This is a genomic window from Paenibacillus sp. FW126-R14 (genome assembly GCF_058789495.1).
On record NZ_JBYTBS010000002.1, the window covers coordinates 1 to 115,343 of the forward strand.

The following is a 115,343-nucleotide window of genomic DNA, read 5'->3' on the forward strand; positions in this document are numbered from 1 at the left end:
CTTAGCACCCGCCATTACTGGCGGTAGCCCAAGACTCGCTATTGGCGGCATGGCTTTTGCCTTTCCAAGCAGGAGTTACACCTGCTAAATTACACGACTTTACCATTGGTCGCTCACACCCTGTAGTTCCCCTTGCAGCCAGCCTCCCTGCTTGCATGTCTGCCTCCCTGCTGCATGCCTGCCTGCTCACTTGCTTGCCCACGCTCATTCAAGCACAAAAAAAGGGCCATCCCCCAGGTCCTTCAGACCCTTAGGAGATAAGCCCTTTTTCTCTCAAGTCACTTCAATTCTCATCTGCCCTTGCAACTACACATCCAGCAGCTCGTCAAAAATGCCTCTGAACTGGTCCGCCACCGATTCAGCGCCCTCCTCCAGCTCTTCCCTGCTGAAATAGTAGCGGTGATGGGATTCATCCGTGTCCAGCAAATCCGACAACAGCCCGCCGAAGCCGCGCGTTCTGCGGTCAAACTCCAGGAGGACCTCAACGCCCTCCGCGTCCGGATAGAAAACAAGCTCCAACTCGTCCACCGAGCTGCGATATTCCCCATTTTGATACGGAACAAACTCAAAGTTTTGAATAAATGGCAGATGATAATTACGCTGCGGGTAATATTCGTTCTCTGCCTTATGCAGATGAAAGCCCAATTCTTCCAGCGCTTCAAAAATAACCGATGTATGCGGGTGAGCCAGCACCTCGATAGGATCGCGATCGGACGGATCAACCGCGTTGTCAATGTCCAGTCCTGTATGAATCCAGATCGGGCTCACGCCAATCGAAACTGGCGTCTCATGCGGCAGCACGAAGTGAAAAGGGATCTCCACCGTTTCTCCCGGCGCCAGAACAAGGCTTTCCCCCAGCAGGATGTTCGCTACCACGACCGTTTCTTTGTGCATGCGATTCGAATCGTTATCCGCGGGCTTGAGATATTCCGTCATAATTTGAAAGTAAATTTTGTCTGCTTTTTGCTCCACGCTGCCGCCTTTGGCAACGACGACACCCTCTACCAGCTCGCCGGGAACGAAGGCCTCCGTATGAAACTGCGCATCGATATCGATGTTTCCGATTCCAACTTTGGCCATCATTTTCTTGAAGAATGACATGACTACGAATCCTCCCCCTCTTCATCCTCAAAAAGAGCCCGGAAATACCGCTCCCGATGATTCAGAAAATCTCTCGTTAAATTATAATGATCCGTATCTTCATACGCGACAGGCTCGATGGCGGTTTCAGTGAACTGCAAAATTTGCGCGTCCGGATAAGCCATAATAATGGGAGAATGCGTCGCAATAATAAACTGCGCTTGCCCCGACTTGTCCAATTCCCGAATAATTCTTAGGAAAGTCAATTGATTCTGCGGCGAAAGCGCCGACTCCGGCTCATCCAGCAGGTACAAGCCCTTGCGATCCAACCGATTTTTGAAAAAAGTCAAAAAAGCTTGGCCGTGCGACTGCTCATTTAACGATTTGCCCCCATATGGCGCGTAGGCTTGGTGCCCGATATAGGGATCCTTCGCCATCTCATCGATATAACCGGCAAACGTATCAAAGGTCTCCGCACGGAAAAAGAGTCCTTGACTTACTTTAGGGAGCCAGGACAATTTCATGATATTCGTTAGCGATTCGTCATCTTTTTCTTTTTTTATCGTTAAATCCCTGCCGCCAACGACGCTGAATCCGCAGGAGACGCCGATCGCTTCCAGCAGCGTTGACTTGCCCGAACCGTTATTCCCGATAAAGAATGTGACATTGGATCGAAACCTGTATTCGCTAAAGTCTTGAATTGCCTTGATGTTAAAAGGGAAAACCGCTTTCTCCGCTTCGGACAGCTCAGACCAATCCAAAGCAACTCGCTGCAAGAATGGCATATAAGCCTCCTTTTGCTAATCCCAAAATGTAGGGTGATTCCCTTTCACTTTACACGAAAGCCAACATAAAAAGCTACCCCGCTATAGATTCCTCTACAGCAGGGCAGCCGCTATCGCCTATTCAACCTTCAACAACCGCCATTGCTGGTTTTTGCCGCCATTGTCCGTATACTGGATGGCTGCGCCGCCATTGGCTTTGGAGCCGCCGGAGATGTCAATAATCTTGCCGGTCGCCCGATTTTTCAATTTAAAATTGCCGGCGCCGCTATCGACAACCTGCCAATGCTGACTGGTCCAGCCGCCGTCAGCCCACTGCTCAATGACAGCGCCGTCAGCGGTCGAACCGTTTTCCACGCCGATTATTTTACCGCTGCCGCGGTTTTGAATTTTATAGTACCCGCTTCCCGCGCTAATGAATTGCCACTGCTGGCTGTACCAACCGCTGTCGATATACTGCTCCAAATCATCCCCGTTCGCCATGCCTTGGTTCACCACATTCAGCGCTTTGCCGCCGTTGCGGTTCTCAAGAATATAATAAGCGCTCGTATCAATCGCCGGCGATGAGGACGTTATCGTTCCTGTTGCGGTATCGATCGTTACGTTGCTGCCCCAACTCATCGAAAGCGAAGTGTTCGTCGGGAATTGCAGCGGCAGCCACACATAACGGGATTCCATCACTTTCCCGCTCCAAGCTCCTGCCCAGCGGTCGCCCATATATAAATAAGACGTTGTGCTGGAGCCATCGACCGGCAGTACGTAAGCACTTTGCGAATCGTAAGTCGTCCCATCGCCAAAATTGCTAAGTCCGCTCCATGTGCCGGTAATAGAACTCGCTGTGGCATATTTGCCTTGGTTAGGATCCCAACCTGTTGCGCCCGAGGTTACCAGGAAGTACACACTGCCCCGTTTGAACATCGCCGGAGCTTCCCGATATTGACCCGCCCATAAGGTTTGAACCAGCGAGTCCACGCCAAGGAAATCGGGCGTTAATTTATAAATGTTCATGTCGGCATTCACGCGGGTTGCTGAAATTAAGTAAGCCGTTCCGTTATCATTGAACACCGTCATATCGCGGGAATCATTCCCAAGCGGGCGGAAACTGCCATGATACGTGTACGCACCGTCCACGGTACTCGACGAGGCGACCGCCGTGCGGGCCTGCCCGTAATCGACGCCGTTTTCCCAATGCATCCACAATACGTATTTGCCGGTGGAACTATTATAAATGACTTTCGGTCTTTCGATATTGGACACACCCAGCTCTGCTGCCGAATTTTTCGTTAGAATATCGCCACGGTATTCCCATGTTTTCAGATTGCTGGAACGGTAGCAGGATACGGCATTGAAAGTGCCATCCGCATTGCGGTTCTCCCCGAACCAATAATAATAGCTGCCGACTTTCAGGACACCTCCGCCATGTGCGTGAATGATATTTCCGCTTGTATCCTTAAATTGAATGCCATTCTGCACGGTGACGGCCGCCGCCTCCGATTCCTTCGCAAACAGGAAACTGCCCACCGTTAGCAGGCCCAACAAAGCCGCAAGCACGAAGTTGAACAAACGCAAAACAGGTTTTCTCATCAAATGAATCCATCCTCTCAACGATTGTTTTTGTCGGACTAGTCCTTTTGACAACGGCTTCAGCGTTAACTCGACTCTAATTAAGCGCTTACATAACTAAACGCCAACCACCTCCTTCGCTTCCACCATATAAGAAATGCAGGCTTCCTTCCACTGCATAATCCCGCACAACTATGAACTTTTCATACTTTTTGAAGTGAACTTTGCGCATACAAAAAAGTGAACTCCTCATCGTCACGATGCAGAGTCCACCCGATCCTAATTTATATCCAATTGTCTCTTCTTCCAAAGCTTCATCGTTTCAGGCAGTGCGATGCCGATCATGGTAATGATCACACCTGCCCACTGCAGTGCATAAACGGTTTCATGAAGCACAACGAAAGACATGATGACGGCCGTCGGCAATTCTGCCGCACTCATGATGGTCGCGATTCCCCCTCCAATCCGGGGAACGCCGATAGCAAAGAACAATGGCGGTATGACGACGCCGAAGAAGGCTAGCAGCAGCGCCCACGGCAGCAGCTCTTGATGCAGGGAGCCGTTGAACAGAAAGTGTGGCGGATACACGAGCATAACCAAAATCAACGACCCTGATTGCATAATTGCACTGCGTGTAACTGGCGCAAGCGTACTGGAAACTTTGCCGCTAAACATAATGAAAAGCGCATAAGTCAGCGCAGAGAGTAGTCCGAGTCCTATACCGATCAACGCCGGCGCTTCTTGACCGCCCTGCAAATACCCGCTCGCCATAATAATTCCGATAAATAAAATGCAGAGCGCAATGATTTTATCTTTCCCCGGACGCTTCCGCTCCGTTACAGCCTCAAGCAAAATTCCAATCCATGTAAATTGAAACAAAAGAATAATGGCAAAAGATGCTGAAATATATTGCAGAGCCGCGTAATAAAAAATGCCGGTTAAGCCAGAGGTGGTTCCCACGGCCATGAGCTTCAAAGCTTGCCGCGGCGCTACTTTCGTCTTCACAGGCTGGGTCTGGCCGCCGCGATTGGACTTGGCCGAGGCGAAAGCCATCGTCCAAATCATCAGCACGCCGAACAAATTTTGACTGCCAACCACTTCCCCTACGTGGAAACCCGATTCATACGCTTTTTTGACAAAGGTGGATAACAAGCCAAAGCTGCAGGCGCCAGCCAGCACGAACAAATAATATTTCATCATAGGCAGCGCGTCAAAATATCTCTGACCGTATCCCTCGTCATCATTTTGTAATTGCCCACGGTGTCCTTCATGAAGGACTTATGAATTAATTCCTCAAGTCTGGCATCATCGATCCCGTAATCCGCCAAACAGTTCGGGGCGCCTAGCGAATTCCAGAATTGACGCAGGGCGTCGATGCCTTCATTCGCAATTTCGTGATCGGTTTTGCCTGCCGGATCGACACCGAAAACAGCCAAGGCCAGCTTTTTCATTCGTGAAGGATCATCTTCCGCGCAATGCTGCATCCAGTTCGGATAAACAATGGCCAGCCCGCCGCCGTGCGGAATGTCATAGACCGCAGACAAGCCGTGCTCAATCTGATGGGATGCCCAATCTCCGCCATCCGTGCCGCTTGACAGAAGCCCGTTGAGGGCGGTTGTTCCCGCATACATGATTGTCGCTCGATGCTCATAGCTGTGCAGGTCTTCAAGCAGTTTAGGCGCAGCTTCCATGACCGTCAATAGGACGGACTCCATGAAACGATCCATCATCGGGGTATTTTCCGAAAGGTGGAAATACTGCTCAAGCACATGGGACATGATATCGACGATGCCATAAACCGTTTGATCTAAAGGCACCGAATACGTGTATTCCGGGTCCAAAATAGAGAAGGCCGGATAAGCCAGAGGACTGCTCCAACCGCGCTTCTCGTTTTTCTCCCAATGCGTGATCACGGAAAGATTGTTCATCTCCGAGCCGGTAGCCGCGAGCGTTAGCACCGTACCGAACGGCAGCGCTCTAGCAGGAACCGCTTTGCGCGTAATGATGTCCCAAACATCCCCTTCGTAATAAACGCCGACCGAAATCGCCTTAGCACAGTCGATCACACTGCCCCCGCCTACGGCAAGAATAAGATCAATATCGTGCTCCCGGCAAAGGCTAATCCCTCTCTTTACGGTTGTAAGCCGCGGATTCGGCTCAACGCCGGACAGCTCAAACACTTCTGCTTGCATATGGTCAAGCTGCTCTTTAACAGCTTCGTAGACGCCATTATTCTTGATGCTTCCTCCGCCATATACGAGCAATACTTTTTTGCCCGTCGTGCCAAGTTCGAGCGCGAGCTGCTCGATTTGCCCTTTTCCAAACCATAATTTGGTTGGATTGAATTGTAAAAAAGATTGCATGTCCGTAACTCCCTTGGATGACTGATAACTAACTACAGCAGTATACCATAAGTCCGTTTTAATTTAAAAAAACAGAAGCGCCCTGTTCTGTTCCAGAATATCTACATAGGATAGACGGAGGTGATCATCCCATGCCCAAATACCGCATCATCGTCGATCTGTCCCACTTCCAATTACATTTGCTCGATGTAAACCGCGTCGTGCGGAGCTTCCCTGTAGGCATCGGCCGAATGGTAACCAAAACACCTACCGGCGAGTTTACCATTATCAATAAACAACCCAACCCCGGCGGCCCCTTCGGCGTCTTCTGGATGGGGTTAAGCAAGCCGCATTATGGCATCCACGGGACGAACGATCCTTCCTCCATCGGCAAGCTTACCTCTCACGGCTGCATCCGCATGTACAACGAGGATGTACTGGAATTGGCCGCACTTGTTCCCATTCACACCCGTGTGACGATTCGCCCATAGCAAAGAGCTGTCCTTCCATGCAGCTTCTTTGCATGAGGACAGCCCTTGAATGCATCGCTATATCCGGTGTACAGGCAAGGAGAACGAAATGCTGCAGCCTTTGCCCAGGCGGCTTTCCGCCCAGATTTGCCCGCCGTGGTATTGGACAATCTCCTTGGCTATCGCCAAACCAAGACCGCTGCCGCCCGACGTGCTGCGTGATTTGGACGCTTTGTAAAACCTTTCAAAAATATGCGGCAAATCCTCTTCGCTAATACCCACGCCAGTGTCGGTAACCCGGATCACAAGCTCGCTGGGATCACCTTTGATATCCACCCGTACATGAATGAAACCGCCTCTAGCCGAAAACTTGATGGCATTGTAGATAATATTCGCGTACACCTGCTCAATGCGGTCTATATCTACGGTTAACAGCATTTCTTCGCCTTCCGACTGCGCCATGTCCAGCGTGTAGGTGATGCCTGCATTGGCGCAATCCAGCTCATACTTGGCAAACAGTTGACGCACCATCGATTGGCAGGAAGTAGGCGCAAGTTGGAAATGGAACTGCTTCGTTTCCAAGCGGCTCAATTGGTAGAGATCGGTAATCAACCGCTGAATGCCGACGATCCGCATATGGACGACCGAAAGGTACTTTCTTTGCTCTTCCGGCTCTTGAATAACACCGTCCAGAATCGCCTCTACATAGCCTTGAATGGACGTCAGCGGCGTACCCAAATCATGTGAAATATTGGACAACAGGTCGCGGCGGGACGTCTCCATGAGAATCAATTCATTCGTCCGCTCTTTGACTTTGGACTCCAAATCATTATAAAGTCTGGCATTCTCAATCGAAATTGCCGCCTGCGCGGACAGCAGTTTAATAATATCAAGCCGGTCCGACGTAAAGGCATTGCGAATTAAATTGTTTTCAAGATAAAAAACACCGACTAAATTGCCTTGATGAAGGATAGGCTCGCAAAAAATCGACTTGCCTTCGGCTGCCCGGATATAAGGATCATGCGTGAAAATGCCTTTGTTCGCCGCATCATCCAAAACAACGCCTTCCTTGGTCCTGGCAACGAACTGGATCACCGCAGCCGGAAGATCTTCTCTCGTTTCAAGAGCTACCGGACTAACGATACAGGAGTCCTTGCCGTCTGTCGCCAGCATTTCCGCCTCGACGTACAAGCTGTCTTTTTCCTTGAGGACAAGAATACTGCGCTCGGCACCCGAGGAGTAGGTAACGATTTCCATCAATCGTTTGATCAGCTGCTCCAAGTTGACTTCACTGGATAAGGACCTGGACGTATTCATAATCGTCATAAAATCCAGCGCCTGCAGCGAGTAATCGCTAATATTCGTCGTACTCCAGTCCTGCTGCTCTTTAAGCGAGGTTAAATAGTTCGGATATCTTAGCTTCAACTCGTCGGCCTTCGCTTTTGCTCCCCAGCTTAAATAGCCGTAATACGCGTCTATGAAGTAAGTTTTGGCTATCTTCTCGCGGCCAGCGTCTTTGTACAGCTTGCCCGCCAGCTCGCAGGCTATCGCCTCATGCTGAATGAAGCCCTGTTCCCTTGCTTGCCGGATGGACAATTCATAGTATTGCTCGGCTTTCTGGAAATTCCCCGTGACACGGCTCCACTCGGCATGCATCAAGGAGCTGAGGTGCGAGAAATTTTCCCGGCCATGGGAAGCCCACTTGTCCATTTTGCGCAGCATTTTGCCCATCTGCTTGTCGTATGCCTTCTGCTCATGGAACGCTGCTTCCTTATACATCGCGGCAATCGATAAAGCATGATAGAAATAGTTCTCTGGAATATGAAATAATCCGAAGGATACAGACTGCATCGGCTCTGCTTCTTTGCTGGTCTTTAGAGCAGCTTCGTATTGACCGAACAAATAGTACAGCATTATTTTTTTAACCTTATATTCATGCAAAATAACTTGATTCGGGTGGATTTCCAGCTTCCGGACAAAACGCTCTTCCTGTTCCTCATCCGTACCGATAATCAGGGGATTTCCGGCCTTCCCTTCCAAATTCTGAATCACCATGCGCAGCATTTCCAGCATAAGCAGCGTATCGTGATGGTTCGTTTGTTCCAGGATGCGGTAATTTTTGCTGAGATCGTCCTGCACTTCCGGGAGCGGCACACCTTGAAAATCTTTCGTCAGCACCTGATAAGTCAGCGCATAACCGGCGAAAACGAGATCTCCGTCTTCGATTCCGCTTTTGAACGACTCGTTTAACTGCTCCAAGCACACCGGCAGCGGTTTGACCCAAGGCGTAACAAACAATCCGAAGGAAAAGTGACTTTTGCTGCGGTATTGGTGAGATTGGAAACGGGCATTCAATCGCTGTCCAAGCTGCCCGTACTGATAGCCGAGCTGATAATCTCCGAAGCCGGAGCCCAGAATTAATCCGTAGGCCCCAAACACGTAGGACATAACCGGCGTATTGCCATATTTCAACGCATGCTTGGTCATAATGAACATGAAAAGCACGAACAAATTCGTGTTGACGAAGTACGCCGATACGGCGATACTCATCATCAAATTCATTAATTTGAAACGGTACTCATCTTCCATGATCGGCAAATCGTAAAGCTGCAGCGTATTTTTCCGACCGATCTTTGCTTTAAGGTTCACATAGGCCAGAAATATATTCAAACTGGTTGGCTCACTCGGTATGCGCAGCCCTTGTTCAGCTAACGCTTTTAATCCGACCTCCACACTTTTGCGCTGTTTCCCCACGTTGGTGTACAAAATAACCTGCAAGTTATACACTTCCAGCTTCAGCTCGTTCGTGCGCGCGTCGAGGAGCAATTGCTCATAGGAAGTTTCCGCCTCATCCGCCTGGCCGTTCAAATACAGCACCTCAGACTTCTCAAGCCGGATAGAGAAGCTGAGATCCGCCATCTCTTTATCCTCAACCAGCTTCAGCAGAGCCAAAGCCTTATTGTAATATTGGAGCGCGGAACGATAAGCGTTCGAGGATTTGGCTTTGCGGCCTGCGCGAAGGTTAAACTCCAGCAGCTTAATAATCTCCTGACGTTCAACTAACAAGCCGGAGCCGATGTTCATATGATTCACAATATCGAATAAACGCTGCTCGATTTGTGCTTCTGGCAAAAATTCCAACAATTTGCGGGCAATGTGCAAATGTGTCTCAGGCAGACTGGACTGCTCGATTGAGCCATAGACAGCTTCTTGAATGGAATCATGGACGAACATGAAACGAATGTCCTGTGCGGCTGAATTGCCCTGCATATCCGTATAAAATTTATAATCCGTACCGACCGGGATGATCAAGCCTGTTTGAATGGAAACTTCCAGCTCCTGCAATACCTCTTCAAACGATGTCATGGCAATGATGCCGAGCGCTTCCAGATCAAAGGTCGCTCCTAAGCAAGCAGCCTGCCGCAATAAATATTGCGTTCGGGATGGCATGCGCAGCAGCTTCTCCGCAAGGAGAAACATGAGATTGTCCGTGATCCGGAGCTTCTGAATTTCATTCATATCCCAAATCCAACGATTGGCTTCATAGCTGTAGGCGACCAAATTTTGTTCATACAGGGCGGTCAGGAATTGCTTGACGAAAAAAGGATTGCCGCCTGTTTTCTGCAAAACAAGCTGCGCCAATTCAGCAACATGCTGCTGCTCCGTCTTCAGCGACTCGGCGACCAGTTGCTTGACTGCGGATAGCTCCAAAGCCTTCAGCACAATGCGTTCCGAAACAAGCCGCTCCGGCAGTTTGTCCAATAATTGAACATGCGTGGAGGACAGCCAGTTGGTATCATACTCGCTGCGGTACGAGCCGATAAAGAGGAAATGGCTCATTTGCGAATCGCTTAACAACAGATCGATGAAATGCAAGGATGCCGCATCCGCCCACTGCAAATCGTCAAGGAACAGGACAATCGGCCTTTCTTTCGTGCAAAAGATAAGCAGAAATTGCTGCAGCAAGAAATGCAGCCGGTTTTGCGTCTCCTGCGGGGGAAGCTGCTTCGCGTTCGGCTGTTCGCCGATTAGCAGTTCGAGCTCAGGAACAAGATCGGTTAAAACTTTGCCGCTTGTTCCGAGCACTTTGAGCAAACGTCCGCGGTATTCTTCAATTTGCTGATCTTTTTCCGTCAAAAGCTGACGGACGAGCTGCCGCAGCGCTCTCGACAGCGCATGATAGGACACATGCTGTTTGCCGGGCTCAAACCGTCCCGATATGAACCATGTGTTGTCCTTCATGGACGCTTTCATCGTCTCCGCGATGAGAAACGATTTGCCGAAACCGGACTCCCCGGTGACCCATACGGCTTCCAAGGAACCATGCACGGCACGTCCGTAAACATGCAGCAGCCTTTCAATTTCCGGGGCTCGTCCATACAATCCCTGAGGAATTTGGAACATATCCGTCATATCGTAAAGACCGATGGCAAAGTCTTGGAAATCGTCCGGCGAGTTGACCATCATGAGGCAATGCTCGAGATCCTGAATAATGCCGTAGGCGCTTTGGTAGCGGTCTTCGGCATTTTTGGCGAGCAGCTTCATCACGATATCGGAGAGCGGCTTAGGAATGTCCATTCGAATGCTGTCCGGAGGAATTGGCGTCACCGCGAAATGACAGTGAATGAGCTCCACGGGATCTTCCGTTTGGAAGGGAAGCCGTCCGGTGAGCATTTCGTAGAAAGTAACCCCAAGCGAATAATAGTCCGAGCGGTAATCGATGATCCGGTTCATTCGGCCTGTTTGCTCAGGGGACATGTAGAAGAGCGTTCCCTCCAGCAGCAGCGGGTCCAACATTTCTTGACGTTCTCTCGTAAAGGAGGAAATACTGAAATCCGCCAGCTTCATGATCTTTTTATCCGGATTAATAATGATGTTGCTTGGCTTGATATCTTTGTGAATCACGTATCGCTGATGAATGTCGCCGACAATTTTGACCAATTGAATGGCTGCGGTTAAAAAGGCTTGAAGCGACTGGCGAAAGACAGGAAAAAAAGCCGACAACGTATCGCCGTCGAAATCTTCCAGAACGAGCGCAATGCTGTTCTGATACTTAGGCAGCCCCAGCGGTTTCACAATGCCCGGGATGTCCAGCAATTTGCCGATCTCATACTCACGCTTCAATCGTGCCACATCCGCAGAAACCGGAAAGTCGGACCGCAGCGTTTTTATAATCACTTTCTCCATAGTCGGTTTATGGATGGCGCGGAAAAGCACGGTCCGTTCGCCTTGATAAATCTGTCTGATCAATTCATATTCCGGCAAAATTAACATAAAATCCTCCTAGTAAACCTTGCAGCCACATACCGTCTAACAAGACGAACGCACCCCGCACCCGCGGAGCGCGCTTGTCACGATTCCTGCATTACCAACCAAGCATTTTGCCATCCCAAGGCAGTCCCTTTTCAAAACGGCGCCTGTCATGGATGTGGTACCCCTTAAGCACATCGAGATGTGCCAGCTCAAAGGTATACATTTCCCATATTTTACAAGGTTTTTCCTTGGATCCGTCTTGTTTCAGGATCGCATTAACCGCACGGCGCGCCGCTTCGTTGGCCCCTTCCATCGTAGCCAAATTCGTATTCGTACGCACGTAATCAGCCGCCAGGAACAGATTCGGAATAGCGGTAAATGCTTCAGGACGATCATCCCAAGTCCCTACGCGGTTAATAAGCAGAGGTTCCATATTCGTGCAGGCTTGGTCAGGGTTCTCGAAGTGTATATCGGTATCCAGGAACCAAGAATGTAGAACTTCGTCTTCTAAAATGACAGCTCCGTCCACATTCAGGCTCTTTTTCATCTGCGCCCAAACTTCGGCTTTAATCTCTTCCGCGCTGCAGTGCGTAGCCGGCTTGCCGAATAAGATTCCCGGCGTATCCCAATCGGAAATATCAACGGAAAGGATGCCCCTTACCGTGCCGTCGCCGTACTCGCTCAAGTCAATGTCCGGCCAGAATTGCTTCTGCGAAACGGACGTGAGGGACCACGGAGCGTCCAAATAAATGACGTGCCCGTGTGTGATCTTCACATCTTTTGTCAAATAATACTGAATCCCGTTCATCCACGCCACGGAATCAACCAGCCTCACCACACCGGCAAGGCCCGGATCTGCTTCCAGCATCGCGCCCGTAATGAATTTCCCCATCACCTCGACCGGGAAGGCTGCTATGTAATAATCCGCTTCAACGTCAAACGTTTCGCCGTTCTCCGTTACCTTGGCGCTGCGAATGACGCCGTCGACACAATCGATGCTTTCTACTTTTGCAGCCAAATGGTAGTCAACGCCTTTTTCCGTTAGAAAGGCTAGCCAAGGGTTCACCCACTTGTCATTCGTAGGACCGTTCAAGAGACGGACGAAGCTCGTTCCCGGCGTCGTAATATCCAGTGTCATTTGGGTCGCTACAGGGCCTACGGTTTGCGTGTTGGCGATTTTGGACTGACAAGCTACAAGTGTTTTGGTGAAGCCTGCAAATATTTTTTGGAAAGCAGGGGACTGCTGCTCGGCTTCAATGAACGTCCACCAGTCGATCAGATTATATTCCTCGCGAATGCGCTCCTCGCAGGACGTCATCACTTGCCACAGCTTACGCCCGTATTGCTCCATATCGTCCATCGTCAAGCCCAGGTTATTGTCGAACAGATCTCGAAGAACAACAAGGAAGTTATCGAGCGTGAACTCGATCTTCGCCAGCAAGGGCAGCAAGGGAGCCGTGTAGGTAGCAATATCCAGCCGCGTCACTTCCATTAAATTATCATACACGGTTCCGTTCTCATAAGGAATTCTCTGCAACGTATCAATAACATGTCTGTAAAATCGCGGAAAAAGCCGGAAGCCGTGTTCGCCCGGAAGATCCTTTCTCCCATCGACGCCGCTGCCAACGAATGGCATCGATCTTGCTTTACCTCCCGGGATGTTTTTAAACTCATAAACGGATACTTCGTAACCTCTTGTAATTAATTCATGCGCAGCGCTCAACCCGGCGACGCCGCCACCCAAAATTGCGACTTTTTTCACCATTTTTCCTCCTCGAATTGGATCATATTGTAAAATCGTCTGTAAACTATCATAACATTTAGGCCATTTGAATCATAGACTTTTAGTTCAATAGAAACAGAAAAAGCAAAAACCAAGTGCAGATTTCATGCTAAATTAGGTCTTGCAACGATTTCTATGATTATTTGGTAAAGCCTTATTCCAAATTCGCAGAAAAAAGTGTACAGTAAAGTCAGCGAATAAAATGTTTTCCACCTCAAGCTGTTAAACTCGGTTTCACTCCTTTCTCCACCTCATCCAACCCGAACAATTGTAATATCATTCTAACAAAAAATTCGGATTTCCATGTTATTTTTACTAACAATCTACCAAAATTCCTATATCTCTTCGAATCGTATATAATATAGGCACTGCTTCATGATGCCATCAAGAGAGGGTGGAAAGTCCATGCATAACAAGATGGGTACACGTTACATACCTGGGACCCAGATCATCAGTTTACCTCAGGGTGCTCTTCATGATGGAGAAGATTTATTTCTGACTCGTAAAGTTCTTCTTTATAACATAAAGCTTGGACCAGGACAGATTGGCGCAGATTATATGCGAACTCTCCATCACAAAGCCGCATTTATTCATGACGGTTTTCAGCATATCCTTGATACTTCCGTAGAGGAAGACTCGGTAACGATTATTTTGCAAGCAAAACCAGGCTCGTTATTTTCCCGGCAAATTCATAAGAAAGCGTGGACGTTCCATCAGATTACCGCGATGATCGCCGATTTGGGCGTCTCCCTGCTTGACGCCTTGGAGGAGCGGATAACAGGATTTTCCATTGCCGCCGACAATCTATGGCTGGACGATCACAACAAGCTCACTGTCATTAATTATTGGGACAAAGGAGATCCGCAGGCACAAGGAGCCGTTGGCCTATGCCGGTTGATGCTTCAACTCTTTAGCGGCACGCAGCCGGTTACGAGCGCATTTGAAGTGATGCACACGCAGCTGGAGCGTACGCCAATCACATCCGCCTCGCCTGAGCAGAAGGATGCTTTGGTGAAGCTGGTGAAGCTCATCTGTCAAGGGCAAGCTTCCCTGTCCTCCTTCGTGTTTGGATTGCGCAGCTTGCAGCCTTCCGCTCAGACCGAAGAAGCGGCTCCTGCCGTCCTCCTGCGGCCATCCAGGTCCCAGAGGGTCCAAGAAGCCGCCGAAGCAGAGGACAGCACGGATTCGGAAGATGAAACGGAGCAAAGCCCCGCAAAGAACCGCTTGCGCAAGGCTGGAATCGGTGCGGCTGCCGTTATCGTTGCAGCTACTGCCGGCTGGGTGCTTTGGCCATCCTCGGAGAAGGAACGTCCGGCTGTCGTGACGCCGTTGCAAACCTCCACTTCGGCTCCGCCGACGGCCAGCCCCTCAACAACGCCTGTTCCAACTAAGGCCGCAGGGACTGCGAACAAGCAACTAGAGGAAATCGTGGTGCCCAATCTGGTCGGGCAAGCGTTGGCGGATGCCGAGCAGCAAGCTTTAGCTGTGGGGCTCCACTATAACTATGTGATCGAAGCGAGCAATCTTCCCAAAGGAACGGTCATTCGACAGGACCCGCAGCCAGGAACGAAAGGGTTGCAGGGCGATAATGTTACGTTCTGGGTGAGTAAAGAAGGGCAGTAAGCCACCAGTTGCACGTAACTCCCTAGGAGCTATGGTCCTAGGGACAAAATTGACTCGTACAACGGCGCTGCCGTTGTTGCACAAAGCAAAACCGTCAGGAAAACCCTGACGGTCCTTTTGCATGTGAACATGCAATAAAAAGCAAAGCTTCCCTCTCCCCGTGATAACTGCAAAAGAAAGTCCAGGTAATTTCGGGTGAACGGTGCTATTCCAGCCATTTCCAGTAAATTTACGTGCTATTATACAGGAATTGATTGAAAGTGCGTGGAGCATGCTGATCCTGATGTACTTTCTGCTCTTGAGCTGAATAAATGCCCCACTAGAATAGAAGGGGAACTATAGGGCTCTATTTCGCTAGAAACAACCCTTAGGGCAAAGGGAAGGGAATTAGGGGCCGCTATTTCACCATTCCTAACTGATCGTTAGGTACTTGAGGTGAATTAAGACCCTATAGTTCCTCTGAGGCGCCCGAAATCCAGCTTTTCGCCGAAATAAGGGAACAGCGTTCCCTCAATTAGACGGTTCTCACGAGCTACACTTTAATCTGTTCAATGGACTTTCTCATCTCATCCGTGAGCCCGCTCAGCGCATCCGCCGAATCGGCAATCTCTTGCGCGATTTTGAGCTGCTCATACGTCAATTGATGGATGTTCGACGTTCCGTCGGATGACGATTTGGCAATGTGCGCGATATCGACCACGGAGGCGGCGACTTCTTCGGAGCCTGCTGACATTTGCTCGGTCACCGAAGAGATATCTTGAATCTGCTCAGAGACGAAACGGAACTGTTCCACAATATGCCGGAAAAACTCCTCTGCCTTTTTGGATAACTCGGCGCCTGTCTGAATCTCGCTCATGCCCGCTTCCATCGCTTCTCCCATCCGCTCAGTCTCGCGATGAATATTTTGCAGCAAAGCCGCGATAAGCTTCGCCGAATCCGCAGCATGATCAGCCAGCTTGCGCACTTCTCCGGCTACGACGGCGAAGCCCGCTCCATGTTCGCCTGCTCTTGCCGCCTCAATCGATGCGTTCAAAGCCAGCAATTTCGTTTGCTCCGAAATATCGGAGATGGCGGATAATGCTACGCCAATTTCCTGCGAATGACCGCGCAGCAGCGCTGCCCGGCGAAGCGCTTCTTCCGTCGCCGTAGTAATCGTCTCGAACTGGCCGTTCATATTACGGACGATGGTTTGTCCGGATTGTGCGCTCTGCAGCGCATTGTCCGACGCATCGGAAACGGTTAAAGAAGCTTCAGATATGCGCTGAATGGCCGTTGCCATTTCCTCCATGGAGCGCGCGCTTTCGCTGGTGCTGAACTGTACGGTGTTCGCGCCGTCGGCGACCACCTGCAGCGATGCATTCACGTTTGTGTTCATCTCGAGCAATCGATGCGCCTGCACATTAAAATGCTGAGTGGTCACAACGAATTGATGGGAGGTGTGCGAAACGTTCGACACAATCGTGCGAAGCATATCGTTAATCTCGTTAGACATCTTCATCATTGCATTGTACACCGTGCCGATTTCGTCAATGGACCGAACCGGATTTGCGGCTAATTGCTGCCTTGCGCTTATGAAATCGCCTTTGGCAATGCTTTCCGCACCTGCTCCGACCCACTGAAGCGGGCGAAGCGCGCGGGACACAAACAGCATAACAAGTCCAAGCGCAGCAATCGTAAGAACAAGCATGAGCCCATAGACAGGCAGATTGCTTTTCATAACGCGTGAGGAAATTTGCTCCGTCACCCCTGCCTCGGTATCGATACCAAGGGCGGCGATGACTTTGCCCTCTGCATTTTTCACGGGCGTATAGGTCGATATGTATTTCCCATATTTGGGGTTATCAATAACCTCGGAACTGGCCGAATCTCCCTTCAATAGGACATCAATTTCAGCGTCCGAAATATCCGTTTGTTCATTAATGGGGGAGGCGACGTCTGAGCCTTTGGGCTGCCCGTCGATCATGAGGAATGGTTTGCGCTGCTCGTCAAAACGCACGACATATACATACAGCGCTCCAATTTGCGTGCGGTATTGATCCAGCTCCTGTCTGATCGTCCAGTAGAGATCGTTTTCTTTCGGATCTTTTAAAAACTGCTCGAGTTTACCGATATCCATCCCTTTCGCGTAGCTTTCCGAAAGCCGGATGCCATAGCTGGATATCGCTTCCACTCCTGCGTGCTTGGCATTTCGGAATTCCATCGTGATATAACCGGCTGACAATGCCAATATGACGATCATAACAGCGGTTACAAGACGAACCACCAAGTGTTTTCTAAACCATGCAACACTATGCAACATAAGAAATTCCCCTTTACTATTTTCTTCCTTCGATTATTTTCGACAAAATCATACCAATTCCTTCTTCTTCCATCAAACTATTTAGTTCAAAAGTCACACAACAAAAAAATGGCTGGACAGAAATACTCCTGCCCAACCATTTTTACATGTATATATTAAGATTTTAAATCCCTGTATTCATTGTTATCAGACAGCCGTTCAAGAAACGTAACGACGATCATCTTATAGTGCGAATGATCCGGTTGCAGACCGTTTTCTTCCATCAACTCAAATTCAGCAACCATCTGTACGTCATCATCAATGATAAACACCGTCGGTTCGTTGCCCTCACTGGGTTTGATCCGTTCGTCCTCCAGCTTTTTCCTCACAAATAAATTAACTTCTTCAAGCTCCGCTTTTTTGTGCGTCACACGCTCGCCCCAGCGGGATTGGGCATGACCGGTAACAACGAGGCCGGCTATTCGTTTACCAGCCAACTTTGCGGCAAAAGGCTCGTAAGTACTCCACCGATTCAGCTTCTTACCGTTCATTTCCTGTATTCCAGCGATGATTCGCTTCGATGATGTCCATCATCTTCTTCATTGAAATTTGAATTTGTTCCTTTGAGGGCAAGGAAAGCGTGCTGTAGGTTTGTTTAACAACTTCCGTTAACACCGTATCAAACATACATTCAAACTGTTCGTTATTCATTATGATTTCCCTCCTTATTTACATGATATTGGAAAATTCCCTACTTACATCATATCTCGAAGCGTCCGGAATATCAGCGCAATATTTATTTTCGTAAAAACACCTCCGATTCTCAAAAAAACGCATATTTTTTTGCGCAATAAAAAAAGATTGCAGCTAGATTTTAAAAATCTAATTGCAATCTTTTTGAGAGATTTGGTAAAATTAAGGAACGGTGTAATAATCTAAAACCAGAAATCTTCTTTTGGTTCGTTCTTCCTAGATTTGGTAAACGTTTTCAAAATTGCCTGTTTTTCTACATCTGAAACGTTTGTGATGCTTTTCAAGGCAGTCAATCTTTCACTTAAATCTAACTTTGTGAGAGAAGCAATCGTTGTTGATAAATTTGGTGACCAAGCAGCACTGATCATACCCATACCCCCTAGATAAATTAAGATTAAGTAGCCACTGTAATTATAGCAGTGATTGAGAGGAAGATATAGTGGTTGAATCATAAATTATATAAAATTCTATTATCCTTTTGCTTACTAGGTATGCAGATCTGGTTTTTGTTCGTAACGTTTCAACATACGTTTTTTGGGATTCAGCTGCAAAGAAATGAACAAATGGAATGGAGCATCAAACTATTTCAAATTGAAGAGATCCGTTCGGAGCTCGACCTGCAGGTTGGAGACAAAATTGTTGCCATTAATGGAAAAGACCCGAATGAAAATAAAATTGTACGCAAATGGGCCACGATCGAACAAGCCGATTCCGTTACGGTCTCCAGGGATGGCAAGGAGCTGACCATTAGTTTAAACGAGATCGTTCAACCGGCCTTTGATTATATTTCTTTGTTCGGAGAAATTTTATCACTTTGCATTTCATTCATGATTCTGTGGAAAATTCCGCATTCCAAATCGGCTCGGCTGCTAGCGCTCGTGTTTCTCATGATCGGCATCATTTTCATGTGCATCCCGCCTTCGGCTCGCGGCGACAGCCTCGCGAAGGTCATGATCAGTGATCTTATGATGATACTGGCGTTTGTCTTTGCACATTTTCTTACACAGTTTTTCAAAGAGAAAAGTGGAATTTCGCTCCCGGATACATACTTTAGATACGTATATGGCGTTATGCTGATTACTTTTATCGGGAGATGCATTTATTTCACTCCGATGGATACCTACCATTTTTATATCGTAGACTATCGCTGCGTTCTCCTGTTATTCTTGTGCGGTTTCGTTCTGAATGCCGGAATCCTTTGCTATGTATTTTTTAAATACCGTCGTGAGAATTCGTCCATTCAAGCCATTATCAAGCTGGTCTGGTTCGCCTTGTTCATATCGACAACACCGCTCGCTTTGCTGTCTTTTTTCCCGATACTGTTCAGGGGGGAGCCGCTCGTTTCACCGCTGTATACCGGGTACTTTGTCGTACTGTTTCCTTTATCGTTCACGTATATGATCGTGTCCAAGCAGCTGTTCGACATTCACATTCTGCTTCGCCGCATTATCTATACCACGCTCATCTCGATGGTGCCAAGTACGCTCATCGTGCTCATGATCGCCTTTATTTTCAGCAAGGAAGCCAGTATTGAGACCTTGTCGGTGAGCTTCTTATTCATTTTAACAACAATCTCTTTCTTGCTGTACGTACTTGAGTACTTTGTTACAAAGCTGGATGCCATCATGTTTCCAAAGAAGTTTTATTTGCAGCTTGCGCTAAAGAAGATAGCGAGAAATTTGCGCACCATCACAAGTTTTCGCGAACTTAAAGATATTATTCTGGTCGATATTGTGAATACGCTGAATGTATATGGCGGAGCTATCGTGTTTCAATATCCCCATTCGATGGAAACCATTGGCGAGGGCGACTTGAATTTAGAAGAGATAGAACAATATCTTCGTGAAAATCGGTTGGATGACTCGAAGTACTCCATATTTGTCATTAATCAGAACGAGGAGTATGCTTGTTATCTCGTCACCGCAAGGAAGAAAACTAACACGATGCTGAGCTTAGAGGAACGCCAATGGCTGAGTCTGATCATTTCTTATTTGGCCGTAAGCTTGGAAAATATTTATTTGATTCGCAAGCTAACGGTGAAGCTGCATGAGCTGGCCTCTCAGATCCCGAATGGGGAAGCCGCCCAAGACGTCGTTTGGCTTCGCAAATCGCTATTCGAATTGCAGGAACAAGAACGGTACCGAATTGCTACCGATCTTCATGATACGACCATGCAGGACATTTTATTGGTTCGCAGGAGGCTGCTTTCGTTTATCGAGAATAACGAGGATCAGAAGCAGGTCGTCCAGGCTATCAAGCATCTCGATTTAGTCAATGAGAGCTTGCGCCAAAGCTGCTTTGAATTAAATCCGCATCTGCTTCAAAACATCGGACTCATTCAAACCATTCAAGCGACGCTGGATCTCGATATTGGGTTAAATGAATATGAAACCCATTTCTATGTCGAAGGGTCCATGATCATAGAAAGCCTGGATATGGACATCAAAAAACACATTTTCCGTATCTTTCAAGAGCTTATGCATAACGCCAAGAAGCATTCCAACGCGTCTAAAGTCATGATTAAACTGACTGTCATCGATAACTACATGTGTTTATTCTACAAGGATAATGGCGTAGGCTTAGATCCTCAAGCGCTTGCCAAAGATAAAAGACTTCGCACAATCGCGAATTCAGGCTTCGGTTTAGAACAGATGAAAAGCCGTGTCTTGCATTTGAATGGACATCTGGAGCTGCTTTCAGATAAAGGAAGCGGCGTTGAACTTACCATTCGAATTCCCATACCTACTCAGGAAGGAAGTACTTCATGAATAAGCAATCAAAGATATTAATCGTAGATGATCACCCTTTAATGGCTGAGGCGACTTCAAGTACTTTAAAACAGATTGACGGCGTACACATTGTTGGTATTGCGGCTACGGCCAAACAATGTCTCGAACTGATGGACCTGCATGTGCCCGATATCGTATTTCTTGATTTTAATTTGCCGGATCAATACGGTGACGAAGTTGCCAAAATTATTAAAGGGAAATACCCTGCAACCCATCTTGTCATCTTTTCCGGCATCGAATTATCGCACCTTTACAATCATTTGATCGGACTTGAGGTTAGCGCGGTAATCTCTAAGGAATCCAGCGGTACGCTTATTAAAAGTTTAGTAACTCTCTTGTTGGAGAACTTCACGGTGGTGCCTGTTCCTGTGTTTCAAAAAATGAGAGTGTCCAGCGGGAATTTGCATCAGACGGATTTATTGGACGACGATGAAGTGAATATGATGACGATGATTGTTCAAGGATTAACGAATGAGCAAATGGCCGATGAAGTGCATATGAGCAAACGAACCGTCGATAACTACGTTCGCAAAATTTATGAGAAATTGGGCGTTAAATCCCGGGCGCAGGCGGTAGATAAATTTAATCAGTTCAAGCACATTTTTGATGTGAACCGCAGGTAGTCATGGCATACAAAGAGGCCTGTCGTGAAAGTAGCATACTCTACTTATGGACAGGCCTTTCGTATTTTGTTCTACTGATTCAATTTTACGATGGCTCTTATTGCAGCTTCAATCTCACGCTCTACGGCACCTGAAACGACATCCGTATGCGGATCGTATACTTCCCTCAGATCAGCATCGGCATAGCCGTCCAAAGCGACTATTGCACCCGCACGCACACCGCGAAGCGAAGCAATGACGTATAACGCAGAGATTTCCATCTCGACAGCGAGCGCTCCTGCCCGCTTGTACTTCTGATGGGGGAATTCTTCAACCCCTTGGAAGAAAGCATCCAACGTCACGGTTATCCCTTTTTTCACCAGACCTTCGCTCTCGCTTGCAGCTTCAAACAACGCACGAACGACATCCGAATCCGCTACAGCGGGGAATCCTAACGGAACCAACTGACGGGTCAAGCCCTCTTCGCGAACCGCAGCCGTGCTCACAACCAGACTGCCGGGCGGCACATCAGCGGAGTAGGAGCCTGCCGTACCGACACGGATCAATGTCTTGACCCCGCCTTTAATCAACTCTTCGAAACAAACCGCTGCTCCCGGCGATCCGACGCCATGACTGACAACGGTGATAGCTACTCCATGCGATTCTCCGACAAAAGTCCGGTATTCCCGGCTAAAAGCCAGCTCACGTACGTTGTCCAGCTTGCTTGCAATAGCTTCCGCTCGGAACGGATCCCCGCATACGATGGCGGAAGGGCTCAAATCTTCCGAATTTACTTGTAAAATAGATAACTTCATATTAATCAAACTCCTTTCTGACCCACTCATCCTCAGGAATTGGAATGGCTTCTCCAGAGAAACGCTGTTCCTCAAAAGGATCCGCCACATTATGGAAACCATTGCGTTCCCAGAATCCTTCGCGGTCTTCCTTCATAAATTCGATACCCCGAATCCATTTGGCGCTTTTCCAGAAATATAAATGCGGGACAAGGAGACGAAGCGGCCAGCCGTGCTTAGGGGTAAGCGGTTTGCCGTCATAGCTCATGGCCAGCAAAATGTCATCTCCCATTAGATCTTCCAATGGAACGTTCGTTTCATAATCATTGTCTGCATGCAGCATGACATAGCTGCCTTCCGGTTTAATATCGGCGAGACGCAAGAAATCTCGAAACCGAATCCCTTCCCAGACGGTATCCAACTTTGACCAACGCGTTACACAATGAATATCGCAAACGATTTGCGTACGCGGCAGCGCCAGCAATTCCTCGTAGCTAAACGTTTTCTCCTCGGCAACTTCCCCGAACACGCGCAGCGACCACTCGCCCATATCGTACTTCGGCACTTCCCCTTCGTGCAAAATCGGGAAACGGTCCGTTACCGCCTGACCAGGTGGAACCCGGCCCGCAAGCTCCTGCGGAACTTCGACTGCTGGAATTTGCATACGCTTGATGCGTTCTGCTTTGCTGTCTTTATGCATGCTGTCATCCTCCTTAACGGGAACTGCCATTCGCCTTCTGCGCATCGGCCAAATAATTGCTTTTCCGGAAGAAAAGCATCGCCAGCAGCGTGACTACGTAAGGCAGCATTTGTGTGAAATGTGTAGGCAGCGAGAAGCCCTGCAAGCGGATGCTGAAAGCATCCATTAAACCGAAAAGCAAGCTCGAAGCCATTACACCGATCGGATTGGCTTGACCCAGCATCGTGGCCACAAGGGCAATGAAGCCTCTTCCAGCCGTCATTCCTTCTGTGAACATCGTTACCTGCCCCAGTGAAAGCTGTGCGCCTGCCAGCCCGCAAAGCAGTCCGCAGATAAGTACAGCCAAATACTGCATCCGATTTACTTTAATGCCTAAACTTTTGCTGGCCACCGGGTTTTCGCCGACAGCAATGAGCCTGAAGCCAAGGACAGATTTGAATAGAAAATACTGCAGAACAAATACAAGAATAAAAGCTAAATAAACAAGCGGGGAATGGCCCGAAATAATTTCGCCAATCACAGGAATATCCTTAATGACCGGGATGTTCCATTTGGGCAATCCGATCATATTTTTATCATAGAAAGCGCCTTTGACATGGAAAATAGCCCGCAAGCAAAACGCAGTCAAGCCTAAGGCCAGAAAATTAAAGGAAATGCCGACCACAATGACGTTCGCTTGCAAATGAATGCTGATATAAGCAAATATCAGTGAAAACAGCATCGTTATCGCCACAGCGATAAGGACGGCCAATACAACGTTGCCCGTGTAAAAATTGCCGACAATCGCTGAGAATGCACCGACTAGCACGAAGCCTTCCAAACCCACATTAAACAAGCCGACTCTGGAGCAGATGGCGCCGCCCAATGCCGCAAGCAAGATCGGGGCCACCATACGAATCATCGAATTGAATAAAGACACATCAAGAAGATGCTGCATCGCCTTTGCCTCCTTTCCGTCGTTTCCATAACGTATAACTGAACTTCGCTGTAACGAATAAGATGAGCAAGGACTGAATGACACTGGAAATTTCCAATGGAATGTTCGTATTTCGCTCAACGCCCATACCGCCGGTTTGCAAACCCGCCAGCAGCACAGCCGCAACAGCCGTCCCTAAAGGATGGGCGCCGGACAGCAGCGTCGCCATAATCCCCGACCAGGCATAGCCTGGATTCGTTATCATGCCATCGGTATACCTGTACTGCATGCCCAGAACTTCGACAGCTCCGGCAAGCCCGGCAAATCCGCCACTGGCGAACATGCTGGCCAGCATCACCTTCCCGCGGTTCACGCCTCCGTAACCGGCAAACAGCGGATTGTACCCGAGCATACGAATTTCATAACCGGCCGTCGTATATTTGATAAACAAATAAAGGAACACGGCCAGCGCGATTGCAATAATGAAACCGCCGTGGATGCTCATCCCTTGAAACAATTTGGGCAGCCAGATCCCTTTGTCGATCATCATCGTTTGGGCCAGTGCGGCAGAGCCCGTTTTATCCTTAAACGGATAGGCGACCATATAGCCGGCAAATAGCGCAGCTATGTAATTCAGCAGCAGCGTTGTAATGATCAAGTTCATTCTGAACCTGGCATCCAGCCACCCTGCAAAAGCCGACCAAATGCCGCCGGCCGCAATGCCGCCAACAATGGCAGCAAACAATTTAAACAGCGGAGGCCCGGGCAAATAAAGAGCGATCATGGCGCTGGACAGCGCGCCCAAGATCATTTGTCCTTCCGAGCCCATATTGAAGAATCCGGCACGGAAAGCGACAGATACGCCTAAACCTACCAAAATAAGCGGAGTCGCACGAGTCAGCGTATTCGTAATGAAATAGAAATTGCCAAAAGCGCCTTTCCACATCTGTGCGTACGTATCGATAATGGAGCCGCCGATCAATGATATGGCGATCGCGCCGCCCAACAAGCCGATGACAACGGCAAGGAGCGGCTGAACCAATGCGCTTAGTGGGAAACGTTTTTTAAGCATGAGCAGCCCCTCCCGCCATCCATAAACTAATCTGCTCTTCGGTTGCGTTCTCGGCAGAAATCTCTCCGGCTATTCGTCCTTCATACATCACAAGAATCCGATCCGAGAGCTTAAGAATTTCTGTTAATTCAGAGGAAACCAATAAAATAGCTCCCTGCTCCTCCCGCTTCCGAAGCAATTCTTCGTGAATGAGCTCCATGGCCCCGATATCGACGCCGCGCGTGGGCTCCGCCGCAATGAGAAAAGGCTGTTTCTGGGCAATTTCTCTAGCTACGATCAGCTTTTGCAAATTACCGCCGGAGAGATATTTGACCTTCGTTTCCTGCGAGCCTGCTTTAATTTGAAACTGCTGGATGAAGCCGTTCACCATCTGACGCAGCTCCTTCCCTTGCAGGAAGCCTTTGCGGCTTCGGGTCCGGTGATGGCCCATCGTTCCGTTATCCAGCACAGTTCCCTCCTTCGCCGCCCCCCATTGGTAGCGGTCTTCAGGGACGTGCGAGAGTCCGATGTTTCTGATTTCCCGAACGGAACGCCCTTGGATGCTTTGGTCGAGCAGTCGAATTTCTCCGCGGTCAATGTCTTGCAAGCCTGAAATGGCTTGAATGAGCTCGGATTGACCGTTGCCCGAAATGCCGGCGATGCCAACGATCTCGCCCGCCCTAACCTGCAAACTGACCTGGTCCAGTATGGGCTTCCCTTTGTTTCCGAGGATCGAAACATCTTTCACCTGCAGGACGGTTTCTCCTAATACGGCTTTGCTTCTGTTTGTCGGCAGCAGCTCCCTGCCCACCATCAGCTTCGATAATTGTTCGACGTTCGTATCTTCCGCATTCAACTGTCCGGTTACTTTCCCGTCACGCAGAACCGTCACCCGGTCGGCAATTTCCATCACCTCGTGAAGCTTGTGCGTAATGATGATAAAGCTTTTGCCCTGCTTGGCCAAGCTGCGCATAATGACCAGGAGCTCTTGCGCTTCAAGCGGAGTCAGCACCCCTGTGGGCTCGTCCAAAATAATAATGTCTGCTCCCTGATACAATACTTTCAAAATTTCAACGCGCTGCTGCATGCCAAGCGGACAATCGGCCACTTTCTTGGAAGGATCAATCGGCAAACGATATTTGGCACACAATGCCTCCACTTGCAGGGCAGCCTTTTTCCGATCGAATTTCACCCCAGATTTGGGCTCGTTGCCGATCACGATGTTCTCAGCCACCGTAAAAGAGGGAAACAGCATGAAGTGTTGATGCACCATCCCGATTCGATGACGAATCGCATCCGTAGGATTGGTGAAAACGACCTCTTGGCCGTCCAAAAGAATACGCCCTGCCGTAGGCTGCTCCATGCCGTACAAGATGCGCATCAGAGTCGTTTTACCGGCTCCGTTTTCACCGACTAATGCATGAATTTCACCTTGACGCAGCGAGAAATCGACGTTGGAGTTCGCTGTTAAATTGCCATATGTTTTCGTTATTTGACGCATTTGAAGCAGCATAACGGTTTATCGCTCCTCTTCTAGACATGAGGAAACTGCTTACGTCTCCGTAAACAGTTTCCAAGGTGGATATAAAATGAATTATTTGACCGGGTTCTCTACTTTCACTTTGCCGGAAACGATATCGTCGCGAATGGCCTTCACTTTGGTAATGACATCTTGGCCGATAAAAGGACTAAGCGCAGACTTGCTGTCTTTGGTTACAAAGGTAAGACCAACGCCATCTTCTTTCAAACCGTAATCGACAGAACCAAATTTAAACGTGCCTTCTACGAAATCTTTCACCGTTTGGTACGCAACGGCATCTGTGCCTTTTAATTGCGAAAGTACAATGTGCTCCGGATCTGTTACCGTACGGTCAATATCTTGACCGGATGTATAGAAGCCTTTTTCTTTCGCGGCTTCGAACACGCCCAGATCGCTTACAGCGGAAGCCGCAGCAATGAAATCCGCCCCTTGCGCAAATTGCGTTAACGCCAATTCTTTCGCTTTGGCCGGGTCCGTGAAGCTGCCTACGTAGTTAACGATGAATTTGGCATTCGGGTTCGTAGCTTTCAAACCTTCTTGGAAACCGACCGTATACTTCTTAATGAGCGGGATATCGAGAGCTGCAACCATACCAACCACGTTCTTCTTCGTCGCAAGACCTGCGGCTGCGCCCAGCAAGTAGGAAGCTTCATGCTCGCGGAAAACAACGCTGCGAACGTTCGGAAGATCGACGACCGTATCAATAATGGCGAAAGATTTCTTCGGATTTTCAGCGGCTACTTTCTTCAGCGCATCTTCGGACTCGAACGAGCTTGTAATGATTAGATCGTAATTATCGGCAACGGCTGCGCGCAGATTTTGCTCAATTGCGCTTGCATCTGTGGATTCTACCGTTTTGACCGTGATGCCAAACTCTTTTCCTGCTTTTTTGACACCTTCATCCTCTTGAGCGAAAAATGGATTCAAACCGATTTTCTCCGGCGTGATCAGGATGACTTTCTTATCGGACTTAGCTGCAGCTGCTTTCGTTGCTTCTGCATTTGGAGCTGCTGTGTCTGTCTTTGCAGTTGCGCAGCCTGTTAAGAGCACAGTAACGGCAAACATGGAAATTAACGCTTTTTTCATATGTGTTTCTCTCCCCTGTTAAATATGTATTTTTATTAAACGCCTCTCCTATATATCCTACTAAAGAACTCGGATTTAGTCAAAATATTTTTTCGTTCGACAAAATTCTCCATTTTAGTTCGAAATATACGGAATCATGTCGATCATTATACTATAATGTCAAATGACATGCTATAAAAAAAAGCCGGCCTCCCCAAACGGAGACCAGCTTTCGTTGTTTACATAACGCTATACCTCATGATGCTGATGGTCGGCAACGATGTTGGCTGCTTCCATCAATTCACGCATGACATCGGATTGCAGCTGCGAATTAATGTACAAGCCTTTTACAAATAAAGCGCCCTTCTCACTTGACGTGTATCTCGGCGGAATTTTGTTTAAGACCAGCGCAAGCATATCATCTTTACATTTACCGCAGTCACATTTCAATTCGTAGCTTTTCTGAAACTCTTCAAACATATTGTTAACGATCGTTTCCATGGCATTAAAGACTGGCATCGGAGTTAGCTCCTTCTCTATTTTAACTATAAATCTATTATAACGTATAAACGCATAATCAAAAAGTGCTCAAAGTCTAGTGAACAGCCCCCAAATTGTCATATAATAGGTACCTGATCCTAGATTCTGGCCAATTCGGACTCAAAAGCCGGTTATGCTCCGAATTCTGTACAGTTCTCCATTAAATCAAACACAGAGGGTACATCATGCTGCAAAAAACACATAGTATTGCCGGATTCATTACGGCAGAACTCGTACTTGCTTATCAAGAGGTAAGCTTTTTTTCGTGGGACACCGCGGGCGCGCTCCTGCTGGGCTGTCTGGCAGGCACTTTAGCGGATGTCGACAAACCGGGATCTACAATGGCTAAGGTTTTGTTCCCGTTATCTGCGCTGCTTCGCATACTGAAGGTACGCCATCGGACGCTCACTCATTCGCTCGTCTTCCTTCTGCTTCTGATGATGATCTCACTGCCGATGACACCCTTGTACTTCTGGGTTTTCATCCTGGCTTATGCATCACATCCCCTGATTGATTTACTCAACGAGCGGGGCATTCAATTGTTGTGGCCGCTCCCGATGAAAATACGCCTGCTGCCAAAATTCATCGCCATCGATACAGGTTCCGCAGGCGAAACCGGATTCCGCTGGCTGCTTTTGGGAGTCAGCTTAGCAATTCCTTTTATGCTTTATGTGTATCCGGCCCTCCGCTAAAAAAAGAACCCCTCCTTCTCTGTTTCAACAGAAAGGAAGGGGCGCTCCGGTTACTGCATGGGAACCGAGATTTGAAAACAGATCCAGCCATCTTCCACAGACACTTCGATCGTCCCTTTATAGTGTTCGATCCGTTCTTTGACAACGGATAAACCTAATCCTTGATGCTCGCCGTCCACTTTAGTGCTGTACCCGATGGTGAACATTTGGCTGTAATCCTCAGCTTTAAAATCCGGCTGAACCGGATTCGATACGGAGAAGGTTACTTGATTCGACTCCGACCATCCGTTCACGATGACCTCACGTTCGCCCGGCGGGAATTTGTTGACCTCGTCAAAAGCATTATCGATCAAATTTCCGATGATTTTCACGATATCAACCGATTTCACACCTAAGGACAGACCATCCAAGCCTGTAAATTCATAATGGAAGTCAATTTTGGTTCGCATCGCAAGCGCAAACTTCGCTTGAATCAATGCCGCGATCGCCGGATGGCCGATTCGGATAATATCGTTTACTTCATTGATTTCTTCGAGCAATTCTTTCATATATTTCATTTGGTCTGCTTTTTTGCCGTTCGCCAGCAGCGCGTACATCGTTTGCACATGATTCAGGAAATCATGCCGCTGGCTGCGTATCGTGGCAAACATCAAGTCCACATTTTGAATGTATAACTCTTGGGTGTTTTGAACGGCGGTTTCACGGCTTTTCGTCATAAAGCGGAATACAAAATAAATAAATACGCAGCTAAAAAGCGTGAACAAAACAACGATCAGCAGAAGCTGAACAAGCTGCTTGTTTAAAGTTTGTTGAATCGATTGATAGTCCGATGTGATGGAAATGACATAGGGAACTTCCCTTTGCACTTCGGTCACTTTATTTTTGACTGGAACGTAGACGAATGTTTTCAGGATAGGCTTGCCCTTCCAGTTTTCGACAACGCTAACCGGCTTGCCGGTTGATATAGCTTCCTTGTAATGCACCAAATCTTTATCGCTCGGAATGTTGTATGTACCGAACAGCAGCGGCCGGTCATAGACCGAAATAAACGTCGAGCCGTCGCTGCCTTTGTACTCAATTGGCTTCGTTCCGAACGTAATTCCGTGCAAGCCAGAGATTTCCAAAATATCCGGATTGGCTGCAAGCGTTTTCTTCACGACTGTATCCGCACCGACGATTTCTTTGAATCTCTGAATTTTGGCGGCGTTCACAAAGACAGAAATAATATAATTGGTCGAACCATTATAATAATACCCGAATTTACTGACATTGCTTGACCCTGAAGCCGGAACCTCGTAGATGCCTGTCCAGAAATTTTGCAGCTTTTGCCCTTCTGGTATGGTGACCTCATGATTCGTCATCAGTTGATCGAATGCCGTAAACCAGTAGCCGAAAGGGATCGTGCTCGTAATTTGAAGTTCTTTGGGTTCTGACGACTTGCCTACCATAATATCGTTCCCTTTGCCGCTGCGCTTCATCAACGAGAAACCATCGACGCCTGCTTGCTTGGCAAGCTGTACCAGCTGTTCGTTGGATACCTTATCGATATCCGGGTCCAGCTTACTCTCGGCAAAAAGTGCGACTGAGCGCAAATTTTCACCGACTAAATCTTCTACGAAGAAGGAGCCTTCCTCTGACAGTTCAATTGAAGTACGAATTTGATTCGCCGTAGATTCCATTCTCGCCGATAAGGCTTGCGTTAACAATGATTTCGTATACCAATAATAAGAGGTATTGTTCGTCACCAGCAGCAGGATGACAATAATAAAGGTGATGTAGATGACTTTGCTGTTTATTCTCATGAAGATGTTCACACTTTCTATGTGGTGTAAAGTCAATATTACAAAGTTGAGATTACGCACAACTTGGTTTGGACACAAAACGAAAACTTATTGCCTCTTTCAGTAGTATAGTAGGATAGGAAAGCATTGTCTATTAATTAATGCACAGCACGGCTGCATAAGAAAATGCAGTCCGTTTCCTCACAGGAATCGGGCTGCATGTTTATTTTACGGAACGGTCACTTCTATGCTTTTTTTCATCAGGATTCTTTCGCCGATTCGTACGGTAACGTTCACTTGATGGGTTCCGGCAGCGAACGGACGGGAGGCTTTCAAGCTAAACAGCAACACCGGTGCGCTAAGATCCGGCTGATTGACGATTGCTTTATTCTCGGATATACCGCCACGGTCACCGTTCTCTTCTATCGTCATTTGCAGCGGCATTTGCCCGGCTTCATAATCTTCCCTGCTGGTCCAGTCCTCCGCGAAGGCCTGCAGCTCCAGACGCCCGTAGTTCACTTGCATCGGGACTTCATTCCACGTGACGTTATAGTACTTCTCGAATAACGTATACTCATTTCCTGCATATACCTGCATAAGTCCGAAAAGAGCCATTACATCTTTTACATTCAAATAAAACAGATCGCCCTTATATTGCACAGGTTCCGATAGCTGAATGCCCTCACCTTTGCCGCCCTGCCAATGCACCTGTGCATGGCTTTGACCCGCTTGCAGCTCAATGGAATAATCCCCCTTGGTCAGCGTAACCGTATCCTTCTCCCGCACATAACTGACTTCATATTGCAGCTTTTGAGCCAATTGGGCTGCGTCCAGATACGACTTGCCCTTTTCCGTGTATCCGATTCGTTCACCTGTGTACAGCTGTAATCCGTCTTTGGCAGCCGGTGCGATGCCGATACCATTCGTTCCCGCCTTTGCAATGTAAGCGACTGTCGGCGCATCTTGATCATCTACTCTATCCAACGTGTTGCTCCAGTAAGAGATCCACCCGGACCGGTTATCGACGTTCACCCTCAACCACACAACCCCGCTGTTTGGCTGATTCCAAACCTCCGTTACTTCTACTGTCTGATTGCGCAGCAGCAGCGTTGTGCCGTTAAACGGCACTTCCGGATAATGCTTCAGCTCCTTCGAATCCTTGATGGCTACCTTCCAATGGACAGGAACCGCGGACTCCGGGTCTCCGACCAGCTTGTTGATCCATCCCGTTCCTTTCGATGTACGCACATGGTACCACGTGCTGTAGTGCCAAATTTCATAAGGGCCTCTCCCCGACCATAAAGGCTCTGTAATTTTCTCAAACACCGTGACGGTTTCATCTTTAAGCACGGCACTTTCCTTCGCCAATCCCCTGAACACAGTAGGGAAAAGCGGCGTTTCGCGCACAATCTTCAACGTCTCATCCGCCGGAAGAATAGCAACCCCTTTGTCACGTGTCCAACTGGTCCCTTGATCCGTTTGCACTTCGAAGGCACGATCATAAATCGTGGTAAACTCAGCCACAATGGGGAAATCGCCGTCCTTCGCGTCTGACCAGTCTTGCTGCTGCCCCACTCCCATGGCCGCTCCAAGCCCGCTTTTTGATGGCAAATTATAATAATGCGCTTTGCGCTGAACCTTTTGAACCGTTCCGATTTGATTCACCGGAATATGCGCCCAAAGATCGCCCAGCCAAGTCGTATGTACTTGAATCCATGCTTTGCTGCCGGGATCGTTGGTATAGAACCATTGTTTTTGGGCGTTCTTTACTTCAACTTCCTGAGGCGATAAAGCGGCAACTGCCCCGCCTTTGGTGCTCTGGCTGCGATACAGAGGCGTCTCCTCTAAAAGCATGATGCGTTCCGGCGGCGCGATATCGATCTCCCAAGGCTTCGGCCTGATCCACCTTGGCCCGAACATCGTTTCGATCTTCCAAGTCGATTCGCCGGTCGACCAATTGCTTTGCGCTTCCAGCACATGCACCTCTTGAGGTGCAAACGTGCCTTCCGGCTGCGCATTGTACGTATCCGCCTCCGCATAATAAGGCGTATCCGCCAGCAGCTCGATCACCGCAGGAAAGCGCAGCCCTTCGGGGGCATAAGAGCCTCCGTACATCGTTTCCGCACCCGCCTGCGGCACGAAGCCGCCAAAGCCCAATGCTGCGGCAAACATCGTGAAGGTGAACAGCTTTATTTTCATCATACTGAACGAATCACATCCCGCATCCATATTAAGGAAAAACCTTCCATTATGTAGACGCGAAAGCTGCTCCGAAAGTTGCTTGGAGAGGATACTTTACTTGCCCCCGCTACTTTAGTACTATAACAAGTATCGAATACATGAGGAGCTGTAAAAATGTCCAGTGATGAAATCATTCTAACTCCCGAAGGATTACGCAGTTTAGAACTAGAGCTTGAAGAATTGAAAACCGTTAAACGCAAGGAATTGGCAAGCCGCATTAAGACAGCCATTAGTTACGGCGACCTGAAAGAAAACAGCGAATATCATTCCGCCAAAGAAGAGCAAGGTTTCATGGAAACGAGAGTTTTGACGATCGAGAGAATGCTGAAGAAAGCGCGTGTGGTCACGAACCTGGATACATCCAAAGTCCAAGTAGGTTCCATCGTCGTGCTGAACGATGTTGAATTTGCTGAGAAAATTGAGTACAAGGTTGTCGGTAGTTCCGAAGCGAATGTCAATGAAAATAAAATTTCCTATGAGAGCCCGCTAGGCGCCTCCCTCATGGGCAAATCGGTTGGCGATACGATTAGCGTTAATGCTCCTATGGGCGTCATCACGTATGAGCTGCTTGAAATTCGTGTATAGTCCCTGCTCATAAGGGAACCATGCGCAGCAATAGCAAAAGGGCCGTCCCTTCAGTAGATATTTCTACTTGAGGACAGCCCTTTTTTATACCCCAACGACCCCAAAAAGCTCCAGTGCCTTTGCCATCTTGGCCAAATAAGCCGGATCGTTGTTGGAGCACAGCCATTTGAGATCGGAACGCCCTTGGCCGGACAGCAGGTTCCGGTCGCTCAACAGCTGCGTCAACCGGTTCACCGTCCCGGCGCTCCCGTCCACGATTTGGATGTGTGCAGGCAGTACTTCCCTTAAAGCGCTTCTGAAAAAGGGATAGTGCGTGCATCCAAGCACAACTGTGCCGTACAAGCTTAGATCGAATGGCTCCAGCATGGCATGAAAATAATCGATAACTTGCCGGCTGTTCACATTCAACTGCTCGCAGAACTCTACTAATTCCGGCATCGGCAGCGAATCCACCATGCCCATATCATCGATACGAGAAACGAGATCCCGGTATTTGGATTGTTTGAGAGTTAACGGCGTAGCAAACACCAGCACTCTTTTGCCTGATGAACGGTTCATTGCAAGCGCCGGCTTCACCGCTGGCTCCATGCCGATGATCGGCATTTCGTACATGCCCCGCAGCTCAGTTATCGCTATGCTCGTGGCCGTATTGCAAGCAATAACAAGCGCGCTAACTTCTTCCTTACTGATGGTTTCTACCGCTTTTTTCACAAAACCAAGAACCTCGTCCTTCGGTTTCGTCCCGTATGGAACATGAAGCGTATCCGCGAAATAAAGAAAATCCTCCTGAGGCAACTGCTTCATGGCTTCGTGCAAGACGGAAATTCCGCCTAACCCTGAATCAAAAAAAGCTATTCTCATATATATTCACCCTGATCTTATTCTATCGGTGCTAGAGCAATCCTGCTGTGATAAGTCCATTGCGCACGCCGTCTTCATCCACATGGGTAGTGACATGATCCGCATAAGGAAGCAAATCCTTGTGGGAGTTGCCCATCGCGATACCCATTCCTACATAGGAAAGCATTTCCATATCATTCAAACCATCGCCGAATGCTACCGCATCTTCCGGTTTCAAGCCTACAAGCTCCAGCAGCGCGGCAATTCCTTGAGCTTTCGATCCGCCGGCCGGCAAAACATCGATCGCATGCTGGTGCCAGCGAATGAGCTTAAACTCGGATTGGAGCTCTTCGTACAAATGCTCATCCGTGTCTTCGCAATGAAGAAATATTTGATAAATATCGTTCGTTTTCCAAAATTCCGGATCATAGCCTGGCAAATCCACCTTCAATGACGAAACCGACCCTGTCACAAAAGGATGGTCTTCGGTGTCCGTGAAAAACTGATGCTCCCCTTCGAATACGAGGGAATGCTTGTACTTCGCGGCTAACTTAACCAATGCTTCGATGCTGCTTTTGGCGATGACGCGTCTGTAGAGCGGCTCCCCCCGGTAAACGGCATATCCTCCGTTCATGCAGACATAGGAATCGATCCCAAGCAGTTCAGCCAAGGGCTTAATGAAGTAAGGGGCTCGTCCCGTAGCAATGACGGGTTCGATACCTTGCTGTTTTAATTGATGAATGGCTGTTACCGTGGAAGCAGGAACCTGCTTCTCCTCATTGACAAGCGTACCGTCGATATCAAAAAATACAATTTTATACACAGTTGGTTCTCCTTTGTACTCGGAGGCAGCTGTCGCTGCCAGCCTACTCTCTTTCTCTCATTAAACACCAAAAAGAGAGAAAAAACAAAGAAAAAGAGAATCCCCCGGGCTTCTCTCCTTATGGCCTATACAATTTCATCAATCACACCGTACGTTAACGCTTCGTCAGGACTCATGTACCAATTGCGCTGATGCTCTTGAACCCGTAGAATCTCTTCGAGGGTCAGCTTCGTTTTCGATAAGAGGTATTCGTCATAAATGTTTTGCAGCCTCTGCGTTTCATCCACCCGGTTCTTCAAATATTCCAAATGCCCGTCAATGTGCGTGGAAACGGCGTGGTACATAAATGTGCTCAGCCTGCCTGCATATCTTTTGTGACCACTTACAGCGATCAGCAGGCTCATGCTGGCAGCTAGTCCATACACGTAGGTATGCACCGGCGTCTTACTGTTTTCAATCACATTAATCAGACCCAGGCCATCATAGACGCTCCCTCCGTTGCTATTGATAATAACGTCGATGGGCACGCGTTTAAAATCTTTTTCTTTCTTATCTTTGTCATCGTCAAATTGATTGATTTTCATAATTTGCTCCACAATGGTTTTCACAGAGCTTTTATTTATGCCATCGAATAGATATAAGGTTCTTTCATTCATAGAAATGCCTCCTGTCCTATGGCCAATTGATACAGTAGTCTATTCCCGACAGAAGGACTTTGTAACTCTTTTGCTTGTTTTTCCGTTTTTTTGGGCAACTGCACACAGAAGGCTGTCCCGCAAGCCATAGAAATGACTGGGGACAGCCTCTGATGATGTCACAACTATGGACTTTCTTCCATTGCAGCTTGATAACGCTCGAGAGAGATCAAGCGATCGTCCGTTAGCCGGATCCCTTCCGCTTGCAAAAGAAAGCTTTGCAGCTCCGCGCCCTCGTCATCTGCGATTGCAATTTCCCCTTTCGCATTGACGACACGGTGCCAGGGAAGCTTATGCTTTTTGCTCATGGCATGCAAAATCCGCACCACCTGCCGCGCGCTCCTCGGGCTTCCCGCAAGCTTTGCAACCTGACCGTAGGTCATTACTTTACCTTCAGGGATGGCCCGGATAATCTCGATAACCCGCTCGGTGTACGGTGTCATTCTACGACAGCAAACTTGATGCACACCGGTTTAGACAGCATCAGCACGCTGCCTGTAGGCACAAGTTTCCCTGTTTCAGCGTTTCTTGCGAACGATACAACGTTATCGGAATCTTTGTTTGCCACCAAGAGGTGAGATCCGTCCGGCGAAATCGCAAAATTACGCGGATGCTTCCCGAGCGTAGGCGCATACTCGACAGGGGCCAGTTTACCTGTCCCGGCATCGATAGCATAGACGACAATGCTGTCATGACCGCGGTTGGAGCCGTAGAGGAACTTGCCGTCAGGCGATACGTGAATATCCGCGCAGGCGTTTTCGCCTTCGTATGCATCAGGCAGCGTAGAGATCGTTTGAATCTCAGCCAGCGCTCCCTGCTCCTCATCGTAGCTGAATGCCGTTACCGTGGAGCCTAGTTCATTGATCACATAACCATACTTATAGGACGGGTGGAAAGCAAAATGCCGCGGGCCCGACCCTGGGGCAACCGACACCTCGCCATGAGGATGCAGCTTTTGGGCAGCAAGATCAAGCTTGTACAGCTTAATTTTATCCAACCCTAAATCACAAGCGCCGACATACGTATTCGTACGATCCAAGAAAACGGAATGAGCCCGCGGTCTATCCTGTACCTCCAAAACGCTCGCTCCTGTATGCTGCTGGATGTCAGCGCTTTGACCGATACGGCCGTCCGCTAATACAGGAGACAGCCCTACCATGCCGCCGTGATAACTAGAAACCATAATCACTTGATTCGTGAGATCGAGCTGAATATGGCAAGTTGTCATTGGAAGGGTGATCTCACTGTTCATAAGGGCTAATTCCCCCGACGTCTTGTCGATATGATAAGAGACAGCCGCACCGCAGCGTTGACCGTCTGCGCCAATCCCTTCCGATAGGGCAAACAGCCTCCAATTTTCCTGATCGACGGAAAGAAACGTTGGATTTTGCAAGCCACTTACCTCGTGAATGACTTCCAGACTTCCATTGCTTTCTCCATATTGACAGGTGTACACGCCAGGATTGCCAGAATCCGCATAGGAACCTATGAATGCTAGTGTTTTTTGGTGCTTAGGCAAAATAATCATCCCCTATTTTTCAATTTCCTACGTGCATTATCTCAAATCCGATTCTCAGGAGCAACCTATGATGCGTTCAGTATACAACCGGCGGCTGCGGGACAGTCCCGATTCCATAGAAAAACAGATGCACCATCTCCTCGATCAGCTCGTCCATATTCCCATGCTGCTGAGCATGATCGAGCATCGTGTCCGCTTGATTGGTCAGCATTTGCATATACATAATGATCGTGGACGTAGACAGCATCTCGGTAATCTCCCCGTTTCTCTTGCCGTCTTCAATAAGCCGGATCACGAGCGGAATGCCTTTCGCCATATATTCTTCTCTAACGAAACGGGCAAGCTCCGGATCCGTTTGCCAAATCTGCTTGATCATCTTCAGCCCGAACGTTTTCGACGATTGCTTTTTCTGAAAAATAATGTACTCGATTTTCTCTTTCAACGTATGGCTGTCTGCGAGAAACTCCTCAAACTCCCTGATCTTCAAGCGGATATAGTCCATAATTACTTCCCGTACCAGCACATCTTTACTGCCGTAATAGTTATATATCGTCACTTGAGATACACCGGCTTCTTCTGCAATATCGGCAATCCGCAGTTTTTTGGGATCGGTCGTTTCGAGCAAGCGTAGAGTTGCCTGCATAATGTTTTCTTTTTTTTGTTGAGCTCTTTTTTCAAAACCGTTCATATACATCACCCGTAATTTGGAATAATGAAATTATAGCACATATATATTTCAAAAGTATTGACGGAGCGTTCGCGGAGGAGTAACATGAGTTTTGAAATCATATCGATTAAATATTTCATAACTTTCATATTCGGAGGTGGCCGCGCGTGTTGACCGTTCAGCAGTTGACCAAAACATTCCCGAGCGGGAAAGGCATTTTCGATGTATCTTTTACGGTCAAAAAAGGCGAGGTCTTCGGTTTTCTCGGTCCGAACGGGGCCGGTAAATCAACGACGATTCGGCATATCATGGGCTTCATGAAGCCGGATAAAGGATCGGTAACGGTTGACGGTCTGGACACGTGGACACAGCAGGGCTTGGTTCATAAATTGCTTGGGTATTTACCTGGCGAAATTGCTTTTATCGAAGGAATGACCGGGAAAACCTTTCTGGAATTCATGGCAGAAATGCAAGGTTTGAAACACTTTGGACGACGGGAAGAGCTCATCGACCGGTTTCAATTCGACGTCAAGACCCCGATCCGCAAAATGTCCAAAGGCATGAAGCAAAAAGTCGGCATCGTCGCCGCTTTTATGCACCAGCCTGAGGTTATCATTCTGGATGAGCCCACCTCCGGTCTTGATCCGCTCATGCAGAAGGTGTTTATCAACCTTGTGCTTGAAGAAAAGGCGCGCGGCACTACCTTCCTGATGTCGTCCCACAGCTTTGCCGAAATCGAGCGGACATGCGACCGGGCGGCCATCATTAAAGACGGCGCGATCCTTACCGTCAAAGACATTCATGAGCTGCAGTCGATGCAGCGGAAATTGTTCGAAGTGACGTTCGGGCAGGAGGCAGATGCGGAAGCTTTTGCAAGGACATCAGGCCTGGCAATCGAATCTCGCGAAGGCAGCCGGGTGCGTGTAGCTGTGCAGGGCGAGTACGCTCTCTTTTTGGCGGAAACGTCGAAGTACGCGGTTCGAAATCTAGATGTGTTCACGCAAAGCCTCGAAGACGTGTTCATGAACTACTACGACCGGAAGGGGGCCTTACAATGAATGCCGCGCTGTATAAACATATGATGAAGATTCACATCAAAGGGATGATGAACTATGCGTTCGGTTCTGCTTTCTACATCCTGCTCATGTTCTGGCTTTTTCCAAGCTTCGCGGGGAATAATGCAGCGCTGGATGAGTTGATTAAGTCTCTTCCGGCCAGCGTTACGAATGCTTTCAACCTAGGCAGCGGCTTCGGAACTGTGGAAGGATTCATATCCGGCGAGTACTACGGCCTGCTGCTCGTGCTAATTGTCGCCATCTTCTGCATCCTGTTCTCCACACAGCTGATGGCGAAGCTTGTAGACCAAGGGGCGATGGCCTATTTGCTGGCAACGCCTGTCACCCGCGGCAAAGTAGCTGTGACGCAGGCCCTTGTATTCGTGACAGGGCTGGCGGTCATTATGGCCGTAACGACGCTGTGCGGTTTTGCGGGGTATGCCTTGTTCATCGGAGATTTGAGCGCTTTTCATGGCGCGGCCTATCTGCGGATGAACCTGGCAGCCTTCCTGCTCTTCTTCGCTGTCGGCGGCATCGCCTTTCTCGTCTCGTCACTTGCCAATGACGAGAAAAAAGCGCTCGGCTTTTCGGCCATGCTGACGTTTGGCTTTTTCTCCTTGGATTTTATCGGCAAGCTGAGCGAGAAAATCGATTGGCTGCGCAGCCTGACCTACTTCTCGCTCTATGATCCGAGCGGGATCATCGTCGGCGAAGCGGAGATAGGGATGGCTTGGTCGATCTTGGCTGCCATTGGCATTGCGGGTTTCGTGGCAGGCATTTTGCTGTTTCGCCGGCGGGATTTGCCATTGTAGGTGTAGGGGTGACTGGGCTGAGGATGACCCTATTTGCAGCATTGGGGCGGTGCAGGGCGTTTGGGGGAACTACAGTCCGTTATTTGGGCGATAAGCCGGGATTTCGCGGGGAAAGGGGAACTACAGGGCTTTATTTCGCCGAATTTAGGGATTTTATAGCGGATTCCGATAAATAACGGACCATAGTTCCCCGTCACTAGGCACCTTGGCGATTTCCGAAGAAATAACGCCCTGTAGTTACCATAAAGACCGCCACGGAAGAAAAGACTGGCAAAATGCCCTCCATTTCCGTTATACTAGAAAGAAATAAACAAGCTGGTCGTGAAGCACACGCCGCTTTCATCTTCGTTCGTATGGAGTCAACTCCTCTGCGAACTGGTGAAAGCGGCGTTTTGTTTTTCCCAGTAATTTGCCTAGAGAAAGCAGGAATCACAGATGAAATTTGAGCAAGCCTTTGAAGCCTTCATGGCTTCGCAGATAGCAGCAGAAGCGAATGGCCGCAGAAGAGAACGGCTGGAGCGCGGCTTAGGGCATGCAGAAATGGAATTTCTGCGCGGTGTATGGTTTCCGGCAACCGGTCATTTCGAGCACTTGTATCCGGAATGGGAGGTGCGTGATTTCGCAAATAGCTACCGCTACTTGGATTTTGCCTATATGCCCGGCGATGCCAAAGGCGCAATTGAAGTCCAGGGCTACAGCTCTCATGCGCGGGATCTTGAGCTTTGGCGATTCAAGGACCTGTGCCAGAGGCATTGTCATCTTGCTTTGGATGGTTGGATGGTGATGCCGATCGCCTACCCATCCATCATGGAATCGCCCAAACAATGTCAGCAGCTTATGCTGTCCTTAGTCGGCAAATTTATTTCCTCACACGTTTCGGAGCGTCTTTCTTGGCTCGAAACCGAAACCATTCGCTTTGCCAGAAGAGTGGTGCGTCCCTTCACCCCATCTGACCTAGCATCACATCTACAGGTGAGCACCAAATACGCCAGAAAGGTTTTGCGAAGCTTGTGCGAAAAACAACTGCTTGCCGTAACAAGCGGGCATGCGCGTGCGCGTATGTATCAGTTGAATGTGTAGTGCTTTCGGCGACTTTGTACGAGTTAAGTGTAGACAACGTCAAAAAAAGACGGACAATTACGTCCGCCTTTCTTCAAAACAATTACACCTTGCGCGATGTCAGCTTCGCTTGTGTGAACAGCAGCAGATAGTCGTATCCGCCCGCTTTGGAGTCCGTCCCCGACATATTGAAGCCGCCGAATGGGTGTACGCCGACCAATGCGCCTGTGCATTTGCGGTTAATGTACAAGTTGCCGCAATGGACAGTGTCCAAAGCTTCGGAAATGCGTCCTTCGTTCGTCGAGAAGTACGAACCTGTCAAACCGAATTCCGTATCGTTGTACATCGCGATCGCTTCTTTCCAATCTTTCGCTTTGGCAAGAGCGAGAACCGGCCCGAAGATTTCTTCCTGCATGATGCGCGCTTTGCCGCTCACGTCGCCGAATACGGTAGGCTGAATGTAATAGCCGTTGCCTTCCGCTTTTCCGCCGCCCGCAAGAAGCGTTCCTTCGCTTTTGCCGACTTCGATGTAGTCAAGAATTCGCTCATAAGAAGTTTTATCGATAACGGGACCCGCAGCATAGTTAAGCTCAGGCAAACCGCTTTGTATTTGGTTCGTCAGGGCAACAACTTTTTCTACTACTTCGTCATACACCGATTCAACGATGATCGCACGGGAGCCGGCGGAGCATTTTTGCCCTTGGAAGCCGAAGGCAGAAGCCACGATAGCCGCTGCAGCCGCTTGAAGATCAGCCGTTTCGTCCACCACGATGCCGTCTTTTCCGCCCATTTCAGCTACGACGCGCTTAATCCAAATTTGACCCGGAACGGTATCCGCGGCAAGCTTGTTAATGCGCAAACCGACCTCTTTGGACCCTGTGAAAGAGATAAAACGCGTTTTCGGATGCGTCGTTAAATAGTCGCCTACTTCCGCACCGCTGCCCGGAATGAAGTTGATGACGCCTGCCGGCAGACCTACTTCTTCCATCAAAGCTACGAATTTGTGGGCAATTACCGGAGTCGTCGATGCTGGCTTAAGCAAGACGGTGTTGCCGGAAACGACAGCCGCCATCGTCATCCCAACGCAAATGGCAAGCGGGAAATTCCATGGTGGAATAATAACGCCAACGCCGAGCGGGATATACGTAAGCTGGTTGTTTTCTCCCGGAATTTTCGCTAATGGCTGCGTCTCATTAATTTCGCTCAAACGAATCATCTCACGCGCATAGAACTCGATGAAATCGATCGCTTCTGCGGTATCAACGTCGGCTTCGACGTAGTTTTTGCCGGATTCGAGCAGCATCAACGCTGAAAATTCATGCTTGCGGGCACGCATCAAAGCCGCCGCTTTGAACAAATATTCCGCACGCTCTCTTGCCGGAACCTTTTTCCAAGTTTCAAACGTTTCGAGGGCAACGCCCATCGCTTTTTCTGCCAGCGCTTGATCGGCTTTGCTCACATAACCAATAATCTCATCTACGTTTCCGGGATTGATCGATGTAATTTTAGCTTCTGTTGTGACTTTTTCCGAGCCGATGTAGAGCGGGTACTCGCGGCCCAGTTCATTTTTCACTGCAGCGATCGCTGCTTGCATAGCCTTTTTATTTTCCTCAAGGGTAAAATCCGTAAATGGCTCATTGGCGTATGGGCTTACTTTTGTAAATGTTGTTGTCATGTTAAATCTCCTCTCTGAATGGGAAGCTTATTTAAACATATTTTTAAGAACAAACCAGACATTGGCTGGACGCTCCGCTAGCCTTCTCATGAAATAACCGAACCAATCCACTCCGTACGGGACATAGATGCGAACCCGGTAGCCTTCTTTCACTAATTGCTTTTGCAATTCTTCACAAATGCCATACAGCATTTGGAACTCAAACTGATCGCCTGAGATCCCGTTTTTCTTAGCAAAATCTTTGGTGAAGTTGATAATGGCTTCATCATGACTGGCAATCGCCGTATAATGGCCGTTTAGCAAATGTTTTTGGATGATCTTTTTATAATTGTCATCGACTACGCTTTTTTCCGGAAAAGCAACCTGCGGGGATTCCTTATAGGCACCTTTCACAAGCCGCAAATTCGCGCCAAGCTCGTGCAAATCGTCCATATCCTGCATCGTACGGAATAAATACGCTTGAATGACGATGCCGACATTATCATAGTCTTTCCGAAGCTCGCGATAAATGTCTAACGAAATTTGGCAGTGCGCATAGTCTTCCATATCAATCCGGACAAAATTGCCATACATAAGAGCGCGGTCAAGAATGCGTCTCATGTTGCTTACACATAAATCTCTGCTTATATCCAGACCAAGTGAGGTCATTTTAAGAGACAGATTGGATGTGACGCCTGACTTAGCAATGGCATCCAGTGTTTGTATACACATATCTGCGGATTCCAACGCTTCCGCTTCACTGAAAACAAACTCGCCCAAATGATCCAGTGTCGCAATACGGCCATCCTGATTAAGTCCGCGCACGGCATCAATGGATTGCTGAATCGTTTCTCCGGCAACAAAACGCGCCGCGCCAAAACGCAAACCGTATTTTTTAGCCAAGCGATTCGCCGTACGGCTCTTCCCCAAAGACTGAAACATGTTTCTCATCAAAAGTTCCATTTGTGTATTCCTCCAGAGGAATTTGTACAACAGTGTTTAATTTATGTTTTAATTGTACACTATATTCACATTTTTGAACACTATTTGTTTTTGTGTATAATTTTCATAAGTTTGAACACTTTGCATTGTCTACATTAGTATCATACTCGCCGCCCCCTCCGAACGTGTTGAATCGCCATGAGGTTCATGGTAAATTTATAGCAAATGCATGCAACACAAATGAGGTCGACTATGTTCAAAAATGAACACTTTCCGTTCAACACCGCTATCGTAACCGTTTCTTTACTAACAACACTTGAAGAAGTAGCTTCACATTTAAATAAAAATACAGGCGTTATTGCCCATTGGGCAGATCAAATCTGTTTGTTCACTCCTGAGGACGCCAGCATACTGCCGGCACTAACCGCTGGTACGATTCAAGCCCTGCTGGAGAAGAGCTCATTCTTCTTGGCGGCTTCTGTTCAATTGGATGATAACCATGTCTTCCCGCCATTGCCGCAGGTGACGACGAATCGCCCTCTCTTGATCAAGGATAACCAAGGGAATATTCGGGGATACTCCCCTTTATCAGCCCTGCTGCGTGCCGCTGCGTTCGAACAGCAAAAGTGGTCCTCCTATTTCACTGCGCTTGCAGACACCGTCACGGATGCTGTTACCGTTGTTGATCGCGGCGGCGCTGTAATCTGCTGGAATTCAGTTGCGGAAGAACTTTATCAGCTTCCAAGCGCGGACGTTTTAGGCAAACGGATCGGTGAGCATTTTGACGTGGAGACATTGATGGTGCTTAAAATTTTGGACGAAGGCCGTCTGATTCGGAATACGTATCACCGCCCGCGGCCGGACACGCATGTCCTCATTAACGCTTCGCCGATCCGCGATGCCGAGGGGCATATCATTGGCGGTATTGCGACTGAGCAGGATATTACCCAGCTAGTACGGTTAAATGAGCAATTAACGGCCGCGGACTCGTTCGGGATTCCTTATAAAGAGCAAACGGACGATTTATTTACTTTAATCAAAGGCAAAGGCCCTGCGATCGGCAAAGTGATTCAATGGGCCAAAAAAGTTGCCGCAACAGAAACACCCGTCCTCCTAATTGGAGAATCGGGTGTGGGAAAAGAGCAGCTGGCTCATATTATTCATCAGTCAAGCTCGCGATCGGAGCATCCATTTTTGACAGTCAATTGCGGCATTGTTCCTTCCGGGCTGCTGGAGGCTGAATTATTCGGCTATCAAGGCGGCGCTTTTACGGGAAGCGAGACAGGGCAGGCCGGGAAGCTGGAGCAAGCCAAAGACGGCACTTTATTCATTAATGAAGTGGAAAAGCTTCCATTAGAGGTCCAAGCCAAGCTCTACCACTATATCACGCAGCAAACGATTACCCGCTCGGGCGGAAGCCAGCCCATTCGTGTACGCACACGAATTATTATAGCGACTAGGCAGGATTTGGCCGCTAAGCTGGCAACGCATGAGTTCCGCTCCGATCTGTACTATGCGCTCAATGTCATATCCATCCGAATTCCGCCTTTGCGCGATCGGACGGAAGACATTCCGGCTATGGTGCAAATGTATCTGAAGCAGTTCTCTTTGCACTATCAGAAGCCGGTTCCTGCGCTTTCGCCTGAGGTCATTTTGGCACTCACGAATTATGCATGGCCCGGCAATATACAAGAATTAAAAAATGTCATCGAGCGCTGCGTCATTCTCAGCGATGAAGACATGATCCTGCTTGAGCACTTGCCGTCCGCTCTGCAGGAGGGGCTTCCCAGTCTATCCTCTGCGGAGGGGGATTCCGCTGCGATTCTACTGAAAGCGAAAGTAACGGACGAGGAAGAAATTACGCTGATTGAAGAAGCGCTGGCCAAAACGGCAGGAAACAAAAGCGCAGCCGCAAAGCTGCTCGGCATCTCCCGCGGCACGCTTTATAATAAAATGAAAGAATTTCAGATGGAGTAAAAAATTCACGAATAACGAAGGCTATCCCAGTCATTTCTATGACTTGTGGGATAGCCTTCTGTGCAGTTATGATTCTGCGGTCAAACCATCAAGAATCTACTCTATTTCCGGTAAACAACCGGGAAGCTCTCCCCGGACATCAATTCACCCGCGGCTACATGAATATGGGGCTCCATCGGGTGACCGCCGGTCGGAGCATAGTACGTATGGCCCGGCATATAGTGAACGGCAATCGCCCTGCGTTTTAATTCCGAACGATTGTTCGGACTTCCGTGCCATGTCAAACTGTGGTGGTAGCCGACCTGGCCTTTTTTAATTTCAAAAGGAACCGCTTCCACTTTCGCCCCTTCAGGCAGCAAATCAGGCTGTTTGTGAACCGGCATGAATTCGTCGTTGGAGCTTAAATATTTTTGATGATTGCCCCATTTATGACTGCCGGGCACCATCCACATACAGCCGTTTTCGATTACCGCATCATCCAACGCAACCCACGCGCTGACCAAATCTGCCGGCTGAATAACCGGCCATAGCGGATGGTCCTGATGCCAATGCGTCGGTCCTCCCATGACAGGCGGTTTGTATTGAATCTGATCGTGCCAAATCCGGAGCGTATCTGTCCGGCACAGCTGCGCAACTTCTTCGCATATTTTCCGGTTAGCCGCATGCTGTAAATAGATGTCGCTCGCCATCCAAATATTTACGATCTGAACGACCGTTTCCTTCTTCGTTATCGTCATCCCGTAATGGGAATTATCAAGCATATTCCGGTTAAGAATTGGCTTTTTGACAGATTTTCCTTCCATCACATTTTCCAGTTCTTCGCGGAGTGTTTCCACTTCTTCTTCGGATAAAACAACGTCGCCTTTTACAAATCCCAGTTCATCAAATTGTTTGATACTCTCTTGTGACAGCATGGTCGATTCCTCCTCGCTTGGTATATCCTTATTGTACGGTCGGCGCGCTGTGCCGTCGTTAGATATTTCCAATCTCATCTTGCACTTTTCACAGAAAAATAGAGCCCTGGAAATTATCCGGCCTATTTTGCGCGAGCATGGTGTATGATGTTAAGGAAGCTTGTCACACACGAAGGAGGTTTCATATGTCTGAGCAGCTTATCATTGGAAATGCGTCACATCTTTATGCCGTGCAAGAAGGTTGGGGCCCACTGCCGGAAGGCATCCAATACGGTTACACACACGGGATTTGTGTAGACGATGAGGATCGTGTTTACATCCATCACACAGGCAAAGATTCTGTCATTGTATTTGACAAAGACGGCAATTTCCTGACATCGTGGGGGAGCGAGTTCGAAGGCGGTGCGCACGGATTTTATTTGCATCGCGATCCGGATGGTCAGCAGTATCTGTATTTTGCAGACACCAATCGCGCAATGATCGTCAAGACGACATTATCGGGAGAGGTGCTGCTGCGGATTACACCGCCGGACCGGCCTGATCTGTACAATGCCGAGCGCAAATATGTGCCAACCGATGTTTGTGTAGCACCTAACGGCGACATTTACGTGGCAGATGGCTATGGTCAATCTTACGTGCATCATTACGATGCCGAAGGAACATATATCCGTTCTTGGGGCGGACCGGGCTCAGAGCCGGGGAAACTGTCCCAGCCCCATGGCATATCCGTCAACCTTCGCGGAGAAGTGCCGGAATTATACATAGCTGACCGCAATAATAACCGGATTCAAGTCTTTACTTTAGAGGGCGAGCATCTTCGTTTCGTTGAGCATAATCTGGATCTTCCTTGTTCCTTCTACTTCTTCGGCGATGAAGTCTATCTCCCTGATCTCCACAGCCGGGTGACAATTTTGGACAAAAATGACCGTCTGATCACACACTTGGGCGAGGATCAACAAGCTTATAAACAGCAAGGCTGGCCTAATCTTCCCAAAAGCTACTACCGTCCGGACCGATTCAGCTCTCCGCACGGGGTGTGTGTCGATTCCCAAGGCAACATTTATTTGGCCGAATGGATTTCCGACGGCCGGGTAACGAAGCTGGTGAGGCAGCGGTAAAAAACAGGAGCCTGTTGGCTCCTGTTTCTTTGGGTCTTGGCGCACAAGCCTGCCGTTTCAGGCAAATGCTTGGGCGATGAAGTCCAAATATGCAAAAAGCACATCAAACTTGGCGTGACCAGCTACCCCTTCCGCCCCGCCAGCAGCTGCTCGCGCATCCACGCATTTTGCACAATGCCATCGCCGGCCTCATGCAAAATATCATACAAACGCTTGCGCAGCTCGGCGACAATCCGCTTGTTGGCCGGATGATGAATCGCATTATGAAGCTCATGGGGATCATCGCGCATATCGTAAAGCTCATCGACATCCGTACAATTCCAGACGTATTTCCAATCCCGGGTGCGAATCATCCGCTGCGTGTAAAGGCCGAACTGCCCGCCGTTGTAAGAGGCGACAACTTCGTCCCGCCACTTGGCAGGCTCCGTGCCGCGAAGCAGCGGCAGCAGCGATTCTCCGTGCAGCCGAACATCTGCGGGAGGAGCCGAACCGCCGATCGCCAGCAAGGTCGGAGGCAGATCCAACAAGGACTGCACGAATTGGTCGCAGCGGCTGCCGGCGGCTACGACACCAGGCCACCGAACGATCAGCGGGACCTTCACGACATCCTCGTAGAGGACATAATGTTTATCCAGCATCCGGTGCCCGCCGCACATGTCGCCATGATCGGTTGTAAAAATGACAACCGTATCCCCGCTTTTCCCCAAAGCGTCCAACTCCGAAAGCAGCTTGCCGACCGCATCGTCCAGCTGCGAAACGATCGCATAATAACGGGCGACGATGGGCGCCCACTCCGTCCAGTCGTAGCTCTCGATCTGCCAATTCCGGAGCTGCTGCTCCTGGATATAAGGCTTATTCGCGAACGTTTCACGAAAGCTTCCCCATTCGGGAATGTTCGCAGTCGCATACAGCCCGGCAAATTCGGCGGTCGGCCGGCATGGCAGATGCGGCTCTTGGAAATTGACCCGAAGCTGCCAAGGAGCTCCCGCGCTCTCCTCACACAACCGCCTCATCAGTTTCCCCGCCATATCGGCCGTCTGATGAGTGCGGGTATCCGCAAGCGGCAAGGGGTCTGTTTCACCGAAGTAACCATTCGCATATGCAAGATCCGGATGACGCTCCTTCAGCCACTCCCGGTATTTCTCGTCGCTGGACACAAATACATCGTACCCGTAGTGCGTCGGATCATAGGCCGGATGCACATCCCATTTCCCGATGTAGCCGTTCACGTATCCCGCCTCTTGCAACGTGCGAGCCCACGAGTAGCTCGCAGGCTCCAGCGCACCGACCTGCAGCCCCAACGAAAAGTTCCACAATCCCCCGAAAGCTTCGGCCCGCCTGCCGCAAACGAAAGATTGCCTCGCCGGACCGCACACAGGGATATGATTGTATGCACGCTCGAACCACATGCCTTCTGAAGCAAGCTTATCGAGATGAGGCGTATGTACAGGCGCCTGCTTGCTATAGCCGATACAGTCATACCGCAGCTGATCGACCATGATGATAAGCATATTAGGCTTGGAAGCCGTCCCGCCAATCCCAGTCGTCCCAGCCATCTCAGTCACCCTGTTTACCTCCCTGCATGCCTGGCTGCTGAGGCTTCATCGAATCGGTCCCTCCTAGGGTCTTGCATCCATTCATCCCAAGTTAAACCGTATTGCAGCAAGATCTCATGAATCCGATTGCGAAACGGAAGTCCCGCTTCGATCTGCGTCAGCATCGGATCTCCCCGCCCGTCCAGCATCATCTCTGTCCACGCATCCAACTGATATTCGAGCTCATCGGCAATAGCCGAATGGCTTTCTGCGAGATTAACCGTTTCATCCGGATCAACGCGCAAATCGTATAATTCTCTCGGCGGACGGACAAAAGGCCCCGCATCAAGCGTACGAATAAATTTATAATCCTTCGTCACGATCCCTCTGCTGGCCTGCCAAGCGCACTCGCTTAAATAAACCGCGTCATGCGTCCCATCCGCCTCCCCCCGAATACTCGGCCACAAGCTGCGGCCGTCGATGCTAGCCGACGTCGGGATGCCGGCTGCTTCCAAAATCGTCGGCAGCATGTCAACCTGCTGAACCAAGCCTTGGACTCTGCGTCCTTCGGGAATTTTTTCCGGCCACCTCATGATCATCGGGACTTGAACCGAAGCTTCGTATAAACCGCAATGATCCCAATAGATCTCATGCTCCGTCAAGCTTTCCCCATGATCGCCGAACAAAATCAGCAGGGTGTCCTCGTAAAGCCCCTCCGCAATAAGAAGCTCATCGAGCTCGCGAAGGCGATCGTCGAGATAGCGAACCTCCGCATCATAGAGCGCATTAACGTAAGCCGCATCCGTAACAGGACCGAGCAAATCGTAATGATGGTGTTTAAAAAACGGATACGCCGCATGATTATATGCGGCGTGCATGCTGCGATTCGCAGGATCGTAAGGATCGCGGCTCTGATCGTAGAAAGCGGGCACATAGCTGGCCGGCGGCTGATAAGGCGTATGCGGGTCCCAGTAATGCAGGAACAGAAAGAAATCATCCTCTTTATGCTCGCGAATCCACTTGAAAGCCAGCTCATTGACGCACTTTCCATCGATGCTGCGCGACTTTTGAACCGAATTGATGTAATACCGGTAGCCTCTGGCGAACCATTCCTTCAATTGATATAAATTATCGACGGCCGCCGTCGTGAACCCGTGGTTTTGCAAAATCGACGGGAGCCACGACTCTTTTTTCGGCAGCTGCGTGAGCGGTGAACCGTGGGAAACAACGCCTGTTCGCAGGCCCACTTTACCTGTAAATATGCCCGTATGAGCCACTTCCGTCGGTATGTCAGCCGCATAAGCCCGTTCGAACAGGACGCCTTGGCTCGCGATTCGATCCATATAGGGCGAAGTCGGCTTCTCATAGCCGTAGCAGCCGAGACGGGAGGCGCGCATGGTGTCCAGCGAGATAAAAACGATGTTCATACGGCTTCACTCCGTCCCGTTTTGGTCGTCAGGTAATCCATGATTAAAGCGACATTGTTCTCCACTTCGTCCACATGCGTGCGAATGACGATATCTGGCGTCTCCGGCATTTCATAGGGGTCCCCAATGCCTGTAAACTGCTTGATTTGGGCGTTTCTCGCCTTTGCATACAGTCCTTTCACATCGCGGCGTTCACACTCTTCAAGCGGGCAGTCCACGAAAATCTCGACATAACCCGGCAGCTCGGCACGGGCATGCTCTCTCATTTCTTCATATGGCGTGATCGCAGATACGATGACCGTCACACCGTTGCGTGACAGCAGTTTGCAAAGAAAGACGATTCGCTTAATATTCGTAAGCCGGTCCTCCCGGCTAAACCCCAATCCTTGGGAAATGGTTTGCCTAAGCTCATCTCCATCGAGCAGTTCTACTTTCCTGCCGCTTTCGCGAAGTGGCGCAACCAAGGCACGAGCCGTCGTTGATTTGCCTGAGCCTGAGAGACCGGTGAACCACAGTACCTCTCCATGTTTACTCATTACCTTCCTCCTTCGGATCGGTCTTTAGGAAATGGGAACAACCGCACCATTCGCCAGATGAGAGCGGATGGCCGCTTCAATAATTTCTTGGACGGCAAGGGCGTCCTCGCCGGAAGCGGCAATCCGGTCCGGAGGGACTCCCTCCTTCACTTCCTGGATAAAGGCGTCGAGGCGCAGACGAAACGTATCATCGAACCCTCGCATGCCGCCCATGATTGAATTCCGGTACACCCGCAGGTCTTCCTGACGGTGAGGATAATATGTAAGCGATTCGTACACATTATCCAACACAAATCTGCCCTGATCGCCCGCCACCTCGCAAGCCTCAATCGGATGAATGCCGAACATATCGTAGCTTCCGAGCAAATGCCCTACCGCGCCAGAGGCAAACTCCAAGTTAATAGAAGCCGTTGACCAGACCGTGCGGCCCGGAGCCTTCGTCAGAAAAGCTTGAACACGGCTTACTTCGCCTGCAAAATAACGCATCACATCGAGCGAATGCGGGTGCAGCGCGCGCAGATGGATCCAAGGACTGGTTTCGTTCGGATTGCCGATCGTCAGCTTCATGTTTACAAAAAGCGGCTGGCCGATATCTCCGTTCGCCATCCATTGCTTCGCCTTCTTCGCAGCAGGCGTGAAACGGTGATTGAGATTGCAGGCGAGACGAACGCCTTTCTCCTTGGCAAACCGCACCATTTGTCTGGCTTCTTCCAACGAATTCGAAATCGGCTTCTCCACGAGAACGTCTTTCCCAGCGGCAATAGCTTTCATGACAGGCTCTCGATGATGAGAGCCATTTTCGAATCCGCCGGTAGCTACGCTAACGATATCGAGCTTTTCGGTTTCCAGCATTGTATCCAAGTCATAATACGCTTTCACCCCGAACTGCGCAGCAGCCGAATCCGCCAGGACTTGGTTCAAATCGCAAATCGCGACAAGCTCGCTGTCCGGATGCTCCTTATAGCAGCGGCAGTGTATACGTCCGATATGATTGACCCCGACAACCGCTACTCTCAGCATGTCGAATCGGCTTCCACTTCTTCGGCATCTCCCTCAGCTGCGGCCTCCGCCTCTTTCGTCTGCAGCGATCGTGCCGTTCTCGGCGAACCGATGTGCATGGAATCAAACGCCTGCTGCGAAGTTTTGAACGGACCGCAGCCCAAGCCGTGCCAATTCAGGTTCGTATAAATCGGATTCTCGCGCCCTGTCTCTTGTTCCCGCTTCGCGATATGCGTATGTAACCGATTCATAAGCATGGCCGCTACTTCCGGCTCCTCGTCAATAAGATTATGCAGCTCCTCCGGATCGCGGATCAAATTGTACAGCTCCACGGGAGGCTTGAAATGCAGATCCGGCTCGAGCGCCACGATCAGCTTCCATTCCGGCGTCCGCCAGCCGTGTTTGCGCATCCATGTACATTCCGTTATGTACATTTCGCTTTCCGGCACCCGCTCCCCGCCATTGACGAGCGGAAGTAAGCTGCGGCCGTCGAAAGCGATGTCGCACGGAATGCCCAGAAGCTCGACAATGGTCGGCATCACATCTTTAATTTGCGAGGAACCGGCTACACGTTTCCCTGCCGGCAGTTTGCCCGGATAGCGCAGGATCAAAGGAATGCGCAAATTGGTTTCATAAAGACCATGATGGTCATAATAGCAATCATGTTCGTTCAATGTTTCGCCATGATCGGAGGTGATGACCACGAGCGTTTCATCTTCGATGCCCAGCGCTTCAAGCGCCGTAAAAATCGACTGAATGCCCGCATCCATATAGGCGATCGCGCCATCATACTGCGCATCGATATACTTGCTGTCCGTACAGCCTTCCGGGAACCAGGAGCTAAAGTAATCGGCAAACGGTTTAAACGCATAGAGCCCATCCAAAGAATGGTTGCCCGGATCGCACTCATCGCCGTCGTAAAACATCCGCTCAAACGGTTTGGGAGGCAAATAAGGCGAATGCGGATCCATGTGGCGCAAAAAGAGGAAAAACGGCTTGCCTTCCTCTTTAAGGCGCTTCATTTCAGGGATTGCGACACGGTTCAAGTTATCCGCCTTCGGACTTCGGCCCGTCTCATCGGCTCCCCAGCCCTCGAAGTCTATATACTTCTGAAAGCCGCGTGCGGAAGGGTTGCCTGTGAATCCGATACAAGTCGTATTGTAACCGTTCTCCTCCAGCAGCTCGGGAAGCATCTTGACGTGCTCGCCTACAGGTCCGCCATGCCGCAGCGCGACAACATCCGTCCCGAAGCAGTCCATCCCCGTAAGCATGGAGGCATAACCCGGGGTCGTCGGTATGCTGGGCGAAAAATGCTGCTCAAACAGCACGCCTCCCTCGCTGTACCGATCAATATGCGGGGTCGTCAGGCGGTGATACCCATATCCGCTCATATGGTCCCTACGCAAGCTGTCTATACCAAGCAGCAGTAAATTCGGTAGTTTCGTTGTCATGGGATCTACTCCTTCTCCATTAATAATAGGCTTATCTCGCTCCAAAAGAACGCAGCACAGCATTCAAATAGCCATAGCTTTCAGCAGCTACAATGGATACCTGCGCGAGCGAGTGTCCGTTCGCACCGATCACTTCGAGGCAGACTGGGCCCTCATAGCCGTTATCCGCAAGCACTTTGCAGTAGCCGATCAAATCAATGTCGCCGCGCCCGCAAGCTTGCTTGTCGATCGTTCCCGGACCTGCTTGCCTGCCGCTGCAGTCCCGGATATGTATATGCTTCACGCGCGAAATCACTGCCGGCAGCGCAGCTTCCGGGTTCTCGCCGGCGCGATAAATATGGCTTGGGTCCATATCGATGCCAAAAGCCGGATCAGCGATAGCCTCAATCGCTCTTAACGAAGTTGGCGTGTTGTAGATGGAGCCGCCCACATGCGCTTTCACGCAAAGCGTCACCCCGTATTCACTTGCAAGCTTGGACATTCGGGTCAGCTTCTCAATCGTGAATTGCAAATCTTCTTCCACATCCGACTTTCCGCCCGGACCCACATTGACAACCGGAATGCCGAGCTCAGCCGCAGCTTCGAAAGCAAGCGGAAGCCGGGTCTCGCTTAGCTCCGCCACCTCCATCGACAAGAGCTTTAAGCCAAGCTCCTCTGCGATGCTCCTAATCTCCTGAGCCTGCTCCCGCCACCGGTCAAGCTCGATGTGCTCGCACATCCCTTTGATCGCCGACAGCTCCACGCCGTCATAGCCGCACAGCTTAATATGCTGCGCTGCCGTTTTGAAATCGAAATCTTTAAAGAGCACGGAATTTATCCCTAATTGCATCATAGCTTACAGCCCCCCAAGTTAAAGTTCAATAATGGTTGAAGTTTCAAATGAACGAATAGCCGCTTCAATAATCGTCTGCGCCTTCAGCGCTTCTTCCCCCGAGCCGTTGATTTGATCGTAGGGCACCTTGGCGTCCAACTGTTCAATCCAATCGCTGATGCGGCTTTTAAACGTTTCGTTAAAATGGCGCATGCCGCCCAGATAGCTGTAGCTTTCCGTAGCAATGCTGTGGCGCGGATAGAACGTTAGATGCTCGCAAGCATCGTCCAGCACGAAACGGCCCTTGGAGCCGACAACTTCACAGCGCTCCAAGCCATAGCTGGCTCCTGCATCGTAGCTGCCGACCAGATTCCCGATCGCCCCGTTTTCAAACTCCAGCATCACCTGCGTATTGGACCAAATTTTGCGATTTTCGCCTTTCATCATGAAGGCGGCTACCCGCTTCACATCCCCGCAGAAATAGCGAATCACATCGAAGGAGTGCGGATGAAGCGCACGCAGATGGAACCAAGGCGACGTTTCTACCGGATTATTGATCCACATTTTCATATTAATCATGTGCAATTGGCCGAGGCGGCCTTCCTCCACCCATTCCTTCGCGCGAACCGCCGCCGGTGTAAACCGATGATTCAGGTTGACGGCGAATGGCAGACGCTTCTCTTTGGCCAGCGCCACCATCCGCTCCCCTTCGTCAATCCGGTTGGAAATCGGCTTTTCCCCAAGCACTGGAATGCCTGCCGCCAGAAGCTCCATCGTTGGCTGATAATGCTCGCCGCCGTTCTCTTCGCCTTTGGTCGCCATCGAGCAAGCATCCAAATGAATGCCGCTAGCCAGCATATCCTGTACGCTATAAAAGGCTCTGCAGCCGAATTTGGCCGCTGCCGCATCCGCTTTTTCTTGAATAATGTCACAAACAGCAACGAGCTCCGTTTTCGCGTGCTCATGATACACATTGGCATGGATCGAACCGATATTGCCTACCCCGACAACTCCAACCTTTAATGTCATCGCCATTCCTCCCGTTTTCTAATGAACTTCTTGCGCGCCGTCAGGAACCTCCCCGTGTAATTCACGGTACTGCCCAGGCGAGCAGCCGACCTTGCGCCGAAACAACTGCGTGAAAAAAGCCGGGTCCTCGTAGCCTACACGCTGTGCAACATGAATCACTTTCTCATCGCTTTCTGCCAAATACTGCTTCGCCCGGTCAATCCGGATCTCATGAATCCGCTCCGTAACGGTCTGATTGGTTTCCTGCTTAAACACCCGGTTTAGCTGCCTGCTGCTCAAATTAAACAGCTCGCACAAGTCGGAGATGGTCATTTTTTTATCAAAATGGCGCTCCAGAAATCCGGTGATCCGGCGAACAAGTATCGTGTGATTCGCAGAGCGTGAGCTCTTCTTTTCCGTGGTTTCGGAATCCGCGTAGCAGCGAGACAACAGAATAAGCAGTTGCAGCAGTTGCAGCTTGATGATCGTTAAATAGCCCTCCCGGTGATGCTCCCATTCTGTAATCATCGTTTCAAACAAAGTTAGCACCATATTGGCTGCCTGCCCCATCAGATTCAATCTGTGATGGAAGCGTTCCCTGGGATTTAAAAAAGGATGCACATAATAGTAATCCATGGACTGTGACACGCCCAATTCCTTCAGCAGAGATTCATGAATAAGCTCCGGCGTAAACAGGCAGTTTATAATTTCGATGCCTTCCCCAGGCTTCGCACGATACGTATGAACTTCCCCGGGATTGATAATAAAGACATCGCCCGCTTGAATCCGGTAAGATTCCCCTTCAAACAAATGCTCCGCTTGGCCGCTGACAACATAAACCAGCTCGATAAAATCGTGCGAATGTGCTGTCGGGATATTGTTCTCATTATGAAAGCAGCGGTTCATCCAAAACGGAATTTGTTTGTCTTTCATAAATTGACTCTGTCTCAGTAGATTTACCATATGTACAAATCCTTTCTCTGCTTCTGTCTTCATCATAAGGCTTGCAACTCATGTTTTCATTGCGGTTTCAGCCATCTTACAAGGGGATTGCGCCATTTCAGGACCGTTCTATACTTGAATGACATGGATAAACTTGCGCTGCAGCAGCTGAACATGATCGACAGGCGTTTGTTCATCGGTAATCAAATAATGAATCTGGTTCCAGGCGCCGATCATCGTAAAGGCCTGCATATCGAATTTACTGTAATCCGCAAGGACAAATACCTGCTCCGCCATGCCGATCATTTTCCGTTTCACCCGTGCTTGCATTTCATTCGACTCGCTGATGCCCCGTTCCATATGTACGCCTTTGCAGGAAACGAACGCTTTATTTACATGATACTCCTCCAAAGCCTGCTCCGTCAGCGGCCCTACGAAGGAAAGTGAATTGGGCACAAGGATGCCCCCTGTGCTGATGACGCTGACATTCTTTTTCTCGCTGAGAACCAAAGCAACCTTCAAGGAGTTGGTGATGACGGTGAGAGGAATATCGGGCAGCTGTGCCGCCAAATGCCATGTCGTGGAGCTTGCATCGAGGACGATGCGATCGTGCGGCTCCACATAATTAACAGCTTGGGCCGAAATACGCTGCTTTTCCGTCACATGCACCGTTTCCCGAAGCTCGTATGACGTTTCGGACGTTTGCGGCTGCAGGCGGATCGCTCCGCCATAGCTGCGCAGCAGTCGTCCTTCGCTTTCCAGGCGGTCCAAGTCCCGGCGGATCGTTTCTTCGGTTACCCGGCATATTTGGCTGAGTTCGGTGACGCGCATGCTTCCCCGCTCGTTAACCAGCCGTAGAATGTGCTGAACCCTTTCCGCGACCAGCATCATCAAACACCTCCCTGAGCCTCAGATTTCCGTTTCGACTGATAGGTACAATTAGCGGGCTTGGTCAAACGCGATCACCCGGTCGCGAATTTCGCAGAAATTGTGGATATTGACATATTCCAAGATGAAAGGTACCCCCTCGGCTTGCTCATGATACAAATTCAGCAGCTTCACCCAGTCGATATCCCCGTCCCCGACACATCGGCCGTAGGTGTCATTCACTTTGCGGTCTTTCCCGTGAAAGTAAGCCAGATGCGGCGCTAAATACCGGAACATCTCCTCTTCCGAATTATTCGCAATTAAATTCGCCGGATCCAGCAGCACTTGGACGTGCGGCGACCCCACCTGCGCCAACAAATCAGCCGTCCGCTTTGCACTCGGCACAACATCCAGCACGCAGGGCTCAAGCGCCAGCTTAATGCCGTAATGTCCCGCACGCTCGCCAAGCCAGCCAATCTGCTGCTTCAGCCGGTCGAAATCCCGCTCGTACGAATCGGCTTGAATTCCCCGTTTTGTCGGAATAAATCCGCACTCTGTCGCAACGACCGGCACACCGGTACCCGCAGCAATCTGCATATGCCGTTCAAAATATCGCAAATTTTCCTCCATTTCCCGTTCATCGGGTTCCAATAAATTCGTAAACACGCCAATCGAGGCGACTTCGATGCCGTGCTTGCGGTAGGTGTCTACGATTTCTTGGCTTCTTTTATCCGTTAAATCGCTGAGATCGCTCCGTCCATTATAGCGCCAATAGTTGGAATCCGTTTGCGAGAAGCACAGCTCTGTCCACCTGAACCCATGCTCAGCCAGCAGCGCTGCCACCTCTTCGTTCGATAACTGCGGAAAGCTGCGTGAAACGACACCAATATCCATACGGACTAACCCACCTTTACCTGAAAATTATCGCAAGGCCCGCCTGCGAGCCGCATGTATAGCAAACCAGCCTAACAAGAGAGTTAAAGCGCCTTCAACGATTAAAAAAAGCAGCATATGCGGTTCAAAAGGCACCTTGATCAAAACATGCGAAAGGAAATTGCATACAAATAAAAGCCCCAGTTGTATCGCCAGCAGCATAGCCGAAGCTTGCAGCACCCGTCCGGCCTCCGCCTTCTTTTTCAAAACATATTGGCAGTAAAAGACGTAAGCGAGCCATGCCACACCCATGAGCAGAAACGAAAAATTATCAATTCCTTGCCAGGCGTCGCGTTTGACGTCAAAAAAGGCTAGCAAAACAAGCAGCAGACTGCGCAGCTCGAACCAATTGATAATACCGAGCGCAGAGGTGATCACGGTTATTCCTACGGATTTATACCCTGCCGACGGATCTCGCTGTTTCATTTCAAGAAAAGGATCCATACGTGCCTGCGTCCCTCCATTCCCCTTCTACTCTTTGCAGGATGCGCAGCGTGGCTTTTCGCGCTTCTTCGTTTTCCACCAAGGTCGATCTCTTGACAAAGGCTGTAAGCTTACCGATTTTGTTCAAATAAAACTTTCGCGCCCTTCGTTCAATCCGGTTCACTTGCTGAATATTGCCCAGCTTCTGATGCTGAATCATGCGGCAGTTGTACTTGGCCGACCATGTTTCGGGGATCGCGCCTGTCGCTGTAACGGTTTCCAAGTCACGCAGCTTGCCTCCGACCATTTTCTCAAGCAGCACTCTCATATACCATAACGAACCGAGCATAATTAGGCTAAGACCGACGAAGAACGCAAGAAGAGTGAGTAAAATATACGTCATACCGACGCTGCCCCCCTTAGGTCAAGCTCCCCGGCAAAATGGCATGCTGCGAAATGTCCGTCCCCCACCTGCTTCAGCTCAGGAGCCTGCTTTTTGCAAATCTCTTTGGCATACGCGCATCTCGGATGAAAATAGCAGCCGGATGGCGGATTCGCCGGGTTCGCGACTTCCCCTTGCAAAATAATGCGGTTCGACTTCTTGCGCGGATCGGGCACAGGCTTCGCAGAGAGCAGCGCCTCCGTGTACGGATGCTTAGGTGAAGCGAACACATCCTGCGTTGCCGCAGTTTCCACCATTTTGCCGACATACATAACGCCGACTCGGTTAGATATATGCTGGATCACGCCAAGATCATGAGAAATAAACAGGTAGGACAAGTTCAATTTCTCCTGCAAATCCTGCAGCAGATTAATAATTTGCGCCTGCACGGACACGTCCAAAGCCGATACGGCTTCATCGCAAACGATGAACTTGGGATTCGTCGCCAAAGCCCGGGCAATGCCGATCCGCTGCCGCTGCCCTCCGCTGAAAGCGTGCGGATATCGCTCCAGATGGCGGCTGTTCAGGCCGACCATCTCCATGAGTTCGGCGACGCGCTCTTTCAGCTCTGCGCCGTGCGCCATGCCGTTGCAGACGAGCGGCTCGGCAATGATGTTGAGCACCGTCATCCGGGGATTGAGGGAGGAGTACGGATCTTGAAAAATCAGCTGCATGTCGCGCCGTATGGATCGCAATCCCTTAGGATCAAGCTGCAGCACTTCTTGCATTTGACCTTGCCGGTCCCGGAAAAGCACCGATCCTGCCGTCGGTTCGATCGCGCGAAGAATGCAGCGTCCGAGTGTCGTTTTGCCGCAGCCGGATTCGCCGACAAGGCCGAACGTTTCGCCGGGGCGGATATGAAACCGGACATCGTCAACCGCTTTGACGTAGCCGACGTTTTTTTGCAGGAACCCCTTTTTGATCGGGAAATATTTCCGCATATAGCGGACATCGAGAATGAGTTCGTCCGTTTGCACACTCATGAGACCACCTCGGCTTCTTTAAACTCCGTTTGTACCAGCAAGCAGCGAACTTTATGATCTTTGCTGACTTCGACGAGCGGAACGTCCGCTATGTTGCAAACGCCATCGATCGCCAGTTTGCAGCGGGAATAGAAGCCGCAGCCCTTCGGCAAATTCATCGGAAACGGAACGGTCCCTTCGATCGACTCCAACCTTTTGCTCTCCCGCCCGATGGCCGGAATCGAATTCAGCAGCGCCTTTGTGTACGGATGCTTCGGATTATGAAATAAGGAGTCGACATCCGTATACTCAACTACTTTCCCAAGATACATAACCGCTACTTCATCCGACATTTCCGCAATAACGCCAAGATCATGCGTAATAAAAATAACGGACGTATCATGATTGGCCTTTAGATCGTTAATCAGCTGAAGCACTTGCGCTTGGACCGTAACATCCAAGGCGGTCGTCGGCTCATCCGCGATAAGAATCGAGGGATTGCAGGACAGCGCCATCGCGATCATGGCCCGCTGCCGCATGCCTCCCGAAAGCTGGTGCGGATATTCGCTGAGCCGCTGCTCGGGATTGGACATGCCTACCTTGCGCAAAATATCCACCGCCAGCCGGTAAGCTTCCTTTTTATCTTCCGTCACATGGAGCAAAATCGCTTCCATAATTTGATTGCCGACGGTATGAATGGGGGAAAACGCCTTCATGGGCTCCTGAAAAATCATCGCAATCTCGCCGCCCCGGATATCCCGAATTTCCTTCCCTCGCGGATCCAGCTTGACCAGATCCACCGGTTCATTGCGCCCGGCACCGCTTCGCTGCAGGCTAATTTCGCCCTCCACTTCGCCCGGCTTGGGCACGATGCGCAGCATCGCTTGCGAGGTAACGCTTTTGCCGCAGCCGCTTTCGCCGACAATGCCGAGCGTCATGCCGCGTTTGATTTGCAGATCGACGCCGTCTACGGCCTTTAGCACCCCTTCATCCAAATGGAAGTGAACTTTGACATCCTTCATTTCCAAAATAACGTTATCCCTGTTTGCCATTCACGCCACCTCCTACTTGTAAGGATCTGCCGCATCGCGCAGTCCGTCTCCAAGGAAATTAAACATTAACACCGTCGCAATAATGAATGCCGCCGGCCACAGCAGCCAGGGATGATGGGCTAGCGTTTCCAGGTTTTGCGCATCCTGCAGCAGCACGCCCCAGCTCACAACAGGCGCTTGGAGTCCGATCCCGAGGAAGCTTAATGCCGTTTCGCCAAGAATCGTGCCGGGAATCGAAAGGGTTACATTCACGATAATGTAACTGGCGAAGGATGGCAGCAGATGCTTGCGAATGATGCGGAAATCGCTCGCTCCGGCAAGTCTGGCCGCCATAGTGAAATCCTCCTCGCGGAGGGACAAAATTTTCCCGCGTACGACACGGGCAAGTCCTGTCCAGCCAATGATGGAGAAGATTAGAATCAATCCAAAATACGTTTGCAGCGCTGACCAATTCCTCGGTAACGCCGCCGTTAGCGCCATCCAAAGTGGAATGGTCGGAATGCAAATGAGCAAATCTATCGTTCGCTGAATGATGGTGTCTGTCACACCGCCCAAGTAGCCGGATATCCCGCCCAGCGCTAAACCCAAAATGAGCGTCACGATAATGCCCAGAAGTCCGAACGAAAGCGAGATCCGGGCGCCGTAAATAATTCTGGACAGCAGATCGTGCCCCAGCTTATCCGTCCCCATCAGGATGAGCGCGTCTTTCGGATTTTTCAGTCCGAACAAGTGGCGTTCCATCGGGATTAACCCCCACAGCTTATACGGCTCGCCTTTGGTGAAGAAATAAATCTCATACTTTTTTGCCGGGTCCTCGGAGAAAGTGCGTTTAAACGTATTCGGATCGACCTTCTCGCTCATTCCGTAGACGAACGGCCTGAGCTGGAAGCCTTTGTTCGGATCGACGAAATGAATTTTTTGCGGAGCGGCATTCTTATAGTCGGAATACCTTGCATCCTGCAGCGTAGGCGCCAGAAACTCACAGAAAACAGCGACCAGATAAAACAAGATCAGCACGGCCGCAGAGAAAACCGCCATTTTGTGCTTGATGAATTTCCACCACATCAGCTGCCACTGGGAAGCGACCTCGTAGGAATTGTCGGCTCCGACCCGGTTTCGGTTCTTCACCTTGGTCCTTCGCAACCGATTCGCAATCGTCGTCATGGCACTCATTCTGCAACACCCCCGAAGCGTATTCTCGGGTCAACAAACGCAAGCAAAATATCCGACAGCAGCGTCCCGATAACCGTCATGACGCTAAGAATCAACAAGAAGCTTCCCGTTAAGTACACGTCCTGAAACATCAAAGCTTTGAGAAGCATCGGACCTGTGGTCTGCAGGTTAAGTACGATCGAGACGATCGCTTCCCCTGAAATCAGTGCCGGCAGCGTCCAGCCGATCGTCGAAATCAGCGGGTTGATCGCCAAACGCACAGGGTATTTGAACAGCAGCTTGCCTTCCGGCACGCCCTTGGCTCTTGCGGTGATCACGTACTGCTTCGACAACTCATCCAGCAGCATCCCCCGTGTAATACGAATAAGCGATGCCGTTCCGGACATCCCGATGACCACGACAGGAATAATAAGCCTTGGCAGCATATTCATTATTTTGTCCATACTCCAAGGGGCATCCACATATTGGGCTGAGAATAACCCTGTAATCGAAACGCCTGTCTGCGCAAAAATGACATACACAATGATCAAAGCAATGAGAAATCCCGGCATTGCCAGACCGATAAAACCTATAAACGTAAACACATAGTCAAGTGCCGAATATTGATGGGTAGCAGAATAGATTCCGATTGGAATCGCGATCAGCCACACAAAGATCAGGCAAATGAGCGATATGATAACTGTCAGCGCCAGTCGTGGACCAATGACTTCGGTCACAGGCTGATTCCATTGAAAGGAACGGCCCAAGTCACCGTGAAGGATAATATTTTTGATCCAAATGATGTATTGAACAATCAACGACTTATCTAACCCGTAGAGCTGCTGAAGGTTAATAATCGTACTTTCCGAAACCGCTGTTCCCGACTGCTTTAATGTCGCAACATACTGTGTCAGAAAGTCACCGGGTGGAAGCTGAATAATGACAAACACGATAATACTGATCGCGATAAGCAGCGGGATCAGCTGCAAAAGCCGGTAAGAGATGTAATTCAGCATGTGATTCCTCCTTCCAAAAATGTGCCCTGCCTCTGAACGAAGCGTGGAGCCCGGATTAAACGGCCTGCCGCCCTCCGGGCTCTTGCCCGCTCCTGTCCGCCTATTTTCCAAAGAAGAACTGCTCGCCGCTGAAGTTCGCGCCGATCGCGAAGCTCGTGTCATTCGGGATGTTGTGCAGTTTCGCATTGACGATCAGAGGCTGCTTCACTTCCGAAATCGGAATGAAGTAATACACTTGGTCCATCATCACTTGTTTAATTTCAGCCACTTTCTTCTTCGCGTCTTCCGGATTGGCTGCTGCGGCGTCGTTGATCATTTTGTACAGATTCTTCACGTCTGCAGGCGGCTCTTTGCCGTTCTTACCGCCTGAAGTGCGCCAGAGATCCCATTGAGCGCCCCAGTATTGTGTGCCCCAATCTCCCATATACCATAGCGGAGTATGCGTCCAAATCATCGTAGCTTGAATCTCATTGTTCGTATTGCGCGTCGTCCAAAGCGTCTGATCGATCGTTTTCATCGTGACGTTCAGACCGAGCTGCTTCCACATCTCTACGATCAATTGCGTTAACGGTACGATATCCGGCGCTTGCGCTCCGACTTCGAACGGAATGGTAAACACTTTGCCATCCGGTCCGAGACGTTTGCCATCCCCCCCTTTGGTGAGGCCCATCTCATCGAGCAGTTTGTTCGCTTGTGCCGGATCGTAGGTCGGATCTTCAATGCTGCCCGGCTTCGCAAAGCCATAATAGATCGTGTCGATGATCTCTTTGCGGTTCAGCGCCAGATTGAGCGCCTTGCGGAAGCGTACATCCTGAACGACTTTTTGCCAGTTCGGATCGTTGAACGTTTGATTTAAGAAAATATCGGTTGGCGTTACGTGCATGTTGGCCAGCAGTGCTTTGTAGCCGTTTTTCTCATTTTCCCGGTAAAGCGGCATTTTGATCAGAGCTGCCGACTCCCTGGAGAAGTCGACTTCACCCGAAATTGTTTTCAAACCAACCATCTCAATATCCTGTACGAGCGTACTTTGAATCGTGTCGATATAAGGCAATTGATTGCCCGCAGTATCTACCTTGAAGTAATAAGGGTTTCGTTCATACGTCGTTAGCGTTTCCGTCGATTTGGTCATCATCCATGGATAAAGCACAGGGAAACCGACAGCTTTCTTATTCGCAAGTTCCCAGTTCGTGATATCTTTATCGTTGAAAAGATTAAACCATTCGCCAGGCTGGAAGCCCGCTTCCTTAATCAAAGGCTCAAGTTTTTCCTTCGGCGTATATTTTTTGTGGAACTGTTTGAGGTAGTGCGCCGGACGAATAAGCTCCGTATACCCGCGCCAGCCTTGAATCGCGAAGCGGATCAAGATGCCTCCGTACGGACGGTCAAAGATCAGCTTAAAGTTCAGATCGTCGATAACTTCCAGCTTCATTGGAGCCGCATCGGCCTCCCCGCCGCCACGCAGCCAAACCGGGAAGATCGGCGTCAGCTCAGGGTCATTCAAAATATCCTCCACCGTAAACCGGACGTCTTCCGTTGTAACCGGCTGGCCGTCGGACCATTTCAAGCCTTTGCGCATCGAGAAGGTGAACGTTTTTTGATCATCGCTGACTTTGTAGTCTTTCAGAACGTTGCCTGTGATCGTGTCACCCAAAATACCAGGCGTGTTCAACAGCGGTTCATTGCTCATAACGAAAACGTCAGCATCCCAGTTCGGCGCAGATGTAACCGTTCTCAAAACACCGCCGTACGTGCCGATTTCATACTTCATTTGACTCTCCGGAATTTCATTCGTGAATTTATAATCGCTTGGCAAGCGATCTTTCACAGGCGGCAGCCCCTTTGACGCTAAAAACGGAGAATCCTTAAATTCCGTCAATTGCGCAGGCTGTCCGCCGCCACCGTCAGGTGCTTTCGTTGCTTCCGGCGCTTTCGTTGCTTCTGCGGCAGCAGCCGTTGGCGCTGGTGTTGTCGATGCCGGGCTATCTTGACACCCCCCAAGAACAAGCGTCAACATGAGTGCTGAAACCAGGAGTAAAATAATCGACTTCCTCCTTGACTTCATGTGCAACCCTCCGATTTCCTAAAATGTTTTTGAGTTTGTGGACTCATCCTCATTCTTATGGAGAATGCACGCAATTATCAACCTAATTATCTGAAAATTCAATATGTTCACTAAACTCACTACTCATCGTTAAGATCCGACAAGATAAGACCGAATCGGCTGCTCACGCACAAAATGTAATCGCTACCAAGAGGCGCTCGACATCGTTTGCGGCCATGAAAATAAGATGTCCGCTGTCCCGAAACGCAGGCCGTTTAAAGCGGGAATGCCTGACTCACAGAGTGCGTCAAGCAAACGCAAAGAAAGTCCCACAAAGTCACAAACCGCTGGGGGGTGACTTTTGGTTTTTTGGCAAAGTGTTGAGGGCTTATGTGTGTGGTGCGTGCGGGAGGCTTGAGGAGTGCGAAGTGATGCTGGGGGCGGAGGGGTTGGACTAGTGCGGAATGGTGCTGGAACGGGGTTCGGGCAAGTGCGAAAGGCTACTCGGGGCGGGTTCATTGGATGAATACCAGCGAAACGAATAATTTGGGCTGTAAATCGGGTCCTCTCATACCCGCCCCACCGCAGTTAACTCAAAAAGCCCGCTCCAGAAACGGAGCAGGCTGTCCATCCAAGAACCGTGCCTCCACGGTGCCAATTCATTTTACTCACATCTACTCCCCAAGCTCATCTTCACATCTGCTTTCTAAGCTGCTGGGGCGTCATGCCCAAGGATTGCTTAAACAGCCGGAAAAACTGCGTCTTGTCCTCATAACCGACACTGCGCCCAATGGATTCGACAGAATCCTTCGTTTCCAGCAGCATTCGCTTCGCTTCCCGCAGCCTGACATCGTGTACGTATTCCGTGAAGGTGAACCCCAGGCACTCTTTGAACATTTTGCTCAAATAGTACGGGGAATAAAAACTTTCTCGCGCTAAGTCGTTCAGCGTAATATGGCCCGCATAATGCTCCTCGATATAGGACAACAACTGAGGCAGCATGTGATAGGCCGTGCGCAATTCCGAGTTATGCAAGTTTTCTTGCATCGATCGGAACATCCGCGTCAGCAAAAGCGTCGCGTAGCCGTGAAGCATGGCCAGATAGCCGCTCTTTTTCGCGCTGTACTCCGCATACATCGTTTCGAGCAGCTGCTCGACCTCAATCATGCTTTTTCCTCTGAATGTGATATGCGGCGAAGGATTGGCAAGCGAGTCCTTGAATTCCTGAAACAACTTGAGCGGGAGAAACTCGGAAGCGGTTTCAGTAGATTGAAGATGATTGCTCAGAAACTCAGGATCGAACAAAATATTCATATACTGCATATCCTTCTGAATCTCAAAAGCGTGCCGGTCCCCGACATTCATAAACAAAAAGTCCCCGCGCTGTACGGCAAACGACTTCCCGTTCACTTGATGATAGCCGGCTCCCTGCCAAATATAGACCAACTCGATAAAGTTGTGCGTGTGCTCCGGTTCATTCCCCTGTTGATGAAGCTTGTAAAGCGCGATCTTCTCAGCCTGCTGGATAAAGTCAACGGATTGGTACATTTTCATCTGAACAACACTCCATTCATAATGGTCATGTTAGCAGCTGTTTGTGTAAGTACCAGCCTCATCAGCATATCACATCGCATGTGAATTCGTTAGATGAAGATGTGCTTAATTACAATAGTCCTAATAGCTTATTTTCATAGGGCGCTCGTGTCGAATGGTCTTGCAACTCCCTATTAGGCTTTCCTGTACAACAATATCTCGCCCGGCTGAAAGATATGAAACTTCTGTCCCGGATGCTTCTGATACAGCCGGTCCACAAACGGCGATATACCTTCGCTGTTATTCGGATACAGATCAAAGTGAACGGGCACCACCGTATCAAACCGGAGATAAGCTGCCAGATCGGCTGCTTCCATCGCATTCATATTGCCAACGACGCCAAGTCTGTTGCGGAACATATCCCGCCCGTTAATCGGCAGAAAGCCAACATCGACGGAGAAGCCCGACAGCGCTTCAACCAATCCCTCCGTCAGAAGCGTATCGCCCGCATGATAGAGGCATAGGCCGTCCCATTGCAACACGTAGCCTAAGTAATGATCCCAGCCCTCTTCATCCTGAACGCGCGCTTCATGCCAAGCCGGAATCGGGTGAACACGCAGCCCCTCAGCGAACTGCCACGGCTCATGAACGCCAAGAGCCTGCAGCCGGTCCGGAGCAATGCCCAGTGCCTCCAGCGCTGGCAGGCAAACTTTAGGAGCACCGAACCGGCAGTCCGGAGATGCCTCCGCAATGGCGCGCAGCGTACCCGGATCCATATGGTCCATATGATCGTGCGTACATAGAACAAGGTCCAAATCCGTCAATGTCTCGGGCTGCATCGGCGGCGCGTACCGTCTCGCCCAGAACCCATCCGGGAATCCGGAAAGCTGGTCGACAGAAGTTGTCAAATACGGATCGATCGCGATGGCCATGTCATTTTTGCGCAAAATAACGCCAACTTGTCCAATATACTGAATCGTGAGTTGATTAGGCTCAAATAACATGAAACTACTCCTTCTTCTTCGTCGTATAGGACGCTCCGAATGCATGCGTCTTCGTCCCTTTAACACCGGGCTTTACGGCAAAAATGCCCCCGGCATGCGGCTGTTCCCCCGCTTGATCCGTCTCCAGCCCTTTCCGGGCCGTCGTAATATACAGGGTGTCTAGCCCCTCCCCGCCAAACACACAGGAAGTTGCTTTCGCTGCGGGAACCGCAATGCTCTCCAGCTTGATGCCGCTCCGGGGATCCCAGCGCGACACCTGCCAACCATCCCAGTGGGCGATCCACAGCATGCCTTCCTCATCGATCGTCATGCCGTCCGGAAACCCTTGTTCGCCGGCAAAATCGATCAAGATCCTGGGGCGGCTGATCTCTCCTTTTTCAGCATCGAAATCGAAGGCCAGCACCAGCTTTTTCATTGAATCAATATAGTACATCTCTTTCTCGTCAAGGCTCCAGGCAATCCCATTGGATACTCCGACTCCCTCGTAAACTTTGCGATAACTATAGTTTGTTTCAAGCACATAGAGGGAGCCCGCAGCCTCTTTTTCGATAATTTCCATCGTTCCCGCCCAAAATCGGCCTTGTCCGTCACATTTCCCATCGTTAAATCGATTTGCTGGCAAATGTGCTTCAGGATCGGCGAGAGGCGTCAGCGTACGCTGCCCCATATGAAAGGATTGAAAACCGGATTGTGTCGCGAGCACCACTTCATCCTTCCCGGCACAAACGACTGCGCCTACGTATTCCCCGATAAGGAAGGATTCATTTTGACCTGTCTCCGGGTAAAACCTGCAAAATTTTTCACCCACAATATCAACCCAATACAGCGCTTTCTGTTCCTCGTTCCAGCATGGACCTTCTCCCAAAATGGCTTTGGCGTCCAAGACAAGCTGCACATTTTTTGAATCCATTTAGAATCAACTCCTCTTCCTAATTGTAAATCGTCCTCTCGCGAATTGGAAGAAGCAGGAACATTTTTCGGCAAAAAAGAAAGGGCTTTCCCCCAGCCACATGCATGACTTTTGGGAAGCCCCTCTTAGGAAACTATGATTTTTAAAAACGATGCTAATGTCTGTGCGTTAACGGTGTCGTGCGCTGCCAGCCGATTCTGGCATCTTCTGTCGTTACGGGGCTGCGACATCCTTTTTGAACGTGATGACATGCGTCCTGCCGAAGGAGTTGGCCACTTGAACGCTCAGCTTTAACGTCGGCGAAGTTTGCTGCACGGAGATCGTATCGTCCCCGCTAACGAACGTCAGCCCCGCCTTGCCAAGCTCAAGTGAAATCGCGCTTTGCGCCTGCGTTGGATCGGAGACGGCAATTTTCAGCTCTGTGTCTGATTCCTTGATCATGACAGAGGCCGGATTGTAGGCGGTGATACCTGCTGCTGAACCCGGATTCCAGAAGTTGGCTGCCGTGATCCCAAGCTTCTTCTCTTTCACCGCGTGCACAGCCGCCGTATTGCTAACGATCTCAACATTCGGCGCGTGGCTGTAAGCTTCCGTTGCTGCGGCATCTTTATGAGGCAGCATGACGTAAGCATACGATGCATTCGAAGGCGTTTGCCCGTGCTCGAACGCCAAGCTCACGTAATTTCGCGTAACCGGCGTATCCGACTGACCGCTGTTAATCTCTTTCCAGCTGCCGGTTCTTGCTTCGCGCAAGGCATACACGTTTGAAGACCCAGGGAAATAATAACCGATATCGGAACCCGGCACATTGCCGGCCAAATGAGCCCAGCTCACATTGTTTACCGTTCCCGACCAGCCAAGCGCGCTCGATTGCAGGGAGCCGTTGATCGTTAGCGCATTGTTTCCGGCATCATTCAGTTTACGATTGTCGATGATCGTTTCAACGGGGGAAGTTCCCCCTGAGCTTTTGGAAATTCCTGCTCCTAAGGCAACGATTTCATCGTCGAACATGAACCACGATTTCTTGCCCTGCAGATTGCTGCCCGTCACTTTATCCATGGAGAAATCCATGCCTGCCGCACCGTAAAGGCCATCGATGGAGGAGCCGCCGACCCAATTTTTCGAGTTCATATACGATGTCCACTCGCCCGGCGTCACGCCTTTGCCGGATTGATCCGTCGTTGTGCCCGGCAGCCGGAACGAATCCACGGTCGGCCAGAAATCATTGCGGTACTGGTTAAGGTCTTGATCGTACAGAAAGGTCATCCCGATTCCCGTGTACCAGCCTTTTAAATTTTCGTTGTTTCCTTTTTCAAAAGCAGAAATCCGGTTCGAGAAAAGACTGAGTCCAAAGCCATAACCGTCACGCAGGTGAACGACCCGGTCCATGCCCGCAAATACTTGATTAAGCTTCAATTCGCCTCTCGGTTGGATCGAAGGATTGTTCATCAGCTCTTTAATCAGCGTCAGCTCATAGATCGGCAGTCCATCCATATAATTGGCATAGGTTGTATCCGTCAAAATCCATTCCTTCGCCATCCGCTTAATCGATAACGCCACATCCGCCGGCGCACCTTCCGCTAAGCGCAGCAAGGTTGTAATCGTGCTTCTGGCGCTGCCCGTGGCTTGTCTGGAAATGCCTCTGCCGTTGACCATATCCATATAAAGTCCTTTATAAATCACGGGCTCGAACGTATCGGAAACCCATTTGTACACATTGTTAACGTTCGGATCCGTTACCGGCCACGGCGAGCCGTTCAGCTCGTAGGTCATATCCGCCGCTCGGCTTAACCATACGGCACCATACCCCGCTGTGTATGCGATATTCGTATGCTGCACAAGAGAACCGTCCTTGTAAACTCCGTCTCCGCTAGTGGTATAAATGAATTCCGGGCCGATGGCATCACGCCCCTGCGTAATTTTTGCGCTGTTGTTGCCGATCACGCCGCGCATCGTAACAACCAGAGCTTTGTCCAGCAAATTAGCTCCGGTTTCTACAACGTTGTTGAGCGTTCGTTTTTTGGGATCAGGAACAAAACGATCGATTGCTTTCATATGCTTCGTGATTTGTGTTGGCGTCAAGTGCTCGTACATAAGCACGAGGACATCATTCATAATTTGCGGCGCGCCGATTTCCCAATCCCACCAGTTGCCGTACTCGGTTTGGGATTCGTTGTAGCGGTTAGCGTTCAGCCAATCCAGCGTGCTTAGGATATCGCTCTTCAGAGCCGCATTGTGATATAAGCTTGAGCCCTTGTGCGAATAAGCGAGCGCCATTGTCTTCAGCCTGCTGTACGCCGTTGTGACTTGCGCCGAATCCGTCGTGCTGGCAAGGTCATTCCAGGCTAGCGTCCGGTTCGCCGATTTGTTGAGCGTATCCCATATGCCGGTTCCATTAGCGTTCGTGACGCTGTCCGCGATTTTCGTCAGGTTGGCGGAAATGTCAGTATCCGAAGGATCGTAGCCGGTGCCGCCTGTCAGCTTGCTGAACCATTTTGTCCGAAGCTGCGCGTACGATTGAAACAGCTCCGCAGATTCAACGTTGACGATACACTGTGCTTTGATCGTGCCATCCGGCGTAGACACCGTAATCGTAGCGGAACCGAGCCCTGCCCCCGTTATGATGCCGCTTGCGTCAACCGTTGCTACGCTTGGGTTCGTCGAGCTCCAGACGACCGTTTTGTCCGCCGCATTCGCTGGAACGAACGTCGGAGTCAGCGCTGCCGTTGCCCCTTGAGCCATGGAAAACGCCGTTTGATCCAACGTAATTCCCGTAACTCCGTTGTATTCCTCCAAGCTTATATCATCAAACCACACTTTTCCCTTGCCGGTTTCAAGGAACGGCTCAATGACCAGCTTCGTAACATTGGCCGGGATCGTCATGAATACTTGCTGCAGCGTCCAGTCCCTGGTCCCCAGCAATTTGGCGGACGCCGGTCCGTCTCCTACTTTGCTCGTGTTATAAAATTGCGTTCGAAAATACGCCCCAGTCCCCGTCACATTCTCCGTTTTCACCCACATTTTAAGCCGGTAGGATTTGCCGGCTGCCACCGTCAGCACGCTCTGATTCACAGAAATCCGGCTTGTTGCAAAAGCGTCAAACAAAATGGATTTGCTCCCTTCATGATAAGTCGTAGAGTCCAAAGATACATTCGCCGTTTGATTCGGCGCTTTCCCGCTCCCGGTTGGAATCCATAATCCCCACCCGGCCGGAGCCGGACTGGCAATCCCGTTCCAACTCGCATCCGGCGTCGTTGTCGTTTGCTCGAAGCCGCCATTGTTTATCAAATTGACAGCTGCGGCCGCCGCCTTAGGATAAGCGCTTTCAAAAAAGGGGTTGAAGGAAACCAGAAGACTCGAAATCATACTGACCGATACTAGCTTGCTCATTTTTCCCATAACGATCACCTCATCGGCATATTTTCTTAAAAGGGTAGCGAGTCGTTCTCAGAGGGAGATGACTCCCTCCTGCTTACTGTCCGCTATGATGAAAACTCAAATCTTTCAGAGCAGCCTCCCCGTCGCTATCCGTAATCTCAAGCATCACGCCACTCACATAGACAGCTGGAATTCGGATGATCGCTTTATGACCGATGTTTCTTCCTTCATAAACAGTCACAGCCCTTCCGCTTTTCTTTGTGATGATCGTTACTGCAAAGCTTCTGACATGCTCGCCATTCGTCAAATCTTCTTGAATCACAATATGATCGAGTAAATGCGGTTCTGTTGGCTCATAAATCCAAGTATTGTTCCTTCTCATGCACTGCGCCATCGTACCGATCGGGCTGCCAAAACGGCGTTGAATTTCCGAACCGAATTCCAAAAGCCGCTGCGCGTCCTTCACGTGAAATAATCCTTCCCGATCGGGTCCGACATTGAGCAGCAAGTTGGCTCCCCGTCCAACGGAGTGATAGTAGAGCCCCATCAGTTCTTCGGTGCTTTTTATCAGATGCTCGTCGGAATCGCTGTAAAACCAATTCGCCCGCAGCTGGACATCGCATTCCGCCGGCAGCCAAAGCTGCCCGTCCAATTGCTCCTTTTCCTCCGTTAAAATCGAAAATTCCGTCGAATCTACGACATTCCAGCATGGTATCGGTGCTATGCCGTCTTCATTGCCCACCCAACGAAAGTCAGGGTCTCCCATGTTAAAAATGAGAATGTTCGGCTGCATCCGACGGATTTCGCCGATTATGCGCTTCCAGTCATAGTCATGCCCCTCGGAGCCGCAGCCGTCGAACCAAAGAATGTCGATGTCGCCATAGTTCGTTAAAAGCTCGGTAATCTGGTTGACAAAATAATCGTCATACGCCTTTGCATCCTGTGTGTAAAAGTCAGCCGAGCCGTCAAAAGGCGAATAATACAAGCCGGGCTTAACGTCATACTTACGGCATGCGCTTACAAATTCCTGAACGACATCGCCTTTGCCCTCTTTCCAGGGCGTTCCCGCAACCGAGAAATCCGAATACCGCGTCGGCCAATTCGAGAAACCGTCGTGATGCTTGGCCGTCAATACCGCGTAATTCATCCCCGCTTCCTTGGCGGTCCGAATCCACTGTTCGCAATCCAGTCCTGAGGGCTGGAAAGCTGAAAGAGACATCGGTCGCTCATCGAAATCGATATACCCTTCATAGAAGGTGCGCAGGCCGAAATGCAAAAACAATCCAAATTCCCACTCTTTATAAGCAAGCTGTTTGGAGGTGGGAATTACTTTCGGCGATGATTGCATGTCATCCGTCCTTTCTTTTCAACTTGCTTTCCTATCATAAAAGAGACTTATTCATATGGGCAATCTTCAATTCTTGCACATGCCCGATAAAAAAAGACGATTCGTTCTAACAAAAAAAGCCGACTAGGCAAAAAAAGCCTATTGGAAGAAAACCCGATTTCCCCTCGGGAACAATCGGGCTCTCCCATCAACGACGGTTATTTCTTCATCTTTTCTTTGTACGCATCATTCGTTTCTTTCACATGCTGCTGGAAGCTCGGGTCGTCTTTAAACGTTTTGACAAATTTGTCCCAATCGTCCAGTGAGTTTTTGCCGATGATTACGTTAACGAGCATATCGTTAAGCTTCTTGTCCCAATCTGCCCCTTTTTCCTGAAAAGGTGCCGTTTTGGTTAATCCGTAAGTCGGATCCGGAATGGAGCTAATCGCATCAATGATTTTCTTGTTTGCCTCAAACACGTCGCTCGGAATGCCCGTTGTCTTGGCTCTCGAATATTTGTCAAAATAACCTGTCACCCATTGGCCTGTCGTATCGCCGGAATATCCTTTTTTCTTGCCTTCCTCGGTCTGCTCGACAAAGCCGTCCGGTTTAACTTTGTAATCCACGTCCGGCATCCCGTATACAGCCAGATTGTAACCGTCTACAGTCGATGTATAATCAAAAACCTCCAGTATTTTCTTCAGCTTAGCTTCATCCACTGATTTTTTATTGATCAGGAATTGACCGTAGAAACCGCTGGCTTGCTCATAGTACGCCTTGCCATCCGGAGCTTTCGGTAGCTCCACCGCAATCAAATTCGCTTTCGGATTCGCTTTTTGCAGCTCAAGATTGTATTTGTAGGCATCTACGACGTTCGCGAACGCAATGCCCGCTTTCCCGGCAACGAGCATATCCTTGAATTGAGCGGTCTTCAGCACAGGGAAGTCAGGCATAATGCCTCCGGCTTTGAACGCTTTATTCCAATAGGCAAGCGCCTCTTTGGCCTGCGGTGTCCACCAGTACGGAATCAGACTGCCGTTCTCGTCCTTCCACTTTGTTCCCGTTCCGAACATGGACAACAAATAGCTGGCCGGCCCCGGCGATCCAGCCAAAACAGCGCCATAGGTATCGGCTTTGCCATTGCCGTCGGGATCTTTTTTCGCAAACGCCTCCATGACATTATAAAGCTCATCCATCGTTTTAGGCGGCTGCATGCCCAGCGTGTCGAGCCAATCCTTGCGAATCAGCATCGCCTCGTGGCCATCGAGCGGTCTGACGCGCGGTATCGAGTACAGCTTCCCTTTCACGGATGCGTTTTTGAATACGTTTTCAGGATATTTAGCCAAATTCGGATAGTTTTTCACATAAGGCGTCAAATCCCAAAATGCACCTTGATCGATAGCATTCAGAAAAGCAGGCGTATAATTAAAATCTTCCACGAAGAGAACGTCCGGCAAATCTCTGGAAGCAAGCAGGGCATTCAGCTTTTCCGTGATTTGAGCGGAAGGAATCCAGCTCAGCTTCAGATTCATATTGAATTTCTCGTTAAGCTTTTTGACAGCTTCCAGTTCCCCTGTCGGAGCCGCTGCGAAAGCAAGCGTCGTCACCGAAATATCTGTAGGCGCAGCGGGCTTGCTGCCGGCCGTGTTCGCTGCCTTTTGACCTCCAGTCGAATTGTCACCGCAAGCTGCCAAGGTTGCCGTAAGTGCTGCAGCCGTCATCAGAACCGTGAATTTTTTTACCATCGTTTTCATAGAAAGACCTCCCGTTTATTATTCCAATCTTATCATCCCTGTTTTAGAAGGAAAACTTGTTCGGCCAACCGTTTAGAAATCGCATCACCCCTTTCAAGGCTGCAAGGCCAAGATTACCCTTTTACGGAACCGACCATCATGCCTTTGACAAAATATTTTTGCAGGAACGGATAGACGACCACGATGGGCAGCGATGAGACGACGACGGCAGCCATTTTGATCACCTGCGGAGGCACAGTCCGCTCGCTTTCCAGCATTGCGGCAACAGAGGGGTCTCCCATTTGCGAAGCAGAGATTAACATCATCTGAAGCAGCACTTGCAACGGTCTCAGCGCATCCCGGTTAATATAAAGAACGCCGCTAAAGTACGTATTCCAATAGGCTACAGCGTAAAATAAGCCAAATGCCGCAAGCGCCGAGACGGAGATGGGCAGCATGATCCGGACAAAGACGCCGATATCGGAGCAGCCGTCAATTTTGGCAGCTTCCTCCAGCTCATCCGGGATATCTTGATAAAAGTTTTTCATTAAGAAGACATACCAAGCGCTTGTTAAGGCGGGGAAAATGAGCGCCCACACCGAATCCATTAAGCCGAGACTGTCCACGAGCAAATAGTTCGGGATCATGCCTGGATTAAAGAGCATGGTCATCAAGATCGCAACAAGGAAAAATTTCTTTCCTTTCAGCCTTTTTCTCGATAACACATAGGCAAGCGCACTAGTAATCAGCAGGCTCATCAGCGTGCCGACGACCGCCAGAAACCCGCTGACGCCCATGGCATTCACGAAAGCGTTCGTCGAAAAAATAAATTCATAAGCCGAAAGGCTCCAATTCTCCGGAATTAAAATGAGCGGTTTGGCTAAGTATTCCGACGGATCTGTAAAGGAAATAATGACCACGTAAATAAACGGCAGCAGTGTGACAAGTCCGAACACCGTTAAAACCGCATAGTTCAGCGCATTGAACATTTTCGATCCCAAGCTGTTGTTCATCTTAGTAGAGCCCCTCCTCGCCGAATTTTTTGGCCACGCGATTGGCTGTCACCACGAGGATAAGGCCAACAACGGATTTGAACAGACCTGCCACCGTCGCGTAGCCGAATCTTCCCTGCTGAATGCCAACCCGATAGGCGTACGTATCGAACACATCGGCCAAATGCGCAACAGGTCCGCTGCTCATCAAGTAAATTTGCTCAAAACCGACATCCATCACTTGGCCGAGCCGGAGGATGAGCAGCACGATAATCGTGCCCCGGATACCGGGCAGAGTAACGTTCAGCATTTGCTGCCAACGGTTCGCGCCGTCAATTTGCGCAGCTTCGTACTGCTCGGAATTGATGCCTGCGAGAGCGGCGAGAAAAATAATGGTGCCCCAGCCCGCTTCCTTCCAAATGCTCTGCGCCGTCAGCATCGCCCAGAAATAGTTCGGCTCCGTCAGGAATTCGATCTTCTCGCCTCCGAACTGAACGATAAGCTGATTAATCACGCCGCTCGCTTGCCCAAAGATCAGAAAACATATGCCGACGATAATGACCCATGAAAGGAAATGCGGCAAATATACGACCGTTTGCACAATTTTTTTGAAAAGCAGACTTCTCACTTCATTCAACAGCAGCGCCACAATAATGGGAATCGGGAAAAAGAACGCAATATTCAGCAGCGAGATCGCCATCGTATTGCGAAAAAGCAGCATAAAATCCGGATTCGCAAAAAATTCATAGAAATATTTGAATCCGACCCACTCACTGCCCCAAAACCCTAAATACGGGGAATAATTCTGAAAAGCAAGCAGCAATCCCCATAGGGGAAAATATTTGAAGATAAGGAAAAACAATAACCCCGGCGCCGCCATGAGATACAAATATTTATCACGCTTGATCGCGGTCTTCCATTCTTGTACCCCTGTGTGCAAGGCACCTTTTTCCTGTTTGATTTCGGTTGGCTCCATTTGCTGCAGCCGCTCCGCTTGACCCTGTAACATTTTTTCCTCACCCTCTTCATGTCTTTGGCATCTTGCTCGCTTGCTCCTGAACAGATCGTACCTGAGGGTGGTTCGATGAACAATGAACAATTCTTGTGCTCGGAAAATGCCATACACAAAAAAAGAGAAACCCCTTGTACTGCCGGGCTTCTCCCTGGAATTATGCTCTTTTCTTGTCAGTTTGCGAAACGCGCAACAAAATATGGGCATCTTAATTTGCGATATCGGTCCCCCGAAATTGCCCCGGCGTAACTCCCGTATGCTTTTTAAAGACACGGATGAAATTTTTAGTTTGATAGCCGACTTTCTCGGCAACGTCCGAGACGGACAAATTCGTTGTCCGAAGCAGGTCGACCGCCCTGTCAATTCGAAGCTTCGTCAAAAATTCGATAAAGGAGACATCCATGGTCTTCTTGAACTGTTTGCTTAAATAGTGGGGGCTTAACCCGCATATCTGCGCGCACTGATCGAGCGACAAATCGAAATGGTAATTGTCCTCGATAAAACGGACAACTTTATGGATTAACAACTCATGCTCCTGATGCTGCTTACCGTGTACATACGTTGTGATCGGCGTTACCAGCTCCGCTTTGAACCATTCATTCAATTCGCGAATTGTGCTGATTTTGCGGATCTGCGTGTAAGGATCGGATTCCGCTTCATCAAGCAATATCGCCGAATCGGCTCCAAGCAAATAGGCTGTGCGAATGGCGGCTGTCAGCAGCCTGTAATACGAAATTTGAATAAGTTCAGGCTTGTGAACGGCTTCCTGCATCGACTTGGCGAACTCGTCCAGCATGCGCTCCGCCTCTTGCCTGTCGCCGATTTGCAAAGAATTTTCAAAATGCGTCTCAATTTCAAGCGGATAACGGTAATGAAGTTCCGATTCGCTGCCGCCCGTATGTGCGATCACCTGATTATCTCCCACAAGAATACGGGAACGGACGGCCATTACCGCTTCTTCGTAGAGCTCAGGCACATCCGAAATCAGCTCGCTTTGACCGCTCATCCCAATCGTCACCGGAAGATGCAAATAATCGGACACAAGCCCCCGAAGCCGTTCAATGAAAGCTTTGACGCCGGACGATCCGGATTCTGAAACAGACTCTTGTTCATAGAACAGCCAAACGGCAATTTGGTCATTGAGCAGATTGATGATAATCCCTTTCCTGTTATGAGAACGCAGCAAATCATCCACAATATTTTTCACCGCGAAAACAATTAAGTCATGGTCACTTTCCTGAAAGCGCGCAGGGCGCTCCGGCTGCAAATCGTAAGCAAGAACGAAGATGCAGTTCTCTAATCCGGCAGGCACGTCGTATCTCCGCAGCATAACGTCCAACTGCTCCCCGGAGTAATGAAGAAACCTTCCCTGCAGGAGCTGCAGAGCAAAAATCTCCCGAATTAACGGCAGTTGATCTCTCAATTGTTGCTGCAATTCGCTGGCTTCACTGCTGAGCTCCATCCAGCGCCTGCGCATAAAACCGACTTCATCCGTTTCCGTGTCATAGACTTGGCCGCCTTTTACTTGAGAGACGAGATTCTGAATCGGACGATAGACACGCCGGGTTCCCCAGAATGCGAAAAGAGAACCGAGTACGAGGCAGATGGCGACAATGACCAGCGTAATGAGTGCGATACCGTTCGATTTGGCGCTCAATTCCTTCACAGGCACGAGATTGATATACTGCCACTTGTTGTAAACGGAGGTGATCGGCGTAACCATGTAATCGGTGCCGTTTACTTCAAAAGCAAAACGCGGCTCCGACCGTTTCTGCGCGACGAGATCAAACAATCCTTCCGGGACAAGCTCCCCTCCTGTGGAAGTAATGAGATCTCCCTGCGCATTGAGGATATACATTTGCTCGCCTTTGTAGCTTACGAATTCCTCCATAATATCTTTAAATAGCGCTTCGTCAATATGAATAAATAAAAGTCCTGCCGGCTCCTTGGCCAGCAGCGGCACTTTACTGATGAATGTAACGCCGTTTACGTTGTAACCAGGCAAATTCGGGTAAGGGCCGGTCACCCATTTGATCTGATCCTCGGAATCAATCTCTTTCCGCAAAGCCTCACGTTGTTGTTCACTTTCTATTTTTCTGCCGCCGTAAAAAGAAGAGATCAAATAGCCTTCGTCCGGGACGTACATTGCGACATCACTGACTTCTTTGTTCCCGTTCTGCAGAGCGGACATTTCCCTTGACATGCTGGAATAAAAGCCAGTGTAGTTCGTATTCTTTAATTCCGTCAAATTCGAGCTAAAAAAACTGCCGAGCATCATTTGAATGGCGTTGTTTTGAATCCGGTCCAGCGTCGAATCGATGCTGGAGGACACATTATTCAATATCCGGACATTCGATTGATTGACTTCCTTTTGCACCGCCGATGCCGAAAACAAATAACTTCCGAAGCCCACGGCAAGCACGGGGACGATTGTCGCGAACAAAGCTAAAGTCACCATATTGCGAAAAAACGTTTTACGCTGAAAAAAGCGTTTCCAATAACGTTCGAGCACTTTGCGCATTGCGAACACCTCACCAACAGATTACTGAGCATTTTAAACGCATATTGGCATGAAATCAATCCTTTCCACGGAAAAGAAGATAACCATGATGGATTTCGAGTGTCATCTTCTCTTCTTGCACGATTTTCTTTTTGGAATCTTTCGTACAACGTGATAGAATGTAGTTTTACAGCAAATAGCTTTTATTTTACTTAGGAAGGTTAAGGTCATAATGCGCGCAGCAAATTTTTTACGTTCGTTTAATTTCTTGTATTTTGCCATGCTTGCCATGTTCGTTTCATTTCTGCCTGTTTATTTAGATGCCCAAGGACTTCCGGCGACCAAGATTGGCCTGATCATCGGTACGGGAGGAATCATTACGATCTTCTCACAGCCCTTGTGGGGCATGATTAGCGACAAAACCAAAACCATTAAAAAGGTTATGCTGCTGCTATTGGCGTGTTCAAGCGTTGTCGGGTATTTGTTGTACACATCCAACAGCTTCATTGTGCTGCTTCTGTTTACGATGTTTTTGTACTTTTTCTTAATGCCGCTTGATCCATTGACGGAAAGCCTGAACTTCCAGACCGCGGAGGCTAATCAAGTCAGCTATGGTTCCATTCGCACATTTGGCGCGGTTGGCTATGCCGTTATGTCGCTGGCCGTCGGCTATGCGATTCAGTATTTAGGCCTCAACAGCTTGGGCATTCTTTTCGGCGGAATCGGCGCGATCAGCTTTCTGATCTGTTTGGCACTGCCGGATGCTCCCGTCACAGGGAAGCCCATTACATTAAAAAGTTTGCGAAATTTCCTAGGAAATAAAGAAACAATTTGGTTTATGGCGTTAATCTTTATTGTTGCCGTTCCCCAAAGAATTAATGACACCTTTTTAGGCGTTTACCTGCGGAAATTAGGCGGTAGTCCCGAGCTTGTCGGGCAAGCGTGGTTTCTGGCCGCAGGAAGCGAAATTCTCGTATTCGCCTTAAGCTTTTGGTGGCTGCGAAAAGGGAAAGAACTTGCCATCATTGCTTTCTCGGCATTCTTTTATTTCATCCGGTTTATTCTGTCCTCGTGGATCACGGAGCCTCATGCGCTGGTCTACTTGCAGCTGCTCCAAACTTTCACTTTTCCGATTTTTTATTCGGCAGCGATCCAATATTTGTACCGCATCGTCCCAGAGGAGTGGAGAGCGACCGGTCAAACCGTGCTGGCCCTGCTGTTTTTCGGGGTGTCCGGTATTGTTGCCTCATATCTGGGCGGATGGTTCTATGAAAGCTTTGGCGGAAAAACGCTATATTTATGGATTTCCATCATGTCTTTTATCGGGCTGATATTTAGTCTGGTACTAAGCGCAATCTATGGAAAAGCGAAGAAACATGATTTGATACAATGATAGGAATAGAAAGAACGGGGGTCCCCTCATGGACTACATTATTTTGGATATTGAATTTAACGGCCGGAAATTTGCGAGCGATTTGCCCATGGAGGTAATCGAGATCGGAGCGGTGCGTCTTAATGACTCCCTCCAGCCTGTCGATGAGTTTTCCTCCTTGATCAAGCCGGTTTATTTCTCCAAATTGAACGGATTTATAAAAAAGAAGACCGGTATTCCCCAAGAGGACATCGATGCCGCCGCCGGCTTTCGCCGTGTGATTGCGAATTTCATCAGCTGGTTAAACCGAAGCGAAGCATTTCTGCTCGTAACGTGGGGCGGCGAGGATTTGAAGCGCATTGTTTTTGATACGCGGATGCATAAATTAGAGGATGCGTACTGGATGAACGCCAACTATTTTGATTTATTGAAGGGCTTTATCCGCTACAAAAATGTAACGAATGATGTCAGCGTCGAAGCGGCCCTGCTCGATTTGCAAATTGAAGCCCAAGGCTCCGCCCACAGAGCGCTGGACGATGCCCGGATGACGGCGCTCGTGTTTAAGGCCATCTTCCAGGAGCTCGATTTCGAGCGGATACAGCAATATGTAGACGTGTATAGCAACGCTAAGGAAAGACGGCTGCTTAAGACAGCTATCCGCTCTATAACGGCGCAGAAAATCGTCCCTACGTGGGAGCTCGTTGTCGAGAAGTATTTTACCGATAAAATGGCGCTCACCGATCCAAGAAAAATCACTGAGCTGCAAGCTCTGTTTGAAGCCGAGATGGCCAAGGGGCCGCAGGTTGTGAAAAAGGCGCCTGCGCAGTAAAGAGCGCGGCGCGGCGGATGAGGCGTTGGCGCCGCGGCTGCTGCCGGAGACGGCCTTTTCGGACGTCTCCGTGCAAAGCTTCGCCGGCTCGGGTTCCGAGACGGCTTTTTGGGGCCTCTCGCGGCGGATTCCATCATCAAAAAAAGCCAATCCACTCGACATGCTCATCATGTCTTGTTGGATTGGCTTTCCTTATATCTGATCAACGCCTAAACGGTTTCTGAAAGCAAGCGTCGGAATGGCGCTCCGCTCGCTGCGTCTTGATTCGCTTTGCTGCATAGCAAGCAGTTTTCCTGTCAGCTCAAGGAACCACATCTCATCTCGCACGGCGAGGGCTACATCGATCAAGCTTTTTACTTGTTCTTCTATATCGAGCGAGCTAACCGGCAATTTCCTGACATCCTGGCTGCTGACTTCCATAACTTTACCGATCGCTGATTCACGGTCTGATGCGATCACGTAAATACGAGTCAAACCTCCCAGTACATCCATGGATTCTACATACCCATGCAACATTTCATCTTGGTTCGTAGTGGCCGTAACCCAATCACTAATTTGATAGTTCATCATCCAGCACCGCCTTTAGCGAAATTTTATTCACTTGCTATACTGTAATTATAATTATTACAGTATCAATTGTCAATGCGGCTCTATTCCAATTATGACTATTCTTTTTCTCATTTATACGATAAACAAAATTTACAATATGCTAATCACTATTTATACTAATAAGGTTATAGTTACTCTATTTATGAGCAAGGAGCCAGCCTATGAGTTCTTCCACCGTTTTAAATGATGAAGAGTGGTTAAAGCTGCTCAAATATGTTGCTGAATCTTACACCGATGTAACTCTCAGCCGAGGGTTTACTTATTTTAAACAGGGACAAGTCGTCTCTCTAAACATTACTGACGCTCGTCTGGTCCAAGCAAAAGTGAATGGGTCAGAATCTTATCGTGTTTCGCTCAACCTGAACAAATTTAGAGAAGGCAGCTGCACATGCCCGGTTCACAGCACTTGCAAGCACCAGGCCGCGGTCATGATGGAGCTTGCGGATCGTCTCGGATACCCGGCAACCCAAATTATGAATGCGAAAATGCAGCTCAAACGGGCAGCAGCGCTCGCAACTTCCGAGTCGGCCATTCTTCAACTGGCAACGATATCCGTCCTTGAGTGGCACACGATTCTGGATCAATTTACTTCCCCGGTTACACCGACGTATGACCAAGGCGTGTACGTTCAGGAGCTGCGCAGTCAACTACGGAGGCTGAACAACTATGCGATCCCTTTTTCCGATCGGGACCGGCCCTTTTTTAACTTGCATCAGGAGCTCTTTCTCCAAAGAAAAATACAAGAACAGAAAGCGCAAAGCAGTACAGGCTACTTTACGTCTTCCGCTACTTACAAAATTTACGATGATATTTTGAGCTTGTTGAAGGAACATGCTTCACAATACCTTCATCCAGAGTCAAGCGAGCGCCTGGAGACGACCTTCGCTTATCTCAGAAATCAGATGACTCAGCAGCAAGGGCACAGTTATCATGATTTTGGCGTCTATTCGGCACTTTGGACGGAATGGATTGCTGAAGACGAAACAGCAGCCAAGACATATGCCGCGAAAGAATTAGAAGCAATAACGCAAGACACAGAGGATAACGTTACGTTAACGCCCTCTCTCTCAGCGGCAAAAGCTTACTTGCTCCTCCTCCTGTCAAAACCAAAGGAAGCTTGGTCAGCATTGGAAAACGGCCCCTCCTTCAAAGAAACGCCGACCTATTTTTTCATCGCTTTCTTTGACTATTTGCAGAATACCCTTCAGTGGGAGGAACTCGTACTGTGGTTAAACCAAACGTTGATGTTCTTCAATAATCCGCGAACACGGGAGCTTGATACTTACGCGAGTTATTGGCAGAAAGCGATCGGTCACTTCCCGGAAGCGGAGGAGCTCATGTGGAAAACATTTGAGCAGCTTCTCCCCCGCTCCTACTATCTTATCGAAGACGTTCTCTATAAGCAGGGCAAATGGAAGGCATGGCTGGAGATGCAAATTGTTTTAGGACACGATCCCCTCTTTCACCGGGTCAGCGTGCTGCAGCCCATTGAGAAAGAAGCGCCGCAGCTCCTACTGCCCTATTACCATCAAGCCGTAAACCATTACGTAAATCTCAAAAACCGCCAAGACTACAAGGCTGCCGTCCGGCTGCTAAAAAGGTTGGAAAAAGTGTACAAAAAAATGAAGCAGCCGGGCCATTGGTATACATTTTTGGTCGGTTTCGTAGAACGGCACAGCAGACTGCGGGCTCTGCAAGAGGAACTCAGGAAAGGGAAGCTGCTCGGATGAGGAACGCTATATTGCATGATTTAACAGTAAATATGACACTTACAGAAAGCGGCGACGCTTTATTCTGGGGAGAGCTTGACGGGCGGGAATTGGCTGGCGACAAGCTGCGAAATCTCTTATTCGCATGGCATGGGCCGTCTTTTTACGGGACCGTTCTGGAGCTGCAGCAGGCTGGAGACATTTCGGTCGTCGTTCTGCCAGCGGATTGGGTGCTGCCCTTCTTTGCGAATCCGGTATTTATGGACATCCTGCATGTAGATAACGGGAATACCGCTATGAAAGCGATGCTGGAAGCCGCGCCTCTTCTGTACCAAGAAGTAAAAGAAGGCCGTTATGTGCCCAGTTTGCACGATTTCCGCAGAGGAGCTCTCGGGTGGACGTGGGACGCCGGGTCTGAAGCGCTGAAAACATTGGATTGGGCGGCATTCGAGAGCCTTGATCCTCTTGGCCAAGGGTTTGCCGGCCTTCGGGCAGCGTTTGCCGCCGTTGTCGCTGCGGAGCACTATGCCAGCGAGGCCGCGCTCTCCGATCTTCGCCGGGATTATCCCGCGCTGTTCCTAAGATCGGCTTCCTCCTCCGCGCTGACGGAAGACGAATGGCTCGCCTCTCTTGGCTGGCGGCCGGATATGGCTCCCTTCCGCCCTGCGCTGCAGCTTTTGGAGCCGGATGAAGAAGACGACACTTGGCGTCTGCGCCTGGTGCTTCAAAACAAACAAGATAGTTCCGTGCTGGCGCCGATTCGCCTCTCGGCAGACGGAACGGCCTCAGGCGCATGGGACAGCAGTTGGAGCCCCTATGTGCAGGAACGCTCTGCCGGCTGGGCGGCCCGGCTGGCCGAAGCTCTGCCAAGCGGAAGCAGCGGCACAGCGCTTTTGGCTGAGCCGCTAAGCGATGAAACGGCTTGGACGTTCTTAACGACAGACAGCCGCCACCTATTAGACGGGGGCTGGAATGTCATGCTGCCCGGCTGGTGGGAGGCCGCTTCCAAACGAAAGCCGCGGCTGCGCGCGAAGGTGTCCTCCGAAGCGGGAGGCAAGGCCCAATCGCTATTCGGGCTGAACGCCCTAGTCGACTTCGACTGGCGGATTGCCATCGGCGAAGCCGATCTCAGCGAAGCGGAATTCGCCGCGCTGCTTTCGCGCAATGAGCGTCTGATCCGCTTCCGCGGCCAATGGGTCTATTTGGACCCGGCTCTGCTTGAGCAGATTCGCAGGCTGATGGCCAGTGTTGACCCGCAGGAAGGATTGTCTTTGCTCGATATTTTTCAACTCCATTTGCTCAGCGAATCGGAGCAAGCGAACACGCCGAAGGGAAGCCCGACAGCCGAAGACGATGCTGAACAGGAAGAACGAATCAAACTGGAAGTTGAGTTGAACGGACATCTCATGGCGCTCCTGCGACAGCTCGGACAGCCGTCGGAACTGCAGGCAATGCCAGTACCGGCAGGATTGCGGGCTGAACTGCGCAGCTATCAGCAGGAAGGCTTTACATGGCTGACCTACCTCCGGAAATTCGGACTGGGCGCCTGCTTAGCGGATGATATGGGCCTTGGCAAAACGATTCAATTTATTACGTATTTGCTGCATCACCAAGCGGAATCCGAGCAGCCCGCTCTGCTCATTTGCCCAACCTCGGTACTCGGCAACTGGCAGAAAGAGCTGTCGCGTTTTGCCCCGGATCTTAAGGTTTTGCTCTACTACGGCAAAGGGCGGTTAAGCGGCGAGGCGCTGTCAGAGGTGCTGCAAAACACCGACATCGTCCTGACCTCTTATACGACCGCATTGATGGAGCAAGAAACGCTGCAGGAAACGGTATGGAGCTCCCTTTGTCTAGATGAAGCGCAAAATATTAAAAACGCTCAAAACAAGCAATCCGCAGCGGTCCGCTCCCTAAAAGCAAAGCACCGGATCGCCCTGACGGGTACGCCGATCGAAAACCGGCTGTCAGAGCTTTGGTCGATCTACGATTTCCTGAACCCCGGCTATCTGGGGAACCAGCGCGGCTTTCAGCATCGTTTCGCAAATCCGATCGAAAAGCATCAGGACGAAGAGCGAACGCTTCAGCTCCAGAAGCTCGTCAAGCCTTTCATGCTGCGCCGGAAAAAGAACGATCCTGCGATCCAGCTCGATTTGCCGGATAAGCTCGAGACGAAGGTCTACCTGAATTTGACCGCGGAGCAAGGAGCGCTCTACGAGCAAGCGGTCAAACAGCTCATGGAACGGATGAAAAAGCTGGAAGGCATGGAGCGCAAAGGCGCGATCCTGTCTGCGTTAACCCAGCTTAAGCAGCTGTGCGACCATCCGGTCTTGCTGACCAAGGAGACTCCTCTTTCCGAGGACAGTCTGCACGCCGAAAACAGCCGGGAAGCTTTCATCACGCGCTCGGCGAAGCTGGAACGGCTCGTTGCCATGGTTGGCGAGCTGCGGGACGAAGGCGACTCCTGCCTGATCTTTACGCAGTATGTCAGCATGGGCAAGCTGTTGGCCGATATTTTGCAGGCCGAGCGGAACGAACCCGTCCTGTACCTGAACGGCAGCACGCCTAAACAAGAACGCGACAAAATGATTGACTCGTTCCAGGCCGCTGACGGACCCGGGATCTTTATTTTGTCGCTAAAAGCAGGCGGTGTCGGTCTCAATCTAACCGCCGCGAACCATGTGTTCCACTTTGACCGCTGGTGGAACCCGGCCGTGGAAAACCAAGCCACAGACCGCGCCTACCGGATGGGGCAAAAAAGGAATGTGCAGGTACACAAATTTATCTCTTTGGGCACTTTGGAGGAGAAAATCGACGAAATGCTGGAGAGCAAGATGAGTCTGAGCGAAAACGTTATTTCCACATCGGAAGCGTGGATCACCGAACTCTCGAACGAAGAGCTTCATGATTTATTCGCTCTGCGCAAGGAATGGTAATGAATAAAAGGCTGCCCCGTTGTCCGACCAGACACGAGGCAGCCTTTTTTTGATTAGTGCAAAGCTTCTAAAGCAACTTCGCGTTTGCCTTCCTTGGCATCCGGCTGCTGCTTGCCGCGCCGCAGGAACAGACCGAGGAAAATACCGCCGACGGCGATGAAAAGCATGACGCGGAATGTGTAGCCGAACGCTTCAGGGGCCACGGCCAGCATCGCTTTTTGCATATCGGCAGGACCTGTGATCGCAATTTTCTGCTCGCTGATCAGCGTCGTGACGCGCGAAGAGAGAACCGTAACCAGCGTAGCCACTGCAAATGAGTTGATCACCTGCTGCATCGCGCTTGTTAGAGAGGTAACACGGCTGACCAAATCTTGCGGGGCTTTCTTGATCAAATGCGAATTGAGCGGCATCATCATTAGCCCCATGCCGGCACCGGCCATAATCAGCGGCAGAAGCAGGTCTTTACCTTCGGTCGTTAAATCGACATGCGAATATTGATAGATCGCGCCTGAAACCAGCGTAAGTCCGACAACTACCAACCAACGGACACCGATTTTATCGAACAAGTAACCGCCGATCGGCATCATGATCCCGGAGGCAATCGCTTGCGGGAACAGCGTCAATCCTGTATCAAACGCCCCGTATCCGCGGGCTTGCTGCAAGAATTGCGGCAGCAGGAAGATCGCTCCGAACAAGCTGAATTGCAGCACCCACTGCACGAAAATACTAAAGGAGAAATCCACAGACTTGAAAACACGAAGCTCCAGCAGCGGAGTTTTGGCTTTCAGCTCAACAATGATGAAAGCGATCAAGGCGACTGCGCCGATGATCATTCCGCCCAGCGCCTTCTCTGACGTCCAGCTCTCTGCGCCTTGAGTAATCCCGTAGGATAGCGCGGCGAAAGCGATCGGCCCGAGGATCATACCAGGCAAATCGAACCCCGGAACGGCTTTGCGTCCAACGGAAGGAAGCTTCCATAATCCAAAGATGAAACTGAAAATACCGACTGGCAAATTAATCAGGAAAATCCAATGCCATGAATGATACTCAACAAGCCAGCCTGCCAGGATCGGGCCAATCGCAGGAGCAAGCAGGATCGGCACGCCGAGCATGCCCATCACTTGCCCGATTTTATTCGGCGGACTCAAACGGAACACGTACGCCATAGCGACCGGCATTACGAAACCGCCGCCCAAGCCTTGCAAAATACGGAAAACAATGAGCCATTCCGCGCTGTTCGGCGTTGCGCACAGGACGGAAGCCACGGTGAAAAGAACAACGGAAGTCAAAAACACTTGTTTTGCGCCAAAACGGTCGGATAACCATCCGGCAAGCGGAATAACCGCAGCAGTTGCCAGCATATAACCTGTAACGGTCCACTGAATCGTCGGCAAATCGGTTTTAAAATCGATCACCAGCCTCGATAAAGCGACGTTCATCGCCGTCGAATCCAGGATAACCATGAAAATACCTGAGATGATGGCGATCAGTGGAACTAAAATGCTTGTAATCTTAAATACCGGCTCCGCTCCTCCGGATATTGATGGTTGACTCATTGACTAGCTCCTCCTTCGACAATAACACATAATCGTGTTACAATTATAAACGGACAATTGTCCGCTACATCATAATACGGACAATTGTCCGCAAAGTCAAATGTTTCTTTTATGAAGAGGAATCGTTTGTTCAGGAGGAGTAGGCATGAAGCATCCGGAAGACCATGAAAATTCGTTATATGAAGACAACATAGAGACAGCTCCACTATGCGGACGACGCGAGGAACGCGATTCGGAATACCGCCAGCGCATCCTTTCCTCGGCCCGTACCCTTTTCAAAACCCATAATATTGAAAACGTCACCATGCATCAAATTGCCAAAGAGGCCGGCGTTGGCCAAGGCACGCTGTACCGCCGCTATGCTCATATCGGAGATGTATGCAGCGACTTGATACGTTCCACCACAACCCAGTTCCTTGCTGCTCTTGAAGCGGATTTGGCTGAACCCAAGCCTGACGTGGCCGCTATGAAGCAACTGTCCGATTTTATTTATCAAATGATCGATTTTGTCGATGATAAGGCCCCCCTGCTTGCGACGATCGTTTCGATGCACACGGATAAACGCAGCTTCAGTCTGCATAAAAAACCGCTTTTTGTGAGGCTGCGCAGCCTGCTCGCTCCACTTTTAGAGCTGGCTGTCGAGCAAGGAGAAATTCAGCCGATCGATGTGACATTGACCGTCAATACGATTCTAACTTCCCTTATTCCTGATAATTACTTATATCACAGAGAAGTTCTGGGCTATACGAAGGAGCAGTTTGCTGAGGGCATTTGCCGGATTTTCGTGAAAGGAATATAGGGCATGAAGACAGGCATGAACATGAACGCAAGCGAGCGCACATTTTGGAAGAAATATCTCGCCAAGGCGAAGCTGGATTTGTCCTACGCGGCTTACACCAAAGTCCAAAAGTCATGGCAGGACGAGAACCCCGCTTGTCCGTTTAACCGGCTTTATTTTATACGCGAGGGCGAAGGTTATGTGAAGATCGGGAATACCACTTATTACCCGAAACCGGGAGAGCTGTATTTGCTTCCAGCCGGCAGCGATCAAGCCTATGGGACGATAAGCGATCATACCTTCGGGAAATACTGGTGCCATTTTACGGCAAAAATCGGGGATTTGGATCTGTTCCAGCTCTTGCAAACCTCCCCCTGCATGAAAGTTCAAAATCCGGACGAACTGGAGCAAACGTTTGAACAGTTGATCGCTTACAGCCAGAGCGACAGTTTAACCTCGGAATTCCGGGCTTACTCGATTCTGATGACTTTTATTGCGGATTTTATCGAACAAAATCCATCTGTCAAGCTAAATCTGACCTCCACGCCTACGTTTGAGAAAATGAACAAAGTTCTGCTCTACATGGAGGAGCATCTCGCCGATAATGTGTCCGTGGACACGCTGTCCCGGCTTGCGCATTACCATCCCAATTATTTTATAAACGCCTTCAAGCAGTTTACCGGCTATTCGCCCATTCAATACATGAATCATCTGCGTTCCGAAAAAGCCAAAGATTTGCTCATGACGACGGAAATGAACGTGTCGCAAATCGCCGATGCCCTCGGGATGGAATTATCGTATTTTTCCCGCATGTTCCGCGAGCAAACCGGCTTTAAACCAACGGCTTTCCGCGATTTGAAGCCAAAAACCATTGAGATGAATGAGTCCTTATAAAAAAAATAAGGCCGTCTCCAAGCCATGAAGATTGGCTGAGAGACGGCCTCTTTCGTATCCTTGCGTTTGCCGGCTGCAAAGATGATTTTACGGATAAAAAGCGTTGGCCTTCGTCGTTGTGGAGCACCAGCGGTTGTTCAACAGGAACCGGATGAGCGACTTTGTAGCCCGCTCCGTGCCAATGTAGTTCAAGGATTCCGCAGCATGCGCGCGGACATACCGGTTCTCGTCGTCCAGCGCGATTTCCAATTGCGGAACGGCAGCCTCAGCCTCAGCCCCTAAGCGGGACAAGGACAGGCTGGACATGAAGCGAACCTGCGCATTGGCATCCTGAAGGCCTCTGGCCAAACTGGAAACGACGCTGTCCAGCGGCGATGTCATAAATCCGAGCGAGTCCACCACGGCGCAGCGGATTTTATCCTCGGGATGATCGAGCAGCTTCGTTAATGCAGGAACCGCTTTGGCGGCGCTCTCCCTCAACTCGCCCAGCGCAAAAACAGCATGCGTTACCGTATCGGCATTCTCATGGTTCAGCGCAGCTATCAACCCGTCGACCGCCTCGCTTCCTGAAACCGACAAGCCGTAAGCGGAAATTCGGGATACATTCGCATCATCGCTAAGCAGTCCTTCCAGCAAAGCATCGACGCCGGACTGCCCTCTGCGCGCGAGATCATAGGCCGCATTGATGGCAGCAGGCTCAGGACCGCCGAGTTTACCCGCCAATTCCTGAATTTGCTGCGGATCTGACGCCGCTTTTCCGGCCAAGCTGCCTACTTCCCCGAATAACCAGTTCCATGTCTCTTCCCACATGAGATCGTGATTGGCAAGCGGAGTGAGCAAGTTGGCAGGCCGCTTCCATTCGCGCTCTTGATTGTTCCAGCTCGGCTGCTTGGGCATTTCGGTGCGCATAAACTCGAACTTCAGCATATAGCGCGGCTCTCCCAAAATGTTCGGCGTGGAACGGTGCCAAATATCGTAATGAATCAGCGCGAACGTGCCGGCCTCTCCGCTGGCCAATACTTCTCCCGGGTGCTCATTCGAATCGAATGCCCGTTTCTGATGATTTTGCGTGCCCGGCATGATGCCCGTAGGCCCCAGATCCACAGGCGTATCCTGCGGGAAATACATAATCATGGCCCAGTTCGGGTGATGATTGCGCACGCGGTCATATCCCCAATAGCTGTCCTTATGCCAGCCGCCCGCAGTCGGCAGCGCATTGAAATGTCCATGTCTGTGCGCATGCATCATATAGTTCGGACCTAATACGCTGGTTAACGCACCGGTAACGACGGGATGATCGAATACTTTTTGCAATTCCCGGATGCGGGGCAATAAATTGTTGCCGGGATTCCCCTCTTCCGCGTACACCGTATTTAATTGCTCAAGCAGATTGGCGTGAAACGCCCGGGAAAAATCGGTTTTCAGAATGAGACACCCGTTTGTAATGAACTCTCTCATTTGCTCGTCAGTCAATAATAAAGGTTGCTGCTCCTGCATAGTTTCTGCCTCCTTATGGCGTGTGTGGAATGCTGTAACATACCCCTATTATAGAAAAGACGATGGAGATACTTAATAGACATTCTTAATCAGAGATAGCACAAAACTAAGATAACATCATACCAACATTTTTAATGAATCGATCATCTTAATCTTGTGCTAACATGCCTGAGAAAAGTACTTATCTACGGCTATCCCGTTCCTTAAACTGAAAGTTGTACAGAGAATGAAGGCTGGAAGGAGGCTTACTATGGCGCATGACTTTAGTCAAGGAACAGATAGTCTGGTGATGAACGAAAAGGACGATGTCGCAACCGTACTCCGCGATGTCAACCGCGGCGAGTCCATTCATTTTTTAAAGGATACCGTCTTGCAAACGCTGCCGTTACAGGACTCCGTCCCGTTCGGGCATAAAGTGGCGATCCGTCTCATTAAGCAAGGTACCGAGGTATATAAATATGGAGAAATCATCGGCAGAGCAACCCGCGATATTCAAGCAGGCGAACATGTTCATGTGCATAATATCGAAGGAACGCGCGGCCGCGGCGATATGGCGAGAGCGGATGTTTCTTAAACAGGTCAAGGAGCGTGCGAAATGACGACAATCATGGGTTATCCAAGAGCGAATGGCGATATCGGCATCCGCAATCATTTAATCATTATCCCGACGGTGATTTGCGCCAATCACGTGTGCAACCGGATCGCTCAGATGATTCCGGGGGCTGTTGTTATTCCGCATCAACACGGATGCAGCCAAATTGGGGACGACAAAAACAGAACTTTTGAGGTGTTAGCCGGAACCGGGAAAAATCCGAATGTGGGCGCAGCCATCATTATCAGTTTGGGCTGCGAGGTCATCGACCCTGCTGCACTGGCCGAAGTCATCGGGGCGACTGGCAAACCGGTAGAGGTGTTTGATATTCAATCCGTCGGGGGTTCTGTCAAAGCGATACAGCATGGCACGGAACTGGCCAAACGCATGCTGGCTCAGTTGGCTCAGCAGCCCAAATCTCCGGTTCCGCTCAATAAATTGAAAGTAGCGGTGAAATGCGGCGGCTCGGACGCCACTTCGGGCTTGGCCTCCAACCCGGCTTTAGGTGTTGCTGCCGATACATTGATGGATGCCGGAGGCAGCATCGTAATCGGGGAAACAACGGAAATTATCGGCGCCGAGCACATTCTGGCCGGCAGGTGCTCGTCTCAAGCGACGAGCGACAAGCTTTACCATGCGATCGAACGCTTTGAGCGGGAGATTGAACGGATGGGGGCCGATATGCGCGGAGGCAATCCGAGCCCCGGCAATATCGCCGGGGGACTCTCCACAATCGAGGAGAAATCGCTTGGCTGCATCAGCAAATGCGGGACGCATCCGATTGAGGACGTGATCGGCTATGCGGAGCAAATTCCCGAGCACGGATTGTACTTTATGGATTCGCCGGGCAACGACATCGAATGCGTATCCGGTATGGCGGCCGGCGGCGCGCACATCGTCTGTTTCACGACGGGCCGTGGAACGCCTACGGGCGCAGCCGTCGTCCCGGTAGTCAAAATTACGGCGAACAAATTCACTTATTCGAACATGGAAGATAATATGGATGTGGATGTGAGCGAAATGCTGGCCGGCACCTTGCAGCTAGAGCAAGCCGGAGCACGCATTTGGCAGGAAATCTGCAATGTCGCCGAAGGCAAACTGACGAAATCGGAAATTCTCGGCCATCAAGAATTCAGCATTAACCGGATCGGGCCGAGCTTATAGAATTAAAGGACTGCCGGCATCACGAACGCGTACACGACGATAAAATGGCAGCCGCTGCCGGCAACGACGAACACATGCCAAATGGCATGATGATAGCGTAATTTCCGCCATAGAAAAAATAAGAGTCCGATGCTGTACAAAATGACGCCCGCTACGATCCATTGGATAGCAATCACAGGAAGCCTTTCCTGCAGCGGCGCAATGAACGAAGCCATCAATCCTGCAAGCAGCAAATACAGAAGCAGTCCCCAAGGGATAAAACGCCGAATAATAAATTGAATATAGCGAACGCCAACCAAAGCGAGCGTCCAAATCAGCAACAGCATGGAGTAGCCGAGCGTTCCTTGCAGCGTAATCATGAGGAAAGGCGTGTATGAGCCGGCAATGGCGATAAAAATCGCGGCATGATCCAGCACTTCAAAGCGTGCCCCCCACTTGCGCGAGCGGGAACAATGCAGGAGTGTCGATGATAAATACACCATGCAAAAGGAGAGGCCGTAAATCATATTGCTTATGGTATAAGCGATATCGCCAAACATGGCGGCGCGCTGAAGCAGCAGTACGAGTCCGAAGGCGCTGAGCGCCGCGCCGATGCCATGGCTCAAGGCATTTAACCGTTCCTCTTTTAAGTGAAGGCTGTTATCCATGCGAAGGGGTCACTCCTTTCTGATTATCCCTAGTTTTTCCCTTGGTCGGGACTAGTATGTAATCAGATCGAAGCGACCCTTATGCTTGCAGCTGAGGCTCTGGCTTTCGTTATTCGCCGCCAGGCTCAGCGTGTTTCTTTTTAAGAAAAAAGGCAAGCTCCTTTCGATGCTTAAACGATATCAACGCGAAATTCCCCAGCCAAATCCACAGAATCGCGCTCTGATATCCGCCCAGGTACAAATATACGCCTAGAAGCAGCATGCCGAGCGTCACCTGCAAGCCGTCTGCCTCAGGGGATGTGCGCCGGCTTCTAGCCAGCAGCTTCGCGGCCGCCATGCCGACAGCCAAGATCACCGCCAATGCGAGCGAAGCCTCGAAACGCGTCAGCGCGCTCCAAACGCCGAACGTAACCGCGATTGCTTTGCCGCCCTTCCCCTTTAGAAACGGCGAGAACGCATGCCCGAAAACAGGCGCCAGCGCAATGGGAATGAGCGCATAGCCCTGAACACGGGTATGTTCCAAGTTAAATCCGAAGATCCAACCGAGAATCAGATATCCTTTTAAAAAGTCGAGAATAATGCCTGCAAGCCCTAGCTGATACCCCGCTGCTCTCCACAAATTTAAGGCGCCCGGATTTCCATCTCCCACGTATTTAAGGTTGTGCCTGCCCATTCGTCCAAGCCAATAGGAAAACATCAAAGATCCGGATAAGAAAGCGCAAGCCGTCCAAAGGATGGTCATAGCTCCCGCCTGCTTCCTACCTTGACCTGCCTTCCCTTCCATGCCACATGGCCCAGAAACACAACCTGATACACCGAGTACAGCATGACAATGATAAAAAATAACGTCGAGCATATATGCAGCACAGGCATAATGAATCCAAATACACCGACATACCTGACAAAGTAAAAGAGCTGCAGCATATAAATCAAATAGCCCATGAACAGCGGCAGCCACCAAGACGTATGGAGGAAGAAAAAGAACGTTTCCGATACAATCAATCCGGCAACCCAACAAGCAATCAGGAGGATGGTTCCGCTCTTCATCTTGGCTGTGCCCAGCGCGGCTCCTTTGCCGAAGCCTTGAATTTGGCTTGCCATCCCCTGTGCATACATGCGAAAGGAAACAAGCCCGCAGCCGATGAAATTCGTCACTTCGATCCCCGCTTTGCGGAAAGCGGCTCCGAGATTCAGGTCATCCAGCATCTCCGCTTTAATACTTTCATGTCCTTTAATTTTCTCGTAATCTTCTCTCGTCGTTAAAATGCAGGAGCCGTAAAGCCCCTTATTGGGGTTATTTTTCTCAAAAGGGGACGTGAAAGCAAATACCCCCAGGAAATTAAAAATAAGAGCAAGCCTTTCCGTGAACTTCACCGTGTAGTGATAAGGTACGACGGATATAACGCCCCCTGCTTGATGTCTTGCCATGATCAGCGATTCGAGCGCTCTCGGCACCAGCCGGATGTCGGCATCCAGAAAAGCGATCATATCCCCGGTGGCATGCAAATAACCATTCCAGACGGCCCAGTTTTTTCCTGTCCAGCCTTGAGGTAGACTGGGGTTGGAAATGACCGTAACCCCGTAACTTTCCGCAATTTCCTTCGTGTCATCCTCCGAAAAATCATCCACCACGATAATTTCATACGGTTCCAGGGTTTGTATCTTGAGCGCATGGAGCAGATGCGGCAAATTGCAGGCTTCATTCCTCGCCGGAATAATGACGGACACCTTGACTTTGTCCGCTCCCGGCACATAACCTGCCCGGATTACATTTTTCCTAAACAGCACAAAACCGGAGAGACACCCGATTACGCAAATCAACGCAATCACCATCCCAGAAACCTCCTCTATCGCTATGATTGAAATCCCCGTTTCTGAATCGGAAATCCGGCTTGTATTGATGTATATGAGGAGAGAAGTCGCCGCATACGAACATTTCTGCGATTGTGTTATAATGATCCATATCAACTTATTTGGAGGCAATTTGACATGAAAATTTACGTCATCCTCTCTTTCGACGGCGAAGAAATGGAAAATGTTTATGTAGGCCCGGACGAGGAAAAAGCGCTGTCGCTAAAGCCAGCCGACTTCGATAACTGCGAAGCCCTGTTCGTGGAGATTTGGGAAGACGGCGAGAAAACCGATGACTACCGGTTAGAAGAATAATGCATTTTATGACATAAATACATAGAAAGGCGGCACCGAACATGGTTCATGCATTCACTATTCAGCCCCAGGCGTATACCAGCTTCGAAGATGAAACCGAGCAGCTGGAACAGTGTAAGGAATGGGGCTTGCTTTCCGAGAAAGCGGCCAAAACAAAAGCATTTTTCTACAAAGGCAGCGGCATGAATATGCCATGCAGCATCGTCGGCTTCGTAGATAAAATGACCGCTGTCATTGAATTCGACAATAAACAGCTGCACTGCATCCATCCTTCTTATTTGAAAGAGATGCAGGCGGCCAATTACAGCCAAAGACTTACGGGAACAGCTGACGAAGATACTGCTGGAGCCGAGGCTGCTCAGTCAGACAGCGATGCTCCGGCAGCCGTCGTGGAAGCTGCGACAGAAGACGGCACCACTGCCGTGCAAGAAACCGAGGAAGCTAAAGCACCGAAAACCAAACAGCCGAAAGAAAAAACGAAAAAAGAAAAAGCCCCTAAGCTTGAGCTGCCTGAGGATAAAGTGAAAATGATAGCGACGGTTCAGGAATTTACGACCGTACCGAACAACTTCTCAGATAATGACGATGAGGTTGTCATCTACGAAGCCGTTTCCATAACGGAGCCCGCGATGGAAATCGGCACAGCTTGGTCCAGCCACAGCAACACGCTCAAAAAGCTGGAACTCGCAATCGGCGATACGATCACTTTCGAATGCAAAATCGTGGCCAAGAAGCTTAGTAAGCATCCTGTGCCGTACAAGATCAACAATCCTGCTAAATTACAAAAGGTAACGGCGGAGTAACCCGCCTTGCCTCATTCCAAAAAGCTTAATCCATCAGCATGCTTATGCCGGGATTAAGCTCTTTTAACGCTGCCGGAGCAGCAGAGGGACGTGTTTCCTATGGCGTACATCCAAAATCTTAACTTCAGCGAAAGCCCGCTCTACTTTGCCTATCGCCGCCAAACGATCGGCAACGAACAGTTTCACGGCACCTTTCATGCTCATCAAGGCGTTGAAATTCTCTTCGTTCATGAAGGTCACGGCACGCTGATCGTCGATCAGAAGAGCTATGAAGTCAAAGCAGGCATGCTGTGCGTCTTCCAGCCTTATCAGCTTCACCACATTCAGGTGAATCCGGACACGCCGTTCATCCGCTCGATTGTCCATTTTGAGCCGTTTTTATATGAGCCTTATTTTGAAAGGTGGCCGAGTCTGCTCGCTTTCTTTAAGCAAATGCACAATAGCAAGCTGCCCGCGCCTTGCATGTACAATATCGGCGAGCCGGAGTCGCTGCTTTCCCTCTTTCCAAGCTTGAACGAGAAAATACCGAGCCTCTCCAAGAAAGACTATGTTGAGGAGTTCTCTTTATTTCTGGTCGCTTTTTTTCGGGCTTTCCGGCCAATTTGGGAACGCAGCGAAGTGCAGTTCGACTCCGGACCCACCCGCCACAAGCATCAGGCAGAGCGCATCATGCGCTGGCTGGAAGAACATTACACCGAGCCGCTTCGCCTTGAGCATATGGCCGGCGAGCTTCACCTGTCTCCCTACCATCTGTCTCACTTGTTCAAAGAATGCACAGGAAGCTCCATATCCGATTATGTAACAGCGCGCAGAATGCAGCAGGCTGTCATGCTGCTGACTTCAAGCGAACAGTCGATTGCCCAAATCGGCGAGACCATCGGCATTACGAACTGCTCCTACTTCTGCAAAATGTTCAAAAGCCGAATGGGCAGCACGCCTCATCAATTCCGGCTGCAGTGGCAGAAACAGCGTTGACTATGCCTGCCTCGACGTCCCTATTTGTAAGTGCTTCCAGTAGTAATCGCCGCAGCTTCGAAATTTTCGACCGACTTCTTTTTTTCATAGAAATGGGTCGCATTCGCTTGCACGCCTGCTCGCGTATAGAAGGCATCCTCCGGACCGATCGGGAACTTCACCGGTTGTCCCGTACTTGCCGATTTATAGATGGCGGTAATTAATTCAAGCGTTTGCCGGCCGCTAATGCCGTCGATCAACACCGGCGAACCCGTTTCAATCGCTGTCAGCACATTGTCAATTTGGCCTGCATGGCCTTCATGCGCGACTTCCGGCAGACTGTCATAGTAATCCTGCAGCTGCGACTCCAGCTCCGGGTTAGGCTCAGGGAAGCCATTCGCTTTGGAAAGCGAGGCTTTCACCTTCCACGGTGCGGACACGCGCGCTTTGGCCCCTTGGAAAATCAACTGCTGCTCTTCCCCGTGATGAACGACGGAGGAGGTCAGTTGCCCCAGGGATCCGTTCGGATAGCGCAAAATGCCGATCGAAATATCTTCAACCTCGGCATTATCGTGAGCGACATTGCTCATCATTGCCTGTACTTCGCTCGGGCTGCCCATCATCCACAGCAAAGCATCGATATGATGCACCGCATGGTTCAGCGTCGGGCCTCCGCCTTCTTTCTCCCATGTACCGCGCCACCATAGATCATAGTACGAATGGCCGCGCCACCAGAACGAATCGACCTGCACATGCAGGATGTTCCCGATGAGCCCGCTGTCCAGAACCGATTTCATTTTCATCATCGGCGTTTTGAAGCGGTTTTGCGCTACGACGGACAGCAATTTCCCCGTGCGCCGCGCCGCTTCATTCATCATATCGCATTCTTCGAGCGAAGACGCCATCGGCTTTTCCACCATCACATGCATGTTTGCCTCCATGCACTCAACTGCCAGCGAGGCATGGGTATATGGCGGCGTACAGATGGAAACGAGATCGATCCCCTCTGCGAGCAGCTCTTTATAATCTTTTACAGCTTTGGCATTCAGCCCGTAATGGTCAATTCTCTCCTGAGCCTTCTCCACATAAATATCGCTAATCGCCACAATTTGGCAGCGATCCGGAAATTGTAAATACGCTTCGATATGTGCGGTCGAAATCGCTCCCGACCCGATAATGGCTACCTTCAGCATGCAAATTCCCCCTTTGGCTTCTTGGATCAAGCTTATCAGGATTTTTTTGCCAAATGTACGCACATCTTGTGAAAAAATACGGCTATTTTGCGGTTGCAGTCAGCTGATATTGCCATGCTAGGCGCTGGATTGCTTGGATTGGTAGAAAAGATTTTCCTGGATGTTGGATTAACTGGAGAAACTCCTGTTATTTGTTAGCGCCAGCCGCGGTTTCAAGCAAATAACTGCAATTCTCCCGTTAATTTGCGCTTGAACTGATCATTTGAAGTGATCAGGCTGATTTTACGGGAGAAATTCCCGTTAAACATTCCAGAATCGACGATGAGTTGAAATTAGCTGGAGTTTTTCCAGCTAATTAATGCTTCATCTTTCGTCTGGCTTCCAATTCCTTCTTCAGGGCATGCTCAACAGATTCCGCGAGAATATCGAATTTCTCTGCAACCGAATAACCCAGCACGACTCCGCAGTGCGTACACTTATGCAGTTGCAGATCCGTCATGTTGGAACAATTTCTACACTTGATCACCGTAAACCAAACCTCCTAGAAAGAACGAATTGTAGACTGCACAGAAAATCACATTACTCGGCATCCGCCGCACAGCGGAATCCGATATTTCCAGTCGAGCTGTCCGGCGTGTTCTTGCTCCGCGCGGCCACCCGGTACCTGTTGCAGTACGATTTGTGGCACAAGTAGGAACCACCGCGCATCACGCGGGCTTGGCCGTTCGGAGGTCCAGACGAATTCACGCGTTTGGCTTTGACATGATAGTCCGGGCTGAACCAGTCCGAACACCACTCCCAAACGTTGCCCGAAACGTTATACAAACCATAGCCGTTAGGCTCGAACGCTCTAACCGGCGCAGTGCCCGCATATCCGTCGCTGGCATTATTTTTGACCGGGAATTTCCCCTGCCAAATATTGCACATATGCCGGCCGCCCGGCTTCAGCTCGTCCCCCCATGGGTAGCGCTTCTGCACCAAGCCGCCGCGAGCTGCGTACTCCCATTCGGCTTCCGTGGGAAGCCGCTTGCCGGACCATTTGCAGTAAGCCAGCGCATCTTGATAGGACACATGAATAACCGGGTGATCCCACCGATCCTCTACATTGGAATCGGGTCCTTCCGGGTGCAGCCAATCCGCTCCTTCCACAACCCACCACCACGGGGTTTGCTGAACGGCGGATTTCACTTTCTGAGCTGTCGCTTCGGACACAAATAAGTGAAAGACGAAGGACCAGCCGAACGATTCCGCTTCCGTCCGATACCCCGTTTGATCAACGAATTGCTTGAATTCCGCATTGGTTACCGTACAAGGATCTATGTAAAATGGCTTGACCGTTACCTCTCTGACCGGCCCTTCGCCATCGGCAGGGAAACCTTCTTGGTCGTCCGTCCCCATGAGGAATGCGCCGCCGCTCAAATAGATCATGCCCGACTTGTCCAAGGCTTGGCTGACGACAGGGCTATTCGCAGGCTGCGGAACTTGGGCCGCAGCCTCAGTACCCGGCTGAACTTGATCTGCCGAATCCCGGCTTGCTGAACAACAGGATTGATTGGCTTTCAAATAAAGCTCCTCCTCTTCATTTTGCAAAGAAATGATATGCTTTTCTATACAACAAGGATATCACCTTCCATGTCAACAAGAAAGGACCCGTCGACAACCTAATCGACGGGTCCTTTCTTCTTATCCGCTAATCGCGGCGGTGGACTTGCGTATCACAAGCTCCGGCTTAAGCACTTGCGCAAGCTTGGTCTCCGACGGATTCGCCAGCTGCGCGATCAAAAGATCAACGGCCAGCTTCCCCATCGCCTCAATCGGCTGAGCGATCGTTGTCAAAGGCGGGTCTGTCACGGAGGCCAATATAGTATCGTCGAAGCCGACGATCGACACATCCTCCGGAACGCTCAAACCTAAACCTTTGGCTGCCTGGAGTGCGCCGATGGCGAGCAGGTCGTTACAGCAAAAGATCGCCGTAGGACGCTCTTCCTGCTGGAGCAGCTCCAGCGCTTGGCGCTTGCCGTCCCGAAGCAGATCGAAGCCGCCGGACTTTACCCAGGCTTCCGGAAGTTCAAGGCCCGCGCCCGTTAACGCTTCGCGGAACCCGCGAATCCGCTCCCGGGAGGAGCTGACCTTCAAATGCTCGGCCAGCACGCCAATGCGGGTATGGCCGAGCTCCAGCAAATGCTGCGCTGCCAGTTTGCCGCCTTCGAAGTCCCCGACATGCACACTCTGCACATAGGGACTCGCCATCTCCCGGGCGATGGAAACGATCGGAATCGACTTATTCGTCAATGGAGTCAGCAGCTCCATATTGTCCATGCCAGTCCCGATGATCATGCCGTCCACGCTTTTTTGCTGCAGCAGCGTCAAATACCGCTCAATCCGCTCATCCTCATTATGCGTAGAGCAGATGACGATGCTGTAGCCGAGCTTGTGTCCTTGATCTTCAACCGCATGCGCAATTTCCGCGAAAAAAGGATTGGAAATATCAGGGACGAGCAGCCCCAGCGTGAACGTTTTTTTGCCGGTCAAGGCTGCAGCAATGACGCTTGGCCGATAATTTAACCGTTCCATAACGTGAAAAATTTCATTGCGCCGCTCCTCGCTGATTTTCCCCTTCCCGTTAATGACCTGCGAAACCGCGGCTATCGAAACACCCGCTTCGCGGGCTACATCATATATGGTTGCCTTCATGCGCTTCTCCTATCGTTGATTCTTCCACATTAGATCATTAGATTCTATTATGCTCAGAAGGCACCCAAGTTGCAACCCGCGTAGTGCAGCCCTTATTCGCGAGGCTTGGTCATCAGCCAGGCGTGATCGGGATCGTTATGGAACTTCCATGTCCTCACAGGACCGGCCATGACGTTCAAATAGTAAACTTCGTACCCTGGAGGCGCGCACACGGGATGATAGCCTTTAGGCACCAGCACGGTTTGACCGTCGCGCACGACAAGCGTCTCGTCCAGCGAGCGGTCGTCCGTGTACACACGTTGAATGGCAAAGCCCTGCTCAGGTTGAACGTGGAAATAATACGTTTCCTCCAACAGCGATTCATCGGGGAGCGAATCCCGGTCATGCTTATGCGGCGGGTAGCTGGACCAATGCCCCTCAGGTGTAAACACTTCCACGACCAGCAGGCTGTCAGCCGGCTCCTGTTCAGGGAGTATATTATGAATCCTGCGCTCGATATTCCCGTACCCGCGAGTCTCGACGCCGACCTGCGCCGGTGCGATCAATCTGGCCGGATAACGGCCAAAGCCGGGAGCGGCGCACACCGCCAGCTCTAACTCCGTCAGCGCTTGAACCTCGTAGAAATCGTCGTTCGGCACATAAACGGAATAGGGCGGAATCTGCTCAAACACGCTCATCCGCTCGCCGATAGCTGACCACGATTGGAGCTTGGTGGCAACATCCGCTTTCCCGCTCAAAAGAACGAGACAGATTTCATTGCTGCCCGTTTCGCGGCGCAGCACTTGGCCTTGAGCAAGCTTGACAACCTGGAACCCTACATATTCCCATCCGGCAGACGCCGGTGTGACGGTTAGGACGACACCTTCCTTATCCCCCTCATGCGCTTTTACGATCAGATTTGAATCCGCCATGATATCCCTTTGCCTCCTGTCTTATGATTGAGCTACGGGCTGCTGCGACCGCAGCTCGCTGAGTTCACTGATTTTCACCGGACGCTTCAGCAGGCTGGAAAATTTAGCCGCCAACGCGATGCGTTCGGCTTGCAATCCGTCGAACCCTTCGACAGGCAGCGCGTGACCGTTCACTAAGCTGTCAATGAACATTTGAGTTTCAAGGGTATAGGCCGCATTATAACGCTCCAGGAAGAAATGCAGCGGTTTATCCCGCGTGATGCCCTCGGCCGTGGAGATTTCTGCTGTATTCGGATGATCGTTGGTTACGGCGACACTGCCTTTGGAGCCGAAAACTTCGACCCGCTGATCATAGCCGTACACCGCCTGACGGCTGTTATCGATGACGCCGAGCGCACCGTTAGCAAAGCGCAGCGTCACAATGGCCGTATCCACGTCGCCATGCTCCGCGAAGACCGGATCGATCAGCACATTCCCCTGCGCATACACTTCCTCCACTTCGCTGCCGGTAACGTACCTGGCCATATCAAAGTCGTGGATCATCATATCCATGAAAATGCCGCCGGACACTTTAATATAATCCGGATGCGGAGGATTCGGGTCGCGCGATGTGATTTTCACAATATGCGGCTGTCCGATCGTTCCGCTCTGCACATGCTCGCGCACCCGTATAAAGTTATGATCGAACCGGCGGTTGAACCCGATTTGCAGCTGCACGCCTGCTTGACGCACGGCATCCAGCGCCTCTTCGGTCTGCGCAATGTCCATCGAGACCGGCTTTTCACAGAAAATGTGCTTGCCCGCCTTCGCCGCTTGCTTAATCAGCGGAACATGCGTATCCGTCGACGAACAAATAAACACTGCATCAATGTCCGGATTGGCGATTAACGCCTGGCTGTCCTGAACGACCTGCTCGATGCCTCTCTCCGCTGCCCAGGCTTCCAATTCCGCTCCGGCAAATAAATCACTGACAGCAACAACTTCAACTTGCGGCAATCTCAATAAATTATCGGTATGAATTTTTCCGATGCGTCCCGCACCGATGATGCCAACTCTGATTTTCTTCATCTTACGTTCCCTCCCGCTTTGCCAGCACTGCCAAACAAACGTATTTTCGCTTTAACGGACGCCTTAATCGCTTCCCGCGCAGGGATCATATAATTGCGCGGATCGTAAGCTTCCGGGTGCTCTTGTAAAAAGCTGCGAATGGCCGCTGTGCAGGCTGCTTGATTATCTGTGTTGACATTGATTTTACAAGTCCCCAAAGCAATTGCCTGCCGAATCTCGCTCTCCGGCAGACCGCTGCCGCCATGCAGAACGAGCGGCAAACCGGTTAACCGCTGAATTTCTCCCATCCGGTCGAAGCCCAGCTTAGGCTGACCCCGATAGGGACCGTGGACGGAACCCAGCGCAGGCGCTAAGCAGTCAATCCCCGTCTCATACACCAATTTAACGCAATCCTCCGTCACCGCGTACATGCCCTCGGCTTCATCCACGACCAAGTCGTCCTCTCGTCCGGTAATTCTGCCAAGCTCCGCTTCCACGCTTGCCCCAAGGACATGGGCCATTTGCGTGACCCGGTTGGTCACGTCGATGTTCTCGTCCAGCGAAGCGTGCGAGGCGTCGATCATCACCGAAGTGAACCCGGCGTGAAGCGCCTTGACGCACACTTCATAGGTTGAGCCGTGATCCAGGTGCAGGGCGACGGGCACGGTAATGCCATAATGCTCGATGAGCGTATTGACCATCCCCACAATGCAGGGGAGACCGCCCATATACGGGATGTATGGCTCGCTGACACCGAGAATGACAGGCGCCATTTCTTCCTGAGCCGCCTGCAGGATCGCCTGTGTGAACTCTAAGTTGTTCAAATTAAACTGCCCGACGGCATACTGCTCTTCAAGCGCCTCTTGCAGCATATTTTTCATCGAAACCAGCGCCATGCCTTCCACTCCTTCACTATCTCTCGTTCAATTACCAGCGGGCTGTGACCATTTTCTTGCGCGTATAAAATTCAACGCCATCCATGCCGTTCGCATGAAGATCGCCATAGAACGATTTCTTCCAGCCCGAGAACGGGAAGAACGCCATCGGAGCCGGTACGCCCAGGTTGACGCCAAGCATCCCGGCATCAATCGTATCCCTGAACTGTCTTACCGCGCTTCCGCTATCTGTGAAAATGCAAGCGCCATTCGCAAAGTCCGAACGGTTAGCCAAATCGATCGCTTCCTCAAGGGAATCCACACGTACGATGGACAGCACAGGCGCAAAAATTTCGTCTTTCCAAATTTTCATATCACACTGCACTTGGTCAAAAATCGTGGGCCCTACGAAATAGCCTTCTCCGCTTGCAGCCGTATCTTTGCGTCCATCGCGCAGCAGCAGCGCGCCCTCTTGCTCGCCGGTCTGAATGTATTGAAGCGTACGCTCTTTATGCGGTCCGCGAATGACAGGTCCCAGGAAAATGCCCTCTTCATTGCCGTTGCCGATCGTAATATGGTCCGCTGCGTCGACCAGCTTCTGAACGAGCTTATCGCCCACATCACCGACAGCGACGACGACCGAGCACGCCATACAGCGCTCGCCTGCGGAGCCGAAGGAAGCATTAATAATTTCTTTGACCGTCAGCTCCAGGTTCGCATCCGGCAGGACGATGGAATGGTTTTTGGCGCCAGCCAGCGCCTGCACGCGTTTCCCGTGCGCAGAAGCGGTTTTGTACACATATTCAGCGACAGGCTGCGACCCTACGAAAGATACCGCCTTAATGCCCGGATGTTCCAAAATGCCGTTCACCACATCATGTGCGCCATGAACGATGTTCAGCACGCCATCCGGCAAGCCGGCTTCCATAAACAGCTCGGCCAATCGGTTGGCCAGCAGCGGCGTCCGCTCGGACGGCTTCAAAACAAACGTATTTCCGCAGGCAATCGCGAGCGGGAACATCCAACACGGCACCATCATCGGGAAGTTGAATGGCGTAATGCCGCCTACAACACCGACGGGATAGCGATACATGCCGGACTCCAAGCCCGTTGCGATGTCCGGAAGCTGCTTGCCCATCATCAGGTTGGGCGCGCCCGCAGCGAATTCGACGCATTCGATCCCGCGAAGCACTTCACCGTAAGCTTCCGTGTAGCTTTTGCCGTTTTCTTTGGTCACGAGGCGCGCCAGTTCTTCCCAATGCTCGACCAGCAGCTGCTGATATTTGAACAGCACGCGGGCTCTGCGCGGAACAGGTGTAGCGCTCCATGTCTTAAAAGCGGCGCTTGCCGCTTGCACGGCTTGATCCACGTCCGCTTTTGTCGAAAAAGGCACATACGCAATTATTTCTTCGGTTGCCGGATTCATTACGCCTTCGGTTTGGGTTGCGGTTGACTCTACCCATGCTCCGCCAATCAAGTTTTTCAATACTTGTGTCATCGTCGGTTTCCCCTTTCGTTGTTGCCTGTTTTGGATTATCGTTTATGAGGCTGTGATTTCATTGCGGTTGCAGCGTTCTATATAGTCCTCGACCTGATGGACAGTAGGCATGGCATCCGAGCAGCTGTGGCTGGAAATGACGATGCAGGCCGCCGCGCTTCCGAATTCCATGCTCTTCTCAAGCGTCCAGCCCTGCATGACGCCATACAGGAAGCCTGCGGCATAGGAGTCACCCGCTCCGAACGTCTTGACGACTTTAGCCGGGAAGCTCTTCGCCCGGTGCCCTTGATCATCCTGCGTATAAGCGATGGAGCCTTCTTTCCCGTGCTTGATGATGACAATTTTAGCCGCATGGTCAAACCATTTGGAAGCCGTCGCTTTGTCGTTGGAAGACGCGTTATTTTCGAAGCATTCCATCATATCGAATTCTTCGCGCGTTCCGAGAATGATATCGCATTTTTCAGCGGCAAGATTGTAATAAACGGCCGTCTCTTCCGGCGATGTCCATGTATATGGGCGGTAATCCAAATCGAAGACGATGACGGCGCCATGCTTTTTGGCATAATTCAAGGCCTGGAAGACCGCTTCCCGCGATGGGCTTTTGGCAAGAGCCGTCCCGGAAATGAGCAGCACTTTAGATTGAGCGATGAGCTCTTCTTGAACTTCTTGCGGCGTCAGTTTGAGGTCCGCTGCGTTGTCGCGGTACATCAGAATGCTGCAATCGGTTGGGCTTTTAATTTCTGTAAAAGCAAGTCCCGTCACAGCACCGGTCGTATCGGTGACAACGCCTGTCGTTTCGATCTGGTTGCGCTGCAGATAGTCCGTAATAAATCGGCCCATCTGATCGTTAGCGACTTTTCCGATAAAAGCTGTACGCTGACCCAATCGCGACATACCGATTGTAATGTTCGCAGGCGATCCGCCAACATATTTAGTGAACGTCATCGTTTCTTCCATCGGCCGGTGAATTTCGTTTGCGTTCAAATCGATGCACAAACGTCCGATAGCTACAAAATCAAGCGGCTTATTCGTAGGAAAAGATACATAAGTCATGGCTTCTCTACCTGCTTTCTTGGGATATGAGCGATTGGATGTAATCTAGCGACTTCTTCGCGTACTCGTATGCCGGATGTTCCGCAGGGTCCTGCTCCCCTTCGAGCATCGCCCACCCGCTATATCCGCGGTCCAGCAGCTCCCGGAAAATCGGCGCGAAATCCAGGCAGCCATCGCCCGGTACGGTGAACACGCCCCGCCGGATGCAGGTGACGAAATCGCTGTTCGCCGCACGCGCTTCATCGAGGACATCCTGACGGATATCCTTCAAATGAATATATGCGATTCGGTCGTAATGCTTACGCAAAACGTCAAGCGGGTCCGCACCGCCGTAATAGGCGTGTCCCGTGTCAAACAACAGATACACAAGATTAGGGTCGGTCAGCTCCATTAGGCGGTCGATTTCTCCCGGCTGCTCCACAGCCGTTCCGCCGTGATGATGATATGTCAGCTTCAAGCCGTATTCCTGGGCAATGGCTCCGGCTGCATTCAGACCTTCGGCCAGCGAGCGCCAAGCGGCTTCATCGAAGCGCAGCACTTCCTTCTCATACGACGTACGACGGGGATCAAAATGCAGCGAGCCTCCGACCTCGCAGGTGGAAATAACGGTGCTGCCCATTTCATGCAGGAACTGAACATGCTTGCGATACGCCTGAAGCTCCTCCTCGCGGTAAGCCGGATCGGAGAACAGCACCGATTTCCACTGCGATGTTAGGCTAATGCCGCGCTTCGCAAGCTCGGCTTTCAGGACGGCCGGATCGTTCGGGTATTTGCGTCCCATCTCTGTACCGGTTAACCCTAAAGCCTGAATGTCGTCAACAATTTGCTCAAATGTAGTGTCAGCGCCGTGTTCCCTGACGTCCTCGCCGACCCAGTTAATCGGATGAATGCCCAGCTTAAAAGGCAGTTTTCCCATGCGTGGTTTCCCCTCTCGCTAAATAATGGTGACCGCCCCAATGCGGGCTTTCATGTTTTCGTGCGCTGTAACAACTTTGCTGGAAACGGACACCTCCGGGACGCCCACATTCCACCAGGACTCATACCCATCCGTATTCGTGCCGGGTACGACTTTAATTTCGATGAGCGTTGTCACGCTCTCCTTTTCGGCCTGGAGAAGCGCTTCCTTTAACTCCGCTTCCGTACTGGCCGTATACGCCTTAGCTCCAAGACTGCGGGCATGGGCGGCAAAGTCAATGCTCATGTATTCTCCGGTTAAGCCGCCCGTAGCTTGCGAGCGGTAGCGGAATTCATTGCCGAAGCCGTCGCTGCCTTGGCTTCTTTGCAGGTTGTGGATGCATTGAAAGCCATGGTTGTCGAACAACAGCACAGTTATTTTGCATCCTTCTTGAAGGCTTGTAACGAGCTCCGAATGCATCATCAGGTAGCTGCCGTCGCCTACGATGGCGTATACGTCGCGTTCCGGTTCTGCCAAAGCAGCGCCGAATGCTCCGGCGATTTCATATCCCATACAGGAGAAACCGTACTCCATGTGGTAGGTTTTGGGTTCTACCGGCCGCCATAACCGGTGCAAATCGCCCGGCAGGCTGCCGGCGGCGCATACGATGACGGAGGAGGGAGCAATGGCCTCATTGATGATCCCCAGCGCCCTTGTTTGCGCAAGCCCCGCCTCATGCTGAAGCGCGTACAAGCGGTCAACTTCAGCGTTCCATTGCTGCTTGAGCCCGGCGATTTCACCGTCCTCATAACCGGCGCTAAAGTCCGATTGCGCCAGCGCTTCCTGCAAGGCTGCGAGTCCTTCCCTTGCATCCGCGGTAATTCCTACGCCGTTAAGCTTCGCTGAATCAAATCCGCTGACATTAATGTTCACGAACTGCACGTCAGGATGGGCAAAAGCCGACTTCGACGCCGTCGTAAAATCAGAGTATCGCGTGCCCACGCCAATAATGACGTCGGCCTCTTGGGCAAGACGGTTGGCGGCCAGCGACCCCGTTACGCCGATGGCGCCGACCTGCAGCGGATGGTTCCAGGGCAACGCGCTCTTGCCGGCTTGCGTCTCCGCCACCGGAATGCCGAAGGCTTCGGCGAATGAAGCAAGCGCTTGCGAAGCGGAAGCGTACAGCACGCCGCCTCCGGCGATAATAAGCGGCTTTCGCTTGCCCTTCAGCAGCTCGGCTGCTCGCTTCACTGCGCCGTCCGCCGCCGGACGGCGGTCTATGTAATGCACTTTCTTATCGAAGAAAGCTAGTGGATAATCGTAGGCCTCTGCCTGCACATCTTGCGGCAGGGCCAAGGTGACAGCTCCGGTTTCCGCCGGATCGGTCAGCACCCGGATGGCCTGCACGGCAGCCGTCATCAGCTGCTCCGGTCTGACGATCCGGTCCCAGTACCGGCTCACCGTTTTGAAAGCGTCGGTAGCCGATATCGTGTAATCCTGAACGGATTCCAATTGCTGCAGCACGGGGTCTGGCTGTCTGGAGGCGAAATTGTCTCCCGGCAGCAAGAGCACCGGAATGCGATTGACGGTAGCCGTTGCCGCCGCAGTGACCATGTTCAATGCCCCCGGGCCGATCGAGCTCGTGCAGGCATAAATTTGCTGCCGGTTCCGCTGCTTAGCGAAAGCGATTGCAGCGTGAACCATCCCTTGCTCATTTTTGCCCTGCTTATAAATAAGACTTCCAGCGCTTCGTTCCAATGCTTCTCCAATGCCGGTCACGTTGCCATGTCCAAAAATACCGAAAACACCTTCAACAAACTTTCGCTCCACGCCGTCAACCGATAGGTATTGGCTGTCCAAGAATCGCAGCAATGCCTGCGCCATCGTTAAGCGGATTGTGCTCATGCGTATCTCGATCTCCTTTGCTCACCCGAGGGATTAAGCGCTTAATCTCTCAATTATTAAGCACTTGAACTCCAAAGGGGTTAAGCGCTTAATTCGATCTTACTACAGGTTTTCAATTGCGACAACAATTTTTTTCCACGGAGCTTTTGACGCTGGTTTATTCTCGCTCTTTTTGCGGGGATGCCAAATACGGCTGATGACGAATCCCGTCCGGTCAGCCGTATTTATACATACGATCGTTCATGCTGTTGTCGAAAAGCTCAGGGTGATTCAAACCAATCTCTTATTATTCGAGCACATAATACCGAACAATATATTCATCTAATTGTTGGCTGATCGCAACGACTTTCTCATGGGTAAAACAGCCGTGCCTTTCGGCTTCTTCTACCATTTTCATGCGCAGTGCTTCAATTTTTTGCAGTAATAATTCCATGGCCGCAGTTCACACCAACTCTGTTCAGTTTCGTTAGTCTCCTCATTATAAATCATGACTTCGCAAAAGTTTGTAAAAGTTTGTCGACACCCTTCGAACAAATTGTGAAATTTTATTTCATTTTTTTCACAACGTTGAAACCCTTGTACTACAGCACACAGGGAAGTTCAATTTCAATGGCAGTCCCTTCCCCAACCTTGCTCTGAATCCGAATACTTCCTTGATGCGCTTCAATAATCCGGCAGCAAACCATGAGCCCGAGCCCTGTTCCCTCTTCTTTCGTCGTGAAAAAAGGATCGCCAAGCCTAGGCAGTAATTCCTCGGCTACGCCTACGCCATTGTCTTTGAGCCTGATCGATATTCGTCGTTTTCCGAGTCGCTGAAGCACAATGTCGATTTTCCCGCCGGTTGGCATGGCTTCAAGGGAGTTTTTCAACAGATTAATAAATACTTGCTTCAACTGGCCTTCATCGCCTTTGACCCTGTGAACGGTATCCTGGCTGCTTTCGAATTGAATCTCAACGTTATGTAGAAGAGCCTGAGGCTGCAGCAAAGAAACCACATTGGAGATAATATCGTTCATATTTTTAACTTCGATCTTACTGCTTTGCGGCTTCGAAATGAGCATAAATTCGTTGACGATACCATTGATTCGGTTTAATTCAGCCAGCATAATATCAGCGTATTCCAGCCTCTTTTGAGGTGGCGCGCTCCTGATGAGCTGTAAAAACCCCACAAGAGAGGTTAGCGGATTCCGAATCTCATGCGCGATACCGGCTGCCAGTTGGCCGACAACAGAAAGCTTTTCCGACTGTCGCAGCAGCTCTTCCGCCGTCTTGCGGTCGGAAATATCTCTTAGCACCGTTTGAATGACCGGCCGTTCCAAATAGCTATGGAGCACAACAGAGGAGGCTTCAATGGCAATAGGATTGCCGTGCAAACCTAACAGCTTCAGCTCCATGAACGGAATATAATTATCCACTAAAGAAACGGCCTTCACTCTCTCTTTGACCGTTTCATGGAAATCGGAGTGTACGAAGTCAAACATGTTTCTGCCAATAATTTCGCTCGGATCTTGTGCACCCAACAGCCTCAAACCGATATCGTTAATATAGCAAATGATGCTTTCTTGATGGACAATGATCGGCTCCGGAAGCAGCTTTAGCATGCGTCTGTACTCTTCATCCCGTTCGCGCACAATGCTTTCCATCACCTTTCTGTGCGTAATATCCCTGCACAGCAATTGGATCGACGGCTTGCCGAAATATTCAACCGGAACGGCTCTGATTTCGACATTGATCAATTGATTGTCCATCCGCATGATTCTCTTTTCAAAGATGTCGGAAGGCTTATTTTCTTTGAGAAAATGCGCGATTTGCGACTCAAACTCATCTCTCTCATCCGGATGAATAAATGCTAACGTAAGCTTCTCCAGAAGCTGATCATCACTGCTGGCTCCCACAAGCTTAAATGCTGCCTGGTTCGCATATACAATCTTGGAATCGCTGTATACAAAGATAGGTTCCGGTGAAAGCTCGACCAAAGTGCGATACCGTTCTTCGCTTTCTTTCAGCTTCACGACTTCCATGCTGCGATTGGAAATATCTTTAGCTACTTCGACGATTGCAAAAATATGGCCCTCACCGTCCTTTAACGGGGAAACGGTCATACTCGCGCAAAAGGACTCGCCGTTTTTTCGCAGTTTATGCGCCTCATAACTTTGTGCTTTATCCTGAAGAATCACGTCAGAATGAATGTTTTTTACCCGCTCTGCTTCGTGTGCCGGCACTGTCTCTAAACACTTTACAAAAACATCGTCATTCGTCCAGCCGAACATATTTTCATACGCTTTGTTCACGTGTACAATTTGATGATGAAGGTCGATAACCGCAACGCTGGCATTCGTATGATCGAAACATACTTCGAATAGTTGTTTAATTTGCTGCATCCAATTTGTGGGTAGTGGTTTACTCTCTATCATTTCATCCATTTTGTTGTATCCTCACCCTATTCATAAACGCATGTTATTTACATAACAATTCTATGTTCCCTTGCATTTTCCTTTCCAGATCAGGGCATTTCCCCTTTATTCCAGCTTGCAAAATGCAAAAAAGAGCGGCTTCAGGAAGCTCGCTCCTACTCTCGGGGGATTTGGCGCACATTCAATTATGTGGTATGTTCCGTTCGATTTTCGAGCCAATCCTCCAGCGTTGCAACACGCTCAGGATATTGATAGCTTCTGGCTAAGAAGCCGGCTCCGTGACCTGGCATCGGGTCCTGATCCGTAGGCTGATAGCGCAAATCCACGCTCCAGCGCACCTCGTCCGATAAGTTTGGCGTCGACATATGCAGACAGCGGTCATTGAACAGAATCGCACTCCCTGCCGAAACCGGGAGTACGACAGTCTCTGTCTTCCCAAGCTGGCTTTCGTGCAAAGCCGTGTACCCTGTTCCCGTCTCCGATTCCTGATGCCATTTCAGTAAGCGCTTACGATGGGTGCGCGGTTTAATATGCAGACAGCCGTTTATCTCATTTGCGTCTACGAGCGGAATCCATACCGTGATCACGGGATTGGAGTTGGCATCAGGCCAGTACGATTTATCTTGGTGCCATGGCACAGCGCCTGCGGCAACCTTTGGAATTTTCGGCCTTGTATTGTACACCGGATTAGAGAACAGCTCTCCCCCGATTAGAGACTCTACCGCATCCAAAATTTTGGGATTGCTCATTAAATGAAAATAGCCGGGAATGCGGTCTCTCCAGCTTCTTCCGTATTTTAGAAAGTGCTCCGACGTTAAATCTTTAAACAACTCCGCCAAACGATATTTAAAAGGCCGATCTTCTAATTTGTCATGAATAAGGCCTGCCTGCATAAGCTCGTCTGCGATATCCGATACCTTGCAGTTCATCGCTTCGATCGCCTGCGCGAGGTCAGCTTCTTGAAGCAGGTTCGGAATGACCAGATAGCCCTCCGTGTTATAAAAATCAACTTGCTCCTTGCTCAAACTTCCGCCAATTTGACTTGTATTCATTGTCTCCACGCCTCCTTAGAGTTGGTCTACACTTATAAATGTAGCATCTTTGAGCAAAAGCGTATTTATCCGGCTGTTCATCGATTGATCAATTCTTCCGGTCATTTCTTTTCTTCGCGAGCCTATTCGCTTACAATGGGAAGACAACCTGCGCAGAACGGAGGCTGTTCGATGCCGAGTTTAACCGTGATAAATCCATCTATAAGAACCGCTCACCATTACCGCTTTCCTTTCGAAAAAAACGGCAGCGAATCGTTCCGGTTAGGTTACTGCTATGCTTTTCATCTCGTGACTGGCGGCAAAGGAGCTGTAACGCTTCCTTCGGGGACCTTTCCCGTTGCCAAAGGCGATCTGCTCTATTTTCCGCCTACACTGCCGCACTCCTTTCATTCTGACGCTTCACACGCTTTATCCACCTATAATATTTATTGCGACTTATGGGCACCCCGCCCGGACGTCGGAACCAAGCATCTCGTATGGAAAGAAGCCGACTTCGATCCTCACATCCTGACGGCAATCGAGCCCAATACCGATTTGGACGGCTTGCCTAACCTGCTCCATTTTCAGCATCAGAGCGCTGTATTCGACCTGTTCGCCCGGGTGGTAGAGCAGCACCAGAATTCTGCGCCGTACTCAGACACGATTGCCAAGAGCCTCCTGCAAGCATTGCTGCTGACTATTGTGCAGCTCCATACCTACACGCCATTCATTGATTTCCGCATCAAACCGCTGCTCGATAGCATTCACAAAAAAGCATTCGCAGGCTACCGTTATGAAACATGGCTGGAACAAAGCAAGCTGAAAAAAACACAGTTTCACCAACTGTTCAAGCAAGCCACAGGGATGTCCCCCAAGGCGTACTGGACCTCGGTCGTCATGAAACAGGCCGCTGCCGCTTTAAAAGAGAGCACCCGCTCGGTCACTGACATCGCTGAGGATTTGGGCTATTCGTCCATTCATCATTTTAGCAAGCAGTTTACGCTCTATTACGGCATTTCGCCTTCGGAGTACCGGAACCGGCAGTGGTCATGAACCGCAGGCAAACGAACGGCTTTCCGCCAAATGCATAAAGAGCTGTCCTCTAGCAAATAAAACTGCTAAAGGACAGCCCTCGATTTTATAAAGCTTCCAGCAAACGCCGGCGATCCGTTGAACCTATCGCCAGATGAATGAGGTGTGCCATTAATTTCTTCTGTTCCGGATTTAATCTCGCGAATACTCTCGGCTCCAGCTGGCAGATCTCTCTGATGACAGATTCCAGTTCCGCTTTTTTCGCCGTGTCCTCCGGTTGATCCGTAAAGTCCGGAAACGCCTTCGCTTCCGCAAACTCTTGGATGACATGATCGGATAGGATCTGCAAATAAGGCTTTCTTTTTTGCTTAATATAGGCGTTGATCTCTTCCAGCAAAAATTGAAAGGCGTCGCTTTTTCTGCTTACGCCAAAAGCCGCTTCCAGCTGCCCGCTTTGATCATCGCTCTCAAAATCAAAATAATCGAACAGTCTGCTCTGAATGTAGACGCTATGGTAAAAGGAATCCCCTTTATTATTAAAGGTGGTCGGCTGCTTATACTTTTCCTCCAGATGGGAGTCGATAAAATACAGCTTGGAATACTCGTGATTAATCCGGTCCTGCCAACGGACAAATGTAATGTTGAACGTCGACTGGCTGCCCGGATGCACAATGTCAAAGCATTCTTTGTCGCCGATCAGATTCGAGTAATCCAGGGATTGTCCGTCGATTCGAAGATCGAAGCCCTTCTCGGCATGAAGCTCCAGAAACCAGCCGAATTCCCTGCATAGGAAAGCAATTACATCCTCATGAATGAAATCTTTGATGATATTATTGAAAGTTACCGTCGTCCCGGGCTCGCCATCCGTCAATTTGACATCCGAAACCCTATACGTATCCAATTGATTGGAGGCGATCTCAATGGTATACGTATTTTTCAGCAAGCCTTCCACATACGTCGTTCGCCATGCTGCGTCCGAAGCAAAGCGATGAAAGGTTAGCCTGCCGA

Annotated in this window: 99 protein-coding genes and 1 pseudogene (1 of these 100 running past the window's edge); 23 read left to right on the plus strand and 77 right to left on the minus strand. The window is 50.2% G+C overall.

Features of this window, described 5'->3' with window-relative positions; genetic code table 11:
* Window positions 1-306: 306 nt before the first annotated feature.
* The 5 genes from AC3WRW_RS01430 to AC3WRW_RS01450 form a co-directional block, all read right to left on the minus strand.
* Complete coding sequence (locus tag AC3WRW_RS01430) at window positions 307-1,101, minus strand: sporulation protein (protein ID WP_492544288.1); 795 nt, start codon at window positions 1,099-1,101, stop codon at window positions 307-309.
* Between the two features lie 2 nt (window positions 1,102-1,103).
* A complete protein-coding gene (locus AC3WRW_RS01435) occupies window positions 1,104-1,865 on the minus strand; it encodes an AAA family ATPase (protein WP_492544290.1) in 762 nt (253 codons plus the stop codon).
* A 117-nt stretch (window positions 1,866-1,982) separates the two neighbouring features.
* Entirely contained in the window at window positions 1,983-3,446 is a 1,464-nt protein-coding gene (locus AC3WRW_RS01440) for an RICIN domain-containing protein (protein ID WP_492544292.1), read from the minus strand.
* Window positions 3,447-3,704: 258 nt separating this feature from the next.
* Window positions 3,705-4,625, minus strand: coding sequence for an EamA family transporter (locus AC3WRW_RS01445; RefSeq protein ID WP_492544294.1), 921 nt, complete (start codon window positions 4,623-4,625; stop codon window positions 3,705-3,707).
* Window positions 4,622-5,788: an iron-containing alcohol dehydrogenase gene (locus AC3WRW_RS01450; protein WP_492544296.1), complete on the minus strand. Its 1,167-nt coding sequence runs from the start codon at window positions 5,786-5,788 to the stop codon at window positions 4,622-4,624. Before AC3WRW_RS01450 ends, AC3WRW_RS01445 begins: the two co-directional genes overlap by 4 nt.
* Window positions 5,789-5,919: 131 nt before the next feature.
* Here AC3WRW_RS01450 and AC3WRW_RS01455 point away from each other — a divergent pair, with 131 nt between their 5' ends.
* On the plus strand, window positions 5,920-6,258 hold the full coding sequence (locus AC3WRW_RS01455) for a L,D-transpeptidase (protein ID WP_492544298.1): 339 nt from the start codon (window positions 5,920-5,922) through the stop codon (window positions 6,256-6,258).
* A 57-nt stretch (window positions 6,259-6,315) separates the two neighbouring features.
* Here the strand turns inward: AC3WRW_RS01455 and AC3WRW_RS01460 are convergent, their stop codons facing one another.
* The 3 genes and pseudogenes from AC3WRW_RS01460 to AC3WRW_RS01470 form a co-directional block, all read right to left on the minus strand.
* Window positions 6,316-6,768 carry a sensor histidine kinase gene (locus AC3WRW_RS01460; RefSeq protein WP_492544682.1) on the minus strand — a complete coding sequence of 151 codons (453 nt, stop codon included), beginning with the start codon at window positions 6,766-6,768 and terminating at the stop codon, window positions 6,316-6,318.
* Between the two features lie 54 nt (window positions 6,769-6,822).
* Window positions 6,823-11,511, minus strand: a pseudogene (locus AC3WRW_RS01465) (AAA family ATPase); the annotation flags it as partial.
* Between the two features lie 91 nt (window positions 11,512-11,602).
* On the minus strand, window positions 11,603-13,255 hold the full coding sequence (locus tag AC3WRW_RS01470; RefSeq protein WP_492544300.1) for a hydroxysqualene dehydroxylase: 1,653 nt from the start codon (window positions 13,253-13,255) through the stop codon (window positions 11,603-11,605).
* A gap of 423 nt (window positions 13,256-13,678) precedes the next feature.
* Here AC3WRW_RS01470 and AC3WRW_RS01475 point away from each other — a divergent pair, with 423 nt between their 5' ends.
* Window positions 13,679-14,896, plus strand: coding sequence for a PASTA domain-containing protein (locus tag AC3WRW_RS01475; RefSeq protein ID WP_492544301.1), 1,218 nt, complete (start codon window positions 13,679-13,681; stop codon window positions 14,894-14,896).
* A gap of 532 nt (window positions 14,897-15,428) precedes the next feature.
* On the opposite strand, the gene AC3WRW_RS01480 is transcribed toward AC3WRW_RS01475, so the two are convergent.
* The 4 genes from AC3WRW_RS01480 to AC3WRW_RS01495 form a co-directional block, all read right to left on the minus strand.
* Window positions 15,429-17,195, minus strand: a complete 1,767-nt coding sequence (locus tag AC3WRW_RS01480; RefSeq protein WP_492544303.1) for a methyl-accepting chemotaxis protein — start codon at window positions 17,193-17,195, stop codon at window positions 15,429-15,431.
* A gap of 155 nt (window positions 17,196-17,350) precedes the next feature.
* Window positions 17,351-17,725, minus strand: a complete 375-nt coding sequence (locus tag AC3WRW_RS01485) for a hypothetical protein (protein WP_492544305.1) — start codon at window positions 17,723-17,725, stop codon at window positions 17,351-17,353.
* The gene (locus AC3WRW_RS01490) at window positions 17,715-17,885 is read right to left on the minus strand and encodes a hypothetical protein (RefSeq protein WP_171687368.1); all 171 of its coding nucleotides are present in this window, start codon (window positions 17,883-17,885) and stop codon (window positions 17,715-17,717) included. Before AC3WRW_RS01490 ends, AC3WRW_RS01485 begins: the two co-directional genes overlap by 11 nt.
* Before the next feature lie 224 nt (window positions 17,886-18,109).
* Window positions 18,110-18,295, minus strand: coding sequence for a hypothetical protein (locus AC3WRW_RS01495; protein WP_492544307.1), 186 nt, complete (start codon window positions 18,293-18,295; stop codon window positions 18,110-18,112).
* A 123-nt stretch (window positions 18,296-18,418) separates the two neighbouring features.
* Between AC3WRW_RS01495 and AC3WRW_RS01500 the strand changes: the two genes are divergently transcribed.
* Complete coding sequence (locus AC3WRW_RS01500; RefSeq protein ID WP_492544309.1) at window positions 18,419-20,695, plus strand: sensor histidine kinase; 2,277 nt, start codon at window positions 18,419-18,421, stop codon at window positions 20,693-20,695.
* The gene (locus AC3WRW_RS01505; RefSeq protein ID WP_492544311.1) at window positions 20,692-21,339 is read left to right on the plus strand and encodes a response regulator transcription factor; all 648 of its coding nucleotides are present in this window, start codon (window positions 20,692-20,694) and stop codon (window positions 21,337-21,339) included. The genes AC3WRW_RS01500 and AC3WRW_RS01505 overlap by 4 nt, the downstream gene beginning before the upstream one ends.
* Before the next feature lie 71 nt (window positions 21,340-21,410).
* Here AC3WRW_RS01505 and AC3WRW_RS01510 read toward each other — a convergent pair whose 3' ends face one another.
* From AC3WRW_RS01510 to AC3WRW_RS01540, 7 genes are all read right to left on the minus strand, one after another.
* On the minus strand, window positions 21,411-22,133 hold the full coding sequence (locus tag AC3WRW_RS01510; protein WP_492544313.1) for a nucleoside phosphorylase: 723 nt from the start codon (window positions 22,131-22,133) through the stop codon (window positions 21,411-21,413).
* Window position 22,134: 1 nt separating this feature from the next.
* Complete coding sequence (locus tag AC3WRW_RS01515; RefSeq protein ID WP_492544315.1) at window positions 22,135-22,812, minus strand: sulfite oxidase-like oxidoreductase; 678 nt, start codon at window positions 22,810-22,812, stop codon at window positions 22,135-22,137.
* A 13-nt stretch (window positions 22,813-22,825) separates the two neighbouring features.
* The gene (locus AC3WRW_RS01520) at window positions 22,826-23,749 is read right to left on the minus strand and encodes an ABC transporter permease (protein WP_492544317.1); all 924 of its coding nucleotides are present in this window, start codon (window positions 23,747-23,749) and stop codon (window positions 22,826-22,828) included.
* Window positions 23,733-24,800, minus strand: a complete 1,068-nt coding sequence (locus AC3WRW_RS01525) for an ABC transporter permease (protein WP_492544319.1) — start codon at window positions 24,798-24,800, stop codon at window positions 23,733-23,735. Before AC3WRW_RS01525 ends, AC3WRW_RS01520 begins: the two co-directional genes overlap by 17 nt.
* Window positions 24,793-26,292 carry an ABC transporter ATP-binding protein gene (locus tag AC3WRW_RS01530; RefSeq protein WP_492544320.1) on the minus strand — a complete coding sequence of 500 codons (1,500 nt, stop codon included), beginning with the start codon at window positions 26,290-26,292 and terminating at the stop codon, window positions 24,793-24,795. The genes AC3WRW_RS01525 and AC3WRW_RS01530 overlap by 8 nt, the downstream gene beginning before the upstream one ends.
* Before the next feature lie 81 nt (window positions 26,293-26,373).
* Window positions 26,374-27,405: a BMP family lipoprotein gene (locus AC3WRW_RS01535; RefSeq protein ID WP_492544322.1), complete on the minus strand. Its 1,032-nt coding sequence runs from the start codon at window positions 27,403-27,405 to the stop codon at window positions 26,374-26,376.
* 228 nt (window positions 27,406-27,633) lie between these two features.
* The gene (locus AC3WRW_RS01540) at window positions 27,634-27,903 is read right to left on the minus strand and encodes a late competence development ComFB family protein (protein WP_492544324.1); all 270 of its coding nucleotides are present in this window, start codon (window positions 27,901-27,903) and stop codon (window positions 27,634-27,636) included.
* A 206-nt stretch (window positions 27,904-28,109) separates the two neighbouring features.
* Between AC3WRW_RS01540 and AC3WRW_RS01545 the strand changes: the two genes are divergently transcribed.
* A complete protein-coding gene (locus AC3WRW_RS01545; protein ID WP_492544326.1) occupies window positions 28,110-28,616 on the plus strand; it encodes a metal-dependent hydrolase in 507 nt (168 codons plus the stop codon).
* Window positions 28,617-28,666: 50 nt separating this feature from the next.
* Here the strand turns inward: AC3WRW_RS01545 and AC3WRW_RS01550 are convergent, their stop codons facing one another.
* The gene (locus AC3WRW_RS01550) at window positions 28,667-30,418 is read right to left on the minus strand and encodes a sensor histidine kinase (RefSeq protein ID WP_492544328.1); all 1,752 of its coding nucleotides are present in this window, start codon (window positions 30,416-30,418) and stop codon (window positions 28,667-28,669) included.
* Window positions 30,419-30,625: 207 nt separating this feature from the next.
* Complete coding sequence (locus AC3WRW_RS01555) at window positions 30,626-32,599, minus strand: stalk domain-containing protein (RefSeq protein ID WP_492544330.1); 1,974 nt, start codon at window positions 32,597-32,599, stop codon at window positions 30,626-30,628.
* A 153-nt stretch (window positions 32,600-32,752) separates the two neighbouring features.
* On the opposite strand from AC3WRW_RS01555, the gene greA reads away from it, so the two are divergent.
* Entirely contained in the window at window positions 32,753-33,223 is a 471-nt protein-coding gene (greA, locus tag AC3WRW_RS01560; RefSeq protein ID WP_492544332.1) for a transcription elongation factor GreA, read from the plus strand.
* Window positions 33,224-33,307: 84 nt separating this feature from the next.
* On the opposite strand, the gene murI is transcribed toward greA, so the two are convergent.
* The 6 genes from murI to AC3WRW_RS01590 all read right to left on the minus strand — a co-directional run bounded on the left by murI (window position 33,308) and on the right by AC3WRW_RS01590 (window position 37,743).
* Complete coding sequence (gene murI / locus AC3WRW_RS01565; protein WP_492544334.1) at window positions 33,308-34,084, minus strand: glutamate racemase; 777 nt, start codon at window positions 34,082-34,084, stop codon at window positions 33,308-33,310.
* Window positions 34,085-34,115: 31 nt separating this feature from the next.
* Window positions 34,116-34,886 (minus strand): Cof-type HAD-IIB family hydrolase, encoded by a 771-nt coding sequence (locus tag AC3WRW_RS01570; protein WP_492544336.1) that lies wholly within the window; start codon window positions 34,884-34,886, stop codon window positions 34,116-34,118.
* Between the two features lie 125 nt (window positions 34,887-35,011).
* On the minus strand, window positions 35,012-35,542 hold the full coding sequence (locus AC3WRW_RS01575; protein WP_492544338.1) for an ATP-dependent Clp protease proteolytic subunit: 531 nt from the start codon (window positions 35,540-35,542) through the stop codon (window positions 35,012-35,014).
* 164 nt (window positions 35,543-35,706) lie between these two features.
* The gene (locus AC3WRW_RS01580; RefSeq protein ID WP_492544340.1) at window positions 35,707-36,024 is read right to left on the minus strand and encodes an MGMT family protein; all 318 of its coding nucleotides are present in this window, start codon (window positions 36,022-36,024) and stop codon (window positions 35,707-35,709) included.
* Window positions 36,021-37,109 carry a lactonase family protein gene (locus AC3WRW_RS01585; protein WP_492544341.1) on the minus strand — a complete coding sequence of 363 codons (1,089 nt, stop codon included), beginning with the start codon at window positions 37,107-37,109 and terminating at the stop codon, window positions 36,021-36,023. Before AC3WRW_RS01585 ends, AC3WRW_RS01580 begins: the two co-directional genes overlap by 4 nt.
* Before the next feature lie 67 nt (window positions 37,110-37,176).
* Window positions 37,177-37,743: a TetR/AcrR family transcriptional regulator gene (locus AC3WRW_RS01590; protein ID WP_492544343.1), complete on the minus strand. Its 567-nt coding sequence runs from the start codon at window positions 37,741-37,743 to the stop codon at window positions 37,177-37,179.
* A 191-nt stretch (window positions 37,744-37,934) separates the two neighbouring features.
* Here AC3WRW_RS01590 and AC3WRW_RS01595 point away from each other — a divergent pair, with 191 nt between their 5' ends.
* The 3 genes from AC3WRW_RS01595 (at window position 37,935) to AC3WRW_RS01605 (ending at window position 40,714) form a co-directional block, all read left to right on the plus strand.
* A complete protein-coding gene (locus AC3WRW_RS01595) occupies window positions 37,935-38,825 on the plus strand; it encodes an ABC transporter ATP-binding protein (protein ID WP_492544345.1) in 891 nt (296 codons plus the stop codon).
* Complete coding sequence (locus AC3WRW_RS01600) at window positions 38,822-39,634, plus strand: ABC transporter permease subunit (protein WP_492544347.1); 813 nt, start codon at window positions 38,822-38,824, stop codon at window positions 39,632-39,634. The genes AC3WRW_RS01595 and AC3WRW_RS01600 overlap by 4 nt, the downstream gene beginning before the upstream one ends.
* A gap of 435 nt (window positions 39,635-40,069) precedes the next feature.
* A complete protein-coding gene (locus tag AC3WRW_RS01605) occupies window positions 40,070-40,714 on the plus strand; it encodes a transcriptional regulator (protein WP_492544349.1) in 645 nt (214 codons plus the stop codon).
* 82 nt (window positions 40,715-40,796) lie between these two features.
* Here AC3WRW_RS01605 and pruA read toward each other — a convergent pair whose 3' ends face one another.
* Together pruA and AC3WRW_RS01615 are read right to left on the minus strand one after the other, a co-directional pair.
* Window positions 40,797-42,368 carry an L-glutamate gamma-semialdehyde dehydrogenase gene (gene pruA / locus AC3WRW_RS01610; RefSeq protein WP_492544351.1) on the minus strand — a complete coding sequence of 524 codons (1,572 nt, stop codon included), beginning with the start codon at window positions 42,366-42,368 and terminating at the stop codon, window positions 40,797-40,799.
* Window positions 42,369-42,395: 27 nt separating this feature from the next.
* A complete protein-coding gene (locus tag AC3WRW_RS01615) occupies window positions 42,396-43,310 on the minus strand; it encodes a proline dehydrogenase family protein (protein WP_492544353.1) in 915 nt (304 codons plus the stop codon).
* Window positions 43,311-43,541: 231 nt separating this feature from the next.
* Here AC3WRW_RS01615 and AC3WRW_RS01620 point away from each other — a divergent pair, with 231 nt between their 5' ends.
* Window positions 43,542-45,266 (plus strand): sigma-54 interaction domain-containing protein, encoded by a 1,725-nt coding sequence (locus AC3WRW_RS01620; protein WP_492544355.1) that lies wholly within the window; start codon window positions 43,542-43,544, stop codon window positions 45,264-45,266.
* 101 nt (window positions 45,267-45,367) lie between these two features.
* Here AC3WRW_RS01620 and AC3WRW_RS01625 read toward each other — a convergent pair whose 3' ends face one another.
* Window positions 45,368-46,180, minus strand: a complete 813-nt coding sequence (locus AC3WRW_RS01625) for a phytanoyl-CoA dioxygenase family protein (RefSeq protein WP_492544356.1) — start codon at window positions 46,178-46,180, stop codon at window positions 45,368-45,370.
* 185 nt (window positions 46,181-46,365) lie between these two features.
* Between AC3WRW_RS01625 and AC3WRW_RS01630 the strand changes: the two genes are divergently transcribed.
* Complete coding sequence (locus AC3WRW_RS01630) at window positions 46,366-47,298, plus strand: NHL repeat-containing protein (RefSeq protein WP_492544358.1); 933 nt, start codon at window positions 46,366-46,368, stop codon at window positions 47,296-47,298.
* A gap of 122 nt (window positions 47,299-47,420) precedes the next feature.
* Here the strand turns inward: AC3WRW_RS01630 and AC3WRW_RS01635 are convergent, their stop codons facing one another.
* The 26 genes from AC3WRW_RS01635 to AC3WRW_RS01760 form a co-directional block, all read right to left on the minus strand.
* Window positions 47,421-48,854 (minus strand): sulfatase family protein, encoded by a 1,434-nt coding sequence (locus AC3WRW_RS01635; RefSeq protein ID WP_492544684.1) that lies wholly within the window; start codon window positions 48,852-48,854, stop codon window positions 47,421-47,423.
* A 14-nt stretch (window positions 48,855-48,868) separates the two neighbouring features.
* Window positions 48,869-50,260, minus strand: coding sequence for a sulfatase family protein (locus tag AC3WRW_RS01640; protein ID WP_492544359.1), 1,392 nt, complete (start codon window positions 50,258-50,260; stop codon window positions 48,869-48,871).
* Window positions 50,257-50,796, minus strand: coding sequence for an adenylyl-sulfate kinase (gene cysC, locus AC3WRW_RS01645; RefSeq protein WP_492544360.1), 540 nt, complete (start codon window positions 50,794-50,796; stop codon window positions 50,257-50,259). The genes AC3WRW_RS01640 and cysC overlap by 4 nt, the downstream gene beginning before the upstream one ends.
* A gap of 24 nt (window positions 50,797-50,820) precedes the next feature.
* A complete protein-coding gene (locus tag AC3WRW_RS01650) occupies window positions 50,821-51,816 on the minus strand; it encodes a Gfo/Idh/MocA family protein (RefSeq protein WP_492544362.1) in 996 nt (331 codons plus the stop codon).
* Complete coding sequence (locus AC3WRW_RS01655; protein ID WP_492544364.1) at window positions 51,810-53,246, minus strand: sulfatase family protein; 1,437 nt, start codon at window positions 53,244-53,246, stop codon at window positions 51,810-51,812. The genes AC3WRW_RS01650 and AC3WRW_RS01655 overlap by 7 nt, the downstream gene beginning before the upstream one ends.
* Window positions 53,247-53,277: 31 nt before the next feature.
* On the minus strand, window positions 53,278-54,078 hold the full coding sequence (locus AC3WRW_RS01660; protein WP_492544366.1) for a sugar phosphate isomerase/epimerase family protein: 801 nt from the start codon (window positions 54,076-54,078) through the stop codon (window positions 53,278-53,280).
* A gap of 18 nt (window positions 54,079-54,096) precedes the next feature.
* Complete coding sequence (locus tag AC3WRW_RS01665) at window positions 54,097-55,086, minus strand: Gfo/Idh/MocA family protein (RefSeq protein ID WP_492544368.1); 990 nt, start codon at window positions 55,084-55,086, stop codon at window positions 54,097-54,099.
* A gap of 18 nt (window positions 55,087-55,104) precedes the next feature.
* A complete protein-coding gene (locus tag AC3WRW_RS01670; protein WP_492544370.1) occupies window positions 55,105-56,064 on the minus strand; it encodes an AraC family transcriptional regulator in 960 nt (319 codons plus the stop codon).
* Between the two features lie 72 nt (window positions 56,065-56,136).
* Complete coding sequence (locus AC3WRW_RS01675; protein ID WP_492544686.1) at window positions 56,137-56,895, minus strand: DeoR/GlpR family DNA-binding transcription regulator; 759 nt, start codon at window positions 56,893-56,895, stop codon at window positions 56,137-56,139.
* Window positions 56,896-56,946: 51 nt separating this feature from the next.
* Window positions 56,947-57,768: a sugar phosphate isomerase/epimerase family protein gene (locus AC3WRW_RS01680; protein WP_492544372.1), complete on the minus strand. Its 822-nt coding sequence runs from the start codon at window positions 57,766-57,768 to the stop codon at window positions 56,947-56,949.
* Between the two features lie 27 nt (window positions 57,769-57,795).
* Window positions 57,796-58,233: a hypothetical protein gene (locus tag AC3WRW_RS01685; RefSeq protein WP_492544374.1), complete on the minus strand. Its 438-nt coding sequence runs from the start codon at window positions 58,231-58,233 to the stop codon at window positions 57,796-57,798.
* A gap of 1 nt (window position 58,234) precedes the next feature.
* A complete protein-coding gene (locus AC3WRW_RS01690) occupies window positions 58,235-58,633 on the minus strand; it encodes a hypothetical protein (RefSeq protein ID WP_492544375.1) in 399 nt (132 codons plus the stop codon).
* Window positions 58,630-59,655, minus strand: a complete 1,026-nt coding sequence (locus AC3WRW_RS01695) for an ABC transporter ATP-binding protein (protein WP_492544377.1) — start codon at window positions 59,653-59,655, stop codon at window positions 58,630-58,632. The genes AC3WRW_RS01690 and AC3WRW_RS01695 overlap by 4 nt, the downstream gene beginning before the upstream one ends.
* Window positions 59,652-60,686 (minus strand): ABC transporter ATP-binding protein, encoded by a 1,035-nt coding sequence (locus tag AC3WRW_RS01700; protein ID WP_492544379.1) that lies wholly within the window; start codon window positions 60,684-60,686, stop codon window positions 59,652-59,654. Before AC3WRW_RS01700 ends, AC3WRW_RS01695 begins: the two co-directional genes overlap by 4 nt.
* A 12-nt stretch (window positions 60,687-60,698) precedes the next feature.
* Complete coding sequence (locus AC3WRW_RS01705) at window positions 60,699-61,859, minus strand: ABC transporter permease (protein ID WP_492544381.1); 1,161 nt, start codon at window positions 61,857-61,859, stop codon at window positions 60,699-60,701.
* Complete coding sequence (locus AC3WRW_RS01710; RefSeq protein ID WP_171687411.1) at window positions 61,856-62,854, minus strand: ABC transporter permease; 999 nt, start codon at window positions 62,852-62,854, stop codon at window positions 61,856-61,858. The genes AC3WRW_RS01705 and AC3WRW_RS01710 overlap by 4 nt, the downstream gene beginning before the upstream one ends.
* 100 nt (window positions 62,855-62,954) lie before the next feature.
* Window positions 62,955-64,916: an ABC transporter substrate-binding protein gene (locus AC3WRW_RS01715; RefSeq protein WP_492544383.1), complete on the minus strand. Its 1,962-nt coding sequence runs from the start codon at window positions 64,914-64,916 to the stop codon at window positions 62,955-62,957.
* A gap of 672 nt (window positions 64,917-65,588) precedes the next feature.
* On the minus strand, window positions 65,589-66,449 hold the full coding sequence (locus AC3WRW_RS01720; protein ID WP_492544385.1) for an AraC family transcriptional regulator: 861 nt from the start codon (window positions 66,447-66,449) through the stop codon (window positions 65,589-65,591).
* A 173-nt stretch (window positions 66,450-66,622) separates the two neighbouring features.
* Complete coding sequence (locus AC3WRW_RS01725) at window positions 66,623-67,432, minus strand: MBL fold metallo-hydrolase (RefSeq protein ID WP_492544387.1); 810 nt, start codon at window positions 67,430-67,432, stop codon at window positions 66,623-66,625.
* 4 nt (window positions 67,433-67,436) lie between these two features.
* Window positions 67,437-68,342, minus strand: coding sequence for an SMP-30/gluconolactonase/LRE family protein (locus tag AC3WRW_RS01730; RefSeq protein WP_492544389.1), 906 nt, complete (start codon window positions 68,340-68,342; stop codon window positions 67,437-67,439).
* 213 nt (window positions 68,343-68,555) lie between these two features.
* On the minus strand, window positions 68,556-71,741 hold the full coding sequence (locus AC3WRW_RS01735) for a polysaccharide lyase family 8 super-sandwich domain-containing protein (protein ID WP_492544391.1): 3,186 nt from the start codon (window positions 71,739-71,741) through the stop codon (window positions 68,556-68,558).
* A gap of 73 nt (window positions 71,742-71,814) precedes the next feature.
* The gene (locus AC3WRW_RS01740) at window positions 71,815-73,068 is read right to left on the minus strand and encodes an alpha-L-fucosidase (RefSeq protein ID WP_492544393.1); all 1,254 of its coding nucleotides are present in this window, start codon (window positions 73,066-73,068) and stop codon (window positions 71,815-71,817) included.
* Between the two features lie 197 nt (window positions 73,069-73,265).
* The gene (locus tag AC3WRW_RS01745) at window positions 73,266-74,801 is read right to left on the minus strand and encodes a type 2 periplasmic-binding domain-containing protein (RefSeq protein ID WP_492544395.1); all 1,536 of its coding nucleotides are present in this window, start codon (window positions 74,799-74,801) and stop codon (window positions 73,266-73,268) included.
* Between the two features lie 113 nt (window positions 74,802-74,914).
* Window positions 74,915-75,793, minus strand: coding sequence for a carbohydrate ABC transporter permease (locus tag AC3WRW_RS01750; protein ID WP_492544397.1), 879 nt, complete (start codon window positions 75,791-75,793; stop codon window positions 74,915-74,917).
* Between the two features lies 1 nt (window position 75,794).
* Complete coding sequence (locus AC3WRW_RS01755) at window positions 75,795-76,748, minus strand: ABC transporter permease (protein WP_492544688.1); 954 nt, start codon at window positions 76,746-76,748, stop codon at window positions 75,795-75,797.
* A gap of 244 nt (window positions 76,749-76,992) precedes the next feature.
* Complete coding sequence (locus tag AC3WRW_RS01760) at window positions 76,993-79,305, minus strand: AraC family transcriptional regulator (protein ID WP_492544399.1); 2,313 nt, start codon at window positions 79,303-79,305, stop codon at window positions 76,993-76,995.
* 211 nt (window positions 79,306-79,516) lie between these two features.
* Here AC3WRW_RS01760 and AC3WRW_RS01765 point away from each other — a divergent pair, with 211 nt between their 5' ends.
* The gene (locus AC3WRW_RS01765) at window positions 79,517-80,677 is read left to right on the plus strand and encodes an MFS transporter (RefSeq protein ID WP_492544401.1); all 1,161 of its coding nucleotides are present in this window, start codon (window positions 79,517-79,519) and stop codon (window positions 80,675-80,677) included.
* Window positions 80,678-80,705: 28 nt separating this feature from the next.
* Window positions 80,706-81,485, plus strand: a complete 780-nt coding sequence (locus AC3WRW_RS01770; RefSeq protein WP_492544403.1) for a 3'-5' exonuclease — start codon at window positions 80,706-80,708, stop codon at window positions 81,483-81,485.
* 192 nt (window positions 81,486-81,677) lie between these two features.
* On the opposite strand, the gene AC3WRW_RS01775 is transcribed toward AC3WRW_RS01770, so the two are convergent.
* The gene (locus tag AC3WRW_RS01775) at window positions 81,678-82,055 is read right to left on the minus strand and encodes a hypothetical protein (protein ID WP_492544405.1); all 378 of its coding nucleotides are present in this window, start codon (window positions 82,053-82,055) and stop codon (window positions 81,678-81,680) included.
* 200 nt (window positions 82,056-82,255) lie between these two features.
* Here AC3WRW_RS01775 and AC3WRW_RS01780 point away from each other — a divergent pair, with 200 nt between their 5' ends.
* Window positions 82,256-83,824 (plus strand): SWIM zinc finger family protein, encoded by a 1,569-nt coding sequence (locus AC3WRW_RS01780; protein WP_492544407.1) that lies wholly within the window; start codon window positions 82,256-82,258, stop codon window positions 83,822-83,824.
* A gap of 32 nt (window positions 83,825-83,856) precedes the next feature.
* On the plus strand, window positions 83,857-86,736 hold the full coding sequence (locus AC3WRW_RS01785) for a DEAD/DEAH box helicase (RefSeq protein ID WP_492544409.1): 2,880 nt from the start codon (window positions 83,857-83,859) through the stop codon (window positions 86,734-86,736).
* A 53-nt stretch (window positions 86,737-86,789) separates the two neighbouring features.
* Here the strand turns inward: AC3WRW_RS01785 and AC3WRW_RS01790 are convergent, their stop codons facing one another.
* Window positions 86,790-88,292: a DHA2 family efflux MFS transporter permease subunit gene (locus tag AC3WRW_RS01790; RefSeq protein ID WP_492544410.1), complete on the minus strand. Its 1,503-nt coding sequence runs from the start codon at window positions 88,290-88,292 to the stop codon at window positions 86,790-86,792.
* Window positions 88,293-88,437: 145 nt separating this feature from the next.
* Between AC3WRW_RS01790 and AC3WRW_RS01795 the strand changes: the two genes are divergently transcribed.
* A complete protein-coding gene (locus tag AC3WRW_RS01795; protein ID WP_492544412.1) occupies window positions 88,438-89,091 on the plus strand; it encodes a TetR/AcrR family transcriptional regulator in 654 nt (217 codons plus the stop codon).
* Between the two features lie 3 nt (window positions 89,092-89,094).
* On the plus strand, window positions 89,095-89,964 hold the full coding sequence (locus AC3WRW_RS01800; protein ID WP_492544414.1) for an AraC family transcriptional regulator: 870 nt from the start codon (window positions 89,095-89,097) through the stop codon (window positions 89,962-89,964).
* 87 nt (window positions 89,965-90,051) lie between these two features.
* Here AC3WRW_RS01800 and AC3WRW_RS01805 read toward each other — a convergent pair whose 3' ends face one another.
* Window positions 90,052-91,461 carry a HEAT repeat domain-containing protein gene (locus AC3WRW_RS01805; RefSeq protein ID WP_492544416.1) on the minus strand — a complete coding sequence of 470 codons (1,410 nt, stop codon included), beginning with the start codon at window positions 91,459-91,461 and terminating at the stop codon, window positions 90,052-90,054.
* Window positions 91,462-91,711: 250 nt separating this feature from the next.
* On the opposite strand from AC3WRW_RS01805, the gene AC3WRW_RS01810 reads away from it, so the two are divergent.
* Together AC3WRW_RS01810 and AC3WRW_RS01815 are read left to right on the plus strand one after the other, a co-directional pair.
* Window positions 91,712-92,035 carry a UxaA family hydrolase gene (locus AC3WRW_RS01810; protein WP_492544418.1) on the plus strand — a complete coding sequence of 108 codons (324 nt, stop codon included), beginning with the start codon at window positions 91,712-91,714 and terminating at the stop codon, window positions 92,033-92,035.
* A 21-nt stretch (window positions 92,036-92,056) separates the two neighbouring features.
* On the plus strand, window positions 92,057-93,217 hold the full coding sequence (locus tag AC3WRW_RS01815; RefSeq protein ID WP_492544420.1) for a UxaA family hydrolase: 1,161 nt from the start codon (window positions 92,057-92,059) through the stop codon (window positions 93,215-93,217).
* Between the two features lie 2 nt (window positions 93,218-93,219).
* Here the strand turns inward: AC3WRW_RS01815 and trhA are convergent, their stop codons facing one another.
* The 3 genes from trhA to AC3WRW_RS01830 all read right to left on the minus strand — a co-directional run bounded on the left by trhA (window position 93,220) and on the right by AC3WRW_RS01830 (window position 95,697).
* Window positions 93,220-93,864, minus strand: coding sequence for a PAQR family membrane homeostasis protein TrhA (gene trhA / locus AC3WRW_RS01820; RefSeq protein ID WP_492544422.1), 645 nt, complete (start codon window positions 93,862-93,864; stop codon window positions 93,220-93,222).
* 109 nt (window positions 93,865-93,973) lie between these two features.
* A complete protein-coding gene (locus AC3WRW_RS01825) occupies window positions 93,974-94,606 on the minus strand; it encodes a glycerol-3-phosphate acyltransferase (RefSeq protein WP_492544424.1) in 633 nt (210 codons plus the stop codon).
* On the minus strand, window positions 94,603-95,697 hold the full coding sequence (locus AC3WRW_RS01830; RefSeq protein ID WP_492544426.1) for a glycosyltransferase family 2 protein: 1,095 nt from the start codon (window positions 95,695-95,697) through the stop codon (window positions 94,603-94,605). Before AC3WRW_RS01830 ends, AC3WRW_RS01825 begins: the two co-directional genes overlap by 4 nt.
* A gap of 156 nt (window positions 95,698-95,853) precedes the next feature.
* On the opposite strand from AC3WRW_RS01830, the gene AC3WRW_RS01835 reads away from it, so the two are divergent.
* The 3 genes from AC3WRW_RS01835 to AC3WRW_RS01845 all read left to right on the plus strand — a co-directional run bounded on the left by AC3WRW_RS01835 (window position 95,854) and on the right by AC3WRW_RS01845 (window position 97,808).
* Complete coding sequence (locus AC3WRW_RS01835; protein WP_171687434.1) at window positions 95,854-96,030, plus strand: hypothetical protein; 177 nt, start codon at window positions 95,854-95,856, stop codon at window positions 96,028-96,030.
* A 41-nt stretch (window positions 96,031-96,071) separates the two neighbouring features.
* Window positions 96,072-96,833, plus strand: coding sequence for a hypothetical protein (locus AC3WRW_RS01840; RefSeq protein WP_492544428.1), 762 nt, complete (start codon window positions 96,072-96,074; stop codon window positions 96,831-96,833).
* A 99-nt stretch (window positions 96,834-96,932) separates the two neighbouring features.
* Window positions 96,933-97,808 (plus strand): helix-turn-helix domain-containing protein, encoded by an 876-nt coding sequence (locus AC3WRW_RS01845; RefSeq protein WP_492544430.1) that lies wholly within the window; start codon window positions 96,933-96,935, stop codon window positions 97,806-97,808.
* 20 nt (window positions 97,809-97,828) lie between these two features.
* On the opposite strand, the gene AC3WRW_RS01850 is transcribed toward AC3WRW_RS01845, so the two are convergent.
* From AC3WRW_RS01850 to AC3WRW_RS01915, 14 genes are all read right to left on the minus strand, one after another.
* On the minus strand, window positions 97,829-98,980 hold the full coding sequence (locus AC3WRW_RS01850) for a Gfo/Idh/MocA family protein (RefSeq protein WP_492544432.1): 1,152 nt from the start codon (window positions 98,978-98,980) through the stop codon (window positions 97,829-97,831).
* Window positions 98,981-99,335: 355 nt separating this feature from the next.
* Entirely contained in the window at window positions 99,336-99,506 is a 171-nt protein-coding gene (locus AC3WRW_RS01855) for a hypothetical protein (RefSeq protein WP_492544434.1), read from the minus strand.
* Between the two features lie 53 nt (window positions 99,507-99,559).
* Window positions 99,560-100,543: a formylglycine-generating enzyme family protein gene (locus AC3WRW_RS01860; RefSeq protein WP_492544436.1), complete on the minus strand. Its 984-nt coding sequence runs from the start codon at window positions 100,541-100,543 to the stop codon at window positions 99,560-99,562.
* 120 nt (window positions 100,544-100,663) lie between these two features.
* A complete protein-coding gene (locus AC3WRW_RS01865; RefSeq protein ID WP_492544438.1) occupies window positions 100,664-101,674 on the minus strand; it encodes a LacI family DNA-binding transcriptional regulator in 1,011 nt (336 codons plus the stop codon).
* A gap of 92 nt (window positions 101,675-101,766) precedes the next feature.
* Window positions 101,767-102,585 carry a 5-deoxy-glucuronate isomerase gene (iolB, locus tag AC3WRW_RS01870; protein WP_492544439.1) on the minus strand — a complete coding sequence of 273 codons (819 nt, stop codon included), beginning with the start codon at window positions 102,583-102,585 and terminating at the stop codon, window positions 101,767-101,769.
* A 21-nt stretch (window positions 102,586-102,606) separates the two neighbouring features.
* Window positions 102,607-103,653: an inositol 2-dehydrogenase gene (gene iolG / locus AC3WRW_RS01875; protein ID WP_492544441.1), complete on the minus strand. Its 1,047-nt coding sequence runs from the start codon at window positions 103,651-103,653 to the stop codon at window positions 102,607-102,609.
* Window positions 103,650-104,528 carry a class II fructose-1,6-bisphosphate aldolase gene (gene fba, locus AC3WRW_RS01880; RefSeq protein WP_492544443.1) on the minus strand — a complete coding sequence of 293 codons (879 nt, stop codon included), beginning with the start codon at window positions 104,526-104,528 and terminating at the stop codon, window positions 103,650-103,652. The genes iolG and fba overlap by 4 nt, the downstream gene beginning before the upstream one ends.
* A gap of 31 nt (window positions 104,529-104,559) precedes the next feature.
* Window positions 104,560-106,005, minus strand: a complete 1,446-nt coding sequence (locus AC3WRW_RS01885) for a CoA-acylating methylmalonate-semialdehyde dehydrogenase (protein WP_492544445.1) — start codon at window positions 106,003-106,005, stop codon at window positions 104,560-104,562.
* Between the two features lie 42 nt (window positions 106,006-106,047).
* Window positions 106,048-107,058 carry a 5-dehydro-2-deoxygluconokinase gene (gene iolC, locus AC3WRW_RS01890; protein WP_492544447.1) on the minus strand — a complete coding sequence of 337 codons (1,011 nt, stop codon included), beginning with the start codon at window positions 107,056-107,058 and terminating at the stop codon, window positions 106,048-106,050.
* Window positions 107,059-107,065: 7 nt separating this feature from the next.
* The gene (gene iolE / locus AC3WRW_RS01895) at window positions 107,066-107,974 is read right to left on the minus strand and encodes a myo-inosose-2 dehydratase (protein WP_492544449.1); all 909 of its coding nucleotides are present in this window, start codon (window positions 107,972-107,974) and stop codon (window positions 107,066-107,068) included.
* Between the two features lie 18 nt (window positions 107,975-107,992).
* The gene (iolD, locus tag AC3WRW_RS01900) at window positions 107,993-109,858 is read right to left on the minus strand and encodes a 3D-(3,5/4)-trihydroxycyclohexane-1,2-dione acylhydrolase (decyclizing) (protein WP_492544451.1); all 1,866 of its coding nucleotides are present in this window, start codon (window positions 109,856-109,858) and stop codon (window positions 107,993-107,995) included.
* Between the two features lie 286 nt (window positions 109,859-110,144).
* The gene (locus tag AC3WRW_RS01905; RefSeq protein WP_492544453.1) at window positions 110,145-110,291 is read right to left on the minus strand and encodes an aspartyl-phosphate phosphatase Spo0E family protein; all 147 of its coding nucleotides are present in this window, start codon (window positions 110,289-110,291) and stop codon (window positions 110,145-110,147) included.
* A gap of 148 nt (window positions 110,292-110,439) precedes the next feature.
* Window positions 110,440-112,239: a PAS domain S-box protein gene (locus AC3WRW_RS01910; RefSeq protein WP_492544455.1), complete on the minus strand. Its 1,800-nt coding sequence runs from the start codon at window positions 112,237-112,239 to the stop codon at window positions 110,440-110,442.
* Between the two features lie 218 nt (window positions 112,240-112,457).
* The gene (locus AC3WRW_RS01915) at window positions 112,458-113,324 is read right to left on the minus strand and encodes a phytanoyl-CoA dioxygenase family protein (RefSeq protein ID WP_492544457.1); all 867 of its coding nucleotides are present in this window, start codon (window positions 113,322-113,324) and stop codon (window positions 112,458-112,460) included.
* A gap of 171 nt (window positions 113,325-113,495) precedes the next feature.
* Between AC3WRW_RS01915 and AC3WRW_RS01920 the strand changes: the two genes are divergently transcribed.
* Window positions 113,496-114,356 (plus strand): AraC family transcriptional regulator, encoded by an 861-nt coding sequence (locus AC3WRW_RS01920; RefSeq protein ID WP_492544459.1) that lies wholly within the window; start codon window positions 113,496-113,498, stop codon window positions 114,354-114,356.
* Between the two features lie 85 nt (window positions 114,357-114,441).
* Here AC3WRW_RS01920 and AC3WRW_RS01925 read toward each other — a convergent pair whose 3' ends face one another.
* Window positions 114,442-115,343 carry the 3' portion of an ATP-binding protein gene (locus AC3WRW_RS01925; RefSeq protein ID WP_492544461.1) on the minus strand. Its footprint extends 361 nt past the window's final position, so only the last 902 of its 1,263 coding nucleotides appear in the window; its start codon lies off the right edge, out of view — the gene reads right to left on this strand; its stop codon occupies window positions 114,442-114,444.

Coding starts and splice junctions, on each gene's coding strand:
- AC3WRW_RS01430 (WP_492544288.1), bottom strand. CDS start 1,101: ATGTCATTCTTCAAGAAAATGATGGCCAAAGTTGGAATCGGAAACATC.
- AC3WRW_RS01435 (WP_492544290.1), bottom strand. CDS start 1,865: ATGCCATTCTTGCAGCGAGTTGCTTTGGATTGGTCTGAGCTGTCCGAA.
- AC3WRW_RS01440 (WP_492544292.1), bottom strand. CDS start 3,446: ATGAGAAAACCTGTTTTGCGTTTGTTCAACTTCGTGCTTGCGGCTTTG.
- AC3WRW_RS01445 (WP_492544294.1), bottom strand. CDS start 4,625: ATGATGAAATATTATTTGTTCGTGCTGGCTGGCGCCTGCAGCTTTGGC.
- AC3WRW_RS01450 (WP_492544296.1), bottom strand. CDS start 5,788: ATGCAATCTTTTTTACAATTCAATCCAACCAAATTATGGTTTGGAAAA.
- AC3WRW_RS01455 (WP_492544298.1), top strand. CDS start 5,920: ATGCCCAAATACCGCATCATCGTCGATCTGTCCCACTTCCAATTACAT.
- AC3WRW_RS01460 (WP_492544682.1), bottom strand. CDS start 6,768: ATGGTGCGTCAACTGTTTGCCAAGTATGAGCTGGATTGCGCCAATGCA.
- AC3WRW_RS01470 (WP_492544300.1), bottom strand. CDS start 13,255: ATGGTGAAAAAAGTCGCAATTTTGGGTGGCGGCGTCGCCGGGTTGAGC.
- AC3WRW_RS01475 (WP_492544301.1), top strand. CDS start 13,679: ATGCATAACAAGATGGGTACACGTTACATACCTGGGACCCAGATCATC.
- AC3WRW_RS01480 (WP_492544303.1), bottom strand. CDS start 17,195: ATGTTGCATAGTGTTGCATGGTTTAGAAAACACTTGGTGGTTCGTCTT.
- AC3WRW_RS01485 (WP_492544305.1), bottom strand. CDS start 17,725: ATGAACGGTAAGAAGCTGAATCGGTGGAGTACTTACGAGCCTTTTGCC.
- AC3WRW_RS01490 (WP_171687368.1), bottom strand. CDS start 17,885: ATGAATAACGAACAGTTTGAATGTATGTTTGATACGGTGTTAACGGAA.
- AC3WRW_RS01495 (WP_492544307.1), bottom strand. CDS start 18,295: ATGATCAGTGCTGCTTGGTCACCAAATTTATCAACAACGATTGCTTCT.
- AC3WRW_RS01500 (WP_492544309.1), top strand. CDS start 18,419: ATGCAGATCTGGTTTTTGTTCGTAACGTTTCAACATACGTTTTTTGGG.
- AC3WRW_RS01505 (WP_492544311.1), top strand. CDS start 20,692: ATGAATAAGCAATCAAAGATATTAATCGTAGATGATCACCCTTTAATG.
- AC3WRW_RS01510 (WP_492544313.1), bottom strand. CDS start 22,133: ATGAAGTTATCTATTTTACAAGTAAATTCGGAAGATTTGAGCCCTTCC.
- AC3WRW_RS01515 (WP_492544315.1), bottom strand. CDS start 22,812: ATGCATAAAGACAGCAAAGCAGAACGCATCAAGCGTATGCAAATTCCA.
- AC3WRW_RS01520 (WP_492544317.1), bottom strand. CDS start 23,749: ATGCAGCATCTTCTTGATGTGTCTTTATTCAATTCGATGATTCGTATG.
- AC3WRW_RS01525 (WP_492544319.1), bottom strand. CDS start 24,800: ATGCTTAAAAAACGTTTCCCACTAAGCGCATTGGTTCAGCCGCTCCTT.
- AC3WRW_RS01530 (WP_492544320.1), bottom strand. CDS start 26,292: ATGCTGCTTCAAATGCGTCAAATAACGAAAACATATGGCAATTTAACA.
- AC3WRW_RS01535 (WP_492544322.1), bottom strand. CDS start 27,405: ATGAAAAAAGCGTTAATTTCCATGTTTGCCGTTACTGTGCTCTTAACA.
- AC3WRW_RS01540 (WP_492544324.1), bottom strand. CDS start 27,903: ATGCCAGTCTTTAATGCCATGGAAACGATCGTTAACAATATGTTTGAA.
- AC3WRW_RS01545 (WP_492544326.1), top strand. CDS start 28,110: ATGCTGCAAAAAACACATAGTATTGCCGGATTCATTACGGCAGAACTC.
- AC3WRW_RS01550 (WP_492544328.1), bottom strand. CDS start 30,418: ATGAGAATAAACAGCAAAGTCATCTACATCACCTTTATTATTGTCATC.
- AC3WRW_RS01555 (WP_492544330.1), bottom strand. CDS start 32,599: ATGATGAAAATAAAGCTGTTCACCTTCACGATGTTTGCCGCAGCATTG.
- greA (WP_492544332.1), top strand. CDS start 32,753: ATGTCCAGTGATGAAATCATTCTAACTCCCGAAGGATTACGCAGTTTA.
- murI (WP_492544334.1), bottom strand. CDS start 34,084: ATGAGAATAGCTTTTTTTGATTCAGGGTTAGGCGGAATTTCCGTCTTG.
- AC3WRW_RS01575 (WP_492544338.1), bottom strand. CDS start 35,542: ATGAATGAAAGAACCTTATATCTATTCGATGGCATAAATAAAAGCTCT.
- AC3WRW_RS01580 (WP_492544340.1), bottom strand. CDS start 36,024: ATGACACCGTACACCGAGCGGGTTATCGAGATTATCCGGGCCATCCCT.
- AC3WRW_RS01585 (WP_492544341.1), bottom strand. CDS start 37,109: ATGATTATTTTGCCTAAGCACCAAAAAACACTAGCATTCATAGGTTCC.
- AC3WRW_RS01590 (WP_492544343.1), bottom strand. CDS start 37,743: ATGCAGGCAACTCTACGCTTGCTCGAAACGACCGATCCCAAAAAACTG.
- AC3WRW_RS01600 (WP_492544347.1), top strand. CDS start 38,822: ATGAATGCCGCGCTGTATAAACATATGATGAAGATTCACATCAAAGGG.
- AC3WRW_RS01605 (WP_492544349.1), top strand. CDS start 40,070: ATGAAATTTGAGCAAGCCTTTGAAGCCTTCATGGCTTCGCAGATAGCA.
- pruA (WP_492544351.1), bottom strand. CDS start 42,368: ATGACAACAACATTTACAAAAGTAAGCCCATACGCCAATGAGCCATTT.
- AC3WRW_RS01615 (WP_492544353.1), bottom strand. CDS start 43,310: ATGGAACTTTTGATGAGAAACATGTTTCAGTCTTTGGGGAAGAGCCGT.
- AC3WRW_RS01620 (WP_492544355.1), top strand. CDS start 43,542: ATGTTCAAAAATGAACACTTTCCGTTCAACACCGCTATCGTAACCGTT.
- AC3WRW_RS01625 (WP_492544356.1), bottom strand. CDS start 46,180: ATGCTGTCACAAGAGAGTATCAAACAATTTGATGAACTGGGATTTGTA.
- AC3WRW_RS01630 (WP_492544358.1), top strand. CDS start 46,366: ATGTCTGAGCAGCTTATCATTGGAAATGCGTCACATCTTTATGCCGTG.
- AC3WRW_RS01635 (WP_492544684.1), bottom strand. CDS start 48,854: ATGGCTGGGACGACTGGGATTGGCGGGACGGCTTCCAAGCCTAATATG.
- AC3WRW_RS01640 (WP_492544359.1), bottom strand. CDS start 50,260: ATGAACATCGTTTTTATCTCGCTGGACACCATGCGCGCCTCCCGTCTC.
- cysC (WP_492544360.1), bottom strand. CDS start 50,796: ATGAGTAAACATGGAGAGGTACTGTGGTTCACCGGTCTCTCAGGCTCA.
- AC3WRW_RS01650 (WP_492544362.1), bottom strand. CDS start 51,816: ATGCTGAGAGTAGCGGTTGTCGGGGTCAATCATATCGGACGTATACAC.
- AC3WRW_RS01655 (WP_492544364.1), bottom strand. CDS start 53,246: ATGACAACGAAACTACCGAATTTACTGCTGCTTGGTATAGACAGCTTG.
- AC3WRW_RS01660 (WP_492544366.1), bottom strand. CDS start 54,078: ATGATGCAATTAGGGATAAATTCCGTGCTCTTTAAAGATTTCGATTTC.
- AC3WRW_RS01665 (WP_492544368.1), bottom strand. CDS start 55,086: ATGACATTAAAGGTTGGAGTTGTCGGGGTAGGCAATATCGGTTCGATC.
- AC3WRW_RS01670 (WP_492544370.1), bottom strand. CDS start 56,064: ATGATGAAGACAGAAGCAGAGAAAGGATTTGTACATATGGTAAATCTA.
- AC3WRW_RS01675 (WP_492544686.1), bottom strand. CDS start 56,895: ATGCTGGTCGCGGAAAGGGTTCAGCACATTCTACGGCTGGTTAACGAG.
- AC3WRW_RS01680 (WP_492544372.1), bottom strand. CDS start 57,768: ATGGATATTGGTGTCGTTTCACGCAGCTTTCCGCAGTTATCGAACGAA.
- AC3WRW_RS01685 (WP_492544374.1), bottom strand. CDS start 58,233: ATGAAACAGCGAGATCCGTCGGCAGGGTATAAATCCGTAGGAATAACC.
- AC3WRW_RS01690 (WP_492544375.1), bottom strand. CDS start 58,633: ATGACGTATATTTTACTCACTCTTCTTGCGTTCTTCGTCGGTCTTAGC.
- AC3WRW_RS01695 (WP_492544377.1), bottom strand. CDS start 59,655: ATGAGTGTGCAAACGGACGAACTCATTCTCGATGTCCGCTATATGCGG.
- AC3WRW_RS01700 (WP_492544379.1), bottom strand. CDS start 60,686: ATGGCAAACAGGGATAACGTTATTTTGGAAATGAAGGATGTCAAAGTT.
- AC3WRW_RS01705 (WP_492544381.1), bottom strand. CDS start 61,859: ATGAGTGCCATGACGACGATTGCGAATCGGTTGCGAAGGACCAAGGTG.
- AC3WRW_RS01710 (WP_171687411.1), bottom strand. CDS start 62,854: ATGCTGAATTACATCTCTTACCGGCTTTTGCAGCTGATCCCGCTGCTT.
- AC3WRW_RS01715 (WP_492544383.1), bottom strand. CDS start 64,916: ATGAAGTCAAGGAGGAAGTCGATTATTTTACTCCTGGTTTCAGCACTC.
- AC3WRW_RS01720 (WP_492544385.1), bottom strand. CDS start 66,449: ATGAAAATGTACCAATCCGTTGACTTTATCCAGCAGGCTGAGAAGATC.
- AC3WRW_RS01725 (WP_492544387.1), bottom strand. CDS start 67,432: ATGTTATTTGAGCCTAATCAACTCACGATTCAGTATATTGGACAAGTT.
- AC3WRW_RS01730 (WP_492544389.1), bottom strand. CDS start 68,342: ATGGATTCAAAAAATGTGCAGCTTGTCTTGGACGCCAAAGCCATTTTG.
- AC3WRW_RS01735 (WP_492544391.1), bottom strand. CDS start 71,741: ATGGGAAAAATGAGCAAGCTAGTATCGGTCAGTATGATTTCGAGTCTT.
- AC3WRW_RS01740 (WP_492544393.1), bottom strand. CDS start 73,068: ATGCAATCATCGCCGAAAGTAATTCCCACCTCCAAACAGCTTGCTTAT.
- AC3WRW_RS01745 (WP_492544395.1), bottom strand. CDS start 74,801: ATGAAAACGATGGTAAAAAAATTCACGGTTCTGATGACGGCTGCAGCA.
- AC3WRW_RS01750 (WP_492544397.1), bottom strand. CDS start 75,793: ATGAACAACAGCTTGGGATCGAAAATGTTCAATGCGCTGAACTATGCG.
- AC3WRW_RS01755 (WP_492544688.1), bottom strand. CDS start 76,748: ATGGAGCCAACCGAAATCAAACAGGAAAAAGGTGCCTTGCACACAGGG.
- AC3WRW_RS01760 (WP_492544399.1), bottom strand. CDS start 79,305: ATGCGCAAAGTGCTCGAACGTTATTGGAAACGCTTTTTTCAGCGTAAA.
- AC3WRW_RS01765 (WP_492544401.1), top strand. CDS start 79,517: ATGCGCGCAGCAAATTTTTTACGTTCGTTTAATTTCTTGTATTTTGCC.
- AC3WRW_RS01770 (WP_492544403.1), top strand. CDS start 80,706: ATGGACTACATTATTTTGGATATTGAATTTAACGGCCGGAAATTTGCG.
- AC3WRW_RS01775 (WP_492544405.1), bottom strand. CDS start 82,055: ATGATGAACTATCAAATTAGTGATTGGGTTACGGCCACTACGAACCAA.
- AC3WRW_RS01780 (WP_492544407.1), top strand. CDS start 82,256: ATGAGTTCTTCCACCGTTTTAAATGATGAAGAGTGGTTAAAGCTGCTC.
- AC3WRW_RS01785 (WP_492544409.1), top strand. CDS start 83,857: ATGACACTTACAGAAAGCGGCGACGCTTTATTCTGGGGAGAGCTTGAC.
- AC3WRW_RS01790 (WP_492544410.1), bottom strand. CDS start 88,292: ATGAGTCAACCATCAATATCCGGAGGAGCGGAGCCGGTATTTAAGATT.
- AC3WRW_RS01795 (WP_492544412.1), top strand. CDS start 88,438: ATGAAGCATCCGGAAGACCATGAAAATTCGTTATATGAAGACAACATA.
- AC3WRW_RS01800 (WP_492544414.1), top strand. CDS start 89,095: ATGAAGACAGGCATGAACATGAACGCAAGCGAGCGCACATTTTGGAAG.
- AC3WRW_RS01805 (WP_492544416.1), bottom strand. CDS start 91,461: ATGCAGGAGCAGCAACCTTTATTATTGACTGACGAGCAAATGAGAGAG.
- AC3WRW_RS01810 (WP_492544418.1), top strand. CDS start 91,712: ATGGCGCATGACTTTAGTCAAGGAACAGATAGTCTGGTGATGAACGAA.
- AC3WRW_RS01815 (WP_492544420.1), top strand. CDS start 92,057: ATGACGACAATCATGGGTTATCCAAGAGCGAATGGCGATATCGGCATC.
- trhA (WP_492544422.1), bottom strand. CDS start 93,864: ATGGATAACAGCCTTCACTTAAAAGAGGAACGGTTAAATGCCTTGAGC.
- AC3WRW_RS01825 (WP_492544424.1), bottom strand. CDS start 94,606: ATGACCATCCTTTGGACGGCTTGCGCTTTCTTATCCGGATCTTTGATG.
- AC3WRW_RS01830 (WP_492544426.1), bottom strand. CDS start 95,697: ATGGTGATTGCGTTGATTTGCGTAATCGGGTGTCTCTCCGGTTTTGTG.
- AC3WRW_RS01835 (WP_171687434.1), top strand. CDS start 95,854: ATGAAAATTTACGTCATCCTCTCTTTCGACGGCGAAGAAATGGAAAAT.
- AC3WRW_RS01840 (WP_492544428.1), top strand. CDS start 96,072: ATGGTTCATGCATTCACTATTCAGCCCCAGGCGTATACCAGCTTCGAA.
- AC3WRW_RS01845 (WP_492544430.1), top strand. CDS start 96,933: ATGGCGTACATCCAAAATCTTAACTTCAGCGAAAGCCCGCTCTACTTT.
- AC3WRW_RS01850 (WP_492544432.1), bottom strand. CDS start 98,980: ATGCTGAAGGTAGCCATTATCGGGTCGGGAGCGATTTCGACCGCACAT.
- AC3WRW_RS01865 (WP_492544438.1), bottom strand. CDS start 101,674: ATGAAGGCAACCATATATGATGTAGCCCGCGAAGCGGGTGTTTCGATA.
- iolB (WP_492544439.1), bottom strand. CDS start 102,585: ATGGCGGATTCAAATCTGATCGTAAAAGCGCATGAGGGGGATAAGGAA.
- iolG (WP_492544441.1), bottom strand. CDS start 103,653: ATGAAGAAAATCAGAGTTGGCATCATCGGTGCGGGACGCATCGGAAAA.
- fba (WP_492544443.1), bottom strand. CDS start 104,528: ATGGCGCTGGTTTCGATGAAAAATATGCTGCAAGAGGCGCTTGAAGAG.
- AC3WRW_RS01885 (WP_492544445.1), bottom strand. CDS start 106,005: ATGACACAAGTATTGAAAAACTTGATTGGCGGAGCATGGGTAGAGTCA.
- iolC (WP_492544447.1), bottom strand. CDS start 107,058: ATGACTTATGTATCTTTTCCTACGAATAAGCCGCTTGATTTTGTAGCT.
- iolE (WP_492544449.1), bottom strand. CDS start 107,974: ATGGGAAAACTGCCTTTTAAGCTGGGCATTCATCCGATTAACTGGGTC.
- iolD (WP_492544451.1), bottom strand. CDS start 109,858: ATGAGCACAATCCGCTTAACGATGGCGCAGGCATTGCTGCGATTCTTG.
- AC3WRW_RS01905 (WP_492544453.1), bottom strand. CDS start 110,291: ATGGAATTATTACTGCAAAAAATTGAAGCACTGCGCATGAAAATGGTA.
- AC3WRW_RS01910 (WP_492544455.1), bottom strand. CDS start 112,239: ATGCAGCAAATTAAACAACTATTCGAAGTATGTTTCGATCATACGAAT.
- AC3WRW_RS01915 (WP_492544457.1), bottom strand. CDS start 113,324: ATGAATACAAGTCAAATTGGCGGAAGTTTGAGCAAGGAGCAAGTTGAT.
- AC3WRW_RS01920 (WP_492544459.1), top strand. CDS start 113,496: ATGCCGAGTTTAACCGTGATAAATCCATCTATAAGAACCGCTCACCAT.